The following is a 112,979-nucleotide window of genomic DNA, read 5'->3' as shown; positions in this document are numbered from 1 at the left end:
GTCGCGCTCGGTGCCGCGCTGTGCCTGCTCGGCGACTTCCCGTTCAGCGACACCGCGGGCTTCCTGCTCGCCGCTGCGATCGTGCTGTGGCAGTGGCGGCGGCGGCCGCCGGCGCCGGTCGAGGCGGTGTGAGCCTCTGCCTCGTCACAGCCTCAGGCCTGAAGGCGCTGGCGCTGTCCGCGTTCACACTGGTGTGGACGCATTCGATCGCGAAGGTCGACTGGCAGGAAGACTGGCGCGTCACCCCCGCCGGGCTCGAACTGGTGCAGGCACGCGTGAAGGGCACCGGCCCCGGCATGGAGCCGCCGCCCGAGGCGCGCCTCGTCGACGGCTGGTTTCAATGGAGGCCCGCGCGCGCGCCGATGCCGGAGGTCGTGCTGGGCAATTCGGACGCGGCTGGCGAATGGCGGCTATGCCATGACGGCAAGTGCCGGACGTTGTCCGAGATTGTCGGTCATCCCATTGGTGCTAACGTCACAAAGATGATCGTCTGCAAAGAACAATAATAAGGGAGACACGCGATGGGTCGGCTCAAGGGCAAGGTTGCGATGGTGGTGGGTGCCGGCTCGATCGGGCCTGGTTGGGGCAACGGCAAGGCCACCGCGGTCACCTTTGCCCGCCAGGGTGCGCAGGTGTTTTGCGTCGATCGCAACGGCGCGGCCGCCGAGGAGACCGCGAAGATCATCGCGGACGAAGGCGGCCAGGCGAGCGCGTTCACGGCCGACGTCTCGCATGCGCGCGAGGTCGAGGCGATGGTCGCGGCATGCCTCAAGGCCTACGGCCGCATCGACGTGCTCGACAACAATGTCGGCATCGCCGAGATGGGCAGCGTGGTCGAAGTGACCGAGGAAAGTTGGGACCGGGTCTTCAGCGTCAACCTCAAGAGCGCCTATTTCGCCATGAAGCACGTCATCCCCGTGATGGTGAAACAGGGCGGTGGCTCGATCATCAACATCTCCTCGATCGCTTCGATCCGCCACATGGGCATCTCCTACGTCACGTACGGCACCTCGAAGGCGGCGATGAACCAGATGACCCGCACCACCGCGATCGAGTTCGCGCGCCACTATGTCCGCGTCAACGCGATCCTGCCCGGCCTGATGAAGACGCCGATGGTGGAACATTCCGCAGGTCTTGCGAACAGCTATGCCAAGGGCGATGTTGAAGCGATGTGGCGGGCGCGCGATGCGCAAGTGCCGATGGGCCACATGGGCGACGCTTTCGACGTCGCCAACGCCGCGCTGTTCCTGGCCTCGGACGAAGCGAAATATGTGACGGGCATCGAGCTCGTGGTGGACGGCGGGATCACGTGCAAGGCGGGGGCCTAGGCGTCGTTCCGTGTTCGCCGTCGTCCTGGACAAGCGAGCGTAACGAGCGCTGATCTAGGACCCATAACCCCAGGGAGAAGTTTGACGAAGGCTGGCGGCTCCGGCTACTTCAACATTCGGCATTCGGGGTAATGGGTCCTGGCTTTCGCCAGGACGACATCATTGCGCCAGCGCCAGAATCCCGCCGGCGAATGAATGCCATGCCGCCGTTTCGCTGATCGGCCAGTTCAGCACCTTCACCGCCAGCAGTCGCGTACCATGGCGACGACGAGCAGCAGCGAAGCGACCATCGCGGGCGCGATGGTGACGGGCACCGGCGGCGGCCCTGGCGGTCCCGAAGGCGCGAGGAAAGTGAGAAACCAGCGCGCGATCGCGGCATCGAGGATGGAGACCGCCGCGAGCAGCATCAGGCGTTTGTGAATCTCCGGCTTTCGCGTGTTCATGATCGCGAGCACGAATACACCAGCGAAGAACGCGATCCCGCTCATCGGCACGATCGAGAAGGCGATGCCGGCCTCTTTCTGGCCGAGCGCCGCGGAATGCTGCATCACATGGACGGAGGCGAGGAAGCCGAAGATCGTCATCGCGGTCGCGAGCGAAACGCCGGCTATGCCGAGCGCACGGTGATTGACCATGCGGCCTGAGGCGGCGAGCCACGTCTGGATCACGAAATAGAGAGACCAGGTGAAGAACAACAGGCCGTGGAAATGAATGACGGGGCTTGCGGACAATGTCCGGTTCGCGAGCGGCACAAAATAGGTCGGTGCGAAGCCGAGAAAGGCGGTGGCCGCGCAGGCCAGTGCCATGTGGAGATAGAAATATCGTGCGGGCGACGCATCTCGCGCGCGCACACGACGGTCGTCGATCAGGGTCGTCATGAGGGATGAGTCTGGAGAGGCGGCGTTTGGTTCAAACCCCTAGCCACCTGTGCAGGGCGCTTGTCGGGATGACGAAATCTAACCCCCCGCGCTCAGTTCCGCGCGATCGAGCTCCTCCTCGATCCTGTGAAACGCGTCGTCACCGATCACCTCGGTGGCCCGGAGGTCGAAGATCGATTTTCGCGCGGCTTCGATGGCGCGGCGGCGCAGCGGATCGGCGGGCAATTCGCCGTTGGTGATGCCACCATGGGGATCGTCGTCGGCCTGCATCAGGATGGCACGATATTCGAGCCGCAGGATTTCGGCTTCCTCCGACGGATCGTCCTCGATCGCGTCGAGCGCCGCGCGATAGGCGACGGCGCGGGCGCGCGCGACCTCGATGCCGACGGGATTGTCGTCCTTGAGGCCGAACGCCAGGATCAGCGGCCGCAAGGTCAGGCCCTGCACGACCAGCGTGCCGAGCACGACCGCAAACGCCGAGAAGACGATGAAGTCACGATGCGGAAAGTTTTCCGGCAAGGCAAAGGCGGTGGCGAGCGTGACGAGGCCGCGCATGCCACACCAGGAGATGATGAGGCCGCCCTTGGCGGAGGCGACCTGCTTCGGATCCTTGGGGTGATAGATCCCGTGCGCCACCAGCGTGCGTAGCGTCGTGCGGTAGACCGTGACCCAGGCCAACCGGACCAGGACCACGGTGAGCAGGATCCAGGCGGCGGCCAGGCAATAGTCCCAGCGCACGTCCGCGTCCAGCCGCGTCCAGATCGGTCGCATCTGCATGCCGATCAGCATGAACGCGAGCACGTTGAGCACGAACACCATCGTATCCCACACCGCGTAGGACGGCACCCGCAACCGCGCCGGCATGCGAGCGGGTGCAGCGCGTGCCATCGTGATGGCGTACACGACGATGGTGAGGATGCCGGAGAGGCCGAGATGTTCAGCGCCGATCCAGACCATGAAGGTAGTGGCGAATTGCATGATGATCGAACTGGGAGCCTCCGTGATCTGCACGATCACCAGTGGCATGACTCGCGCGGCGAGATAGCCGGCAACGACGCTGCCGACCAGCGCCAGAGCCATGGTTGGCGCGACCTGGCTCCATGCCAGATGCTCGGTGGCGATCGCTCCGACGGCGATGCGATAGATCAGGAGCGCGGTCGCGTCGTTGAGCAGGCTCTCGCCTTCCAGGACCTTCACCATGCGGTGAGGCAGCTTCACCTGGCTCAGGATCGCGACCGCGGCGGCCGCGTCCGGCGGGGCCACGATGGCGCCGAGCGCAACCGCGGCGGCCCAGGGCATATCAGGCATCAGCCGGTGCGCGACGTAGGCCACAGCGGCCGTGGTCAAGCCGACCGCGGCGACGACGAGGGTGGAGACCGGAACCCAATTGTTGCGGAGATCGCGCAGCGAGGTGTCGAAGGCGGCATCGAGCAGGACCGGTGCGACAAAAAGAGCCAACGCCAGGTCGGGCTCCAGCGTCCAGGACGGGCTCGACGGCACAAAGGCGATCAGTGCGCCCCCGATTGCGAGAAAGGTCGGGTAGGGGACCTTGATCCGCCGCGCCAGCGCCGATAATGCAACGGCGCCGAGCAGAAGCACGATGATCCATTCGAATGTCGACACGTTGATCCCCGAACCCGATTTGAGCGGCGCCACAAGCTAGCACCAATCCGGTCGTATGATGGATGGTGCAGCCCCAAGGCAAGACCTCAAGGCGGACCTTAACTCAAGACTTTCCAACTGTGGCGAGCATGCGTTTTCTCATTCAATGGTCCGGCGCCGGGTTGCTCTTTGCGCTCTCGTTCGTTGCGGCTCATGCTGCGACCGGCGGCGAGCCGGCCGCGGTGCCGCAGGTCGACATCGCGCCGTGCCTCGCGGCCGCCGCAGCCGACGACATTGACAAGGCCGCCACGGCCTGCGCTGCCGTGATCGACAACGAGAAGACGGCGAAAGGCGACCTGATCAGGGCGCTGATCGCGCGCGGCGGGCTTTATGCGCGGCACGACCAAGTCGACCGCGCGATCGCCGACGACAGCCGCGCGCTGGAGCTCGATTCCGGTCTTGCCGATATCTTCAACGCGCGGGGCGAGCTCTGGCTAAGGAAGGGCGACAAGCCCAAGGCGGTGCAGGATTTCGGCGCAGCGTTGAAGATCGATCCGAACCACGAGAAGGCCAAGGTCAATAACAAGGCGATGGCGCGCGAGATCGAGCGGATCGGCGCGCAGATGGCGGTCGCGGGCAAGCCCAGCTTCATTTGCAAGGGTGCGCGCCGTCCCGTCGAGAAGGCGATCTGCGCCAACCGCGAGCTCGCTGATCTCGACCGTGAGGTCTTTGCCGCCAACGCGCGCGTGTTGCGCGAAGCCCGCAATGCAGGCGAAGCGAAGGCGCTTCAGCGCGAGCAGGACGATTTCATCGCCCGCCGCAACGCCGGGTTCGGCCGGCCGGGGTACGATTTGAAAAAGGCGATGCAGGAGCGGCTGCAGCGGCTCAACGGGGTGGACGGGTATTGAGGCTCCTCGTCTCGCTCGTAAGAGCGGGACGAAGGAGGGAAGGGATCGGTGCGCCGCTGGCACGCCTCGATTTGAACCGATTCTTTGGCTGTCGCGACAATGGTGAAAGCCTGATGTCCCGGAGCCCTATGCCATGTGCGGCACGCATCCTTCCGCGCAAATGCTCTCGTTTGCAAAAATCTCGTTTCGCTCGCTCCTGCTCAGCGCGGCAATGAGCGTCGTTCTCGTCGCCTCTGCTTCGGCCGGCGTCGATTGCGTAATCGGGAGCAAGGCCGCTCCGGCTGAGCTGATCCCGGCCTGCAGCGCGATCATCGACCAGGCCCTCGAATCCGTCCCTCGATCGCGCCGCGGCATTGCTGGTGCGCGCCGACGCCAATGCGCGAACCTCGGGCGGCCTCACGCAGGCGCTGCGAGATATCGATCGCGCCATCGCACTCGATGGCAAGAACGCAAAAGCCTGGCGCCTGCGTGGCGATCTCCTGCGCGAGGCCGGCGGCGATCTCAACCGCGCCGCGGCGGACCTCAGCAAGGCCATCGAGCTCGATCCGCAGGATTCGGAATCTTACGAGCTGCGCGGCGTCGTCTACACCAACCAGCACCGGCTCGACCGCGCGCTTGCCGATTACGACCAGGCGATCAGGCTGAAGCCTGACAATGCACAGGCCTGGTCCGACCGCGGCGTGACCTATTATCTCGGCGGCGACAACGAGAAGGCGATCCGCGATCTCAGCGAGGCGTTGCGGCTCGATCCGAACCGGCCGCGCAGCTACACCAATCGTGGCGCCGCCTACAAGAAGCTCGGCCAGCTCGACAAGTCGGTTGCCGACGACGGCGAGGCGATCCGGCTCGATCCGAAGGTGCCCGAATATTACGATAATCGCGGGCTGGCGCTGGCCGCGATGGGGGAGTACGACAAGGCGATTGCCGATTACGATCAGGCGCTCCGGCTGGCACCGCGGCCGAATTTCTTCACAAACCGCGGCGATTCCTACCACCTCAAGGGCGAGCTTGGCGCGGCGCTGAGCGATTACGAGGCCGCGCTGAAACTGGATCCGAATTTCGCGCAGACCTACAATAACCGCGCCGTGCTCTACAAGAAGATGGGCGAACGCAGGAAGGCGCTGGCCGACTATGAGACCGCGCTGCGGCTCGATCCCGGCAACGACAACGCCGCCGCCGGCCGCCGTGCCATGATCGCGGAGATTGCGAAATTCGGCGGCGAGCCGCTGCGGCCACTCGCGGCGAATTCCGGCAATGGCCCGTCGTTCGATTGTGCCACTGCGAAGCGCGAGGTTGAGAAGGTGATTTGTGCCGATCCGCAGCTGGGGGTGCTCGATCGCCAGATCGCCGAGACCTACGAGCGCGTGCTGAAATCGGCCGGGTCCCGCTTCGCCGGCGGCCTCCGTCGCACCCAGCGCGATTTCCTCACCACCCGCAATACGAGCTTCGGCCGCCCCGGCTATGATCTCAGGAAGGTCATGCAGGAGCGGCTGCAGCGGCTGAATGCGATGGATAGCTGAGCATTGTTCTTTTCAGCTTGAACCGCGGCCCGTTCCCGGGAAAATACCCCTCAAACAAGGCTGGTACTTGATCCCTGTCATGGCGGGACGTCTGTCCTGCCACAAGGTCAAGGCCAGGCGAATAAGGGAACGGGAGCGCGGGAATGAACGTCCGAGGAAACATCGACGGAAAGAGTCTCTATCACGAGGTTTATGCGCGCTCGCTGGCTGACCCCAAGGGCTTTTGGGCCGAGGCGGCCAAGGAGATCGACTGGATCCAGCCACCGAAAAAGATCTTCGATCCCTCGCAAGGCGTCTACGGCCGCTGGTTCAGCGGTGGCGTCGTCAACACCTGCTACAACGCGCTTGACCGTCAGGTCGAACGCGGCCGCGCCGACCAGGTCGCGCTGATCCATGATTCGCCGCTGGCAAATAGCGTCACCAAATTCACCTACGCCGAACTGCTGGCCGAAGTGCAGGCGCTTGCCGCCATCATGCAGGATTTTGGTGTCGCCAAGGGCGATCGCGTCATCCTGTATATGCCGATGGTCCCCGAGGCCGTCGTCGCGATGCTCGCCTGCGCGCGCATTGGCGCGGTGCACTCCGTGGTGTTCGGTGGCTTTGCCGCGAAAGAGCTCGCCACCCGCATCGACGATGCGCAGCCAAAGTTGATTCTGTCGGCGAGTTGCGGCATCGAGCCCGGCCGGATCGTGCAGTACAAGCCGCTGCTCGACGAGGCGATCAGGCTTGCGGGGGCAAAGCCGAAGGCCTGCATCGTGCTGCAACGTCCGCAGCTCGTCTGCGCCCTCACGCCCGGCCGCGACTATGATTGGGCGGGCCTGCGCCGCAAGGCGATGAACGACGGCAAGAAGGCGCCTTGTGTGCCCGTCGCCGCTACCGATCCGCTCTACATCCTCTATACGTCAGGCACGACCGGCATTCCCAAGGGTGTCGTGCGCGACAATGGCGGCCATCTCGTCGCGGTGAAATGGTCCATGTTCAACCTTTATGGCGTCAAGCCGGGCGAGGTCTGGTGGTGCGGCTCCGACATCGGCTGGGTGGTCGGCCACAGCTACATCGTCTACGGCCCGCTGCTGCATGGCGCGACCTCGATCATGTATGAGGGCAAGCCGGTCGGCACGCCCGATGCCGGCGCGTTCTGGCGCGTGATCAGCGAGCACAAGGCCGTCGCCTTCTTTACTGCGCCGACCGCGTTCCGCGCGATCCGGAAAGAAGATCCGGAAGGAAAATTCATCCGGCAATACGACCTCTCGACGTTCCGCACGCTGTTCCTGGCCGGCGAGCGCGCCGATCCGCCGACGGTGGAATGGGCGGAGCAGCAGTTGAAAGTGCCTGTGATCGACCATTGGTGGCAGACCGAAACCGGCTGGTGCATCGCCGGCAATCCGGTTGGCTTAGGTCAGCTGCCGGTGAAGCACGGGTCGCCGACGGTGCCGATGCCGGGCTATCAGGTCGACGTGGTCGACGAAGCGGCAAAGCCGGTCGGTCCGAACACCATGGGTTCGATCGTCATCAAGCTTCCGATGCCGCCGGGCTGTCTGCCGACGCTGTGGAATCAGGACGAACGGTTCAAGGAAGCCTATCTCACCGAATTCCCCGGCTACTACAAAACGTCGGATGCCGGCTACAAGGACGACGACGGCTATGTCTTCGTCATGGGCCGCACCGACGACATCATCAACGTCGCCGGCCATCGGCTCTCCACCGGCGGCATGGAGGAGATCCTGGCTTCGCATCCCGATGTCGCTGAATGCGCCGTGCTCGGCGTCAAGGACGCGATCAAGGGCGAGGTGCCCTGCGGCTTCCTGGTGCTCAAGGCGGGTGTGAAACGGGCCCCGGCCGAGATCGAGAAGGAGATCGTCGCGCTGGTGCGCGACAAGCTCGGTCCCGTTGCCGCGTTCAAGCTCGCCATCACCGTCGGCCGCCTGCCCAAGACGCGATCCGGAAAGATCTTGCGCGGCACGATCAAGAAGATCGCAGATGGTGAAGCTTGGACCATGCCGGCGACGATCGAGGACCCCAAGGTGCTGGACGAGATCGGCGATGCGCTGAAGGGGCGGGTGTGAGGTTTGCAATGGGGCTTGAATAGGCCGCATTTTTCCGCTCAATCCTCATCCTGAGGAGCGCGCCTGGCGCGCGTCTCGAAGGATGAAAGGCCCCGCTGCGGCAGCTTGGCCTGCATGGTTCGAGACGCCCGCTGCGCGGGCTCCTCACCATGAGGATGAAGGGCCTGCCATGAATTCGAAGCCGTTTCTAGCGATTGCATTTGCGGGCCTCATTCTCTCCGCCTGCTCCGCGCGCTACCAGACGCCGGTGGCGATGGGCGGCGATGATGACGACGCGGTCTGCCAGAGCCGCGGCTATGCGGCCGGATCGCCCGAATACGTGGCGTGCCGCAAGGACCGCGACGTCCAGCGCAGTTCCGCGACCACCCGCGCCGACCGCCGCCAGCGCGACCTCGGCGAATACATGCTGAACCATCCGGACCGGCCATAAAGGCTGCGCTGCGCCGCTGCGCTCGCAATGACGAGGTTGCTGAAGCTTCTTGCGTTACACCAAAAAAGAACGCGGCGGGTTTCCCCGCCGCGCTTGCATTCGATGACGACTGAAGAGTGGAAGGATTACTCCTCCTCCTGGTCCTGCTTCTTGCCGCCGAGCGTCTTCAGCTTGGCGAACACAGCATCGACGTTGAGATCGTCGCTGGACCTCTCCGCGGGTTCGTACTCGTCCTTCTTGGTGGTTTCTGAGGCCGGCAGCAAAGTGGCGCCGCCATAGGCTGCGTCGATCGGCTTTTCCTTCGCCGCGCGCGCGACCTCGAAATCGAGCTCGATCTGCGAGCAGAGGCCGAGGGTGACGGGATCGATCGGCGTCAGCTGGGAGGTGTTCCAGTGGGTGCGATCGCGGACACTCGCGATCGTACTCTTGGTCGTGCCGACCAGGCGCATGATCTGGGCGTCCTTGAGCTCGGGATGGTTGCGCAGCAGCCAGAGGATGGCGCTCGGGCGTTCGTGGCGGCGCGAGACCGGGGTGTAGCGCGGGCCCTTGCGCTTGGGCTGCGGCGGCAGCACCACCTTGCTCTCCTGGAGGCGGAGCCGGTAGTCCGGGTTGTTCTCGCCCTTCTCGATTTCCTCGCGGGTCAGCTGGCCATTGGAAAGGGGATCCATGCCCTTGATGCCCTGGGCGGCGTCGCCATCGGCGATCGCGCGCACCTCGAGGGGGTGCATTTTGGTGAAATCGGCGACCTGATCGAAGGTCAGCGCGGTATTGTCGAGCAGCCAGACGGCGGTCGCCTTGGGCATCAGAGGTGCGTTGCTCATGGCAAATCTCCTTTGTGCTTCGCCCACCCCTTTGGAGGCGAAACCGGTGGTCATCAGCGATGACTGGGAATTCGCGCTATATAAGCCCGGAGGGGCTAGCCACGCAATGGTTCTGCTATAGATAGTGCCTTGACAGCGCCCGAAAGGGGGCCCAATTCCCTCTGAAGTCTCTGTAAGACCGTACCCAAGCCCTATTCATCCATCGACCGCTTCCCGCCCATTTGGCGAGGTGATTCGGTCCCGAGATCGCTCAATGTCAGCCAAACCAGACCTCAAGATCGTGCTTTGTTCTCCCCGTGGCTTCTGCGCCGGGGTGGTCCGGGCGATCGACACCGTGGAACGGGCGCTCGATAAATACGGCGCCCCCGTCTATGTTCGCCACGAGATTGTGCACAATAAGTACGTCGTCGATGGGTTGAAGAAGAAGGGCGCGATCTTTGTCGAGGAACTCGCCGAGATCCCGGAAAACACCACCGCGCCGGTGGTGTTCTCGGCCCATGGCGTGCCGAAATCGGTCCCGGCCGACGCCACCTCCCGCAATTTGTTCTCGCTGGATGCGACCTGCCCCCTGGTCACCAAGGTGCACCGCGAGGCCGCGATCCATTTCAAGCGCGGCCGCGAGATCTTCCTGATCGGGCATTCCCATCATCCGGAGGTGGTGGGCACGCTCGGCCAGCTCCCGACCGGCGCCGTGACCCTGATCGAAACCGCCGAGGACGCCAAGACCATCGCCCCGAAGGACCCGAACAACCTCGCCTTCGTGACCCAGACCACGTTGTCGATCGACGACACCGCGGAGATCGTGGCGCTCCTGAAGGAACGCTTCCCGAACATCAACGGGCCGCACAAGGAAGACATCTGCTACGCCACCACCAACCGCCAGCTCGCGGTGAAGAAAGTGGCGCCGGTGGTCGACGCCCTGATCGTGGTCGGTGCGCCGAACTCGTCGAACTCGCAGCGCCTGCGCGAAGTCGCCGAACGCGAGGGTTGCCCGATCGCCGTGCTGGCGCAGCGCGCCACCGAAATCGACTGGAAGCGGTTCGAGAACATCACCAGCCTCGGCATCACCGCGGGTGCCTCGGCACCGGAAGTGATCGTCGAGGAGATCATGGACGCGTTCGCCGAACGCTTCACGCTGCATGTGGAGACGGTCTCGGCCGCGGAAGAGAACGAGTTCTTCCCGCTGCCGCGCCAGGTGCGCCCCGAAGCCGCCGCCGAGTAGACCTTCATGGCGGTCTACACCGACGTTGCCGCCGACGAGCTTGCGGACTTCCTCAATCAATACGATCTCGGTGAACTGCTCTCCTACAAGGGCATCGCCGAGGGCGTCGAAAATTCCAACTTCCTGCTGCATACGACCAAGGGGTCGTTCATCCTCACGCTCTATGAGAAGCGCGTGGCGAAGAACGATCTGCCGTTCTTCCTCGCGCTGATGACGCATCTGGCCGAGCACGGCGTCAACTGCCCGCTGCCGGTGAAGGGAACGGACGGCGAGGCGTTGCGCGAGCTGTCGGGCCGGTCGGCCGCGATCATCACCTTTCTCGAAGGCGTCTGGCCGCGCAAGCCGAACGCGGTCCATTGCGCCGGCGTCGGCGAGGGGCTCGCCAGGATGCATCTGGCCGGCGCGAATTTCGCGATCAGGCGCGCGAACGCGCTGTCGGTCCCGGGCTGGCGGCCGCTGTTCGATGCCGCGTCACAGCGGGCCGACGAGGTGCAGCCCGGCCTGCGCGCGTTCCTGAGCCACGAGCTCGACTACCTCGAGAGCGGGGTCTGGCCGACGCAGCTGCCCGAAGGCGTGATCCACGCCGACCTCTTCAACGACAACGTCTTCTTTCTCGGCGACAAGCTCTCGGGGATCATCGACTTCACTTTCGCCTGCAATGACTGGCTCGCCTATGATGTCGCGATCTGCCTCAACGCCTGGTGCTTCGAGCCGGATCATTCCTTCAACGTGACCAAGGCCCGGGCCTTCCTCAATGCCTATGGCCGGGTGAGAAAGCTGTCCGAGGCGGAAGAGACCGCGCTGCCGCTGCTCGCGCGCGGCGCCGCGATGCGCTTCCTGCTGACGCGGCTGGTCGACTGGCTCAACGTTCCGCCCGGCGCGCTGGTTCGGCCGAAGGATCCGCTGGAATATGTCCGCAAGCTGCGCTTCCACCAGAGCGTTTCCAGCGTGCGCGACTACGGGCTGATGCCGTCGGGGCTGGTGGCGTGAGCGAGCTTCCGATTGTCACGATCTACACCGACGGCGCCTGCTCGGGAAATCCGGGGCCCGGCGGCTGGGGCGCGATCCTGAAGTTCGGCGACAAGGAAAAAGAACTGAACGGTGGTGAGCGCCACACCACCAACAATCAGATGGAATTGATGGCGGCGATCTCCGCGTTGGAAGCGCTGAAGAAGCCGTGCACGGTCGATCTCTATACCGACAGCCAATATGTCCGTCAGGGCATCACCGGCTGGATCCACGGCTGGAAGCGCAACGGCTGGCGCACCGCCGACAAGAAGCCGGTGAAGAATGTCGAGCTATGGCAGCGCCTGGATGCCGCGCTGAAGGCCCATGACGTGCGCTGGCACTGGGTCAAAGGTCACGCAGGCCATCCCGAGAACGAACGCGCCGACCAGCTCGCGCGCGACGGGATCGTGAAGGCGCGGTTACAGGCGCGGGTGGCGGAGTAGCGCGGATCGGCGCTCTTGCTCATGCTCCGCCGTCATCGCCCGGCTTGACCGGGCGATCCAGTACGCAGCGGCCTCTCGATTCAACAACAACTGTCTCTGGAATACTGAATGCCCCGCTTTCGCGGGGCATGACAGTGTCGTTTGTGGCTGAAAGCGGCGTCTAAAGCTTACAGCTGCCCGAGCAGCGTATCGCCGCCGGACACCTCGACCTTGCCGGGCATCGCCTCGAGGTTCAGCTTCTTGACCACGCCGTCCTCGACCAGCATCGAATAGCGCTTGGAGCGGATGCCGAGACCGTTGCCGGAGGCGTCGAGCTCCATGCCGATCGCCTTGGTGAAGTCGGCATTGCCGTCGGCCAGAAAGATGGCCTCGTCGCGCTGGTCAGTGTCGCGCTTCCAGGCGTTCATGACGAAGGCGTCGTTGACGGAGACGATGGCGATGGTGTCGACGCCCTTGTCCTTGAGGGCGTAGGCGTTGAGGAAAATGCTCGGCAGATGCATCTTGTGGCAGGTGCCCGTATAGGCGCCGGGCACCGCGAACAGCGCCACTTTCTTGCCCTTGAAGATGTCGTCGGTGGTCTTCACCTGCGGGCCTTCGGCCGTCATCACGCGGAATTTCGCCTCGGGCAGTTTGTCGCCAGTCTGGATCGCCATCGTCAGTCTCCCTGAAAATCGGTCCCGCTTTTTAGACCGTGCGGCGGCGCTGCACAATATTGCCGGTAGGGCAGGCGGTGAGGGCGGGACCCTTCACCGTTATGTCATCAGCCGGCGAACCCGCCGCCGTCGAGGAAGGCCTGCTCGTCCGGGGTGGTGTCGCGGCCGAGCAGACGGTTGCGGTGGGGGAAGCGGCCAAACCGCCGGATGATGTCGGCGTGCTCACGCGCGTATTTCAGATTTTCGGCATTGTCGGTGTTTTGAAACAGCGCGACGCAGTGCAATTGGTCGGGCAGGTGCTCGGAATGCATGAAGGGTAAATAGAGGAATTCGAGCAGGACCGGATCGACCCTTTGATCTGCGCCCCCCGCAATGGCGCGGCGGGCGACGTCGCGCGCCAGCGCATCGCTGGCAAAGGCCTGCGACGTGCCGCGAAACATGTTACGTGGAAACTGGTCGAGCACGATGACGAGCGCGAGTGCGCCCTCGTCGGTCGCCTCCCATGACGAGAGTTCGCCGGCGACCGCCTTCTGCCACAGCGCGAGAAAGCGGCGCCTGACCTCCGCGTCGAATGCGTCGTTGCGCTCGTACCAGGCATCGCGGCCGGCCTCGCGCCAGAAGGCGAGGATGCCGGCGGGACTGATGTTGCTGTCGTCGGTCATGAACGAAAGAGGCGCTTACGCCGCCTCCGCCTTCTTCTCGTCGCGCAGCTGCCGCCGCAGGATCTTGCCGACATTGGTCTTCGGCAGGTCGGTGCGGAATTCGATGTGCTTGGGCACCTTGTAGCCCGTCAGCTGCTCCTGGCAGAACTTGACCAGGGCCTCCGCCGTGAGGTTCGGGTCCTTCTTGACCACGAACGCCTTCACCGCCTCCCCCGACTTGGAATCGGGAATGCCGATGACGGCGCATTCGAGCACCCCGGGGTTGCTCGCGATCACTTCCTCGATCTCGTTCGGATAGACGTTGAAGCCGGAGACCAGGATCATGTCCTTCTTGCGGTCCACGATCTTGGTGTAGCCCTTCTCGTCCATGATGCCGATGTCGCCGGTGCGGAAATAGCCGTCCGCGGTCATCACCTTGGCCGTCTCCTCCGGCCTGTTCCAGTAGCCCGACATCACCTGCGGGCCCTTGGCGCAGATCTCGCCGGGCTGGCCGAGCGGCATCTCGTTGCCGTCGTCATCGCGGATCGAGATCCAGGTCGAGGGCACGGGGATGCCGATAGTGCCGTTGAACTCCGGATTGGTCGTGGTGTTGCAGGTCAGCGTCGGAGATGTCTCCGACAGGCCGTAGCCTTCGGCGATGGAGCAGCCCGTGATGGCCTTCCACTGCTCGGCGACGGGGCGCTGCACCGCCATGCCGCCACCGTTCGAGATCTTCAGCTTGGAGAAGTCGAGCTTTTTGAAGTCGGGATGATGCATCAGGCCGTTGTAGAGCGTGTTCACGGCAGGGAAGTTGTTGACCTGGTACTTCGCCAATTCCTTGATGAAGCCCGGGATGTCGCGCGGATTGGGGATCAGGAGATTGCAGCCGCCGGCGCGCACCGCGAGCAGGTAGCAGGCTGTCAGCGCGAAGATGTGATAGAGCGGCAGCGCGCAAACGACCATGAGTTGATCGACATGCGGCGGCGCGGCCATCGCCGGCTGCAGCCAGGCGTCGTTCTGCAGGACGTTGGCGACGATGTTGCGATGAAGCAGGGTGGCGCCCTTGGACACGCCGGTGGTGCCGCCGGTATATTGCAGGAAGGCGACGTCGCCGGGTGACAGCTTCGGCTTGTTGAAGGCCAGAGAGCGGCCGGCGGAGATCGCGTCGTTGAAGGAGACCGCGCCCGGCAGCGACCATGCCGGCACCATCTTCTTGACGCGGCGGACGACCAGATTGACGATCACTCCCTTGAAGCCGAGCAGGTCGCCCATGCTGCCGACGATGACGTGCTTGACTTGCGTCTTCGCGATCACCTGCTCGACGGTGTGGGCGAAGTTCTCGAGCACGATGATGGCTTCGGCGCCGGAATCCTTGAGCTGGTGCTCGAGCTCGCGCGGCGTGTAGAGCGGATTGACATTGACCACCGCGAAACCGGCGCGCAGCACGGCTGCGGTCGCGACCGGATATTGCAGCACGTTCGGCATCATGATCGCGACGCGGGCGCCGCGTTGCAGGCCGCGCCCTTGCAGATAGGACGCCATCGCCAGCGACATCTGGTCGAGGTCGCGATAGCTGATCGACTTGTCCATGCAGATGAACGCCTTGCGGTCGGCGAACTTGGCGAAGCTCTCCTCCAGGAGGTCGACCAGCGATGAATATTGCGTCGGCTCGATATCGGCGGGGACGCCGGGCGGATATTGCTTAAGCCAGATGCGCTCCATGGAAACTCCCCTCATTGACCAGAGCCCGTTGTGTCTCGGGCTTGCCTCGTTGCCGTCAGTATCGAGCCTGCCGGAACGGGTGGCAAGCGGTCGAGGCTTAGGACAAACGTCAGGGAGTGGCTACCGGAATCCTTGCAAATGGCGCTGCCGCAACTGCGAAGTGCGGCGCGGTCTCGCCTCGCGTCGGCTGTTAACTGTTGTTGGCGGGCTTGGCGGGCTTGGTCGCGGCCTTGGGCTTGGCGGGCTTGGCCGCCTCGCCGCCCACCGCAGGCTTTGCCACCGCATCGGGCTTGGCTGCGGCATGCTTGGTACCGGCCGGCTTAGCTGCGGACTTGCCGTCGGCCGGCTTTGCGGCCGCCGCCGTCTTGGCATCGGGCTTCGCCGCCGCCGTCTTGGCATCCTTCGGCTTGTCTGCCGCGTCGGGCTTTTTGGCGACGCGCGACTTCTTGCCACGCGGCTTTGGCGTGGCCTGCTGGTCGGCATCGGCCGCGACCGCCGCGATCAGGGCGGTCCCGGTGCGGGTCGGACCGGTATACACCAGCACGGGCTCGGCCGCCGCCGGGGCCGAGGCCATCAGCTCGGAGGCCTTCATCAGAGGCGGCTGAAGCCCGGCCGTGAAGAAGGTGACTTGGGCTTCGCCGCCGGTGGCCGAGGCGGACCCGGACGTGCCGCCATTGGCCGCGATCAGCGCGTCGTCATCGTCGCTGGCCGGCCGCTTGCGATGGCCGCCGCACATGTCGTCACGCAGGTTCGGCGGCGAGGCGTCGACCGGCACCAGCTTGTCGACGGTGCCGAGCGAGGGGCGGAGCCAGGTGAGATTATCTTGCGAGAAGCCGCGCTCCAGCAGCTGCGCCGCCTTCACCGCGCGCGCGGTCCCGGAGTTGGCGCCCAGCACGACGGCGATCAGCCGGCGGCCGTTGCGGGTGGCCGACGCGACGAGATTGTAGCCGGAGGCGCAGATGAAGCCGGTCTTGAAACCGTCGGCGCCGGGATAGCGGCCGATCAGCTTGTTGAAATTGCCGGTGACGCGCTTGCCGAAGCGGATTGCCGGAATGTGCACGAAATACTCGTACTCGGGCAGGTCGCGCAGGAACGAGCGCGCGAGAATGCCAAGATCCCGCGCGGAGGTGATCTGTCCGTCGGCGGGCAGGCCGTTCGGATTGACGTAGCTCGTCTGCGTCATGCCGAGCTTCTGCGCCGTGTCGTTCATCAGCGCCGAGAAACCATCGATCGAACCGCCAACGCCTTCGGCGAGCACGACGGCCATGTCGTTCGCCGATTTCACCATCATCATCTTGAGCGCGTTGTCGACGGTAAGCTGCGTTCCCGGGCGAAAGCCCATCTTCGAGGGCGACTGCGAGGCTGCCGTCGGCGAAACCGTGAGCAGTGTGTCGAGTGTGAGCTTGCCGTCCTTGACCGCCTTCAGCGTCACATAGGCGGTCATGATCTTGGTGACGGAAGCCGGATACCAAGGAATGGTCGCGTTCTCCGCCTGCAGCACCTTGCCGCTATCGGCCTCGATCAGGAGCAGCGCTTCGGCGCTCGCCGCGCGCGGCGCGAGCAACGCGGCACACGCGAGTGCCGCGGCGAACAGGTTGAACAGGGATTGACGAAGCAGCGGGCGAAGAGCGTGCACTATCCGATTCCGGTCCTTGGAGACCCGCCGGTTCCGGTCGGCTCTCGTGATCTGATGTTCGGTTCTGAAATCCAGCGCCGCCGCTTGCGGCGCCGCAAACCTATACCGGCTGGTGCGTCGGGAATAGGGGCATCAGCGGGGTATTCCGCAATGAAATGGGCCGAATTTCGACGATACGATGGGGACTTGCCAAGGCGGCTTGTTAAGGCGACTTGGCGGCCGTCGCGGCAGCCTCAGCCGCTGTCACGCTGGCCCGTGCGTTCTCCTGAATCATGAATTGAGCCCTGGCGAGGTCGGCGAAATGGCCGCCTTTGGCCACGAGTTCATCGAAAGTTCCGCTTTCGATCACGCGCCCGTTCTCGAACACCAGGATACGCGTGGCATTGCGGATGGTGGAGAGACGGTGGGCGATCACGAAGGTGGTGCGGCCCTTCATCACTTCGTCGAGAGCGGTATTCACCTTGGCCTCGGTGACGGCGTCGAGTGCGCTCGTCGCCTCGTCCAGGATCAGGATCGGCGGATCCTTCAGCAGTGCACGTGCGATCGACAGCCGCTGGCGCTCACCACCCGACAGCATCCGGCCCCGCTCGCCGGCATTGGTCTCGAAGCCGCCGCTGCGCTCGATGAATTCGAGCGCCTGTGCGCGCTCCGCCGCCTTGCGCATCTCGGCCTCGGTGGCGTCCGGCTTGCCGACGCGCAAATTCTCCGCGATCGAGCGGTTGAACAGCAGCGCCTCCTGAAAGACCACGCCGATGTTCCGCCGCAGCGATGTCAGCGTCACCCCGCGCACGTCCATGCCGTCGATCCTGATGAAGCCGGACTGCGGATCGAAGGCGCGATGCAGCAGCGCAATCGCCGTCGACTTGCCGGCGCCCGTCGCGCCGACCAGTGCGATGGTCTGGCCGGGAAGCGCGGTGAAGGAGAGGTCCTCGACCGCCGGCCGCTTGCCGTCATAGGAGAAGGTGACGTCGTTGAATTCAACGAGGCCGGAGAGCCGACCCGCATCGATCGCGTCGTGCCGGTCGTGCACCGCAGGAACCGCATCGAGCACGTTGAAGAACTCGCGCAGGCGCGGGGCTTCCATGAACACGTTGTTGATGAAGCTCACGACCTGCTCCAGCTTCTGGATCAGAAGCGTCGCGAAGCTCACGAACATGACGATCTCGCCGACAGAGGTCAGCCCCTGGTCGTGCAGCGCGATGCCGAAAGTGAAGATCGCGAGCACGGTGATCGTGGTGGAGGCGCGCGTGATGACGGTGACGAGTGCCCACCACGACAGCACCGGCATTTGCGCCGCTAGCAACTCGTCGGCGACGGAGCGCAGGCCCTTCACCTCGGATTCGACGCGGACGAAACTCTGCACCAGCGCGACGTTGCCAAGGGCGTCGGACGCGCGCGCGGAGAGCTCGCTGTAGTGCTCCTCCACCTCCATCTGCATGCCGAAGGTTCTGCGCACCACGAAGGTGGTCAGCGCGGTGAAGACGATGCAGAGCACGAACAGCAGGATTGCAAGCCGCCAGTTCAGGTAGAGCGATAGCGGCAGCAGCACCACGACCGAGAGGATCGCGGCAAAATGCTCTCGAAAGAAGCCGACCCATAACCGCCACAGCGCATCTGTGCCGTTCAGCATCACCTTCATCAACCGGCCCGAATGGGTGCCCGAATGGAAGGTCAGAGGCAGCTGCAGGATGTGCTCGAAATAGTCCGTCAGGACCGCCTGCCGCTGGCGGTGGGAGAGCCGGTCGGCCTGCAACGCTACGACCGCGCTGCAGACGATGGTGAACAGTCCGAACGCGACCCATGCAACCAGGAACGGCCAGGCCGAGTTGGAGCCTGCGACCGTCTTGCCGGAGAGCACATCGACGATCCGGCCGAACAGCACCGGTTCGGCGAATTGCGAGCCCGCAAGCAGGAGATTGACGACCGCAAGCAGCCAGCCCAGCCGTGCCTCCTTACCGAGCAGCTCGAGAACGCGGGTGTAGAGGCGGAGAATGGGCATGGGCGAGGAGCTCGGGCGGCTGGAACGGAGTGAGCGCATACTCTAATCAGGGATCGCCCGTGAGATATAGCGGAAGCTGTCGGTTTTGCTCAGTTGATCAACCGCCCTGCAACTGGCGGCAAGAACCCGCTGTCGAAGATGTCGCCCGCCGCCGGCCGGTTGCGGAATTTGAAATCCTGCCCGATCTGGTCGATCGCGCGATCCATGCGCGCCGGGTCGATGTCGCCGAGGCCGTTGCGACGGACCTCGTCCGTCAGGATGTTGTCGACGAGGACAGTGCGCAGCCGCTCCAGCTCAAGATCGCGATCGCCGCCGTCGATGCGGCTCGCGGCTTCGTCCGCCGCACGCGCCGGGTCCTTGACGGTCGCGTTGATGCCGGCGATCAATGCGCGGACGAATCCCTTCACGGTGTCCGGCTTGGCCGCGGCGAAAGCCGGGTTGACCACGACGGCAAAGCCATAGGCCTCGCAACCATAATCGGCATAGCGAAGCGCGACGAGATCGCCGCCTGGCACGCCGCGGTCGCGCAGGTTCACTGCCGAGAGATAGCTGAAGCCGGCGACGGCATCGACCTGTCCCGCGGAGAGGATCGGCTCGCGCACCGCGGCGCTGATCTTGTGGAATTTCACGTGAGCCGTGTCGATGCCGTTCTGCTGCGCCAGCGCCGGCCACAGCCGCATCGACAGATCGCTATCGGCAACGCCGACGGTTTTGCCGTCCAGGTCGGGCAGGAGGTGGATGCCGCGGCTCCTGCGGGCGACGATCGCGTAGGGCGCGCGGTTGAACAGCACGAATACCGCCTTGACCGGGGTCGCATCCTTGTCGCGGAAGCGGATCAGCTCGTTGATGTCGACGAGCGCGAGCTCGCTGTTGCCCTTGGCGACGCGCGCAAGCGCCTCCGGCGATCCGGCCGCGCTGCTGAAGGAGACGTTGAGACGTTCGGCGCCGAAGCTGCCGTCCTTGGCGGCAAGGAAGAACGGCGCCATGCTCGCATCGATCGGGCGGTCGAAGGTGAAGTGGATCGCAATGGAGGGCACGACGGTCTCGGCCGCGGTAGCATCGCGCGCAGTCAGCACCGCAAGCGAGATTGCAGCGGCCAGCAGACCGCGAAGAGCAATTGTCGTGAATTCGAACATCAGTCGCGCCGGTCCGGTGTTGTTATGGCTTGGTGACGCTCGGAGCGCCGGCTGGCGACAAGCTTGTTCGCGCCAACATGAACGGCGGATGAGCGGCGGTTGCGTCACGATCACGCAACCCCGTTCAGCTTGTGTTGGGGTTGGGGAACCCAACATGGGATGCGGGTGTTTGAGAGACACGAGCCTGTCATCAGGCACCATTCGAGGTCCCAAGGAGGGTCCAGGACATGTTTGACAGATTTTCAGGATTTGCCGGCCGTAAGGCCGTTCTCGCTACCGCCGCGGTGCTGGCGCTGACCGCAATAACCCCGACCGCTTCCTACGCGGGCGGCCGTCATTGGCATGGTGGCGGCGGTGGCGCGGCGGCTGCTGCAGCGTTTGCCGGCATCGTCGGCACCGGTCTTGCGATCGCCGCGACCCGCAACGCCTACGCCTATGACGATGGCCCCTATTATGGCGGCCCCGCCTATTACAGCGGCCCTGCCTATTACGGCGACGGCCCGTATTACGGACCCGGCCCGAACTACCAGTATCAGCGTTACGGCGGCACGGCTCCGTCGGAGCTCTGCGGCCAAGGCCACCGCACCAACTGCTACTAGTTTTGGCCACAACAAAAGGTTGACCACAAACGGGCCGTCGTGCTTGCCGCGGCGGCCCCTTTTTGGGCTCTACTATCGCGCGTTAACGCGCTGGCCATGGGTTTAGAGTAGCGTCGCGTACATGAGTGATTCGCTTGAGCGGCTATATCTGGCTGTGCTCGCGGCCAGGGACCTTGATCCGGCAACATCGCGCACAGCGCGGCTGTTTCAGCGCGGCCCGTCAAAAATGGCGAAGAAGCTGGCTGAAGAGGCCATCGAGGTCGTCATCGACGCGGTCAACGGCGATAGCGAAGCCGTGATCCGGGAAAGCGCAGATCTACTCTACAATCTGACCGTGCTCTGGGCCTCGGCCGGCGTGCGCCCCGAGGACGTCTGGCGCGAGATGACGCGGCGTGAAGACATGCTCGGCATCGCCGAGAAACTGCCGAAGTCGGCTATGAAACTGCCCAAAGTTGCGTCACCGCGTGTCGCCGCCAGGCGGCCAATCGTCGCGCTCGAAGGCCGCACCGCGCGCAAGCGCCACTAGTATTGGCACAAATCGGTCCCATCTCGGCATGGACAAATCCGTCCCATGGTGCTTCATCGCGGCGCCATGCTGAAACGTATTTACGACTGGTGCATCGACGCCGCTCACAAGCCTTACGCGCTCTGGATCATGGGCGCCGTGGCTTTCGCTGAAAGCTCCTTCTTTCCCGTCCCGCCGGACGTGATGCTGATCCCGATGTCACTGGCGCGCCCGCAACGCGCCTGGGTCTATGCGGCGATCTGCACTGCGACGTCGGTGCTGGGTGGCCTTCTGGGCTACGCTATCGGTGCGCTGCTCTTCGACTCGGTCGGCCATTGGCTGATCGAAGTCTATGGCCTCGGCGGCAAGGTCGACGCCTTCCGCGCCTCCTATGCTGAATGGGGCGCCGTGATCATCCTGCTCAAGGGCCTCACGCCGATCCCCTACAAGCTCGTGACCATCACGTCCGGCTTTGCCGGCTACAATCTCGGGCTCTTCATCCTGTGCTCGATCGTGGCGCGTGGCGGGCGCTTCTTTATCGTGGCGATCCTGCTAAACCGCTACGGCGACTGGATCCGGATCAAGATCGAGAAGCATCTCGGATTGGTGGTGGCAATCGGCGCCGCGGTGCTCGTGCTCGGCTTTGTCGTCGCAATCAAATTGATCTAACGCCCAAGGCGCTTTGCCACCGCGCCTCGTTCGGCTACGGTTGCCGCCATGATGCTTCGATCCGGCAATCCGGTCCTGCGACTGGGCACGCTGACATTTGCGGCGCTTTCGGTCCTGCTCGCTGCCGGCGGTACCGGATGGCCGCAATCCGCACCGCCGGCGCTCGGCTTGCAGGAGCAAGGACCGCAGGCCGCACCGGCGCGCTCGACAGCTCCTTCGTCGCCGCCGGCGCACGAGGAAAACCCCGGGCTGATCAACGAAATGGGCAAGCTGTTCGAAAAGCTGCCCTCGATCCTGCCGCCGATCAAAAGCCCGAGCGAGACCATGAACGATTTGTCGCGCCTGGCGAAGCCGTCGACCATGGTGTCGGGACGCGTGGCCTGTCCGGCCTCGTCGAACGGCGCGCCCGACTGCAAGCTCGCCGCCGACAAACTCTGCCAGAGCAAGGGCTACACGGAAGGCAAGAGCCTGAATGCCGACTCCGCGGAAAAGTGCTCGGCCAAGGTTCTGATCCCGGGCAGGCAACGCAAACCGGATGACTGCCGCACTGATACCTTCGTCACCAGCGCGCTGTGCCAGAACTGAGGACGTCGCGCGAGCAAGCAAGGAGCGCCCATGAGCCGCACGGAGCAGGACTTCCTCGGACAGCGTGAGATCGCCGACGACATCTATTACGGCGTCCAGACCATCCGCGGGAAGGAGAACTTCCACATCACCGGCATTCCGATGAACCAGGAGCCTTACTTCGTGAAGGCGCTTGGTTACGTCAAGAAGGCCGCCGCCATGGCCAACCGCGATCTCGGCGCGGTGGACACCAAAGTCGCGGAAGCCATCATCGTGGGCTGCGATCGCGTCATCGCCGGCGATATGATGGACCAGTTCGTCACCGACTTCATCCAGGGCGGGGCCGGCACCTCCACCAACATGAACGCCAACGAGGTGATCGCCAATCTCGCGCTGGAATCGCTCGGCTTTGCCAAGGGCGACTACCAGCACGTCAGCCCCAACGATCACGTCAATTACGGCCAGTCCACCAACGATACCTATCCGACCGCCTTTCGGCTGGCGCTGATCCTGCGGCTCGAGAGCTACATGACGGCGCTGCGTCAGCTCCAGGAGGCGTTCTTCGCCAAGGGCAGGGAGTTCGAGCGCGTGCTGAAGATGGGCCGCACCCATTTGCAGGACGCGGTGCCGATGTCGCTCGGCGCCGAATTCCGCGGCTGGGGCACCACCATGGGCGAGGAGGTCGATCGAATCTCCGAGGCCCGCGCGCTGCTGCGCGAGATCAATCTCGGCGCCACCGCGATCGGCACCTCCGTCACCGCGGCGCACGGCTATCCCAAGCTCGCGGTCCGGCATCTGAGCGCGCTCACCGGCGTCGACTTCATCCTAGCAGGCGATCTCGTGGAGGCGACGTCGGATACAGGCGCCTATGTGCAGCTCTCCGGCGTGCTCAAGCGCACCGCGAGCAAGCTGACCAAGATCTGCAACGACATCCGCCTGCTCGCCTCGGGCCCGCGTGCCGGCTTCAACGAGATCAACCTGCCGCAGCTTCAGCCGGGCTCCTCGATCATGCCCGGCAAGGTCAATCCTGTCATCCCCGAGGTCGTCAACCAGACCAGCTTCCTCGTGATCGGGCTCGACACCACCGTGACGCTCGCGGCGTCCGCGGGTCAGCTCCAGCTCAATGTGATGGAGCCGGTGATCTCGTTCGCGCTGTTCTTCTCGATCCGCACCATGGAGCGCGCGGTCAACAGCCTGCGTGAGAATTGCGTCGTCGGCATCACTGCCAACGAGGAGCACACCCGCAACATGGTGCTGAATTCGCTCGGTATCGTCACGGTGCTGAAGCCGCTGCTCGGCTACAAGGACTGCGCCGAGATCGCGCGCGAGGGCTACAAGAGCGGCAAGTCGCTGCATCAGATCGTCGTCGTCGAGCGCAAGCTGCTGACCCAGGAGAAATGGGACGAGATGTTCTCGTTCGAGCGGCTGATCAATCCGGATTTGCTTGCGTGATGTCGTCGGTCCGCGCTGAATTCCGCGGCTTGGAATTGCGGTAACGGCGTCCCTCCACGGCGCTAAAACGCAATACTTGACAGTGGAAAGATTGCCTTGTTGGTATGGCTCCCAACTTCGATGTGACCGCCAACAGAGGATCGTCTCGCAATGTCCATGCCTGCCTTGTTCAAGGGACGCCTGTCGATCCCCGTGATCGGTTCGCCGCTCTTCATCATCTCGGTGCCCGATCTCGTGATCGCGCAGTGCAAGGCGGGCGTGGTCGGCTCGTTTCCGTCGCTGAACGCGCGGCCGCCGGAGCTGCTTGACGAGTGGCTGGCGCGCATCACCGAAGAGCTCGCGGCCTATGATCGCGCGCATCCCGACAAGCCGTCGGCGCCGTTTGCGGTCAACCAGATCGTGCACAAGTCGAACAACCGGCTCGATCACGACATGCAGCTTTGCGCCAAGTACAAGGTGCCGATGATTATCTCCTCGCTCGGCGCACGCGAGGAGCTCAATCAGGCCGTGCACGGCTGGGGCGGCATCGTCTTCCACGATGTGATCAACCAGAAGTTTGCGCACAAGGCGATCGAGAAGGGCGCCGACGGCCTGATCCTGGTCGCCGCGGGCGCCGGCGGCCATGCCGGCACGATCTCGCCATTGGCGTTCGTCGCCGAGACGCGAAAATGGTTCGACGGCCCGATCGCGCTGTCGGGCGCGATCGGCAACGGCAAGGCGATCCGCGCCGCGCGCATACTTGGCGCCGACTTTGCCTATATCGGCTCGGCCTTCATCGCCACCAAGGAAGCCAATGCCGTCGACAAATACAAGGAGATGATCGCGGGCGCGACGGCTGACGACATCGTCTATTCCAACCTGTTCACCGGCGTGCACGGCAACTATCTGAAGCCGTCGATTCTCGCCGCCGGTATGGATCCGGAGAACCTGCCGACGTCAGATCCCTCCAAGATGAACTTCGGCACCGACGCCTCCGGCGAGCGCGCCAAGCCAAAAGCCTGGAAGGAAATCTGGGGTTCGGGCCAGGGCGTCGGCAGCATCGACGGCATCGTGCCAGCCGCCGAAATGATCGCGCGCTTCAAGAAGGAATACGACGAGGCGGTCGATCCGCCGTTGTGAACTTCGCCGGGACGACAGCTTTTGCTCAGCACCGAATGTGCATCACGGAGAAACGATGCCCCCCATCTACCGCGTCGACGGCGACAGCGTCGTCACCAGCCCGGATGCCGCGGGCCCGTGGGACCGGCGTATGCAGCACGGTTCGGCGCCGGCCGCGCTGGTGACGTGGGCGGCTGAGCGCATTCCGACGCCAGTTGCAATGGACATCGCGCGCGTCACCATCGACCTGATGCGCCCGGTGCCGGTGGCACCACTCACGATCGCGACCGAGATCTTGCGCGAGGGCCGCAAGATCCAGCTCTGCGGAGTCAAGCTGCTCGCCGACGGCGTCCAGGTGGTCGGCGCCACCGTGCTCAAGATCAAGCGCCAGGCGCTGACGCTGCCCGAGCACGTCAAGGCGCTGCCGGTTACGCTGCCGTCGCCGGAGGACTCGCTGCTCGAGGACGGTCATGCCGCTACCAGCCCGTTCGTACGTTCAGTCTCGATGCGCGCTGCGCGCGGCCGCTTCGGGCAAGCCGGCGCCGGCGCGATCTGGTTTCGCGTCGACCATCCCCTGATCGCGGGCGAACCGCTCTCCCAGGCGATGCGCGCCGTGGTCGCGGCCGATTTTTCCAACGGCACCGCCTCGTCGCTCGATTTCCGCGCCTGGACCTACATCAACGCTGACCTCACCGTGAGCTTTGCGCGCCAGCCGGTCGGCGAATGGATCCTGCTCGACGGTGATTCCTGGATCGGCCCCGATGGTGCCGGGCTTGCGATGTCGCGGCTCGCCGACCGGCAGGGCTATTTCGGCCGAGCCGTGCAAAGCCTGGTGATCGAGAAGCGGTGAGGCACCTTATCTATCCCACCATCCGGCCCCGCCCGCTCCAAAAGCTCGCGCGCAGCATCTTCTTGTCGACCTTGCCGACGCCGGTCATCGGGAGTTGCTTGACGAACTGGATCTGCTTCGGTGCATGAGCCGAGCCTTTTCGCGTCTTCACCAGATTGATCAGTTCATCGGCGTCAGGTTTTGCGCCTTCGCGCAGGACGACGACAGCGGTCACGGCCTCGCCCCATTTCTCGTCGGGGATGCCGACGACCGCAACCATGGCCACATCGGCGTGCTGTGACAGCACGTCTTCGATTTCCCGCGGAAAGATGTTGAAGCCGCCGGAGACGATCATGTCCTTCTTGCGGTCGAGGATGAACATGTAGCCGCGATCGTCCTTACGAGCGATGTCGCCGGTGTGCACCCAGCCGTTCTTGAGCGTCTCGGCGGTGGTGTCGGGCCGCTTCCAGTACTCCGCCATCGCATGCGGAGCGCGCACGCAGATTTCGCCGGCCTCGCCCGTCTTCACCTCCTGGTCGTTGTCGTCGAGGATCTTGACCTCGCACGCCGCGATCGGGAAGCCACAGGACAGGAACAGTTCGGGCGTTTTGGGATCGTGATCCGCCTTGCGCAGCACCGAGATTGGGTAGCATTCGGTCTGGCCGTAGAGCTGCGAGAACACCGGCCCGATCCGTTCGATGCCCTCGACCAGCCGGCTCGGCGACATCGCGGAGGCGCCGTAGAGCACCAGCTCGAGCGAGGAGAGGTCGGTCCTGCTCAATGCGGGATGATCGAGCAGCACATAGACCATGGTCGGCACGAACAGCGTGAAGTTGATGCGCTCGCGTGCGATAGTCCCCAGCACCGCCTCGGGATCGAAACCCTTCAGCATGTGCACGGTGCCGCCCCGCATCAAGGTCGGTAGCACTTTCGTGCCGGCGACATGGCTGATCGGTGCCACCGCGAGGTAGCGCGCGCCATCGGGGATCTCGAAGTCGGCGAGGATCGCGGCCGCGGCTCCGGCATTTTCGCGGTGGTAGCGCAACGCGCCCTTGGATTTGCCGGTGGTGCCACCGGTGTAATTCAGCGTGGAGAGGTCGTCGGGGCGGGCGAGGCAATGCGCGCTGGCATGGCCTTCGATCTCGATCGCCTGCAAGAGATCGACGCCATAGTTGGCCGGTCCCGTGGTGAACACCGCCTTGAGCCAGGTCGCCTGCGCGGCGAGCTCGCCGCCGCGACCGTGGAAGGCGGCCGCATCGACCACCAGCACCTCGGCCTCGGAATCCTCGAGCTGGAACATCTGGTCTCCCGGCGATCCCAAAGGATGCAGCCAGGTGACGCAGAGCCGCGACAATTGCGCGGCAACGCCGGCGCACCAGGTGTCGGCGCGGTTCGCGGTGAGGAAGGCGACCCGCGCGCCGGGCTGCAATCCAAGCCGCATGAACACGCCCTGGATGCGCCCGATCAGGTCGATGGTGCCCTGATAGCTCAGCGATCCGCCGGGCCACGCGAACGCGGTTCGGCCCGGATAGCGCGACAGCGCCCGCAGCGCCTGCACGCAAGTCGGGGACGATGCATGGAGCGGATCGGACATATGTTTCCTCGCTGCTTTGTCATCGGCTTCCGGCGTGCCAATGTTTACCGCGACGCTAGCACAGGGAATGCGGGATGGAACGACTAAGCCCGCGCGAGGGAGGCACGCGTGACGTCAGATCGGCTGCAACATTTCCACGGTCGTCTCGCCCTGCCGCTGATTGCCGCGCCGATGTTTCTGGTCTCGGGCGTCGAGCTCATGGTCGCGGCCTGCCGCAACGGCGTGATCGGCAGCTTCCCCACCGCGAATTGCCGTAGCACCGAACAACTCGATGAATGGCTCACCGACATCGAAGCGCGGCTGCGGTGGCATGAAGATCAAACCGGCCGAAAGGCCGCGCCGCTTTGCCCAAACCTGATCGTGCACCGCTCCAATGCACGGCTGGAGCAGGATCTCGCCGTGTTGCTGCACCACAGGCCGGAGATCGTCATCACCTCGGTCGGCTCGCCCACGACGGTGCTCAAGCCGCTGCACGACGTCGGCGCATTGGTGCTTGCGGATGTTGCCTCGATCCGCCACGCCGAACGCGCGGCGGAAGCAGGTGCCGACGGGCTCGTGCTGCTTACCGCCGGCGCGGGCGGGCAAACCGGCTGGCTCAACCCGTTCGCCTTCGTCCGCGCGGTGCGTGCGTTCTACGATGGCATCATCGTGCTCGCGGGGGGCATCAGCGACGGCCACGCATTGCGCGCGGCCGACGTGCTCGGCTGCGATCTCGGCTACATGGGTACGAAGTTCATCGCGACGCGGGAGAGCATGGCGGATGAGCGTCACAAGCAAATGCTGGTCGACGGCAGCGCGGACGACATCTTGCTGACCACCGCGTTCACGGGCCTGCAGACCAGCATGCTCAAGCCGTCGATCCTGGCAGCCGGTCTCGACCCCGACGATCTGCCGGCGCGCGGTGCAATCGACGTCGGCAAGGACATCGACGTCAACGCGCGCGAGAGCCGCCCCGAGCGCTGGCGCGATATCTGGAGCGGCGGGCATTCGATATCGGGTGTAACCGAAGTGATGGAGGCCAACGATCTCGTCGCGCGGACGGTCGCGGAGTATCGAGAGGCGGGTGGCCGCCTCTCCCCGTAAAAACCCGGAGACCGACAGGGCCCGTCGCCTCCATCACAGTTAATCGAGCGCTCCTTAGAAGCGGTCACTTAACGGCAGATTAACCATCGATCGCCCAGAATCCCCTCAGGCGCCAATCAGGACCGAGAGGGACAGGCGATGGACTTCGACTTTCTCAACGCCAAGACGGCGGCTTCGCTGGACGAAATTCGCGTTCGCGTGGCCCATGCGCTGGCCCGCCACCCGCTGTGCCGCAATGTTCGCTTCGACATCGTCAGCGTCCCCCGCACCCGCCGGGGCGGCAATTGGACGGTGGCGCTGCAATCGGTCGAGCCGCGTGGAGTCTGGGAGGCCTCGGAGATCGTGGCCGACATCCAGGACGCTTACGATCTGGCGCTAGCTGCTTGATTTTGTTGACCTTTCCAGATGATGTCGCCGCAGTCCGCGCGATTGCCGCCGCGATGGCACGGTTAAGCCTTAATTTTCGCCCAGTTTGCGGGCAGTGATCACGTGGACTTGAAGCCGGTTGCGGAGAGACGTTTGTCGAAAGCCATCACCATCGTCGTGCTGACCTGCTTCCTCGTCCTCGGCGCCGCCACCACCGCCATTCTCGGCCGCGACAGCGTGCCCAGCGTCAGCGCCGAAATGATCACGCAGGCGCCGGCGCCCAAGCTGCTTGCAACCAATCGGGCCGCCAAGGCCGACCGTCTGGTTCCGACGCTGGCGCTAGCCTCGGCCGCCATCGACCCGGTTCAGGTTCCGGCGGACAAGCTCTCGCAAATGCCCGTGCTGACCGAGCCGCTGCGTCAGGCGTTTGCCGCCGCCACGCCATCCGATTTCCCGATGCCCAAGGCGAGCGTGAACGAGGCTCCGGCCGCTGCAGAGATTCCTGCCGTCGAAGTCCCGGCCAAGCCGAAGGTCGTCGCCAAGCCGCAGCCGCAGAAATCCTATTCGCTGTTGTCCGACGTACAGATTGCGGGCATCAGGGACCGTCTGAAGTTGTCGTCGTCGCAGGAATATTACTGGCCGTCGGTCGAGACCGCGCTGCGCAACGTTGTCCGCAAGATCTCGGCAAACAAGCTGTCCAATCCGAACGTGCAGGGCGTGCCGATCGATCCCAATTGCGACGAGGTCCAGCAGTTGAAGTCGGCCGCGATGCCGCTGCTGTTCCAGCTGCGTGACGACCAGAAAGAGGAAGTGCGCAAGCTCGCCCGCATCATTGGGCTCGAGAAGGTGGCGCAGCAGATCTGACGCGCAAGTTCCTTCCGGAACTGCGGCTATATCGGGAACATCCTGCAATTGACAAGCGTTGCCCGCTCCAAAGAGGGAGTGGACCAATGCGCGCCTCGACAGCCTATTTCGTCGGTGCAGGAACCATCGTCGCAGCCATCGCCATTGGTCTCGGCGGCGGCATTGTCGCCGGCAATATCATGAATCCGGTCTCGCCCAAGCAGGGGCCTGATACCAGCAAGATCGCGCAGCGCGCTGACGCCAAGCCCGCCACGACGGAAGCGCCATCCGAGCGCCTGCAATATCTCACCGGCTCGCAAGCCTTCGGCGCCATGGTCGCCGCGCCAGCGCAGGCCGAAGCCAAATCCGACGCCAAGGCCGAGTCCAAGCCTGAGGCAAAGTCCGAAGCGGTGAAGCCCGACACGCAGACCACTCAAGCCAACGCTGAACAGCCAGCGCAACAGCCTTCGCAGGCGGCAGCGGTGGAGCCCCCGAAACCGCCACCGGCGTCGCCTCCGCAAGTCGCAAAGCCTGCCGAGCGGCAAGCATCGACAGAGCCGTCATCCTCATCCGACAACGCCTATGCCAAGGCCAGGGATTCTGACGTCAAGCGCGCCACGTCTGAACGGCGCCGGACGGAGCGCCGTGAGCGCTGGGCCGAGCGCCGCCACTACGATTTCCGCGAGCCGCGTGGGATGCGCGACCGCACCGATTGGGACGACGTCGCGCGCAACATCCGCGAAGATGCCGATGCGCGCGAGGTCCCGAGCAGGCCGCGCGGCGGCTTTCCGCAGATCAGGCTATTCGGCGACGACGATTAGCGTCCATCCTCGCCGTCGTGCGCGCGCCCGACCTATGACCGGCGCATCGACGTCTATGGCCTGACGGCTTTGACGCCGCCGAGATTTGTGTTGTGGACGCGAGCACTCACCCGCCGTGTGACTCCACGACCTTGCGGCAGCCGTCCGAAAGCTTCGACTTGTTCTCGCGCAGGCAGGCATTCATCTGTGGCGGCTTGCCGATATGTTCGGCGCAGAATTTGTTCGCGTCGCTTCGGCAGGTCATCTGCTCCTGCGGCGTCGGACCGGATTGCGCAGCGGCGGTCTGGGCGGTAGCGGCGAGCAGCAGCACGGCAAGAACCGAGATCTTCATAAAACACCTCCTTGGGAATGTCGTTGGTCCCGCCTGGGATCAAGCGGGCCGGACCATCTCGCGAGCGCCGGGCGCAGGTCCATGCCATGTTCATGGCATCGGCCAGCCCGTCCCGCCGCCGTACCCCCATTTTCATGGCATGTATCAGCGCGCCGTCTTTTGTCATTCAGGCTGCACGTCGGCCGCGAGACCCGGTGATTGCATCGGGCCGCCGAACGGGAAGCAGGAGAGCAAGATGTCGAAAAGAGCGGGAGCGCTGAGCGCCGGGCTGACAATTTTGGCGCTGGCAGGTGCGGCGACGGTCTCGCTGGGCACGAGCCCGGCGCAGGCGGTGGTCTATTGCAAGACGGTCGGCATACCCAAGGGCTGCGTGGTGCGGCCGAGAGCGGCAGTGGTCGCTGCGCCGGCCGCCGCAGTCGCGGTCGCGACACCCGGGGTCGGTGCGCCCGGTGTCGGCGTGCGCGCGGGCACGCCGATGAATCGCGGTGGTCCGGTCAATCGCGTCGGCGTGCGCTGAGAAAGACGAAAGAGTTCGGGCGAAGGAGCATTGCGGACGAACCCCCGTCTTCCGCAGGCAAATCATCCGGCCCGTCCCTCTCTCCGCGCGTCCCACACGTTCGGAGAGGGGGCTTTTCAGCCGACGGCGGCACCGCTGTCGGGGAAAATCTGCGGCAATTGCAGCCGCACGCGCGTGCCTGAGGAATCCGAGCTCAGATCGAGCATCGCCCCGCAGCGCGCGGCACGGCTCCTCATGTTGCGAAGCCCCCGCGCGGTCTGGCCCGCGTCGGTGGCTCTGCCGCTGCCGACCGGCGCAGAACCGTTCGCAAAGCCCTTGCCATCATCCGCGACCTTGATCACACCGAACGGCCCCTGACCTTCGTTGACCGTCTCGATGGTGACCGCGATGCGGCGGGCCTGTGCGTGCTTGACCGCGTTGGTCACGGCCTCGTCGAGGATGCGCACGATCTGGATGACATGCCATGGCCTGAGCTCGGGATGCAGCGGCAGCCCCTGCGGCGTGGCCACGTGCCAGTCGAGCGCGATGTCGTGCGGTCGCAATTGCGCGGTCGCTCGCTCGCGCCAGGAGCCGAGTGCGAGCATCAGGTCGCCGCCGATGTCGTCCATGGAGTCGATGACGAGGCGGAGGTCCTTCAGCGCCGCACGGGCAGCGTCGGTGATGGTCGCGCCCTCGTGCCCGCGCTCGGACAGTGCCACGATGCTGATGAGCTGGCCGCCGAGGCCGTCATGCAGGTCGCGCATCAGCCGCGTGCGCTCATTGGCGAGCGCGGCTGCCCTTGCACGCTCCTCCTCGCGGGCAAAGCTCGCCTTCAGCCGCTCCTCGGCCTCACGTACGCGCGTCACGAGCTGGTCGGCAAAGCTGTCGACCTGGTTCAGCGCGCGCGCGAACCGCCAGGTCAAACCGGCGCCGATCGCGACCAGCATCGCCGAGTAGGACAGGCGCGAGAGGAAGATGCGCTCGTCGGTCACGATCTCGAACACCGACAGCATGTCGTGGACCCAGCAGATCAGCACGATGGTCACCGCGCAGCCGAGCGTGAAGCTTGCCGCGTCCTGCCGCCGCACCACCGCGGCAGCGGTGACGCAGGCCATCAGGAGCAGGCAGAGACCGACGGTAGGAATGCCAAGCAGGAGAAACAGAATGCGCGGCAGCGGCGGGCCGGCGATCAGTCCGACGCCGAACACGACGAGCCCCGGCGCGAACAGCAGCATGCCGTAGCGCGGCCAGCGCCAGCCGAAGAACAGCACGCCGAAGACGACGACCAGGGCGCTCTCGATCGGTGCGGACGCGAGCAATACCGCGGCGAGCCGGGACGTGTTGAGGGGGGGCACCGGTGGCGGCGCAAAGGCCTGCACTACGCCGAGTACCATCGCCACGGCCAGCACGCCGTAAACCGGCTCGCGGCGGCGCATCAGCCACATGATCGCCAGGATGACGGCGAGGATCGACTGCCAAGCGGAGAACACCACGGGCAACGTGACGAACATCAGCGTGCGTGTCTCGTAGGCCGGCCGCAAGGCCGCATCCGGCCCGACATAGACGGTGTCGAGAAAGCCCTTGAGCGGTCCCCAAACCAACAGCCGTACCGCGATCTCGTTCGCGCCCTCGCGCAGCAGCGAGGACGGGATCGCCCCGATCTGCGGAGTGTTGCGGTCGGGCCGGTTGGCGTTGGCATTGCGTCGGGAATCCAGGATGACGACGCCGTTGATTGAGACTTCCACCGCGTTGCTGAAGCGCGGCAGGAATACCGACCATCCCGACGCGACATCGCCGCGGCGGAACGTGAAGGCGCCGGTGTAGAGCGGCGGGTCGGCCAGGGAATAGCGTGACGACGTGAAATGCGGCAGCGTCACGGGACGTGCCACGCCGTCCTCGCGCAGCGAGAATTCGCTCAGCGCAAAGTCGTCGGGGTCGCTGGGCTGGAGCAGCCGCAGCCCGAGGACGGTCGCGACCACTATCAGCGCCTGCAGCAGCAGATAGGGCACGAGACGCGAGACCAGCAGCCGGCGCCGCCCGGGTTTGACCGGTGCCTTGGCCACGATCTCGCTCACAGCTTGATCAGGCCCTGCTGCACCGCTTCGAACACCGCTTCGCTGCGGGTGTGCACTTCGAGCTTGCGATAGATGTTCTTGATGTGGCCGGGCACGGTCTGCCGGGACAGGCCGAGATGGCTTGCGATCTCGGCGTAGCTGAAACCTTTGGCAATGCCCCAGAGGATATCGATCTCGCGTGGGGTGAGCCTTGCGGTGTTGAGCGCGGGGCCCGGCGGAGGCTCGGCCGCATTCTGCGCGGAACCTTGCGTCCTGCGCACGATGAAGCGGGCGATCGAGGCCGAGATCGGCGAATGGCCGGCGACAAGATCGCGCACGGTGGTGGCGATATCAGTGGGGAACGCATCCTTCAGGAGATAGCCGGTGGCGCCAACCGTGATCGCGGAGATCACACTTTCTTCGTCGCCGAGCGCCGAGATCACCATGATCTCGGTGTCGGGAAAGCGTTGCCTTGTCTCGCGGATCAGCTCGACGCCGTGGCCGTCGGGCAGCCGCAGATCGGTGAGCAGCACGCGCGGCACAGCCGCGCTCAGCGCCGAACGAGCCTCTCCCAGCGTACCGGCGCTTCGCACCTCGTAGCCGGCCTTGACCAGCGCGTCCTGGAGCCGCCAGCAGGTCGGCGCGTCGTCCTCGACGAGGAGGATGGTGATGGCTTCACCCGTCTCGCCCTGTTCGGTCATGATCATCGTCGTCCTGCACCGCGTGTCCCCCGCGCCGCAGGGCCAAGTTTAGCCGCGGTGCGGGCGCCGCGACACCCATAATCATGGTGTCGCAAGGCATCGGTCTGGCGTTCCCGACGCGATGCCTACTGCTTCGTCGCACTGGCTCGTCCGGCGGCATGGGCGGGCCCGGCAGTCGCTGCACTAGATGCGCGCGGTACCGGCATTGTTCTTGTAGAACTGCTGATACGGCTCCTTGATCACGTCGAGCTTCGTCGGCCGCAGTCATGTCGCCGGAGGTTTGGCCTGACGCCCACGGCGGCACCGGGAAGTGAGATAGGCCACAGACGGGTTGACTTACGGGAGAAGACCCTCGAAATCATCCCGGAGCCAGCCTAGGGCCCTTGACGGATTGAAGCCTGCACCATGGTCGGATTGATCCTCCCGGCTCCGATGTCACGCCTGCAGCGTCTGGCCGGCCGTGTTGCGCTGGCGATTGCTCTGATGCTGGCAGCGGCGACGACCGCGCAGGCCGACAAGCGAGTGGCGCTGGTCCTTGGTGTGTCCAACTACCAGAGCGTCGCGCGGCTGGCCAATCCTGACAACGACGCCGCCGCCATCAGCGACGTGTTCAAGCGGATGGGGTTCGATATCGTGGAGCTTCGCCGCGATCTCGGCGTCATCGAGATGCGGCGGGCGGTGCGCGATTTTGCTGCGGTTGCCGCGGATTCCGACATGGCCGTGGTCTATTACGCCGGTCACGGCATCGAGGTGAACGGCGCGAATTTCCTGATTCCGGCAGATGCCAGGCTGCAGAGCGATTTCGACGTCGAGGACGAGGCGGTTCCGCTGGACCGGATTCTCCAGGCGATAAATCCGGCGAAGCGGCTGCGGCTCGTCATCCTCGATGCCTGCCGCGACAATCCGTTTGCAGAGCGGATGACACGCAGTGTCGCCACGCGTTCGATGGGCCGCGGCCTCGCCAAGATCGAGCCCGCCACGGCGGATACGCTGATTGCGTTCGCCGCCAAGGCCGGCGCGGTCGCCGGCGACGGCGACGGTGCGCACAGCCCGTTTGCGACCGCGCTCCTCAATCATTTGGCGACACCGGGCCTCGACCTTCGCCTGACGCTTGGCCGGGTTCGCGACGAGGTGCTCAAGAGCACGGGGCGGCGGCAGGAGCCCTTCGTCTACGGATCGCTCGGCGGCGACACCGTGGCGCTGGTGCCGCTGATTGCCCCAAAGGTCGATCCGGACGCGGAGTCCCAGCGGGACTACGAATTTGCGGCGCAGATCGGCACAAGGGAGGCGTGGACCTCGTTTCTCGGCGTTCACGGTAGCGGCCCCTACGCTGTGTCTGCTCATGCGGCCCTCGACAAGCTGGATGCGGCGGAGAAGGCCCGTGAAAAGGCAGACCTGCTGAGGCGGCAAGCCGAACAGCAAGCCAGGCAGAAGAACGAGGATGTCAAGAAGCAGATCGGGGAGCAGGCTGCGCGCCAGGCCGAGCAGGCGAAGCTCCAGGTCTCAGAACAGGCCCGGCGCGATCTGGAGAAGGAGCGCCAACGCATCGCCGACCAGGCCAAGCGCGAGCTCGACGATGCCCGGCGGCAGGTTGCGGAGGCGCGCCGGCAGGCGGAGGATGCGGCCCTTCAGGTCGAGCAGGCAAAGAAGCAGGCCGCGCTGGACGCGCAGCAGCAGATCGAGGCCGCAAGGCGCGAACAGGAACAGCGCGAGCGGGAGCGACAGGCCACACTCGCCGCGGTAACTCCGCCGGCTGCGCCTGCCCCTGCGTCGGTTGTCGTGCCGGCAATGGATCCGGCGGATATTGCACGCCTGCTCCAGGCCCATCTGAAGCGCGTCGGCTGCGATCCCGGGACCACGGACGGTGCCTGGACGGCGCCGTCGCAAAAGGCGCTCGACAATTTCAACCGAAACGCCGGCACCAGATTCGACGTCAAAGTTGCCAGCCTCGATGCGCTCGATGCGGTGCGCGGCCGGCCCGATCGTGTCTGTCCGCTGGTGTGCGCCAAGGGACAAAAGGCAGAAGGCGATCGTTGCGTCCAGATCGTCTGCGACGTCAATGACGTGCTGGATGCCCAGAGCGTGTGCCGCCGGCGTCCCGATCCGCCGCCGCAGAAGCCAAAGGCGGTATCGCGCCAGGAGCCGAGCCCGCGCGGTCGCGCACGTCCGTCCGGCGGAGCCGATTCATGCGGAGGCAGCTGTGAGGGTGATTGAGACCGGTGCCGAGAGCACGGTGCCTCGGCAGCTCACAGGCTGGGAACGACGTTGACGTTGACTTTCAGATTCAGGAACGTGCGCTTGCCGGCGCCGTCCTCGAAGTAGAGTCTGCTCTCGAAATGGTCGCTGCCGGTAAAGCCGGAATTCGGCCGGTACACAGCCTTCGTCGAGTTGACCAGGCTGTAAGATCCGTTCGCCGGAGAGACGACGACGTCCTGGCCCACGAACGGACCCAGGGATTGGAAATTGAACCCGCAACCGCGGTCTTGCGCGACCCGCATCGGGATGACGACATTACAACCCTGGCAGATGTTGAAATGCGGGCGACGGCAAGCTGCGTTGGCATTCAAGCCGTGGGCGTTTCCGTAGCTCTTGTAGCCCGGGCGCATCTTGTCGGCGCTCGCAGTGCCGGAAAGAAGCAACGAGGCGCTGGTTACAATCGACAATACAACTGTCATGAAAGGACGGATCATTCTGAAAACCCCTTGGCGAACGAAGCAAAAGCGATTTATGCCGACATAGAAGCTCAAGCGCCCCGGGGAGGCAAGTATCTGCGGAAGGTTGCTGGACAGCTTCCCAATGCCATGCCCCTTCCACTATCATTTCGAACAGGGAGGCGCCCGGCAGGACACTGCGCGGCGGCAACCGTCTCGCCTGACGGCCGGGCCTGATGTGTGATCGATGGCACAGACCCGAGGGCGGACCGCTATCGAAATAGTACTCATATCGATTGCAGCCACATTGCTGACCGCGTGGAGCGAAGCCTGCATCATGATCCGATTGAGCCCTTCAGTCCCGATGTTGCGTTCAAGCCGGTTGGTCTGCCGGCTTGCGCTGTCGATGTTGTGGATGCTGGTGGCGGCCTCGACTGCGCAGGCTGACAAGCGGGTGGCGCTGGTCCTTGGCGTGTCCAACTATCAGAGCGTCGCGCGGCTGGCCAATCCTGACAACGACGCCGCCGCCATCAGCGACGTGTTCAAGCGGATGGGGTTCGATATCGTGGAGCTTCGCCGCGATCTCGGCGTCATCGAGATGCGGCGGGCGGTGCGCGATTTTGCTGCGGTTGCCGCGGATTCCGACATGGCCGTGGTCTATTACGCCGGTCACGGCATCGAGGTGAACGGCGCGAATTTCCTGATTCCGGCAGATGCCAGGCTGCAGAGCGATTTCGACGTCGAGGACGAGGCGGTTCCGCTGGACCGGATTCTCCAGGCGATAAATCCGGCGAAGCGGCTGCGGCTCGTCATCCTCGATGCCTGCCGCGACAATCCGTTTGCAGAGCGGATGACACGCAGTGTCGCCACGCGTTCGATGGGCCGCGGCCTCGCCAAGATCGAGCCCGCCACGGCGGATACGCTGATTGCGTTCGCCGCCAAGGCCGGCGCGGTCGCCGGCGACGGCGACGGTGCGCACAGCCCGTTTGCGACCGCGCTCCTCAATCATTTGGCGACACCGGGCCTCGACCTTCGCCTGACGCTTGGCCGGGTTCGCGACGAGGTGCTCAAGAGCACGGGGCGGCGGCAGGAGCCCTTCGTCTACGGATCGCTCGGCGGCGACACCGTGGCGCTGGTGCCGCCGGTTGCACCGCCGATCGATCCGAACGCGGGAGCCCGGCGGGACTATGAGCTTGCAGCGCAGGCCGGCACCAAGCAGGCCTGGCTTTCCTTTCTCGCCGTTCATGCCACCGGCATCTATGCCAACTTTGCGCATGCGGCGCTCGACAAGCTCGAGGCCGCAGAAAAAATCAGCGAAAACGCCGATGCCGTACAGCGGCAGGCTGAGCAGCAGGTCCGGCAGAAGAGCGACGATTTCAGGAAACAGATCGAGGAGCAGGCGGCGCGTGAGACGGAACGGGCCACGCAGCAGATCTCCGAGCAGGCCCGGCGCGATCTGGAGAAGGAGCGCCAACGCATCGCCGAGCAGGCCAAGCGCGAGCTCGACGATGCCCGGCGGCAGGTTGCGGAGGCGCGCCGGCAGGCCAAGGACGCGGCCCTTCAGGTCGAGCAGGCGATGAAGCAGGCCGCGCTGGAGGCGCAGCAACAGATCGAGGCGGCGAAGCGCGAGGCAGACCGGCGCGAGAAGGAGCGCCAGGCTACGCTTGCCGCTCTGACCCCGCCCGCCGCGCCCGCTGCTGCTCTCGCCGTGGCGCCGACTAGCGTGCCAGCGATGGATCCTGCGGACATCGCCCGCTTGCTCCAGGCGCACCTGAAGCGTGTCGGTTGCGATCCCGGTGCGGCCGATGGCGCCTGGACTGCACCGTCGCAAAAGGCGCTCGACAGCTTCAACAGATATGCCGGTACGAAATTCGACGTGAAGGTCGCAAGCCTCGACGCGCTCGATGCGGTGCGCGCCCGGCCCGATCGCATCTGCCCGCTGGTTTGTGCGAGGGGGCAAAAGGCGGTTGGCGACCGCTGCGTCCAGATCGTCTGTGACAACAAATTCGTGCTGGACGCCCAGGGCGTGTGCCAGCGGCGTCCCGATCCGTCGCCCCAGAAACCAAAGGCGGTGTCCCGCCACGAACCGAGCCCGCGCGCGCCGTCTGCTCCGGCCAGCAGCGAGGGCGGCAAATGTCATACCTATGGCGGAAAACAGTACTGCCAGTGATGCGGCGTTGCTCGCCCTGGGTTGACGGGGTGGCGAGATCCTCGCGTCCGTCCAGGATGGCCCCTCTACGAAGCCTCTGCCCGCGGCGGCGGATATCGCCGGGCCAGCGCCGACAACGGCAAGTGTCGCTCGCCCTCAGGTAGCTCGAGATAGGCGAGCACGAGCGGCCGTTTCCAGTCACCGACGCCGAAATCCATCGCCATCCATTTCTGCGGTTCGGGGCCCTCAAGACCGCGCACCCAGACGAAATAGCGGGGGAGATCGTCGGCTTCCGTTTCCGTCACGCGTCTCCTGGCCATCAAAGCTGCTCGCTGTATCGTTACGTGTTGCCACACGATATGGGGACTGGCCTGGCAAAGTCGAACCGTCGAGGGAGGGGATGCCGGGAAGCACGCGGCCCTCTCCTGGCGAAGTGTCCGAAGGATGCGAGCCGTACATCCGCGAGGAAGCTCCGATTTGATCTTTCGATACTGTCCTTCTAGCCTCACGGTGACGTCTCCCGCGCACGGGTGGTGCGAACGCAAGGGTTTGTTCAGTGAGGATTCTGATTGTCGAGGACGATGCCGCCATGGCGCGCGGCCTTGCCGAGCGGCTCAAGCTGTCCGGGTTCGCCGTCGATATCGAGTCTGACGGGGCTTCGGCGGCGCAGACCGCCTTGCTGGAACCCTACAGCCTCATCATTCTGGACATCAACTTGCCGAACGTGTCGGGTTTCGGCGTCCTGCACAAGATACGGCAAGCCGGGTCGACCGTTCCGGTCATGATTCTGACTGCCCGTTACGCGACCGGCGATAAGGTCAGCGGGCTCGATCTCGGCGCTGACGATTATCTCTCCAAGCCATTTGATATCGCCGAATTTGATGCCCGCGTTCGCGCGCTCGTGAGAAGGGGACAGGGGCTTCCAAATCCAACCTTGATCTGTGGCCCGCTCGCGTTCGACCGCGCCGCGGGCACGATTACACTGAGCGGCCGGCCGCTTGAATTGCGACGGCGCGAGTTTGCCGTGCTGGAAGTGCTGATGACCCGCGCCGGCAAAGTCGTCTCCAAGGAGCGCCTGATCGCGGAGGTATTTGGCTTCGACGAGGCGGTAGCGCCGAACGCGGCGGAACTCTACGTTGGTCGCGTTCGCCAGAAACTCGGTCCTGACGGGCCGCGGATCCGAACCGTCCGCGGGCTAGGCTATCTGCTGGAGGTACAGTGATCGCCACCTGGCGGCCGTCGTTGAGGCGAACGCTCCTCACCAATCTGGTGGCGCCCGCCATTGTATTGGCGATGGTGCTTGGAATCGGCGGTATGTTGCTGATCCAGCGCGTTGTGCAGACAGTTCATGACCGGTTGCTCGATGGGTCGGTTCTCGCCATCGCCGAACGCGTCGGCGTGGAAGATGGCGAACTGACGGTCGACTTGCCGCAGGTTGCGCTCGGCATGCTGGAAAGCCAGTCGCACGACAGCATCTATTACAGCGTGACTTACCTCGGCGAATTGATCACCGGTTACAAGGATCTTCCACTATCCGGCTTCGATCGATTGAAGGCTGGCGAAACCGGCCATCGCGATGGCGCGTATCGCGGCAAAACGGTTCGTATCGGCGCGCAGGCGCGGCAGGTCTACGGCAGGCCGGGGCTGGTCCTCGTCGCAGTGGCCGAAACGGTGCAGGCGCGCCGCGTCGTCGAACGTGAAATGCTGATCGGACTGGCGATGCTCGAGGCCGGGTTGATTAGCCTCATCGCTTGCCTCGGCTGGTACGCCGTCGATCGAGGCCTGAGGCCGCTTGGCGAACTCAAGCAAGAAATCGACGCGCGCGGTATTCAGGGCGGTCCAAATCTCAGTCCGCTCGACCTTTCCCGGGTGCCGCAGGAAGCTTTAGCACCGGCGCTCGCGGTAAATTCCCTGCTACAGCGGCTGGATCTGGCCATCGGACTGGTGCGCCGATTCACAGCCGATGCCTCGCATCAGATGCGAACCCCATTGGCGATACTGCGGACGCATCTCGATCTGGTGCGACGCCTGGGGTCGGAAACGCCGGCGGGCCAATCTGCCCTCGACGAGGTCGATAACGCCATCAACCGCCTTGAACGGCTGCTCGGGCAGCTCGTGACACTGGCACGGGCCGACGAGCAGAACATTGCGCAACCGGCCGCGGAGAACGTTGACCTGAATGAGGTCGCCTTCAATGTCCTGTCGGAGCGTGCCCCACAGGCTTTCGCGAACGACATCGACGTCCAGTTCGATCGATCCGACTGTCCCGCGGTCATCGCCGGCAATACGGTCCTGATTGGCGAATTGCTGGCAAACCTGATCGACAATGCGATCCGCTACAACCGCCCCGGGGGGGTGGTCCTGGTTCGCGCGGTTGTTGACGCCACGACCGCGCGAATTGAAGTCGAGGATACCGGTCCGGGAATTCCGGAGGCCCATCGGGCCCGCGTCTTCGAGCGTTTTTATCGGATTCCGATGGCGAACGGCCCTGCAGGCAGTGGTCTTGGACTAGCCATCGTGAAAGCCTTGTCGGACCGTCTCGGGGCCCAAATCGTGCTTGCACCTGGCCCGGAAGGCCGGGGTCTGCGGGTTTCCGTGAGCTTTCCTCTTGCCAAGCGTGATGGTGAAAGCTCAAGTTGAGGCCGGATTGTGCGCTGCCGTACGAATGGCTGCGGTCCTGAACAAACTGAAGTCCGCAAAGCGGCTCATGGACGAGGAAACGTCACGATGGCGGCTGCCAAAGCCTTGGCCTTGTGCGTTGGGATCTTGCTGACGTGGCCTGCCATGTCGGAGCAGGCGCAGCTCGGCCCTCTCAAAGGGCAAGCATCCGCTATCGCCGGAGCTCGAGAGCAACTCAACATCGTATCGACGACCCAGGACGCGGACGTCGCCGACTTGCTTGCCGATTTCCGGGCAAGTCATCCGGACATCGAGATCGTCCATACAAAGATCAACTCGAACGATATCTACAATCAAGTCGTGGATCCCTCGACCTCCAGCGCAGCACCCGGAGACATTGTCTGGAGCTCCGCGATGGATCTGCAGATCAAGCTCGTCAATGACGGCTATGCTCAACCCTATGTCTCGAAGGAAATTGCGCATATCCCGGATTGGGCCATCTGGAAAGACGAAGCCTATGCCATCACGGCGGAGCCGATTGTCATTGTTTATAACAAGAATCTCGTTGCGGAGTCCGATGTACCCCGAACCCGCACTGACCTGAAGAGCCTTCTAAGCCGAAAGCCTGACATCTATCGAGGTAAGATCGCAACCTATGACCCGGAGCAGAGCGGGACCGGTTTCCTGTTCATCACGCGCGATGCCGGAATCACCAGGACAACGTGGGATTTGGTCCGTGCGTTTGGCAGCGCCGGTATCAAGCTCTATTCGACCACCGGAACGGTGCTTGATCGGATTTCATCCGGCGAACATCTGCTCGCCTACAACATGATAGGGTCTTACGCGATCGAACGGGCCAAGGAAGATGCCTCTATCGGAATCGTGTTTCCTGCCGACTACATCACCTTGATGTCGCGAATAGCCTTTATACCCGTCACCGCGCCCCACCCGGAATCCGCGAAATTGTTTCTTGATTACCTGCTTTCAGAACGCGGCCAGAAATTTCTCCTGGCCCGGTCAGTCGGTCCTGTGCGCCTCGGTCTCGGCGCGGAAGGCGTGATACCTGCGGATCGCAGCGGCGCAGTCAAGCCGATCCATATTGGTGCAGAATTGCTCACCTATCTCGATCAATCGAAACGAGCGAGCTTCCTCAAAGAGTGGCGCCGCGCGTTGCAGGATCGATAGAAATCCAGGGATCTGGATTTCAGACGGAATAACATCCGAGAGAAGCCCCCCATATCTGCCGGCTCATCAAGCGCGTCGTCTTCAAACCGATTTTCTTGCGGAGTGCGGCAGCGACAGGTTGGTGACAGGCAGCTGATATACGATGAGGCAGCAATCGTAGCTTGAACGATCGCTCCTCGCGTATCGGTCAATCCGGCCGCGATCAAGTTTGCAACACCTGCAAGACGGGTGAACAAGACAAAAAAACATAAACGATAAAAGGGAGGACGGCATGACGGTTACCACCGGACAGTCGAAGCTTGGCATGGTGCTCCGCGTCACCAGTGGCAACTTTCTTGAGATGTTCGACTTCTTTCTGTCGGGCGTCTACGCGTCGTACATCGCCAAGGCATTCTTCCCACTCGAAAATGAATACGCGTCACTGCTGCTGACCTTCGTTGCGTTTGGCGCAGGCTTTCTGATGCGCCCGCTCGGCGCCATCATCCTCGGCGCCTACGTGGATCGGATCGGCCGGCGCCAAGGCCTGATCGTTACACTGTCGATCATGGCTGCCGGCACGGTGCTCATCGCGTTCGTGCCAAGTTACGCAACCATTGGCATATTGGCCCCGATCCTCGTCTTGATCGGACGCCTGCTGCAAGGCTTCTCGGCTGGCGTCGAGCTTGGTGGGGTTTCCGTCTATCTCTCGGAAATGGCCACACCGGGAAAGAAGGGTTTTTACGCCAGCTGGCAATCGGCAAGTCAACAGGTCGCGATCATCGTCTCGGCCTCGCTGGGTTTCGCTCTCAATGCATGGCTTGCACCGGCGCAGCTTGACGATTGGGGCTGGCGTATTCCGTTCTTCATCGGCTGCCTGATCGTTCCTTTCGTATTCTTCATTCGACGCTCGCTGCAGGAAACCGATGAATTCCTGGCGCGGAAGCATCATCCGACACCCCGCGAGATCTATCGCTCCATCCTCGCAAACTGGAGCATTGTGCTTGCCGGGATGATGATGGTGATCATGACCACGGTGTCGTTCTACCTCATTACCGTCTACACGCCGACATTCGGCAAATCGGTCCTCAAGCTGACCGCGGCCGATGGCCTGATCGTGACGATTTGCGTGGGAATATCGAACTTCATCTGGCTTCCCATCATGGGCTCGTTGTCCGATCGGATTGGTCGTCGGCCGATCCTCATCGCCTTTTCGACTTTGGCATTTCTGACTGCATATCCCGCGCTTTCCTGGTTGGCCGCAGGCCCGACGTTCCCGAAGATGCTGACGGTCCTACTTTGGTTGTCTTTCATCTACGCCAGCTACAACGGCGCGATGATCGTCGCATTGACCGAAGTCATGCCGGTGGGTGTACGAACGTCGGGATTCTCCCTCGCATATAGTCTGGCAACGACGTTCGGCGGGTTTACGGCAGCGATCTGCACCTGGCTGATCGCTGCCACTGGTGACAATGCGTCGCCGGGATATTGGATGAGCGCGGCAGCGCTCTGTGGTCTGGCCGGGACGTACCTCGTTTACAGGCCGCAACAACGACGCGCGCTATCCGGCGCCAATTCGGTCGAGACGGTGATAGGGACGTGACCACCAAAGTGCTCGATGACGTCGACCGTCATCGAGCAAGCACAGTCCTCGAATAATTGCATCGAAGGAAATTGCCGATGAGCGTGACGATCGTCGTGCGCAGGCTAGTTGCGCTAAGCTTGCTGATTGTCTTGGCGGCCGCGGCTGGAATCGCCAAGGCGTCCGAAGTCAGGGTCATGATATCGGGAGGCTTGGCGACGCCTTATAAGGAGCTCGTACCGCAATTTGAACGCGCGACGGGAAATACGGTCGTCACGGCCTATGGCCCCTCGATGGGAACGACGGAGAACGCCATCCCCGTGCGACTGGCACGCGGCGAGGCGGCGGACGTGCTCATCATGGTCGGCGACGCGCTTGGCGAGATGATCGAGCAGGGCAGGGCGGTCAGAACCAGCCGCGTCGACCTGGTACGCTCGCCGATCGGGATCGCGGTACGCGCCGGAACGCCAAAGCCTGATATCGGTACTCCTGACGCATTGAAGCAGGCACTGTTGAACGCGAAGTCAGTTGCATACTCCGACAGCGCCAGCGGCGTCTATGTGGGCACCGAGCTGTTCAAGCGTCTCGGGATCGCCGCCGAGATGAAGGACAAGGCCAAAATGATTCCGGCGGAGCCGGTCGCGAGTGTTGTTGCACGAGGTGACGCCGAACTCGGCTTTCAACAGATCAGTGAACTTCTGCCGATCGCTGGAGCCGACCTTGTCGGGCCGCTCCCGCCAGACGTCCAGAAAATCACGATCTTTTCTGCAGGCATAACCTCCGGTGCCAGTCAGCCGGAAGCCGGACGGGCTCTGATTGCCTTCCTCGCTTCAGCTGCTGCTGCTCCGGCCCTGAAAAAAGCGGGTCTCGATCCCTTTGCAGCATCGGAGAAATAGACCGCTTCAGATCTGCGCGAGGCGGACGATTCCAGCGAAGGGGGACTTGATAATGAAGCAGTATCTCAACAGCTTCGGCGCACGCCAGACACTTGTCGTCGGTGCAAAGAGCTACGCCTACTATTCGCTTGCCGCAGCGGAAAAGAATGGCCTTCCCAGCATCTCCAGAAGCTCGCGATCGAGATCCGCGAGTCCGATGGTGCGAATAAGGCCATCATACCCTTGACCTGCCGCATCGATGCGCTCGACGAGCTCGAATATTTCCGCAACGGCGGAATTTTTCAATACGTCCTGCGCCAACTCGCTGCCTGACCGTCAACCCGAAACGAGGACGCCATGCCAACGAATTCCGCGCCGCTACCGAGGATCGAAGCGGAAACCATGCGCCGCATTACATGGCGCCTGCTTCCGTTTTCATGGTGTGCTATTTCATTTCATACGTTGACCGCGTCAATGCCGGGTTTGCGGCCCTGCAAATGAACAAGGACCTGGGCCTGACGCAGGCTGCCTTCGGGGCGGGCGGGGCGCTGTTCTATATCGCCTACATTCTTTTCGAGGTCCCCAGTAATCTGGCGATGCAGAAAGTTGGCGCGCGGATCTGGATCGCGCGCATTATGATCACATGGGGGATAGTCGGTATTCTCTCCGCTTTTGCGGTAGGGCCGATTACTTTTTATCTGAGCCGCTTCTTGTTGGGTGCAGCGGAGGCCGGGTTCTTTCCTGGTGTGATCCTGTATCTGACCTTCTGGTTTCCGGCGGCCTATCGCGCACGGATCGTTGCGGTTTTCATGGTGGCGATACCGCTATCGAGCTTTTTGGGATCGCCAATATCCGGCGCTTTGCTGGCGATGGATGGCGTGCTCGGCCTTCGTGGTTGGCAATGGCTTTTCATCGTTGAAGCCATTCCGGCCGTCCTGCTCGGCCTGGTCTCGTTCTTCGGGCTTCCGAACAGACCCGCTGATGCAAAATGGCTCGAGCCGGAGGCGCGCAATTGGCTCGACGCGCGCCTGCAGTCCGAACGATCGATGGCGAAGCAGGTCGGCCACATGTCGCTGTGGCAAATTCTGACCAACAAATATGTGCTCATCCTCGGTTTGATCTATGCGGGAAGCTCGGCCACGAGCAACGCGTTGTCGCTGTGGCAGCCTCAGATCGTGAAATCGTTCGGGATGTCCAACATGGAGACCGGCTTCCTGAATGCCATCCCATTTGGCATCGCCTCCGTTGCGATGATCTTTTGGGGAAGATATTCGGACAGGTCGAACGCCCATGCCCAAAACACCGCAATACCACTTGCGTTATGCGCAACGGCGCTGCTTGCGACCATGCTCACGAGCTCATTGCCCGTGACGCTTGCTATTCTGAGCGTGGTCTTGATCGGTAATTATTCGATCAAGGGACCATTCTGGGCCCTGGCGACTGGGACACTCTCTCCGGCAACTGCTGCGGCCGGAATTGCCGGCATCAATACCCTGTCGCACATCGGCACTTCTGGCGCGGTGTGGCTGCTCGGCGTCATTAAGGAGGCGACGGGTAGCTTCCCCATGGCCTTGATACCGCTGGCTTTGCTTCAAATCGCCGGGATCATCGCGGTGCTTTGGATCAGCAAGCAGGAAACTCTACCCGCCACCTCCGCCGCAAGCCCCGTACATTGAGTGCAAGGCAGCATGTCTGACATTCACAAAACCCCGCGGCTCTCATCTTCGAGGACATAGTAATGCCTGCTCAATCCAAATCGAAGCGGCCCGCTACGCTCATTCCAGGCGATGGTATCGGCCCCGAGATCGTGAAATCGGCCGTCGACATTCTCGAAGCGCTCGGCTCTCCATTCGAATGGGACATCCAGCAGGGTGGCCTGGCCGCGATCGAGGAAAGCCGTGATCCGCTGCCGCAGGCGACGCTGGACAGCATCCGACGTACGCGGCTCGCCCTGAAGGGCCCGCTAACGACGCCGGTGGGGGGAGGATTCCGCTCGATCAATGTTCGTCTGCGCGAAGAATTCGGCCTCTACGCCAATTTGCGGCCGGTTCGAAGCATGGTTCCCGGAGGACGATTCGACGAAATCGATATCGTGCTGGTGCGCGAGAACCTCGGCGGGCTCTATGTCGCTTTCGAACACTATATTCCAATTGGGGAAGATCCGCACGCGGTCGCCATTTCGACCGGGGTCAATACGCGTGAAGGATCGCGCAAGATCATCGAATTCGCATTCGACTACGCGCTCAAGAACGGTCGCAAGAAGGTGACCGTCGTGCACAAGGCCAACGTGCTGAAGGCGCTGACCGGCATCTTTCTCGAGGTCGGTCACGAGGTTGCAAAGAAGTACGAGGGCAGGGTCAAGATGGACGATCGCATCGTCGATGCCACGGCGATGCAGCTCGTCATGAATCCCTGGCAGTTCGACGTCATCGTCACTACCAATTTGTTCGGTGACATCCTGTCGGATCAGCTCGCCGGTCTGGTCGGCGGCCTCGGCATGGCGCCCGGCGCCAACATCGGTCCGGATGCGGCGATCTTCGAGGCCGTGCACGGCTCGGCACCGGATATTGCCGGCAAGGGAATCGCCAATCCGCTCGCTTTATTGCTGGCGGTCGGGCTGATGCTGGAGCACATTGATCAGCCTGATCTCGCAAACCGTCTTAGAACGGCAATTGATCAGGTCTTGCGCGAGGACGGCGTTCGCACGCCCGATCTGGGCGGCAAGGCGTCTACTGGCGACTTCACGCAAAGCATCATCCGTCGATTGGGAGGCTAAGCAAATGGTTGCTATTGCTGCATCGCACCCGACAATCCCCGCTGACAGCACGGCGCAAAAGCTCTCGCGTATCAAGGCGATTGTGGCTGCGTCGTCCGGAAATCTGGTCGAGTGGTACGACTTCTATGCTTACGCATTTACCTCGATCTATTTCGCGGCGGCGTTCTTCCCGTCTGGCGACCAGACCAGCCAGTTGCTGGCGACGGCCGGCATTTTCGCCGTAGGGTTCTTCATGCGGCCGCTCGGTGGCTGGCTGTTCGGCTGGATCGCCGATGCGCATGGCCGCAAGAATTCGATGGTGCTGTCGGTGCTGCTGATGTGCGCGGGATCGCTGATGATCGGAATGCTCCCCACGTACCAAACAATCGGCGCCGCGGCGCCGGCGCTCCTACTGTTTGCGCGCATGGCACAAGGCCTGTCGGTCGGCGGGGAATATGGAACGGCGGCAACTTATATGAGCGAGATTGCCGGCAAGGGCAACCGCGGGTTCTATTCGTCATTCCAGTATGTCACGCTCATCGGCGGGCAACTTCTCGCACTCCTCGTTGTCGTGGTTCTGCAGCAAACCTTGTCGCTCGACGAGCTGAAGGAATGGGGATGGCGGGTGCCTTTCCTGTTCGGCGCCGTCGCGGCCGTTGTGGCGTTGTATCTCCGCCGCTCGTTGCAGGAGACGGCCTCGGCGGAGACCATGCACCGCAAGGAGGCAGGTTCTCTCTCCGGCCTCTGGCATCATAAGCGCGCGCTGCTGATCGTTCTCGCATTCACGATCGGCGGATCGCTATTTTTCTATACGTTTACGACCTACATGCAGAAATTCCTGGTCAACAGCGTGAAGCTGGATGCCAAGACGGTCAGCTCGATCATGACCGCTGCCCTGATCGCCTTCATGCTGCTGCAACCGGTGTTCGGGGCGCTATCGGACAGGATCGGCCGGCGCAACAACATGATCCTGTTCAGCGCATGCGCTACCCTCGCTGCGGTGCCGCTATTGATGGCATTGTCCAGCACCACCAACGTCTACGCCGTTTTTGGCCTGATCATGATCGGTCTTGTGATTGCGTGCTTCTATACCTCGATCAGTGGCGTCGTGAAGGCCGAACTGTTTCCGCCCGAGGTGCGCGCCCTAGGCGTCGGACTTCCCTACGCGATTGCCAATGCGATGTTCGGCGGAACGGCGGAATATGTTGCATTGTCGCTGAAATCGTCCGGATACGAAACCCTGTTCTTCTGGTACGTCGCGGCGATGGCGCTGGTCGCCCTGGTCGCGTCGCTCTGGATGCCGGATACGCGGACGCGAGGCTATCTCGACGGCGATGGCCGGATCTGAACTGAAACACGACGGCCCCGTCATGCCTGCGACGGCGTCCGGAGAGCATTGAATTCGAATGGGAGAGACGCGCTGATGGCCAAGGGATCAGATTTGTTGGTTGCCGCACTCGAGAACGAGGGCGTCGACCGAATTTTCGGCGTTCCCGGCGAGGAGAACCTCGATGTCGTGGAAAGCTTGCGCAACTCGTCGATCAAGCTGATCCTGACACGCCACGAGCAGGGCGCGGCCTTCATGGCCGCGACTTATGGACGGCTGACCGGCAAGCCCGGCGTGTGCATCACCACGCTTGGCCCTGGCGCATTGAACCTGACGACTGGCGCCGCCTACGCGCTGCTCGGCGCCATGCCCATGATCATGCTCACGGGCCAGAAGGGCATCATGAGCAGCCGACAGGCCAAATTCCAGATCGTCGATGTGGTTAGCGCTTTCAAACCGTTGACCAAGCTGTCGCTCCAGATCGTCAGCACAAGCGGCATTCCGACAATCGTTCGCGATGCCTTCCGGATCGCCATGGAAGAGCGTCCGGGTCCGGTTCTTCTGGAACTGCCCGAGGACATCGCGGGCGAGGAATCCGAAGACGTCGCGATGGTGGCGCCGCATCCGATCGAGATCCCGGTCGCCCATCGTGCCTCGCTGGATCGCGCTGCCGACATGATCCTCAAGGCCAAGCGGCCCTTGATCATGCTCGGCGCCGCCGCGTCCCGGCCGCGCAGCACGGCCGGCATCGGCGGCTTCGTCCGCCGCACGAAAATTCCGTTCTTCACCACACAAATGGGCAAGGGAACGGTACCCGGCGGCAGCAACCTCTACATGGGGACGGCTGCACTCAGCGAGCGCGATTACGTTCATGAAGCGGTCGACCGAGCCGATCTGATTATTGCCATAGGTCACGACACCATCGAAAAGCCGCCCTTCATCATGGGCCCCAAAGGTCCTCAAGTCATCCACGTCAGCTACACGCCGGCCAACGTGGAGCGGGTCTACTTTCCGCAGTGCGAAGTGGTCGGCGATGTTGGACCGAGCCTGGAGTTGCTGGCCGATCGTCTCGAGGGGCGGCTGCATCATGCCGGCGCGCTGTTAAGCCTTCGCGAAAGTATCCTGGCCCGGATCGGCGATCGCGCGACCGAGGACCGTTGGCCCCCGACGCCGCAACGCATCGTGCACGATGTGCGAAAGGTCATCCCTGAAGACGGCGTCGTCGCGCTGGATAACGGGATGTACAAGATCTGGTTCGCCCGCAACTACCGCACCTATGTGGCGAACACGCTGCTGCTGGACAATGCCCTCGCGACAATGGGCGCCGGGCTGCCATCCGCCATGATGGCGGCGATGCTGCATCCGGAACGCCGCGTGCTCGCGGTCTGCGGCGACGGCGGCTTCATGATGAATTCGCAGGAGATGGAAACCGCGGTTCGCCTTAAATTGAATCTCGTCGTGCTGATCCTGGAAGATTCGGCCTATGGCATGATCCGCTGGAAACAGGCGGTCGATAGTTTCCCGGACTTTGGCCTCACGTTCGGGAATCCGGATTTCGTCAAATACGCCGAGAGCTACGGCGCGAAAGGCTCGCGGGTCGAAAGCACGGATTCGTTGATTCCGACGCTCGAAAACGCTTTCAAAGGTGGCGGTGTGCACCTCGTCGTCGTGCCGATCGACTACAGCGAAAATACCCGCGTGCTCGTGGATGAACTTCGCGAGAAGCTGAAGCAGGTTATTGAGCCGACCGTGTGAGCCGTCGGCGAGGGCCGATTGATGAGCTGAGCTGAAATTGGCGTGGTCGCAAGCGCCGGCAATGGAGAGTGCAATGAGTGAGCAGATCAACGAGCAGGCTGAGAAGATGCGGGAAATGGCGCAGACCACGCTGGACAAGGCGAAAGAGGCTGTGTCGAAATACATAACCGAATCCCAGAAGTTGAGAGAGAAGGCCGATTCCAGCGTTCGCTCAACCTATTCGGCGGCGAAGGAGATGAACGAAAGAGCCGTCGCGTTCGCCGAGGAAAATGTGGCTTCGGGCTTCGAGCTTGCGCAACGGCTGTTGCATGCCAAGGACCCGCAGGAAATGGGTGCAGTTTATCAGAGCCATCTCAAGGAGCAGATGGAAAAAATGAACGCGCAGTTTCGCGAGCTTGCAAGTGCAGTGAACCAGCCGTCGACTGTTGACCTGAATAAGTAGCGCCGGTCGCCTCAGAGCGAAATCAAATCGCTGATCACAGGATGTTGCCTGCACGCGTTCCGAGCGCGGACGGTGCATCGTCCGATCACGACAATCGCATCGCAGTGCGTCGGGGAGGCTCCAAGGTGGGCACGGAAAAGTCAGATACGCTGATCCATGACGTGCCGGCCGGCTGGGCACGGCGGGCTCATGCTGACGCTGCGAAATACAGCAGCATGTATGCTTCGTCGGTGTCGACGCCGGATGCTTTCTGGGCGGAGCATGGCAAGCGGATCGACTGGATCAAGCCGTTCACGAAGGTGAAGAATACCTCCTTTGCGCCCGGCAAGGTCTCGATCAAGTGGTTCGAGGACGGCACCACGAATGTGGCGATGAACTGCATCGACCGGCATCTTGCCCGGCGTGCCGGTCAGGTCGCGATCATCTGGGAGGGCGACGATCCCGCCGAATCCAGGCATATCACCTACGCGGAGTTGCACGATCAGGTCTGTCGTGTCGCGAATGTCCTGAAAAGTCACGGTGTGAAGAAAGGCGACACCGTCACGATCTACCTGCCCATGATTCCGGAAGCCGCCTATGCCATGCTCGCCTGCGCGCGAATCGGGGCGGTCCATTCCATCGTGTTCGGCGGGTTCTCGCCGGATGCCCTGGCCGGACGTATCGAGGGCTGCCAGTCCAAAGTCGTGGTCACCGCCGATGAGGGGCTGCGCGGCGGGCGCAAGGTACCGCTGAAGGTCAATGCCGACGATGCGCTGAAGAAGGTGGCCGGCATCGTGAAGACGATGATCGTGGTCAAGCGCACCGGCGGTGGCATCGACTGGGTCGACGGCCGCGACGTCTGGTACGCGGACGAGGTGGCAAAGGCCTCGGCCGATTGCGCGCCGGTCGAAATGAACGCGGAGGATCCGCTATTCCTTCTTTACACGTCGGGTTCAACCGGTGCTCCAAAGGGCGTCGTTCACAGCACGGGTGGCTATCTCGTTTTTGCGTCGATGACGCACCAGTATGTGTTCGACTATCACGACGGCGACATCTACTGGTGCACCGCCGATGTCGGCTGGGTCACCGGCCACAGCTACATCGTCTATGGGCCGCTGGCCAACGGCGCGACCACGCTGATGTTCGAGGGGATCCCGAACTATCCCTCAACATCGCGCTTTTGGCAGGTCGTCGACAAACACAAGGTCAACATCTTCTACACCGCGCCGACCGCGATCCGTTCGTTGATGGGTGCGGGGGAAGAGCCGGTCAAACAGACCAGCCGTGCGTCGCTGCGCTTGCTCGGCTCGGTGGGCGAGCCGATCAATCCGGAAGCGTGGGATTGGTATCACCGCGTGGTCGGCGATGGACGTTGTCCGATCGTCGATACCTGGTGGCAGACCGAGACAGGCGGCATCTTGATCTCGCCGCTTCCCGGCGCGACGGCTTTGAAGCCCGGTTCGGCAACCCTGCCGTTTTTCGGAGTGATGCCGGAAGTGGTGGACGCAAGTGGTGCCGTGCTGACCGGCGCATGCGAAGGCAATCTCGTCATTGCCGATTCCTGGCCAGGCCAGATGCGCACGGTCTACGGCGACCACGAGCGCTTCATGCAGACCTACTTCGCGACCTATCCGGGCAAGTATTTCACCGGCGATGGCTGCCGGCGCGACGCCGACGGCTACTACTGGATCACCGGCCGCGTCGACGACGTCATCAACGTATCCGGTCATCGCATGGGGACAGCCGAAGTCGAAAGCGCGCTCGTCGCACATCAGAAGGTTTCCGAAGCCGCTGTTGTCGGTTTTCCGCACGACATCAAGGGGCAGGGCATCTACGCCTACGTCACCTTGATGTCGGATGCGGAGCCCTCCGGAGAGTTGCGCAAGGAACTAGTGGCCTGGGTCCGCAAGGAGATCGGACCGATCGCCGCACCCGATGTCATTCAGTTTGCGCCGGGCCTGCCCAAGACCCGCTCTGGAAAGATCATGCGTCGTATTCTGCGCAAAATCGCCGAGGACGAAGTCGGCGCGCTCGGGGACACCTCAACCCTGGCGGATCCGGCGGTGGTCGATGATCTCATCAAAAACCGCCATAGCCAAAAGGCGGCGCGGAAATGAATATCGACGCGATTTCGATCGGCGACAATCCCCCGGAGGACGTCAATGTCATCATCGAGGTTCCGATCGGCGGTGAACCGATCAAATACGAAATGAACAAGGCGGCGGGCGCGCTGTTCGTCGACCGCTTCCTGTATACGCCGATGCGCTATCCCGGAAATTACGGCTTCGTTCCGCACACGCTTTCGGACGATGGGGATCCGATCGACGTGCTCGTGGCCAATTCGCGGCCGATCGCTCCTGGCGCCATAATCAATGTGCGGCCGATCGGCGTGCTCAAGATGGATGACGAGGGCGGCGGCGACGAGAAGATCATCGCCGTGCCGATGCCGAAACTGACGATGCGCTACGCACACGTCAACGGGATCGCCGACATGCCGCAGATCGCGATCGAGCAGATCCAGCACTTCTTTGAACACTACAAGGATCTGGAGCCGGGGAAGTGGGTGAAGGTGATCGGATGGGGCGACAGTGCCGAAGCGCGCCGGCTGATCGTCGAGGCCATCGCGCGGGCAAAGAGCTGAAACCGAGATATGGGCAATGATATGAGACTGGTTCTGTTGGGGCCGCCAGGCGCAGGTAAGGGCACGCAGGCGACGAGGATCGTCACTCGATTTGCGATCCCGCAATTGTCGACCGGCGACATGCTGCGCCAGGCGGTTGCGGAAGGCACGGCTGCGGGATTGCGCGTCAAGCACATCATGGATCGGGGTGAACTTGTGCCCGACGACGTCGTGGTATCGGTGATCGCTAATCGTATCGACCATTCCGATGCGGTAAGCGGCTTTATCCTTGACGGCTTCCCGCGCACGGTCGCGCAGGCCGAAGCGCTCGATCAGGAACTCGCCACCCGGGGCATCAAGCTCGATGCGGTGCTTGAGCTCGAGGTCGACGAAGATGCGCTGCTCGACCGCATCAAAGGGCGCGCCGACGATGCGGCAAGCCGAGGCGAGCCGGTGCGCCGCGACGATAATCCCGAGGTCTTCAAGACCCGGCTCGGCGTTTATCGCGAGCAAACCGCGCCGGTCACGGAATACTACCGGTCGCAGGGACTGCTCAACGTCGTCGACGGTTTGCAGCCGATTGACGCCGTGACCGAACAGCTCGCCGCGGCGCTTGCGGCAGTAACGTCCGATCAGATCAGGAGTGATGTCAGATGAAAGCGTTTACCTTCCAGGCACCCCCCAACATCCTGTTTGAGGCAGGCGCATCGAAAAAGCTGGCGGAGTTGGTCGCTGGATACGGGGCAAAACGTGTTCTGCTGGTCACGGATAAGGGCGTACGCAATGCAGGCCTGACCAGAAACGCCGAGGCTGGCCTGGTTGCCGGCGGCTGCGAACTGACGATATTCGAAGATGTGGAGGCGGATCCGCCGTCGCATATCATCGAGCGGGCGGTCGCACTGTGTCGTGACAAGGACATCGAGCTGGTTGCCTCAATCGGCGGCGGCAGCGCGCTCGATACCGCGAAGTTGGTGGCCTATCTGGCCAAAACGCCTGATCGCCTCGAAGATATCTACGGCGTCGGCCTTGCCAAGGGCGAACGCCTTCCGCTGCTGCTGGTGCCGACAACGGCCGGAACGGGCTCGGAGGTGACCCCGATTGCGATCGTCACCACGCCGACGACCGAGAAAAAGGGCGTCGTTGCGCCCCGCCTGCTCCCGGACTGGGCGATCCTCGATCCGGAGCTGACGCTCGGCCTGCCGCCGCATGTCACCGCGGCGACCGGCATCGACGCCATGGTCCATGCGATCGAAGCCTATACCAGCAAGCACCGGAAGAATCCGATGTCGGACCAGTTGGCACGGCAGGCTCTCGCCCTGCTGTCGGCGAATGTCCGGACGGTCTGTGCGGACGGATCTAATCTCGAAGCGCGGTCGCAAATGCTGCTGGGTTCGATGCTGGCCGGCATGGCGTTCGCCAATTCCCCGGTCGCCGCCGTGCACGCGCTGGCCTATCCGATCGGCGCGCTGTTCCACGTGCCGCATGGCCTGTCGAATGCCTTGGTGCTGACCCAGGTGCTGCGGTTCAATTTGCCGGAGGCGGAAGGCCTCTACGCCGAACTGGCGCCGATCGTCGATCCCAAATCGGAAGGAATGAGCGTCAGCCAGCGGGCACGGCTGTTCGTCGATGCGATCGCGGCGATCTGCCGGGATTGCAACGTGCCGGCCTCGCTGGCCGATGTCGGCATTGCGAGGGGCGACCTGAAGAAGCTCGCCGAGGATGCGATGAAGCAGACGCGGCTTCTCGTGAACAATCCGCGGGAATTGAGCTTCGACGATGCGCTGGCGATCTACACCGAGGCGTTCGGCAACCGCGCGGCGGCCTGAGCGGCACAAAGAGTGAGCAGCATGAGCGAGAACGACAAATCGGCTTCCGCTGATTCCGATCCCGGCCTCGAATGGGCGAAGCTGTGGCAGACGATGGCCGAATCCTCGAACCGCATGGTCGAGGCGTGGTCGGGGTCGATGGCACCGTTCATGCTGGCGCGTCTGTCGGAAAAGCCGGGTGGTTTTGGCGACGGCAACGAACTGTCGGCAGCGATCGAGCGGATGGCGCAGGGGCCGCGGCTGGCCGACGTCTGGGACATCGACCGGAAAATGGCGTTGGCCTTTGGGGCCTGGATCGAGATGCGCCAGCGGCTTGCGAGCTACAATGCGGTTGCTGCCGCTCCATGGCCTGAAGCGTCGAAGCGGTTTTACGAGACGATGTCCGCCACCGGTAGCGATGGCTCCCCGCATCCGGAGTGGCGCGAGGCGTTCGCCAAATGGAGCGAAATCTCCAACGAGGAACTGATCCGGAATCAGCGCACCGACGGCTTCTTGCAAGCTCAGAAGGAACTGCTGCAGGCGGGATTGAAGTTACGGAGCCGGCAGGATGATGTCGCTGAGGCCGCGTCAGCCATGTTGGGGCTGCCGACCCGCAAGGATTTCGACGACGTGACGCAGCAATTGACCGAACTCCGCCGAGAAGTCCGTACGCTCGCCCGCCAGATCCGCGACCAGAAGAGCGAAGCCGCACGATGAGCGATCAGGAGAACCAAACCTCGCGCTTCGCCCGGGACATGGCGGCCAACGCCGAGAAGATGTTCAAGGCGACACAGTTGATCGCCAATACGCGGGATGAAGACGTCGCCATCGGCACGACACCGAAGCATCTCATGATGCGCCGCGACAAGGTCGAGCTGTTCCATTATGAGCCGATGGCGGAAGCGACGGCGAAGACGCCCGTCCTTTTGGCCTACGGCCTGATCGGGCGGTATACCATGGCTGATTTACAGCCTGACCGCTCGCTGGTGCGCAGCCTTCTCTCAAAAGGGCTCGATCTCTGGCTGATCGACTGGGGCCAGCCGGGCCGAACCGAGCGATGGCTGAAAATTGATGATTACGTCGATGACTACATCGATGCCGCAGTCGACCGCATCGCGCAGGAAACCGGCCATGACAAGATCACGCTGCTCGGCATCTGCGAAGGCGGCGTCTTTACGACGTGCTACACCGCTCTGCATCCGGAAAAGGTCAAAAATCTCGTCATCACCATTACCCCAATCGACTTCCATGCCGATGTCAAGGACAAGGCCGCGCACCACGGCTTCCTCAACCTTTGGACCCGCAGCCTCGATCCTGATGACATCGACAAGCTGGTCGATACTTACGGCGTGCTGCCGGGCGAGTTCATGAGCTCGGTGTTCTCGATGATGACGCCGATGCGCTCACTGACGAAATACAATGTCGATCTCATCGACGTCGTCGATGACGAGGCCAAGTTCATGAATTTCCTCCGCATGGAAAAGTGGCTCGCGGACCGTCCGCATCATCCTGGCGGAGCGGCGAAGCAGTGGCTGAAGGATCTCTACCAGGAGAACCGCCTGGTCGATGGCAGCTTTGAACTGTCCGGCCGTCGGGTCGATCTGAAGTCTATCACGGCTCCCGTGCTGAATGTTTTTGCGTTGGATGACCATATCATTCCGCCGGACTGCTCGCGCGCGCTCGGAGCGAAGATAGGCAGCACGGATTACACCGAAATTCCGCTGCCCGGCGGCCATGTCGGCCTGTTCGTCTCCAGCAAATCGCAGGGCAAGCTGAGCCAGAGCATTGCCGACTGGCTGGTCGCCCGCGACGCCAATCCCGGAAGTGAAGCCTGATGCGCAACAAGATCGTCGACGCCGCCGAGGCGGTTGCCATCATCCGTTCCGGTGACACCGTCGCCTCGTCCGGCTTCGTCGGCGTGGGAACGCCCGATGAAATCATCAAGGCGCTGGAGCGGCGTTTCGTGCAGACCGGAGAGCCGCGGGACCTTTCGCTGGTGTTCGCGGCGGCGCCGGGAGACGGCGCCGATCGCGGCCTCAACCGCCTGGCGCATCCCGGCCTGATCAAACGCCTGGTCGGCGGACATTTCGGCCTGGTTCCGAAGCTCGCCCGGATGGCGGTCGACAATCACGTCGAGGCCTATAACTTGCCGCTCGGATGCGTATCGCATCTGTTTCGTGAAATTGCGGGGCGCAAGGCCGGGCTTCTCTCCAAGGTCGGGCTCGGCACCTTCGTCGATCCGGCCAATGGTGGCGGAAAGCTGAATGCGCGCACCACCGAAGAGCTGGTGCGGATGATCGAAATCGACGGCGAACAATGGCTGTTCTACAAGGCATTTCCCATCAACGTTGCGATCATCAGAGGTACCACCGCCGACCACAACGGCAACATCTCGATGGAAAAAGAGGCGTTGACCCTCGACAATCTGGCGCTGGCAACGGCCGCCAAGAACTGCAAGGGATTCGTCATCGCGCAGGTGGAGCGCATCGCCGCCTCCGGCTCGCTCAATCCGCGTCACGTCAAAATTCCGAGCGTCTTGATCGACTGCGTCGTCGTTGCGCAGCCCGAAAACCATGTCCAGACCTATGCCACGGGTTACAACGGAGCATTTTCGGGCGAATTGCGCGCGCCGGCCGATCGCAATGTTCCGATGGCGCTGGATAACCGCAAGATCATTGCGCGCCGCTGCGCCCTGGAATTGCCGATGGGCGGCGTGGTCAATCTCGGCATCGGCATGCCGGAGGGAGTCGCCTCGGTTGCCGCCGAAGAAAAGCTGTTCGACTTTGTGACGCTGACTGCCGAGCCCGGCATCATCGGCGGTATTCCGCAAGGCGGTCTCGATTTCGGTGCTTCGATCAATGCAGAATCGATCATCGACCAGAACCAGATGTTCGATTTCTACGACGGCGGCGGGCTCGATCTGGCCTGTCTCGGCATGGCTCAGGTCAATGGCCGCGGCGACGTCAACGTCAGCCTGTTCAATGGCCGTCTGGCCGGCGCCGGCGGCTTCATCAACATATCCCAGAATGCGCGCCGGCTGATCTTCGCAGGCACCTTCACCACCGGTGGGCTCAAGACGTCGGTCGTGGATGGTCAGCTCAAGATCCTCAGCGAAGGCAAGTCCTCGAAATTCATCGACAAGGTGGATCAGATCACGTTTTCGGGCCAGCTTGCCGCAACCAACAGGCAGCCCGTTCTCTATGTGACGGAGCGATGCGTGTTCCGCCTCACTCCCGAGGGTCTCGAACTGATCGAGATCGCGCCGGGTATCGATATGGAGCGCGACATTCTCGCGCTCATGGGCTTTCGGCCCATCATCCGCGCGCCGAAATCCATGGATGTTTCGCTGTTCAGCGAGGCCCTGATGCAGCTCGACGACCGGCTGCTCAATCGGCCGCTGGCGGAGCGGCTGTCGTACGATGCCGATCGCAACACGCTTTTTCTCGGACTTGACGGCTATCGGGTCCATAGAGATGCCGACGTCGAGGTAATCCGGGCGTCGATCCTCGAACTCTTCCATCGTGTCGGACGCCGGTTTTCCGCAGTCGTCAACTACGATTCGTCTTACATCGCTCCCGACATGACGGAGAAATGGTTTTCAATGGCCGCCGAGGTCGAGCGGACCTGCTACGATCATGCCTCGCGCTACACCACCAGCGCATTCATGCGCCTGAAGCTCGGCGACGCGCTGGCCCGCCGCGACGTCGCGCCGCATATCTTCGAAACCTCGGCCGACGCCCACCGGTTTGTCGAATAGACCGATGGGGCTGAAATCCACCGAGTTGCGCCCCACGGACTGGCCTGAAGGACGGCAGAGGGCGCCCGACCGCACCGGATCGGTGCGCGGGCTGACCCGGCGCAGCTTCCATCGTATCGCATTCACGGATTGGGGGCCCGCGCCCGCGGTGCGGCCGGTGCTCTGCGTCCATGGCTTGACCAGAAACGGCCGGGACTTCGATCACCTCGCCGCAGTTCTCGCAATGGCAGGGCGGCAGGTCGTCTGCCCGGACTTGCCGGGCCGCGGACAAAGCGAACGGCTGCACGACAGCAGCGACTATGCCTTGCCGCAATATTGCAGCGACATGACCGTGTTGATGGCAGCTCTTGGTGCAACGGAGATCGATTGGGTTGGAACGTCGCTGGGCGGCTTGATCGGGATGGTGCTGGCTGCCCTTCCGGGCAGTCCGATCCGTCGCATCGTCATCAACGACATCGGACCCTATCTGCCCTGGACCGGATTGCTTCGTCTCGGTGCCAATCTCAACGAGGCGCCCAAATCGTTTGAGACGATCGAACAGGCCGAAGGCTACTACCGGCGGGTTCTGGCGCCTTTCGGGCGATTGGAGGATGTGCACTGGCGGCATCTGACAACGCATAGCGTGGCCTGGAGCGTGGAGGGGCGCTGCTTCAAGCCGCTGTGCGATGCGAACATCGCTCAGGCCTTTCGAAACCCTTGGCACTACAGCGTCGATCTCTGGAAATACTGGGATGCGATCGATGTCCCCATTCTGGTCATACGCGGGCAGCAATCGGATTTGCTTTCCGAAGGCGTCCTCAAGGACATGATGCGGCGCAATCGCAATGTCCGCGTTCACACCGTCGCGGACTGCGGGCATGCGCCGGCCCTGATCGCTGACGAACAGATCGAGGTCGTGACGCAGTTTCTGAGCGGCCACGACTCCACTTAGCGCTGAATGCTTCATGCCGAACTGCATTATAACGTGTTAATTCCAACCTGGCTGTCTTCATCATGGCTTCGAAACTCACGCTCAAAGATCCGACCCTGTTGCGCGATGCCTGTCCGGTGGCAGGTGCGTGGGTAGCCGCCGATAACGGCGCCACCATCACGGTCGATAATCCCTCGACCGGCGCCGTGGTCGGACATGTCCCCAACATGGGGATGGCCGAGACCCGGCGGGCGATCGAATTCGCCAACGCTGCGCTACCGGCGTGGCGAGCCCGTACCGCGAAAGAGCGCGCCGTGATCCTGCGACGCTGGTTCGATCTGATGATGGCGAACCAGGACGATCTCGGTGCGATCATGACGGCGGAGCAGGGCAAGCCGCTTGCTGAAGCCAAGGGCGAGATCGCCTATGCCGCAAGCTTCGTCGAGTGGTTCGGCGAGGAAGCAAAACGCGTCTATGGCGATACGATCCCGGGGTTCACGGCCGACCGACGCATCATCGTGCTAAAGCAGCCGATCGGCGTTTGTGCCGCAATCACCCCGTGGAATTTTCCGGCCGCGATGATCACGCGCAAGGCGGGCCCGGCCCTGGCGGCGGGTTGCACCATGGTCGTCAAGCCGGCAAGCCAGACACCACTGTCCGCGCTGGCGCTTGCGCTGCTGGCGGAGCGGGCAGGCGTCCCTCAAGGTGTGCTGTCCGTCATCACAGGTTCGGCGTCGGCGATCGGCGGCGAAATGACCTCCAATCCGATCGTACGCAAGGTGACATTCACGGGTTCGACCGAAATCGGCAAGAAGCTGATGGCGCAGAGCGCGTCGACGGTGAAGCGGACATCGATGGAGCTCGGCGGCAACGCGCCGTTCATCGTCTTCGACGATGCGGACATCGATGCCGCGGTCAAGGGCGCGATGGCTTCGAAATACCGCAATGCCGGCCAGACCTGTGTTTGCGTCAATCGCTTCCTTGCGCAGGACAAGATCTACGATTTGTTTGTCTCGCGTCTGGCTGAGGCGGTTAGTGCGTTCAAGATCGGTGACGGGTTCGAGCCCGGCGTCGCGATTGGTCCGCTGATCGACATCGCCGCCGTGGAGAAAGTCGAAGAGCATGTTTCCGATGCGGTTTCCAAGGGAGCGCGCGTCGCCATCGGTGGGAAGCGCCATGCGCTTGGCCGCACGTTCTTTGAACCGACGGTATTGGCGGACGCCACGCCGGACATGTTGATCTTCCGGGAGGAAACTTTTGGCCCGGTCGCGCCCGTATTCCGCTTCAAGACTGAAGAGGAAGCGATCCGCCTTGCGAACGATACCGAGTTCGGACTTGCGGCCTATTTCTACGGCCGCGATATCGGACGGGTCTGGCGCGTTGCCGAAGCGCTCGAGTACGGCATCGTCGGTATCAACGAAGGCCTGATCTCGACCGAGGTTGCACCGTTCGGCGGCGTCAAGGAGAGCGGCAACGGCCGTGAGGGTTCGAAATACGGCATCGAGGACTATCTGGAAATCAAATACCTCTGCATGGGTATCATCCAGAGTTCTGCCACTTGAGCGGCTGCCGGCATCGCGGAACAACGCATGGGCGGAAACCGTTTCGGGCCGTAGCTTGAATGGGGAGGGAGCGGCCACGTAGGGAATAGTCGCAACATTCAGCGGTTTAGTTTTGTTGCTCGGAATATCGAAATTCGCCGCGAAAATTTTTCTGACACTCCGGAATCGAAGTTGCCGAATAAGTGGTCGTTATCATTTATATTCGTGGGACAGGCGCCACTAACAATTCGCTTCACAGCTCAGCTCAACGCGTGAGCGGCCAATCCGTAGACCCACGGCTCGTTTTCCTTTCGGTTGAGGAATCGCCGCCCCTTGGACATGGTTGTGACCGTCTCGCTGATCGCGAGGCGGCTCTGCTGAAGATAGTCAGCAAACAGGCCCGTTTGCTCCCGGGTATCGACGCGGGCGAAACGGCCGGTGAGATCCTTAAGATGCACGGCCGTGAGATGGATCGCGTCATAATCATTGCTGGCGACAATGGGACCGATCACGTGACCACGCCCGAATTCGCGCTTCATGGAGTAGCCGACGGTCTTGCCGTCGCGGCGCAGTACACAGATTGACGCACCTTCCGAAAGCAGAGCAAGCAGCTCCCGGCGGCTCGTGCCGAATGCGCGCTCATCCAGCGCCGCAATCTCATTGAGAGTTTCGGCTGACGCCGACCTCAATTCGCCATCCAGAACTGATGTCGGTGGAAGGGGTGATACGATCTCTCCCTGCCACTGATACACGACCGCTTCCTTGGTGAAGCCCAGCGACAGATAAAGATGATAGGCAGCATCGGTCGAGTTCAGGGCAAGATTCCGATCCTCGCACCGTTCGAACACCTGTTCCATCAGCCATCGGCCGGTACCTTGTGCTTGGGTGCGCGGCGATGTGAGTACCAGGCCGATGGTGGCGAATTCGCGTCCGTGGGGGAACCACATCGCACTTCCGAAAACGCGCCCGATGCCGTCAACAGCGACGATGCCCTGACCGGCGCGGCGCAGGAAATCCCAGTCCTTTGGCCGATGCGGCCAGCCGACGGCAATCGAGAGCGCGTGGAGCAGCTTCACATCAACGTCTCGAATGTCGCGCGCGACCAATTCGAAGGACTTCAGGCGTACGGATCGTCCCATCTCAGTTCATTCCTTCGCGGAATGCCAACGTCTATGGCTTGTCGTGCTTTATGAACCTGCTGCCCAGTTGCGACAGCAGACGTGTTTGCCGCAGCATTGCACGGAAAGCCAGCAGGTTTCACCTGTTTTGGTGCAAGTGTTCGAAATGTTCGGCATATAGCGCACCGATATTCGGCAGAGAAAGCTTCTGCTTGCCGCTAGGCTGTAGATGTCCGGCGAGCTCGCTGCGCGCCAACAAGTCATCAAGCATCTCGCCGCGTGACACGAAGGGTCCCTCGATGGGGTTTCTTTTCAATTCCGATGCCGCTCGGGGCGCAATTTTCCGCCAGATATTTGCGCGCGAGCTCCCCGATCTGGAATTCTACCAGGGTAGGAAAAGCATCGACCCGGAAAAGGTGCGGTATCTGCTGACCTGGAACGTGCCGGACGACGTCTCGCGTTATCGCAATTTGGAGGTGCTCTTTTCGATCGGTGCCGGAGTCGACCAGTTCGTGCCCGAGATCATACCCGATCATGTGATGCTGGTGCGTATGGTCGAGGATGGCATCATACGCATGATGCAGGAATACGTCGTGCTTGGCGTGCTGGCGCTCCATCGCGAGATGCTCGCATATCGGGAGCAGCAGAGAAGGGGCGAGTGGCAAGATATTGTCACTCCACAGGCGACCGAACGCCGCGTGGGTTTCCTGGGCGTTGGGATGCTGGCGCAAGCGGCAATCGATCGCCTCAAGCCCTTTGGATTTTCCCTTGCCGCATGGAGCCGCAGCAAAAAGGTGGTCGGGGGCGTCACCTGCTTTCATGGCGACGATCAGCTGGGCAGTTTCCTGAGTGGAACGGATATTCTCGTCTGTCTTCTGCCCCTGACGGAGCAAACCCGCGGCCTCCTGAACGCAAAACTCTTCTCGCTTTTGCCGATGGGAGCGCGACTGCTGCATGTCGGCCGCGGCCCGCAGCTCGATCAGGCCGCACTCATCGAGGCGCTCGACGGCGGCCGCCTTGCAGCAGCTATGCTCGATGTCACTGACCCCGAGCCGCTGCCGGAAGGCCATGCGCTCTGGGCACATCCGAAGGTCATGATAACGCCGCACATCGCATCCGTGACGCAACCGCATACGGCGGCACAATCCGTCGTAGAAAACATCAGGCGCCACCGCGCGGGAAAAAATCCGATCGGGCTTGTTGATCGAACACTCGGCTATTAACCAGGGATAATGCCATGTCACTTCTGATTACTATCGATACCAATCCGGACTTCGCACCAAAGAACACCTTGCCTGCTCCGGAACGACTCATTTCGGGCAATCCATCCTTCAAGACCTGGGCGCAGGACGCCTCCAAAGCCGAGAAGGTGCTGACCGGCGTCTGGGAAGCAACGCCCGGCGAGACCCATTCCATCAAAGGCACCACTTACGAGTTCTGCCACATCATCTCGGGTCTCATCGAAATTGAGGAAAAGGGTGGTGAGACCAGGACTTACCGCGGCGGCGACAGCTTCGTGATGAAACCGGGCTTTGTCGGCGTCTGGCGCACGATCGAGACCGTGCGAAAGATCTACGTCAGCGCTTATGACTGAGCGCAATGCTCAGAGCGGTCGAAATCTGGCTTGGCAGAACAATCGACTTTCAAAGTCGCGCCTGACCGGCTTCAGCGCCGTCAGGCAATTCTCGATGAAAAAATGCGGTGTGCGGCCTTTATTGCTCAAATGAGCCGGCTTTGCTCGCCAGTCGCAAATCCAAGAGCGTTCTCGTCGTGCAGACCTGCTCGGTTGGCAAGCAGGAATGGCGGAGTTGGGCCCGAAGGCAAAGGAACATGTAGATGATTGCATTGAAGGACAAGGATCTGTTTCGCCAGCAAGGGCTGATCGGCGGCAATTGGCGAGATGCGAGCGCGAAAGCCACTGTCAATGTCATTGATCCTGCCAGCCAGAACGTCCTTGGTACCATCCCCGATATGGGGCGTAACGAGACTGCGGCTGCAATCAACGCTGCGGCTGATGCGTTCAAAGCTTGGAAGAAGACTACTCATGCAGAACGCGCGGCACTTTTGGAGCGTTGGTATGAGCTGATGCGGCAGCATGAGCAGGATCTGGCGCTCTTGCTGACTCTGGAACAGGGTAAGCCGCTTGCTGAATCGCTCGGAGAAATCCGCTATGGGGCATCCTTCGTAAAATGGTTTGCGGAAGAGACACGCCGGATCAACGGATCGACCATCCCTTCACCCACTGCCGATCGCCGCATTCTGGTGCTGAAAGAGCCGGTAGGCGTCTGCGGGATCATCACCCCCTGGAACTTTCCTAACGCCATGATCACGCGCAAGGTGGCACCTGCGCTTGCTGCGGGCTGCACCGTGGTCATCAAGCCATCTGAATTTACGCCATTTTCGGCGCTCGCGATCGGCGTTCTTGCGCAGCGGGCAGGGATCCCGGCGGGCGTGATTAATATCGTGACGGGCATGCCCGCGGAAATCGGCCAGGAACTGATGGACAATGAAACTGTCCGCAAGATCTCGTTTACCGGGTCGACTCGCGTCGGCGCATTGCTGATGAAAGGCGCCGCCGCCAACATCAAGAAGCTCAGCCTCGAGCTCGGCGGCAACGCGCCGTTCATCGTCTTTGATGATGCCGATGTTGACCGGGCCGTCGAGGGCGCGATTGCGTCGAAGTTTCGTAATGGCGGACAGACCTGCGTTTGCTGCAATCGCATTCTGGTGCAATCCGGCGTTTACGATGCCTTTGCGAAAAGGCTCGCCAGCCGGGTCGCGAGAATGAAGGTCGGGGCCGGCACCGAAGAAGGCATCGAAATCGGACCAATGGTCAATGGCGCGGCGATAGAAAAGATCAAGCGGCACGTCACAGACGCCCTGGACAAAGGCGCGAGGATCATCTCGCAGAGCGAACGTATGCCGGAAGGTAGGCAATATGCCCGCCCCGTCGTGCTCGGTGAGGCAACGACTGACATGCTCTTGGCCTCAGAAGAGACGTTCGGACCAGTCGCGCCGCTTTTCCGCTTCGAGACGGAGGACGAAGCGATCGCGATCGCGAACGGCACGCCCTTCGGCCTTGCCGCCTATTTCTATACTGAAAACCTCAAGCGCTCATGGCGCGTTGCCGAGGCGCTGGAATTCGGCATGGTAGGCCTGAACACCGGCCTGATCTCGACCGAGGTCGCGCCGTTCGGCGGTGTAAAGCAGTCGGGGCTGGGGCGCGAAGGGTCCCAGCTCGGGATAGATGAATATCTTGAGATCAAAACGCTTCATGTCGGCGGATTGGAATAAGGGGGGCGACTCCTGGTTTCAGGAGAGGAATCGAAGGGTTCTTCGATTTTGCGGCGGACCGCGTCCGCGCGGGTAAACAGCATGATGCCTCAACAGCGAAGTAACACAATTTTGTCGGATGAGTAGTTCGAACACAGAAAAAGGGGGCGGTTAAACCGCCCCCTTTATTCATCACGCAACAGTCTCTACTGAAATTTTCGAAGCTCTACGTGCCGCGAAGAGCCCGAAAAGGATACGCCTTCACGCACTTCTTCGAAGGGGCTCCAAGCCGACTGCGGCGGCGAGCCCGCCGATGTCAGCGACCTCAGTGTATTCATAGAAGGGATTCGCGGGCTCATGACCGCGGTTCACCCACACCTTGCTCTTGATGCCCAGGTCGTAGGCTGTCATCAGGTCGTAGCGGAAGGAGGATGAAACGTGGGTGATATCTTCCGGACCGCAGCCAAGCTTGTCCAGCATGTATTCAAAGCCTTTCATGTGCGGCTTGTAGGCGCCGGTTTCCTCGGCCGTGATGACCGTGTGGAAGGGCGCGCCGAGCTTCTCGACGTTCGACATGATGAGGTTCTTCATGGAATTCGACAGGATGACCAGCGGAATCTCCCTGGCAACTTTGGCCAGACCCGCCGGGACGTCGGGGTGTGGACCCCATGTGTGGATCTCTTCATTGATGCGCTGGGCATCCTCCGGCCGAAATACGACACCGTTGCGCTTGCACGCGCGCTCTACCGAATTATGCACGACCTCGAAGTATGGCTTCCACGCGCCAAGAACTTCGTCCAGGCGATAGGCGGCGAAATCCTTGATGAAACTTGCCATCGTCGTGGCAGAAAGCTGGGAGCCGTAGACTCGCCTTGCCGCACCGGCCATGTCGAAATTCGTCAGCGTGCCGTAGCAATCGAAAGTGATATATTTCGGTCGGAACTCGGTCATGTCGTGGTATCCTCCAATCCTCTCGGCACCGCGTGCCAGTACGACAAGCATCATAATGAGCATCGCGTAAGATAAAGCGCCGCTTTCGCTGGAGCCGGAAGCAGATTGTGTCGTATCGGCTCGAAGCCTTGGCAGAGAGTTGCGCCAAGCAACCTTTCGAGTTGAACAGCACCGCCACGCGGCGGACGCCGCCGCGGTATAAGATGCGGCGTCGATCAAAAACGAAAGTCAAAACTCCTTTGGCTCAGGCGCAGCTTGGGAGGAACTGCTGTCGTCGATATCCTACTTTGCGTTTCGGGTTGATATGGAGGCCGAAATGTTGAGCAATTCGCTGATCGAGCTGGACCGCGCACATCTGGTTCACCCGGTCTCATCCTATCGCGGTCACGAGGCCTTGGGTGTGCGGGTGTTAAGATCAGCGAAGGGCGCGACCCTGACCGATGCATCGGGACATCAATTGCTCGACGGGTTTGCTGGTCTGTGGTGTGTCAACGTCGGGTACGGACAAGAGAGCATCGTTGAAGCTGCCACGAAGCAGTTGCGCGAGCTGCCTTACGCGACGGGCTATTTCGGGTTGGGCTCCGATCCGGCCATCCGGCTGGCCGCCAGGTTGGCCGAATTGGCGCCTGGCGATCTGAACCATGTTTACTTCACGCTAGGTGGCTCCGATGCCGTCGACAGCACAATCCGATTTATTCGGTACTATTATCATGCCAAGGGTACGCCGCAGAAGGATCAGTTCATTTCCGTCGAGCATGGCTACCACGGATCGTCGACGGCAGGGTCCGGCTTGACCGCGATCCCCGCCTTTCATGCGGGCTTTGGGGTACCTTATAGCTGGCAGCACAAAATTCCGTCGCACTATACCTATCGTAATCCTGTCGGTTCCCATCCTCAGGCTATCATTGCTGCGTCGGTCGCGGCCCTGCGAGCCAAGATCGCCGAACTTGGCGCAGATCGCATTGCGGCTTTTTACGTCGAGCCAATTCAGGGATCAGGGGGTGTCCTCGTGCCACCGCCATCTTGGTTGAAAGCCATGCACGCCGTTTGCAAGGAGAACGATATTTTGTTCGTAGTCGATGAGGTCATCACTGGCTTTGGTCGTGTCGGCCCATTTTTCGCCTGCGAAGAAGACGACGTCGTGCCGGATTTCATGACCACCGCAAAGGGTCTGACGTCGGGCTATGTGCCGATGGGAGCCGTTTTCATGTCCGACCGCGTCTACAACACGATTGCGGACGGAGCCGGCAAGACGGCCGTCGGCCACGGCTACACCTATTCCGCGCATCCCGTCAGTGCAGCGGTCGGGCTCGCGTGCCTGGATCTTTACGAAAATGGCTTGTTGGCAAACGGCCGAAAGGCGGGGCACCGCCTGATGGAAGGCCTTCGCGCGCTTGCCGATCATCCACTTGTCGGCGATGTCCGTGGTCGCGGCATGCTGGCCGCAATCGAGCTCGTCACGGACAAGGAGCGCAAGACGCCCCTGCCGGCGGAAGCTGACGCCGCGCGCCGCATATTCGACCGCGCATGGGACAACGGTCTCGTCATCCGCGCCTTTGCCCAGGGCGTGCTGGGTCTTGCGCCCCCGCTCTGCTGCACGGATGCGGACATCGACGGCATCATCGAACGAACTCGCATGACGCTCGACCAAACCCTCGAAGACAGGGACGTCCGCGCGGCGATGAAAGGATAATCACTGCGCCTGTCATTCCGAGGCCAGAAAAAGCCTGAGCCGTAGCGCCGGCCCGGCGATCTGCCCATGCTCCCCGGGGTGGAGGATTGTTCTTCAGCTATTGAATATGCTTTCGAGAGGCAGATGGGATTTCACGATCGGGGACTTCAGCACGACAAAACTGAAGTATTTGTCGATTCCGATATCCATCTCGACGAGACGTTCCATCAGCGCTTGATATTCGCTGATTCCCGCTGTGATAAACTTCACCAGGTAGTCATATCCGCCCGAAACCAGATGACATTCGACGACCGAATCTATCTTTTCGATGGTCGTGAGAAAGCGCGCGAAATCGATCTGGCGATGATTTTTGAGCGTGATCTCGGCGAACACAGTCAGAGTTTGTCCGAGCTTGGAGACGTCGATCTGGGCGGAATAGCCGGTGATGAAGCCCTCCGTCTGGAGCCTCTTGACGCGCATCAGGCACGGGCTCGGGGAAAGGTTTATCAGCTCTGCGAGCTCGACGTTGGAAGTCCGCCCGTTCTTCTGCAGTTCGCATAAAATCCTGATGTCGATCTTATCGAGCTTCATAGGCAATGCCATGAGATGGGAGCCATAGCGGCGTCAAGGCTTTGAGGCTTCAGCGTCATACGCACTGTCATAGCACCAACCAGCATCCTTTCCCACCGGGCGGAGAGATTGCTTTTCAGAACTCGGCGACCTTGCCCCAGGCACCCGTTTTCAGCCGCTCCGGCCTGTATGGACGCGGGTCGACGATCGGTGCAGTACCAGTAATGATGTCCGCGATCAGGTGCCCTGCGCCGGGACCAATCCCGAAACCGTGTCCGCTGAACCCGGCCGCAAGGATAAAGCCCGGAATCGCCCCCACCTCACCGATGGCGGGAACGCCATCCGGTGTGCTGTCAATATAGCCGGCCCAGACATTGGAGATTGCGACGCGACGGAGTTCAGGCAGCAATTCGCAAGCTCTTTTATGTGTCAGCCGAATCTGCCGCATGTCGGGACGGGGATTAAGTGTCCGGTTCAGCTCCATCGGGGTCGTCTCATCGAGCGCCCACTTCGCCAAGGATTCATGACCTTGGCGCATGCCCTCGAATGCTCCAGGGGCGAGACTGCGCCAGCGGCGAGCAAACATCGGCACGAATTCGCGGGCGAACCTGAATTGCTGCGGCGTTGGATCGACTCGCGCGCGCCCGCTTATCGCCAGCGTGTACCCGCCGCTGCTACGCCGCGTGAGCGACACGACTGCAGTGTGCAGGGCGTCGGGCAGACCCGCCGCGCCAGGAGCCACGGCGAGAATGGACTGGCGCACGGACGCCTGTGGGAAGCGAATGCCGAGCTGGTTGCAGAACGAAGAGGCCCAGGCCCCTCCTGCCATGACCACCGTGTTGGTCCGGATTGTGCCCATTTCGGTCACTACGCCGTTCACCCGGCCGGCACGGAGCTCTATGCCGCGAGCGGCGCAGTGCTGGTGCACCGTGCCGCCCGCCGTCATCATCGCACGCGCGACCACGGGCACAGCCTCGAAGGGTCTGCCGTTCCGTCGGTTGGAGAGGAGACGCCGCCTTTCCATTTGCGGCCCGTCGCTTTGCCTCTCTCGCTAGCTTCGTTCGTGCTCAACATGTGTGTCGTAACGCCGACCGTCTTTGCAAAATCGCGCCATTTCGCCCAGCAGGTCAGCTCATTCTCGTCATTCGACAGATAGAGAAGCCCGCAGCGGCGGAAGCCCGTGTCTTCCCCGGTCTCCTGTGCTACTCTCTCCCAAAGATCGAGACTCTTGGTGGCGATCGGTAGCTCGCGTGCGTCGCGATTCTGTTGACGGCACCATCCCCAATTGCGACTGGACTGCTCGGCGGCGACACGCCCCTTCTCTAGCAAGGCGACCTTAACGCCGCGGCGGGCGAGATAGTAAGCCGTGAACACGCCCACCACGCCGCCGCCAATGACGACGACGTCAGCCTCTTGAGGCAGAGACGGGCTTGATTCAATATGGATGAGCGGCGCACTCATGAAGCGAGGACTCCCGGCGTTTGACCTATCGTAGCTGAGCATTCGCGGCAGGTGCTCTGCGGGAATTTGTGATTAGACGGAATATTCTGCGGTTTGCCGACTACTGTTCAAGCTATTATTGCGAGAACACGTTGCTCGCGCCCACCTCATTCGCCAAAGCACCAGGGCATCAGGCGTTGAGCGCGTGCAGCCGTGCCGTGCACAAGGCAGGCCGCCTGAGAGTTCTCTCGTCGCGGCGCAGACTGAAATGCCAGATGGCACTTCGTTTTCAGAACTTCCTGCTGCCCATACGGCGCGTTTCGGCGACTCTGGGGTGATTGAAGCAGTCAAACTCGCGAATGCCGGGTCAATGTCGATCAGTGGCAGAAGTTCTAAAGGGACGCTGGATGAGCCTTGTCCAGGAACAGACCTCCACAAGAGCAATCAAGCTGGATGGGACTGTTAGCTCCACGAACTTCGATTCAGTGATCGAGTTGGCCGCTCGTCCGATGTTTTGGCTTGAGCGACAGCTTTTTCCTGTCGAGCACCAAGCTTTGAATCATGTCGCACTCTCCGAACAGGGAATGGCAAAATGAGCGGCGAATTTTCGACCTGTCCGATCGTCGCGGCGGCAACAATGGCCGAAGAGCCAATCCGCAGCAGAATGACCCAACGCCGTTGAAAGGGGAGACTGTTCAAATGGCCTCTGCCTCTCAGGCTGTAGCTTCGGAAGATGTGGCACTCTCGGTGCGCGACCTGACCGTGAGCCTGCCGGCCGGGATGGAGCGGGCTCACGCCGTCGAGAACGTCTCCTTTGATCTGAAGCGGGGTCAGATACTGTGCATCATTGGAGAGTCCGGATCGGGCAAGTCGGTCACAGCCAATGCGATCATGGGGCTTCTGCCCAAGGCGATACGTGTTGCCTCGGGTTCGATCGACCTGAATGGGACCGACATCGTAGCCATCTCGCCCGATAAGCTCCGCAACCTTCGCGGCCGCGTCGTCTCGATGATCTTTCAAGATCCGCTCTCAGCGCTCAATCCGCTGATGACCGTGGGCGCGCAGATCGAGGAAGTGATGGCAGCGCACGACGTTGGGACCGCGAAATCCCGTCGCAGCCGCGCCATAGACTTGTTGGTTGAGGTCGGCCTTCCCGATCCGCAACTCATGTATCACCAGTATCCATTCCGGCTTTCGGGCGGGCAACGGCAGCGGGTGATGATCGCCATGGCTCTGGCTCTTGAGCCCGCGATCCTGATTGCGGACGAGCCGACGACCGCCCTCGACGTGACGACGCAGGCGCAGATCCTCAAACTGATCCGCGACATTCAGCGCCGCAAGGGAATGAGCGTGATGTTCATCACCCATGACTTTGGAGTCGTGGCGGAGATTGCCGATTCCGTTGTGGTGATGGAGAAGGGTCATTGCGTGGAGCAAGGCAGTGCCGAGCAGGTGCTCAAGTCGCCCAGTCACCTCTATACGCGCCGCCTGATCGCGGCCGTGCCGCACCTGACCGGCAAGGACCGCAATCCCTTGGAAGCCGCCGACAGGGCGTCAATCCTGAAGGTCGAGTGTCTGGTCAAGACCTATCGTAGCGGCAGTGCGCTTTTCCGTACGCAGCGCATCGTGCCTGCGGTCAATGGTGTCTCGTTCGATCTCACGCAGGGCCGCACGCTAGGCGTTGTCGGAGAAAGCGGTTCGGGCAAATCGTCGCTCGGGCGGCTGCTGATCAAGCTCATGGAGAGCGACGGTGGCTCGATTTTCTTCGAAGGCCGCGACGTCGCCCGGCTTACCGAGGCCGAGTTTAGGCCGCTAAGGCCAAAAATCCAGATGATCTTCCAGGATCCTTTTGCGTCGCTCAACCCGCGCTCGACGGTCGGGCAAATTCTCACAGTCGGGCCGGTCGCGCATGGCGTGCCGCACAGAGAGGCTGGTGAGCGGGCGCGGGAGCTTCTGTCCCATGTCGGCCTGGATTCAGGCGCCTTCGACCGCTATCCGCACGAATTTTCCGGCGGTCAGCGCCAGCGCGTCGGCATCGCCCGTGCGCTGATGTTCAAACCACAACTGCTGATCGCCGACGAAGCCGTCTCCGCGCTTGATGTCTCGATCCAGGCCCAAATCCTGAAGCTGCTGGATCAGATTCAGCGGGAGACCGGCGTCTCGATGATCTTCATCACGCATGATTTGCGCGTTGCCAGCCAGATTTGCGATGAGATCGCCGTCATGCATCGAGGACAGATCATCGAACGCGGACCGCCGTCGCAGATCTTCCTGGACCCGAAATCCGCCTACACGCGCGAGCTCGTCGCTGCCATCCCCGGCGAGCAGCCAAGGGGCGCTCGCGCGCTCGCGGGAGTCAATGAATACCGGCGGGACACAGCCAAGAACGAGGAGAGGTCATGACGGAAGCCTATTTTGACTCGAGCTATTCACGGCGCAATGCACTTCGATTGATGGTGGCCGGGGCTGCCGGCCTCGCTGCACCAGGCCTGTTGGGTACGCCCGCCTTCGCTCAGAAGGCCCCCGCCAAACCGAGCGGTCGCATCGTCGTCGGACTTGGACAAGAGCCGACCGTCTTCAATCCGCTGATGGCGCACATTGAAGTCGATGATGGTGTGCATTTCTCGGTTTTCGACGCGCTCTTCCGGATCGACCCAAAGGGTGAGATTGAGCCCAACCTTGCCGTCGAAGTACCGAACCAGAAGAACGGCGGCATTTCGGAGGACGGCCTCAAATGGCGCATCCGTCTGCGTGACGGTGTGCGCTGGCACGACGGCAAACCCTTCACGGCCGAGGATGTGAAATTCACCCTCGAACTGATCACCAATCCCGCCTTCCGGAGTTGGCGCACAGCTGGCCATGCCCTCGTGCGCGACATCACGGTGATCTCGCCCACGGAGATCTCGTGGCGAATGGAACAGGTTTTTGCGCCTTATCTTTCGTTCCTGACCGAAACCTTCATCGTGCCCAAGCACATCCTCGAGAAGGAGGCCAATCCAAACAACGCCGCCTTCAACCAGGCGCCGGTCGGCACCGGCGCATTCAAATGGGGTAAGCGGGTTGCAGGCGATCATCTCGAACTCGTGGCTAACCCCGAATATTTCGGAGAAGGCCCACACATCGAGAAGCTGATCTTCAAATACATTCCCGATCTCACCGTCCTCTACACTCAGTTCAAGAGCGGTGATGTGGACCTGATGGGGCAGCCGTACATCACAGCTGATCATTACGAGGAAGCCAAGGCGCTGGCGAACCGAGTGGTGACACTGGTCCCAAAGGCTTCATTCGAGTCCTTTTACCTGAATTTGGAGCGTCCACAGTTCAAGGAACTTGCAGTCCGTGAGGCGCTCTACGCAGCCATCGACAAGGAATCGATCATCCAGGGGCTCTATTACGGCGTGCCGACTCCGACGGAGACCTTCATGCCGAGGCAGTCCACCTACTATAACCCCAATCTTCCGGCACACGCATACAATCTGGACCGCGCGCGCCAGATCCTCGACCAAGCCGGCTGGGCGCCCGGGCGGGATGGCGTTCGTGCCAAAAGCGGCGTCCGTCTGTCCTTTGCCAGCTCGACCACGTCAGGCGATCCGCTTCGCGAGCAGGTGCAGCAGTTCTTGCAGCAGACATTTGCTCAGTTGGGCGTCGAGATGAAGATATCGAACTTGCCCGCCGCGGTGATGTGGGGCGAGTTCTGGCAGCAATCGCAATTCGATTCCGTGATCGTCGGCAGCACGTATCTGATCGGCGCCGACCCGGACGTGACCAATCGCTTGCACTCGCGTGCGATTGCAGCGAAGGGCGGGCGTGGTTCGAATAATGCGCAGTATTCAAATCCAGAGGTCGATGCCTTGCTCGACCAAGGCGCTCGCAGCTTCGATCCGGACGCGCGGCGCTCGATCTACCGTCGCGTACAAGAGCTCGTTCGCCGCGACCTGCCCTTCCTGCCGCTGTACCAGACCAATTCGGTCCAGGGTAACAAGAAGGGCATTTCCGGCGTCGTGCCGAACGTCAACACGCGCACCGAATCCTGGAACGCGCTGGCTTGGTCTTGGGCGAGTTGACGTATCGCCGCCCGAGGCCCGTATAGGCGCAGGGCGGCGCCTAGGCGCTGTCAAGCTAACATGGAGACTCGAATGCCCGGGTTCCTGCTTAATCGCTTTTCGCAAAGCATCGTGCTGTTGGTGATCGTCTCGATCATCGGCTTCACGGTGCTCAACTTCATGCCGGGCGGTCCTCTCGCGCAGTTCGGGCTGGATCCCGGCATGACCCAGAAGGACATTGAGCGACTGGCAGAGCAGCTCGGGCTGAACCGGCCGTTGTGGATTCAGTATTTTGATTGGGCCTGGCGGTTGGTTCAGGGCGACTGGGGTCACTCTTTCCGCGACGGAACGCCGGTGCTGGCGGTGATTGGGCGTCACCTCTTCGCTACGCTGCTGCTGATGGGGACTTCCACGGCACTGGCCATCGCCCTTGGTTCCTGGATCGGGATCCGCGGTGCCACCCACCGCTATTCCCTGTTCGATTATTGCGCGACGATTGGCGCCATGGTCGCGCTGTCGGTCCCGACCTTCTGGTTCGGCCTCGTCGGCATCTATATCTTCACGTTGAAGCTCGGTTGGGTGCCTGCAGGGAACATGTACACGATCGGCGACGGATCGGTGCTGGACTACTTGCATCACCTGATCTTGCCAAGCTTGGTGTTGTCGCTGGTCCATGTCGCGGTCTGGAGCCGCTACATGCGCACCGCGACCCTTGATGCGCTGAGCCAGGATTTCGTCAAGACGGCTCGTGCCAAGGGCCTAAGTGAGCGCCGCATCCTGCTGAAGCATGTCGTCGGCAATGCGCTGTTGCCGATGATCACCCTGGCTGGGGTGCAGTTGCCGAGCATTCTGACCGGCGCGTTGGTCACTGAGACCATCTTTACCTGGCCGGGAATGGGGCGGCTGTTTCTCGACAGCCTCGGCTACAGTGACTATCCGATGGTCATGGGGCTGTTGATATTCTCAGCCATCCTTGTCGTGCTGGGCAATCTCGTCGCAGACATCCTTGTCGCACTCGTCGATCCGCGCATTCGTCTCAGCTGAAGACGCCGGTTCGTGCCGTCAACAGGAGTCCCCCGTTATGACTGACATCTCCGCCCACCTCCCTCCAATTCGCTGGTGGCACAGCCGCGGGGTGCGCCGGTTCATGCGACACCATCTGGCGCTGCTCGGGTTCGCGATGATCGCCCTGCTCGTGTTGGCGTGCGTCGTGGGCCCCTACGCCTTGCCTTACGATTCGCTCTATATAGATCTGCGCGCCCGCTTTGCTCCTCCCTTGAGCGGTCATCATTATTTCGGCACCGACCCGTTGGGGCGAGACTTGGCCGTGCGACTCTTGATGGCCGGGCGTGTCTCGCTACTGGTGGGATTCTCCGCGATGTTGTTGTCAACGCTGATCGGAACGCTCGTCGGCGTGACCGCAGGCTATCGCGGGGGCTGGATCGGAGCCGCGCTGATGCGCACGGTGGATGGCTTTCTTTCCTTCCCCTCGATTTTCCTCGTGCTGGCGTTGGCCGCGACGCTCCGGCCCAGCCCGATGATGATCACTGTCATCATTGCTGTCACGAGCTGGATGGAGGTTGCCAGGATCGTCGAAGCCGAGGTCCGTTCGCTGCGCGAGCGCGAGTTTGTCCAGGCCGCGCGCATGGTCGGTCTGAGCGGCAGGCACATCATGCTTCGCGAAATTCTGCCCAATGCCACGGGTCCGATCATCGTGGCCGCAAGCCTCACCGTCGCCCGTGCGATTCTTCTGGAGGCCTATATCAGTTTCCTTGGTTACGGCATCCAACCACCGCTGCCCAGCTGGGGCAATCTGCTCAACGGCGCCCAGCAATATCTGGCCAGCGCTCCCTGGCTTGCCATCATTCCAGGCGCTGCGATTACGATCGCAGTGACCAGCTTCAACTTCATCGGCGACGGGCTGCGCGATGCGCTTGACGTTAGAGATGACCACATTTGACGGCTTGAGCCCAGGTGGCAGGCAGCGGACAGCGTTGAAGGCTATCCAGCAGAACCTCTTGATAGCGTAGACGTCGCAAGCATCGCGTTGGCTGATCAGAATCCGTCTTGTCAGTAATCCAAGGCCACTTTTAACACACGAGAAGTCAGCGACATGCACGAGCCCAGAGCCGCAGAGAAGGACACGCCCTATTGGTGGGAAGCCGCACCACTTAGGTCGCTGCCTCAACAGACTCTTCCCAAGAAACTTGACGTGCTGATCGTGGGCGCTGGCTATGCCTCTCTTTCGGCCGGGCTGGTGCTGGCGCGCGAGGGACGCTCGGTTGCGGCCTTTGACGCGATGAGTCCGGGCGAGGGAGCCTCGACGCGCAACGGTGGAATAACCAGCGCGAGCATACGGCCGGATTACGCCGCGATCTCCCGACGCTTCGGCGCAGACAAGGCGCTGGCAATCGAGGCGGAAGGCAAGATCGCCCGCGAGTTCCTTTACGATTTCATCAAGACCGAGGGGCTTGCCTGCGATTTCCAGCTGGTCGGGCAGTTCAAGGGCGCGTTCGGATATGAGCAGTACGACACGATGGCGCGTAGCGCGGAAGTATTAGCGAAGAGGCTGCGGATCGAGTCTCACGCCGTACCTTATGCCGAGCAGCACAGCTACATCGGCACCGATGTCTACCGGGGTGGAACAGTCCGGATGGATATCGGAGGGCTACAACCGGCGAAGTTTCACGCTGAACTGCTTCGCGTGGCGCTCGCTTCGGGCGTCGCGGTTCATGCGGATACGCCCGTCATCTCCATCGAGAGAGATGGTTCCGGATTCCGTATCGTGACCTCGGCCGGTTCGGTGCAGGCGCGTCAGGTGCTGGTTTGCACGAATGGCTATACTGATAGCGCCGTTCCCTTCCTGCGCCGCAGGCTGGTCCCGGTTCGCAGCCGGATCATTGCAACCGAGGAGCTCGCACCTGACGTCATGGCGCGGCTGATGCCCAAACGCATGATGATGACCGAGAACCGCCAGGTCGGGTTCTATTACCGCCCATCGCCCGACGGCAAACGTATCCTGTTAGGGGGGCGCGACAGCTCTCGTGTCGGTAACCCGGTGGCTCCAAAGCTCCTGCTGCGCAAGGGGTTGGTGAACCTTTTCCCCGAACTCGAGAATGTTCACCTTTCGCACAGCTGGTTCGGCAATGTGGCGATGAATCGCGACATGCTCCCGCGCATCTTCGAAGAGGACGGTGTGGTTTATGCCACTGGCTTCTGCGGTTCAGGCGTCGTCTGGGCGCCTTGGATCGGGATGCACGCGGCCCACAAGCTGATCGGAAACCACGAACGGGCGCGCACCGCCTTTGACTTCCGTCCGCCGGACTCCATCCCGCTCTATCGTGGCGATCCCTGGTTCATGCCCGCCATGATCTGGGGATATCGGATGCAGGATCGTTTTGCGCTGTGGCGCGACCGCCGCTGACGGCTGGAAACTCCATCGGGCATTCCCAAAGGTACAACTCAGGTCATGGAGCTGGCGGCACTGCCGCCTCTCGAAAGAAGAGCATCGATGCACTACGTATCCACGCGCGGACATTCAGGTCGCAGACAGTTCTGCGAAACATTGCTTGAAGGCCTCGCCGAGGATGGCGGGCTGTACGTACCTGAGACCTACCCGCGTGTGGACGCCGCTACATTGGATGCGTGGCGTGCCTTGTCCTATCCCAGCCTGGCCTTCGAGGTCCTGTCGCTCTACGTCAGCGATATTCCGCCCGCTGACCTGAAGGCAATCTGCGAAAAGACCTACACGCCCGAGATCTTTGGAACCTCGAGCATCGTTCCGCTTCGAAAGCTCGAGACGCGGCTTTACCTCCAGGAATTGTCGAACGGTCCTACGCTGGCGTTCAAGGACGTGGCCATGCAGTTGCTCGGCAATCTGCTCGAGTACGAACTGGCACGCCGGCACGACGAATTGAACATTCTTGGGGCGACCAGTGGCGACACCGGGAGCGCTGCGGAATACGCAATGCGCGGCAAGAAAGGGGTGCGGGTCTTCATGATGTCGCCCCTCGGACGGATGAGCTCCTTTCAGCAAGCTCAGATGTTCAGCCTGCAGGACGACAACATCCACAACATCGCCATAGATGGCGTGTTCGACGACTGCCAAGACATCGTCAAATGTGTGTCCAGCGATCTGGAATTCAAACGACGATATAAGATAGGTGCAGTGAATTCGATCAACTGGGCCCGACTGGTCGCGCAGGTCGTCTATTACTTCTCCGGCTATTTTCAAGTCTCCGAAGGGAGGTCAGCAGGCGTTGACTTTTCCGTGCCTTCAGGAAACTTCGGAAACATCTGCGCTGGTCATGTTGCGCGCATGATGGGACTTCCAATATCCCGTCTCGTCCTTGCGACCAACGAAAACGACGTGCTCGACGAGTTTTTCCGCAGCGGCATTTATCGCGTCAGAAGCCGAGCTGACACGCTTGAAACATCGAGTCCTTCCATGGACATCTCCAAGGCGTCAAATCTCGAACGTTTCGTGTTCGACTTGCTCGGTCGCGACGCCCGTCGGACGAAATCGCTGTTTGAGAACCAACTTCGGGAATGCGGTTCGTTTGACCTCAGCGGTGATCCCAGCTTCGTAACGGCGGCGGCGCGTTTCGGATTCCGCAGCGGCAGGAGCACCCATGCCGATCGACTGGCGACGATCCGTGACACGTGGGATCGCTACCACACAATGATCGATCCTCACACTGCGGATGGTGTGACGGTCGGGCGCATGCATGCGAGCCCCGAGGCGCCGATGCTTGTGCTCGAAACTGCACAGCCAATCAAATTCGCTACGACGATCAAGGAAGCGTTAGGCCGGCAGCCAGATCGTCCGCAACGGTTCGATGGACTAGAAGGGTTGCCGAGGCGAGTCAAAGTCCTTCCCCCGGATACACAAGCTGTAAAGAACTACATTGCGGACATCATGCAGGGTGCAACCTGCTGAAGGGCCGATTCCGGATCGAGGAGTGTTTCAGCCGTGGCTGTATTTACGGTGCTGTCACCCGACGAGGTCGCAGCGTTCGTTCGAGCGCGCTATCGGAGCAATCCGCGGTTGATGTCCGGTATCGTTCCGGGCCATGGGATGCCGGAACGGGATCGCGCTGCGGCGTGGCGAGACACTGACAGCACATCGTCCCTTCTACCGTATCATCAATGCAATTCCCTGCCGAACTTTGCGTCAGCCTGATCGCGTAATGCTGTCGGAGCCGAGATACGCTGCAATTCGTGTGAACATCGTCAGACGGACCTCGCCGTGTCAGGCACTGACGATTAGTCCGCTAACCCAAGCAAGAGACGTCGACGCATCATGGCAACCGAAGCTACCCAAGCCGGAGATCGGGAGAATGAAGACGTGGCCCTGATCGCTTTCGCGAGAGCGCATCTGAAAGGTGCCTTGAAGCTCTCGCAGGAGATGTCTTGGCCGTATCTGCTCAAGGATTGGGAATTTGCGCTGCAGCTTGGCCGCGGTTTCGTGGTGACGAGTGCGGGTGCTGTGGTGGGGACCGCGCTGTGGTGGCCTTACGGCGACACCCATGCTTCCGCCGGAATGGTCATCGTCTCGAAAGCCGTTCAGGGACGGGGGTACGGGGCCCGGCTGATGGACGCGCTGCTCGCGGCGGCACGACCACGAATCGTCACGCTGAATTCGACCGCCGAAGGCCTTGCGCTTTACGCACGCCGCGGCTTCGCCAGCATCGGCATGCTGCACCAGCATCACGGCGTTCCTCGCCAGGGCCGCGACATGCCGCCGGTCGGGAACGTCAGAGCGATGGTTCCGTCGGACTTCGAGGCCATAGTCGGTCTCGATCACGAGGCCACCGGCTGGATGAGGCGCGAGATGCTGAACCGGCTGATCGAGGTCGGTTGCGGCTATGTCCTGCTGCGTGACGGCATACCCCGCGGCTACGCCATTTCCCGTCTCTTCGGCCGCGGACATGTCATCGGCCCTGTGGTCGCCGAAAGCCCGACCGATGCGTGCGCATTGATCGGGGCCGCGCTCGCGCCCCTCGGGAGTGTTTTCGTCCGGATCGACACCTCGGCCTCCTCGCAACTCGGTGACTGGCTTGGAAACATCGGCCTGCAGAAGGTCAGCGACGCCACCACCATGGTCTTGGGGACGCAGATGCCATGGACCGGGCCGGCGCGCACGTTCGCGGTCGCCAACCAGTCGTTCGGCTAGGAGACCTTGAGATGCAACGCCCCGATATGCGCCGGACGGATAGCCAGAACGCCGCGCCACGCGAGATAACCGCGACGGTCGGCGCACTGGCGACGCCGGCCCTCCTGCTCGACAAAGACCGGCTGGATCGCAATCTCGCCCGTCTGTCCTCTCGTATGGCCGCGGCTGGCGTCGTGCTGCGCCCCCATATGAAAACCGCGAAATCCATCGAGGTTGCCCGGCGCGCCTATCCCTCCGGGCCGGGGCCGATCACGGTCTCCACCTTGGCGGAGGCTGAGTACTTCGCGCAGTACGGTTTCCGTGACGTGACATATGCCGTCGGCGTGGCACCGCACACCGCTGAAAGGGCGATGCGTCTCCGCAAAGCGGGCGTTGACCTTAAGGTGCTGCTCGATTCGCCTGAACAGGCGGCGATGTTGGGCACGGCAGCGCGCGCCGCCGGCGTGACGCCCTCCGCCTTCATCGAGATCGACTGCGACGGCCATCGCGGCGGGCTGACCGCCACCGATCCCAAGCTCATCGCCGTCGCGGCGGCCCTGGCCGAGGCCGGCGTCACGCTCGCCGGCATTCTCACCCATGCCGGCGAATCCTACAGCCTTTGCTCGTCCGATGCCCTCGTCGCGGCCGCAGAGAACGAAAGGGCCGTGGCCGTGGCGGCCGCGGAGACATTGCGGGCGGCGGGGCATGAATGCCCCGTCGTAAGTGTCGGTTCGACGCCGACCGCCCATTTCGCCGAAGGCCTGACCGGCGTCACGGAGATGCGGGCCGGCGTCTACATGTTCTTCGATCTGGTGATGCACGGCGTCGGTATCTGCACGACCGACGACATCGCGATCTCGGTTCTCGCCACCGTCATCGGCACGAAGCCGGAGAAGGGATGGATTTTGGTCGATGCGGGCTGGATGGCACTGTCACGTGATCGCGGCACCGCGGCGCAGCGGGTCGACCAAGGTTACGGTCTCGTCTGCGATCTGTCCGGCCAACTCTATCCGAATCTGATCGTCGCGCAGGCGAGCCAGGAGCACGGCATCCTCGCCATAAGGTCCAGATCGGCTGCAGCCCTCCCGCATATCCCGATCGGCGCGAAGGTCAGGATTCTGCCCAATCATGCCTGCGCGATGGCGTCACAGCACGAACTTTACAATGTCATCTCGGCGGGAAGTGACGCAATCGAAGCTCAGTGGCCGCGGATGCGCGGCTGGTAGATCTGAAACAGAATCGGGCGGCGATTTGCGCATGCCCAGCTTCCGCTGGTCGGCGCCTATTACCGGATCAAGGATCGCTTCCAATGACCTCGGCCGTTCGATACCTGACGGAAGCCGGCTTCCTCGGCAAATTTTACATCGACGGAGAATGGCGGAAGCCGACCGGGTTGGCGACGGCGATCGTCGTCAATCCGGCGATCGAGCAGCCGGTCGCAGAAATCGCGCTCGGCGATGATGAGGATGTAGACTGCGCGGTCGCAGCCGCGAGAAAAGCCTTTACCGGCTGGTCCCGTAAGCCGGCTGCCGAGCGGGCGGCGCTGCTCGACCGGGTTCACGGTTTGCTTCTCGATAGGCTGGAGCTGTTTGCGCAGGCCATCACGTGCGAGATGGGGGCCGCCATCACTTACGCGCGCCGCGCCCAGGTGCCGCTCGCTGCCGAACATATCCGCGTCGCGCGTGACAATCTCGCGACCTATCCGTTCATCGCCGCGCGCGGCAGCACCGCGATTATGCGCGAGGCAATCGGCGTCTGTGGTCTCATCACCCCCTGGAATTGGCCCCTCTACCAGATTACGGCCAAGGTCGCTCCGGCGCTGGCAGCTGGCTGCACGGTGGTGTTGAAGCCGAGCGAACTTTCGCCGCTGAGTGCCCTGTTGTTCGCCAAGGTGATGGACGATGCCGGCTATCCGCCCGGCGTCTTCAACCTCGTCAACGGGACAGGTCCAGTCGTGGGGACCGGTCTGGCGTCGCATCCGCAAGTCGACATGCTCTCGATCACCGGCTCGACGCGGGCAGGCGTTCTCGTCGCGCAAGCAGCGGCGCCCACCGTCAAGCGCGTCGCACAGGAGCTCGGCGGCAAGTCACCGAACATCATCTTGCCGGATGCGGATTTGAGCCGGGCTGTTCCGCTCGGTGTCGCCGCCGCCTTCCGCAATCTCGGCCAATCCTGCAGCGCACCGACGCGTATGCTTGTGTCCCGCTCACAGATGGCAAAGGTCGAGATCCTGGCGGCGGCGGCCGCTTCTGAATTGGTGGTCGGCGATCCGCTTGCGGAAAGCACGACCCATGGTCCGATCGCCAACCCGCCGCAGTTCGAGCGTATCCAGGCCATGATCGGCATCGGCCTGGAGGAAGGCGCCAAGCTTGTCATTGGCGGGCCGGGGCGGCCCAACGACCTTCAGGTCGGCTTCTATGCGCGGCCGACCATCTTCTCGAACGTCAATCGCGACATGAGAATTGCGCAGGAGGAGATCTTCGGCCCGGTGCTGTCGATCATTCCCTACGATACGGTCGACGGGGCGGTCGAGATTGCCAACGACACGTCTACGGCCTCGGCGCGCATGTGCAGGGCACGGATATTGAAACGATGCAGGCGGTCGCCGGGCAGATCCGGTCTGGTCAGGTTCATCTCAACTATCCCGACTGGGACCCGAACGCACCTTTTGGCGGATACAAGCGTTCCGGAAACGGCAGGGAATACGGCCGCGAGGGCATGGAAGAATATCTCGAGACCAAGGCCGTTCTCGGATTCTATCGATGAAATTCATCTCGGAAAGCGAATCGGCTTCCGCTGACGCGAAAGTGTTTCCGGCGGTGATCGCACACGCGTCGAATCGCAGAACACCTTCTCAAGTCGGGTTCAACGCCTGATAGCGCCGAGCCCTTGAGGAGCGCGAAGTTGAATCATTAGATCAGATTGCACTGTTCCTGCAGCCATGAAGCAAGATAGTTCGCTTTCCCAGACAGTTCAGTTTCTCCCGCCCAGATGAGGCCATAGTGGCTTTCGTCCGGATCGAAACCGGCAGGTGCGATGAGCCGCCCTCTATCTACGTCGTCCGTTGCAAGGACCCGCGGGCTGAGGGCAACGCCCAATCCCGCCAATGCTGCTTCGACGATGAGGAAGTGGTGATCGTAGAAGCGTATCTCCGCGGGGCGCCGCACCGACGGGTGGGTGGAAAGCCATCGCGACCAAGCGTCCGCCCGAGTCTTCGAACCTAGGGCGATGTAGTTTCCTGAGGCAAACACCGCTGCGAGCTGAGGGCTCATGACCGGTCCTACCCTTTCAGGAAAAAGGCGCCGGACGTGCCACGCCTCTGGGAGCGCAAAGTCGAGCCGACGTATAGCCAGATCGATCCGATCGCGGCGAAACTCGACGGGGCCGCCGGCGACTGACAGATGTAGAGCGATGTCGGGATGGACGGCCTGAAAGCTTGCAAGCCGTGGAATAAGCCAGCGCATAGCGACTGAAGGCTCGCATGAGAGAACGAGGGAGTTCTGCTGTGCGTTGGCAGCACGCAAGCTCTCAACGGTTGTCGCCAGCTCGGTGAAGAAACGGCCGAGTGTGAGGGTGAGCACTTCTCCAGAGGCAGTGAGACTCAAGCCACGTCCGCTTTTTTCGAAGAGTTTGAAGCCAAGGTCTTCCGACAGTTTGGTGATACGGCGACTCACAGCCCCATGGGTCAAGGCAAGGCTGTTCGCGGCAAGCCGAACCGACCCCAGCCGCGCAGCGGTCTCGAACGCACGCAAGTCGTCCAATGAAGGTATTTCTGATCGCCTCATTGGTGATCTCATATCACCAATGTAGCGCAAAAAATATCGCTTTTTATGTTGAATTTGCTTAGCATAATTGATCCATGCGAACCAATGGCGAATACACAATCGGTATCCTAGCCGACGACCTGACCAGCGCCGCCGATGGGGCCGGTCCGTTTGTCGAGCGCGGTTTGCGAGCCGTTGTCGGCCGACGCCGGCTGCCGCACCAGGAGGCCACGATTGTCGCCGTTGATAGCGGATCTAGATCAGTGCCGGTTTCGCAAGCGGCGCGGCGGCAGTCAGAACTTGCCGAGCAGCTCGCTTCGCGGGTTGTCCTCTACAAGACCGTCGACTCGACTCTTCGCGGGCACGTGACGGCCGAGATGGAAGCGGCCTTCACCGTAAGCGGCCGCAAGATGCTGGTCTTTGCACCTGCGTTCCCTGGCGCTGGGCGTACAACCGTCGACGGCGTTCAGCTTGTGGACGGCATTCCTGTAACGGAGACCGAATACGGTCGCGACCCCGTCCATCCGGCGCGACATTCTCGGCTGGCTGAGCTCGTTCCGGCCTCCATCGGAAGCGTCGTCATCCTTGATGCTGCGACACAGGCCGATCTCGACAAACAAGTTGCGGCCCTGCCGGATCCGGAGTCGATCCTATGGGTGGGCTCTCCGGGCATGGCCCTTGCCCTGGCGAAGCGTCTTGCGCCGCTTGCGGTTGCGTCGGACGTGACCGCCGCGGTTAGTGGCGACATTCTTGTTGCGATCGGCAGCGCCAATCCGCGCAGCCATCGTCAGGCCGACTGCATCGCAATGGAGCCTGGAATCGCTCTGCTGCAGGCTCCGATCGAACGGATGAATGATCCCGGATCCGTCCTGCGCGACATTGCTCAAAATGCGGCTCGACGGCTGGCCGACGAGCGTTTCGATATGGTGATCGCCACAGGCGGGGACACCATGGAGGCGATTCTGGACGGCCTGGACATTTATGAGTTCGAGATCCTGCAAGAGCTCGAGCCAGGCTTTCCGCTTGGCCGCACGTCCCTCGGAGATGGACGAGAGCTGCTGATCGCCATGAAGGCAGGCGGCTTTGGCGACGACGATACGCTGCGTCGTGCGATCACGCGGCTCCGCCTTGGCACCTCGGTATCAGAACTGGTTGTATCATGACCCAATCCGCTCCCCTCGCCGTCACAATGGGCGATGCCTCCGGCATCGGCCCGGAGATCGTGGCGAAGACATTGGCCAAAGCCGGCGAAGGCACGGTCGTATTCGGCAGCTACGTCGTGATGGAGAATATCGTCCATCGTCTGGGTCTCGAGCTGACGGTCAGGCGTATCGCCCGACCTGAAGAGGCGCGCTCTGAGCCGCGGTCCATCGAAGTTGTCGAGGCGACGCAAATCATCGCGCCGCCTCCGCTCGGGAGCGTCAGCGCCATGTCCGGCCAAGCTTCCTTCGATGCCATCGTCGCCGCCGTCGCGGCAGCCAAGGCCCGCAAGGTCAGCGGCATCGTCACCGCACCGATCAACAAGGAAGCGATGGCAAGCGCGGGCATTCGCTATCCCGGGCACACCGAAATCCTCGCCGACTATGGTGGTGCGGAGCGCGTTGCGATGATGCTGGCCAACGATGATATCCGCACGGTTCTCGTCACCATCCACATGTCGCTGCGCAAAGCCATCGACCAAGCGGATTTCGATGCCCAGATGTCGGCGATCCGGCTCGCAAATGAGGGCGGCAAGGCCCTCGGGATCGCGGCGCCGCGCATTGCAGTGGCAGGGCTCAACCCCCATGCCGGCGAAGGTGGTCTCTTCGGCGACGAAGAAATCCAGATCATCCGGCCTGCGATCGAAGCGGCCCGCGCCGAGGGCATCGACGCCAGTGGCCCCTGGCCCGGGGACACTGTCTACATGCAGGCCCGCAAGGGCCGCTTCGATGTGGTCGTGGCCCAATATCACGATCAGGGCCTGATTCCGGTGAAATATCTCGGCCTCGAAAAGGGTGTGAACATCACGCTCGGCCTGCCGTTCGTCCGTACAAGCCCTGATCACGGCACGGCATTCGACATTGCGGGCATCGCCGACACCGGCAGTCTCGAGACCGCGCTAGCTTACGCGCGAAGGCTCGTCGCCGCGCAAATTAAGACCAAAGAAGGGGTAGTCTAATGGGCCTTCGCTTTATCTTCATGCTCACGCGCAACGATCGCACCGTCGGGGACGCCTCTGAACAACTCAAGACCGCCCTGAGGCTTGGCGTTCGCCACATCGGTTTCAAGGACATCGGCCTGCCGATTGATCGACTCAAAGTTCTCAACCGGGTCATCAAGGCAGACGGCGCCACCTCCTATCTCGAAGTCGTCTCACTCGACCGGCAAAGTGAGATCGTTTCGGCGAAAGCGGCGGTTGAAATCGGCGTCGACGTCTTGCTCGGCGGCACACATGTTGACGACGTGTTGCCGATCCTTGCTGGCACCGGCATTCAATACTGCCCCTTCCCGGGTCGCATCACCGGTCATCCGAGCGTGCTCGAAGGGAGCATCGAGGAGATCGTTGAGAGCGCCCAGGCGCTCGCCGTGCGGGAGGGCGTGTATGGCCTCGACCTGCTCGCCTATCGCTCCAAGGAAGACGTCCCGGCCCTCATCAAGGCGGTGTGCGCGGCGGTGCCCAAGCCCGTCTACGTGGCCGGCTCGATTGATACGCCTGAGCGGATCGCCATCCTGAAGGACGCAGGAGCCGCCGGCTTCACTATCGGCACGGCCGCGTTGGACGGCAAGTATCCGGCCGACGACAAGGACGTCGCTCGCCAGCTTGGGGCCATCATCCGTGACGTGGCCGCTCTGAACCGGCATCTCTCGCCGCTCCACAAGAAGAACCTGGCCAGCTCGTTCGGGCAGCTCAAGGAGACTTGGTCTCCGAAGATCGCGGGTCAGATTAACGACATGCAGATCAAGCTCGCCAAGTTCGCGGGCGAGTTCGCCTGGCGCTTTCACAGGAGCGGTGACGAACTCTTCCTGGTGCACAAAGGCCGCCTGCTGATGAAGTTTCGTGATCGGGACGAGATCATCGAGCAAGGCGAGTTCATCGTGGTCCCGCATGGGGTAGAGCATTGCCCTGTCGCGCTGGACGACGTCTGCGAGGTCGTGCTGCTCGAACCCGGCACATCCATGGATGCCGGCACCGCTCACGACCTCGAAGGCTAGACCGTCTGCCTGCGATCGGAGCAAACGCTTGACGCCGTCGACCGGCCTTCGCCGGTCCGGCCTCGATGACCTCAGGAGCTGGGAGCAGGACTCCTCCCGCGCCGACTCGGTGAAGACCGGAGTCTGGGAAGCCACGCCTGGCAAGAACCGCTCGATCAAGGGCGAGACCTTCGAGTACTGCCACATCCTTTCCGGCGTGGTGGAGCTGACCGAGGAAGGCAAGGAGCCTCGCATTTTCCGCGCCGGCGACAGCTTTGTGATGAAACCCGGCTATGTCGGCGTCTGGAAGACGATCGAGACAGTGCGGAAGATGACTTCGGGCGCCGAAATGGGCTTTGCCGCCGCGCTGGTACCTTCTCGACGCTCGTGGTTCAGGACATCACTCGTCCCGGTGTCGCCGAGCCAATCGCGACGGTCTGGGTCCATTTTGCTGGGGCATCGAAAAGCGGTCCAGTCTCCGTGGACAAGCAGGTCGCGCCGCCGTTGCGCCGAACTGGGACGATCGCGCTTGAGCAGCTCGTATCGCTCAAGCGCTCAAAAACCCGAACATCTTGCGAAGTCCTAGATGATTTCAGCACATTCTATCGGGCGCCTGATGCGATGAAGGGTTGATCGGAATTTTGCTTCCGCGTTCTTGGCAGCCGAGGTTCGTTGGAACATGTCGCCCCATGTCGAGCGCATTCACAGCGATGAGCGTCTCCCGGCCGAGGCCGATGTCGTTATACTCGGCGGCGGTATCCTCGGCGCTACGGCCGCCTATTACCTGGCGAAGCGCGGCCTCTCTGTGGCGCTCCTCGAGAAGGGTCACGTCGCCTGTGAACAATCGAGCCGAAACTGGGGTTGGTGCCGGCAGCAGAACCGCGATCGCCGCGAACTGCCACTCTCGGTGATCTCTATGCGGCTGTGGGACGAGCTCACGCGCGATATCAATCGGGACCTCGGATTTCGGCGCTGCGGACTCGTCTATGCGACCCACGACGAGGCTGTGCTCGCCGGCTGGGAAAGGTGGCGCGAGGTCGCCAGGGAGTACGACGTCGACACCCGCGTGCTGAGCCGGGCGGAGGTGGCCGAGCGCGTCCCCGAAGCGCGCGACAAATGGGTCGGCGGGACCTATTCGGCTCGGGACGGCAAGGCCGAACCTGCGCTCGCCGCGCCGGCTATCGCCGAAGGGGCCAGAATTCTGGGCGCCACGATCCACCAGGGATGCGCCGCGCGGGCGCTCGACTTGGCCAATGGCAAGATTGCAGGCGTGCACACGGAGAAGGGCTATATCAGAACCAGCGCGGTGCTTTGCGCCGCCGGCGCCTGGTCCTCGCGCTTCCTTCGGCCGCTCGGGATCAGTTTTCCCCAAGCGAGCATCCGTCAGACCGCGCTGCGTTCCACCCCGACAATCAACATAGGCGAGGCGGTCTCCACACCCTACTGCACGATCACGCGTCGACTGGACGGCAGCTATACGCTTGCGATCAGCGGCAAGGCGAACCTCGAAATCACGCCCCAGGCTATCCGGTACAGCCGGGAATTCATGCCGCAGTTCTTGCGTCGCCTGAAGAACGTCAGGATTGGCGTCGGCCAATCGTTCGTTTCGGGGCCGGATTCAATGACGGCGCTGCTGACCAACGACGATCGGATCTTCGAACAGAATCGCGTGCTGGATCCTCCGCCCTTGAAATGGCTGGTGAGCCAAGTGGTGGCGAGTGTCCGGAAAACCTTCCCCCAACTCGGCGAAATAAAGATCGGTAGCGCTTGGGGCGGTTTCGTCGATTGCACGCCGGATGCAGTGCCTGTCGTGTCGAAGGTGGACCGGGTGGAAGGCCTCGTCCTCGCAGCGGGCTGCTCGGGTCACGGCTTCGGTTTGGGCCCGGGCCTCGGCTATCTGGCCGCACAGCTTCTCGTCAACGACACTCCTTGCGTCGATCCCGCACCGTTCCGGCTGTCGCGTCTGACCGATGGCTCGAAGCTGGACATCTCGGCCATCTGAAGATCGAGCCGGAAGTCGGGCCTGACGCGTACCGAGCAACGCCAGGTTTGGAGTACTGCGGATGGTTGCGGACGATTTAGAACGGGCTTGAACAGCCTAGTTGGTGCCCCTGGCCGGAATCGAACCAGCACTCCTTGCGGAACTCGATTTTGAGTCGAGCGCGTCTACCAGTTCCGCCACAGGGGCCCTCGGTCGGCCCTAGGCGGGCGTCGCGAAGCCGGCGGACTATAGCCATGGACCAAGCGGGGTCAACCCGCGCCAAAGTGATCCGGGCCGTTCTCGACAGCCGCATGAGCCGGGGTTACAGCCTTGGAAAGCGACCCATCGAAAAGAGGCTGCCGTGACAACCCAGAGTGCCGCAATACCTGCATTCAAATCGGCGGCCACGAGCCCCGCGCTGGCCGCTTCGCTCGCGGCCGGACTGACGGCAGCCGCGACCATCGCGGGTGCCTGGTTCTTCCAGCTGGTGCTCGGGATTGTGCCCTGTCCGCTCTGCCTGGAGCAGCGCTACGCCTATTACCTCGTGATCCCGCTCGGCCTGCTCATCGCACTCGCGGCGCGGGGCGGTGCGCCGAGGCCGTTGCTGCTCGCGGGCCTGGCGATCCTTGCGCTGGCGAGCATCGCCAATGCCGGGCTCGGCACCTATCATTCCGGCGTCGAATGGGGCTTTTGGAAGGGACCGACCGACTGCTCCGGTCCCATCGTCAATCTCGGCAGCGCCACCGACCTGCTGTCGCGGCTCGACACCGTGAAGGTGGTCCGCTGCGACGAGGTGCAGTGGCGCTTCCTCGGCCTCTCGCTTGCCGGCTACAACGTGCTGATCTCGCTCTTGATGGCTGCGATCGCCGCGTGGGGATTCTTTGCGACGGCGAAGCGCTGAGGCTCAATCATCCACATCGTCCTGCGTCCGGCCGAACAGGTGCACAATGCCCGGCGTCGCGATCGTCACGAAGACGAAGCGCGAGAGGTGATGTGCGCCGACGAAGATCGGATCGATGTGCAGCGTCAGGGCCAGCGCCAGCATGGCGTCCATCGCGCCCGGTGCGTAGGCGACCACGACATCGGAGAATTTCACCTGCGTGGTGAGCGCCACGATGCCGACGAAGATCGCGGAGACGGCGATGGCGACGGCAAACGAGCCCAGCGCCGCGTTGATGTGGCCGGCGAGCGTCTTGATCCGCATCCGCGCGAAGCGGCTGCCGATCAGGGCGCCGATGCCGACCAGCGCCACGCCGCGTACCCAGTCCGGCAGGCCGCCCTCGACCCAACCGGCGCCATGCAGCACGCTTGAGCCGATCATCGCACCGAACATCCAGCTCGCCGGAAACCTGATCAGCCGCAGGAGGAGTGCCGCGGCCAGCGAGGCCGCGACCAGCTCGACGAGGTCGAGCGGCGAGGCGATCGTCGTCGTCAGCGATGGCGCGACGGAGGGCGCGACGCTGGCGAACGCCAGCACCATCGGCAGGGCCGCGGTGAGGATGATGACGCGCATGGTCTGCACCACCGCGATGCCCGGCAGGTCGGCGCCCCGCTCGACCGCCAAAATCGTGATCTGCGACAGCGCGCCGGGGCTGCCGGCGAGGAAGGCCGAGGTGCGGTCCCAGCCGTGAATGCGCTGGAGATAATAACTGGAGCCGAAGGTCGAGCAGAAGGTCGCGAGCGCGAGCAGCCCGATGGTGAGCGGATAGGCACTGACCTGTTGAAGCAGGTGGCGAGAGACGACTGATCCTAACGAAATGCCGAGCAGCACCAGCACCGTCTGGGTCAGGATCGGCGGCAGCGTCAGCTGGCGACCGGCGATCGCGGCGATCCCGACCGCGATCATGGAGCCCGAGATCAATCCCCCCGGAAGGCCCGCGAGCAGAAACACGAGGCCCCCGGCGGTGCCAATGACGAGCGTTTCCACCGTGCTCAAGATCTTGGCACGGCTCGGCCATTCGAACGGCAGGGAGGCGGTGATTTGCTTCACACCACCTTATCGCAAATCAACAAGAGGCGCACAATTGCGGCCACGTCATGCCGCAATGCGCGCGCCTCTCGCCGAAGCCGCGAGCAGGGGGGAAGGATTTACTTCTTGTCCGCAGCCGGCGCGGCCATGCCGGCCTTGGCGGTCTTGATGCATTCGGAGCGGAATTTCTTGCGCTCCTTGCCGTGCAGGCCCTTGGCGTCGGCCAGCTTGGAGCATTCGAGCGACTCGGCCGAGTGCTCCTTCGGTGCCTTCTTGTCCATGGGGGCGGCGGTTGTGGTTTTGGTGTCGGTCTTTGCTGCCGGCGCGGCGGTCTGCGCGAAGGCGGTGCCGGTGGCGAGCAGGGAGGCGAGAGCGACGACGGCGAGGCGAGATGTGAGGGTCATGGTGCTGCACTCTTCTTGCGGGAATTGCGAAGGGCGCGAAAGTCGGCTGGCGTTGCTGAACGCGAGATGAATAATTGGAACGTGGAGGATCACTATATTTTGGCGGCAGCAGCCATCGCTTCCTTGTCGCGGGCGGGCGGCACGCTAGGATAGCAATCCTCGGTTCACTTCCCTCGGGGGAAGATCAAGGAGGAGACCAAGGATGACCATTCAATCAAAGTTGCTGTGTGCAGTTGCGCTGTCGGGCTTTGCCGCGCTGGTGGCAAGTGCGCCGGCGCAGGCGCTGACCTCGCAGGAGTGCAGCGCGAAATACCAGGCCGCCAAGAAGGACGGGTCGCTCGGCACCACGAAGTGGAATGACTTCCGCAAGGCCCAGTGCGGCGCGGACGCGACGCCAGCGGCTGCGCCGACCGCGGCCGCTCCTGCTGCGCCCGTCGCTCCCGCCGAGCCGAAGCAGGCGAAGAAGGAGGCCGCCCCGGCTGCTGCCCCGACCCTGCCGGCCGGCCCCGCGATCTATCCGAACGCGGTCGATCCGAAATACGCCAAGGAGACCCCCGGCAAGGGGCGTCTGCATACCTGCGTCGACCAGTACAACGCCAACAAGGCCACCAACGGCAATGGCGGCATGAAGTGGATCGAGAAGGGCGGCGGCTATTACAGCGAATGCAACAAGAAGCTGAAGGGCGCCGCCTGACGCTTCCAGACGACGCAGAGGCCGGAGCCAAGCTCCGGCCTCTTGCTTTAATCCAGGAGCTTCTCGGCCGATTTCGCGACGAGCTGCGATCGCTTGCGCGGGCCGCGCTCGACGAACAGCAGGCTCTGGCCGAAGATGAAGCAGTAGAACAGGAAGGCCTGCGCTTCGGCTGCCTCGGTATCGAGGCCGGTCGCGCGATAGAGCTCGGTGACGTGCTTCAGCCGCGCCGCGTCTACGTTCGCCACCGCCGCGGCGGCGCCCTCGTCCGAGCGGGCCCATTGCCGGATCGCAAGCTCGATTGCCATCCCGTCGGGATTGAGCCGCTCGGAATAGAGCTGGATCACCGCCCGCAGCCGTTCGCGGGGCTCTTGGCCATCAAGGCTCGTCTGCTGCGCGATCGCCATTGAGCGCCCCTCGCGCCAGCGCTCCAGCATGGCACCGAGCAGCGCGGCACGGTCGGCGAAGCGGCGGTAGAAGCCGCCCTTGGTGACGCCCAGGTTCTTGGCGAGCACCTCGACCCGAACCCCCTCGACTCCCGATCGGGCGAGCTCGGTGAGCCCTGCCTCGACCCAGACATCGCCTTTGCCGTCACTCATGCAGGCAGCCTCGCCGATTCTTGATACGGTGCCGTATTGCTAACGCGGGAGGAGGTTGATACGCTACCGTATCGACAATCAAAGGCAGAAAAGGCCAGGGAGAATTGCGATGGAGCAGGAGGCGACCTATCGCGGCACGGTCTATCCATGGCAGTGCGATCACGCCGGCCATATGAACATCATGTGGTATGTCGGCAAATTCGACGAGGCCAACTGGAATCTGTTCGCCCGCCTCGGGCTGACGCCGAGCTATCTGCGCGGCTCCGGCCGCGGCATGGCCGCCGTGCAGCAGAACATCACCTATAAGCGCGAGCTGCGCGCCGGCGACATCGTCGAGATCGGCAGCCATCTGCTTGAGATCCGCGACAAATCGATCCGCTTCCGGCACGACATGACCAATGCCGAGACCGGCGAGATCGCCGCGTTCTGCGAGATCACGGGCGTGCACATGGACCGTAGCCAGCGCAAATCGGTGCCGTTCACGGATGCCATCCGCGAGGTGGCCTTGAGGCACCTCGCCGAGAAGGCGGAGGCCTGAGCCATGGCTGCATATGAGCCGAAGAACCCGGGCTATCGCGCGGCTGCCATCGCCATGTTCGACGGCCAGCCGGCGATGCACACGCTCGGTATCGTGATCGTCCGCCTTGCGCCGGGCGAGGCTGAACTAGCCATGCTGCATTCGCCGGCCCTCACACAGCAGAACGGCTTTGTCCACGCCGGCATCATTACCGCAGGCCTCGACAATGCCTGTGGTGTCGCCGCCTTCACCCTGATGCCGCGCGAGGCCGATATCCTCACCGTCGAGTTCAAGACTACGCTGCTCGCGCCGGCACGGGGCGAGCGTTTCGTCTTCAAGGCAGAGGTGGTCAAGCCCGGCCGCACGCTGACCTTTTGCGAGGCCAGGGCGTTTGCCGAGCACGAGGGCAAGGTCACGTTGATCGCCACGATGACCGGGACGCTGATGGCAATGCTGCCCCGCGCTGTGGCTGCGCAAGCGCCGGCCCCGATACCGGCATAGCGTGGCGATGACATCGGCGCCGCGACACTCTATATGACCTGTAACAATTCCCAGTCTCGGACCGTATCCACGGAAATGGGACCGAAATGGAACGAGATATGGCTGGATTCAGGAATAAGAGCCTTGTGCCGACGCGGCGCGCGGCGCTGACGCTGATTGGAGCGGGCGCCCTTGTCGCCGGTGGGATCACCGCGGCGCGGGCGGCAACCGACGAAGACGAGGTGCTGACCGAAGCCAAGGTGCTGCGCGATCCCGACGTTCCCGTGGCCGGCAATCCCGACGGGAATATCAGCATCATCGAATGGTCCGACTATAACTGCCCCTATTGCCGCAAGCTCGAGCCCGAGTTGCGTCAGGTCATCCAGGACGACGGCAAGGTCCGGCTGGTGATGAAGGACTGGCCGATTCTCGGTCCGGTTTCGGTCACGGCCGCGCGGACCGCGCTGGCGGCGAAATTCCAGGACAAATACCACCAGGCCCATGACGCCATGATGGGCGTCAGCTCGCGCCTGACGGAGCCGCGCATCAACGAACTGCTCGCGGCGGCCGGCGTCGACATGGATCGGTTGAAGCGCGATCTCGCCGATCACGCCAAGGACATCGACGCCGTGCTCAAGCGCAACAACGAGCAGGCCGAAGCCTTCGGTTTCCGCGGCACGCCGTCCTTCATCGTCGGCAAATACCGCGTGCCCGGCGTGCTCAGCATGAACGAGTTCGAGCAGGTCATCGCCGACGCCCGCAAGGCCAAGATGAACTGAGCCGAGCGATATTCACCGCGCAATACGAAGGCGCCGCCGCGGACCCGCGACGGCGCCTCATTCATGATACCACGTCGTTACTTGGAGGAGATGCGGACCCAGTCCTTGTGCGCGCGATCGCGCAGCGCGTCCCAATCGGCTTTGGCGACATCCCAGTTTACGATGGTGCGATTGGTCGTCGCGACCTCGCCATGAGCAACCGACGACGTCTGCATGGAGTCATAGACATACACGCCGCAGGCAAGCAGCAGCGCGCCCAAAATCATTCCAAGAAACATCCGCATGGCGAAACCTCCGATGACGGGCGATAACGTCGGCCCGGATCGGTTGTTCCGCGGCAGTAGGGCGCAGGGAAGGAGAGGTTGTTCATTCTCCATTCAGCCACTGCACCAGCTCCGCGTTGATCTCGCGAGGATAGGTGTGGCTGAGGTCGTCGATCTCGCGATAGGTGACGTCGGCGCCGGCGGCGGCGAGGGCCGCCTGCGTCTGCCGCGCGGTCTGCACCGGAAACATCCAGTCGAGCTTGCCGTGCGCGATGAAGATCGGCAGGCGCTGCAGACGCGCAGCGTCAGCCATTTCGACCATCAGCGGATGGAAGGTCGCCGACACCGGCGCGAGATGCGTGAAGGGCGAGGCGCCGTCGAGGCCAGTGACGTAGCAGAAGGTGCCGCCGTCGCTCATGCCGGTGAGCAGCATGCGCGAGGCGTCGATGGTCCAGCGGCTGCGCACGGTTTCGAGAATGCGCATGAGGTTGGGCGTGTCGGAATCGTCACCCATCAGCGCCCAGGTTGGGCCGGTCGCGGTCGGCGCCACCAGGATCGCACCAAGACTGCGGGCATCGCGCAGCCAGCTCCACAGGAAACCGCGGCCGTTGCCGCTGCCGCCGTGCAACGCCATCACCAGCGGCATGGCGCGATCGGGCGTATAATATTCGGGCACGTAGACCGAAAAGCCACCGCGGCTGCCGGGCTCGTTGTGATCGTGGATGATGCCGGTGTGCGCGTCCGCGCCGGCTTCGAGCCGCGACAACAGGTCGGCATTCTCGCGATTCGCGGCGTTGAGGAAGAAACTGCTGACCGGCGGAAACCGCACGGCCAGCGGATAGAGTGCCTCCTGCGCGCGCGGCACATGACGTAGTGCGCGGAAGACCGCGACGAGGTCGCCATTGCCACGTTCGACCTCGCGCAGGCCGGCAAAGGCGGCGAGCGTCTCGTCGCAGGCACGATCGAGCCGCTCGCGCAGTCCGGTGAACTCCTCCGGCCATTCTCGGATTGCCGCGCGCGCCGTTTGCAACGCCTCGTCGGGAGCGCCAATCGCATTCATCAAGGAGCCGAAGGCCGGCGGGTGCAGGTTGCGCTGAAAAAAGGCGAGCGCCTCCAGCGCATTGAGCAGCGGCGGCAGCACGGCCACGATATCGTCAACGACGGCCTCGCTCATCGTCGCTTCCCTGCGTCAGTTCTGATCGTCAGTGCAGCTTCGGCGCCTTCAAGAGCTTGTAGCGATCGGTCGAGGTCACCGTGACGTCGAAGGTGACGCCTTCATGATGTACCGTCAGCGGCACGTCGACGCCGGCAGCGCCGAGGCCCCACAGCTTCTTGTAGAAGCCGGTTTGGCTCGTGACCTTCTCGCCGTCGACCGCGAGGATGACGTCGCCGGTCTTGAGCTCGGCACGGGCGGCGGGACCATTGGCGGAGATCCCGATCACAACCACGCGGTTGTCGATCTCGGTCGAAAACAGTCCGAGCCACGGCCGTGCCGGCTTGTTGACGCGGCCGAATTTGCGCAGATCGTCCAGGATCGGTTTCAACAGGTCGATCGGCACGATCATGTTGACGTGCTCGGCCTTGGCCTCGCGCTCGCGTTCGAGCTGCAGCGAGCCGATGCCGATCAGCTCGCCGCGCTCGTTGAGGAGCGCCGTGCCGCCCCAATTCGGGTGCGCGGGATGGGTGAAGATGGCCTCGTCCAGCAGATATTCCCAGTAGCCGGCGAATTCCTGCTTGGCCACGATCTGGCTCGCGACCGAACGCGTGCGTCCGCCGGCGCCGCCGACCACGACGCGGTCGCCGAGCCGGGTCTCGGCCGAGATCCCGAGCGGCAAGGGGGCGACATCGAGCTGGCCGAGCGCCTGCACCAGGCCAAAGCCGGTGACGGCATCGAAGCCGAGCACATGTCCCTCCACTACGCGCCCGTCTCCGACATGCAGCCACACCGACTCTGCTTCGGTGATGAGGTAACCGATGGTGAGCACCAGCCCATCGTCGATCACGACGCCGTTGCCGGCGCGTTCGGTGCCCAGTGTCTCGGCACTGAAGGCGTCCGGCGGGATGATGGCATGCAGGCCGACGACGGAGGCGAGCGCGCGGTCGAGATCGAAACCGTAATCGCTCGCACGCGGCTGATTGGCCGGTGGCACTCTCCATTCGGTCAGGGCGGGCATGGAGTTCTCCTGGCTGAGAGCATCGCTCCGCCGATTAGCGGAACGACGCGCGAAGCACGGATAATTTAGGCCGGAGGAGGCCGTCTTGAAAGCCTCGTTCCCCAACTATTCCCGAGGCACCGGATGAAATCTTTGAAAGGCGCGGGAAGGCTTGATGCACGGTCGGTCGAGCGGGCCTCCGGCATTGGCCGCATGGCTGCTGTCCGGCGAGGTGCTAGGCGCGGTACAATGAAGCTGCTAACCATTGCCGCTTCGTTTGACCGAGGGATCACGGGGCCGAAGCATGGACAACCGCAGCGACATCTGGCGTGGCATCGACACGATCAAGGCACGTTTCATCGACCTCAGCGACAAGGTCTGGGGCATGCCCGAAGTCTGCTACACCGAGGCGCGATCCGCCGCCGAGCATCTCGCCGAGTTGCGTCATCAGGGTTTCCGCATCACCGAGCAGGTCGCGGGCATTCCGACCGCGGTGACGGGCGAATGGGGCGAGGGCGGACCGGTCATTGCCTTCATGGGGGAATATGACGCGCTCCCGGGCCTGAGCCAGGAGGCCGGCGTCGCGGAGCATCGTCCGGTCGAGACTGGCGGCCACGGCCATGGCTGCGGTCACAATCTGCTGGGTTCCGCAGCTCTCCTCGCCGCGACGGCGGTGAAGGACTGGCTTGCCGAGAACAAGGTGCCGGGCCGCGTGCGCTATTACGGCTGCCCCGCGGAGGAGGGCGGCGCGGCAAAAGCCTTCATGGTGCGCTCCGGTGCATTCGAAGACGCCGACATCGCCATCACCTGGCATCCGCACAGCTTCTGGGAAGTCGCGGTGACGCCGTCACTGGCCAACACCCGCGCCGATTTCATCTTCACCGGCCGTACCTCGCATGCGGCGGCCTCGCCGCATCTCGGCCGCTCCGCGCTCGACGCCGTGGAGCTGATGAATGTCGGCGTGAACTATATGCGCGAGCACATGCCGAGCGACGCGCGCGTGCACTACGCGCTGCTCGACACCGGCGGCATCGCCCCGAACGTGGTGCAGGCGCATGCGCGCGTGCGCTATTCGATCCGCGCCCGTGATCTGCCCGGCATGAACGAGCTGGTCGGACGCGTGAGCAAGATCGCGGACGGCGCGGCGCTGATGACCGAGACCAAGGTCGAGATGAAGATCATCTCCGCGGTCTCCAACATCCTGCCGAACACGCCGCTGGAGCAGGCGCTGCATCGGGTCATGGAAGAGCTCGGACCGCCGCATTTCGACGACGCAGACAAGGGCTTTGCCACGGAGATCCGCGCAACGCTGAGCGACAAGGACATCGAGTCGGTCTATTACGCGATCGGCATGGAGCCGACCGACCGGCCGCTGGCTGACTTCCTGGTGCCACTGGATGCCAAGCGCAATCCGCTGGTCGGCTCGACCGACGTCGGCGACGTGAGCTGGGTGGTGCCGACCGTGCAGGTCCACGCACCCACGGTTGCAATCGGTACGCCCTTCCACACCTGGCAGGTGGTCGCGCAGGGCAAGAGCGCGCATGCGCACAAGGCCATGGTGCAGGCCGCCAAGGCGATGGCCGGCATCGGTATCAAGGCGCTGACGGACCCGGAGCTGATCAAGGCTGCCAAGGCTGACCTCCAGAAGCGGACAGCCAAGACGCCTTACGTCTGTCCGCTGCCAGACCACGTCGCGCCGCCGCTCGACATGTCCGTGGCGTAGAATTTCGCCTCGATACTTCGTCTGATGCGGCGATCAAATTTTCTGCAGTGCAGCGCGGAATTCAGCGTGTTTTGATGCTGGATTGCCGATCGGATGGGCTGCGGAATATGGTTTTGCCCAACAGACAGTCAGAAGACCGTTTGCATACACACGGTCGCAGTTGACGCGCACCCCATTCGGTGTGCCATCTACCGCCAGCCAAGCCCGGTGGTCGCCTCGCGCGACCGCCTGCATCCATACGGGAACCAGACGGGGACAACCATGCTGGATAAACAACTGCGTTCGATGATCGGTGACGTGAAGGACGGGCGGATGGATCGCCGCGGCTTCATTCAGCGTCTTGCCGCCGTGGGTCTCACCGCGCCTTTGGCCAACCAGATTCTCGCGCTTGGCGGCGTCGCCATGGCCGAGGGCGCCTCGACCTACAAGCCGACCAAGCGCGGCGGCGGTGGCGCGCTCAAGCTGCTGTGGTGGCAGGGGCCGACCCTGCTCAATCCGCATTTCGCCACCGGCACCAAGGACCAGGACGGCGCGCGTCTGTTCTACGAGCCGCTCGCCTGTTGGGATCCCGACGGCAACATGAAGCTGGTCCTGGCCGCCGAAATTCCCTCGATCCAGAACGGTGGCCTCGCCGCCGACGGCAAGTCGGTGACCTGGAAACTCAAGCCCGGCGTCAAATGGCATGACGGCACGCCGTTCACGGCCGACGACGTCGTCTTCAACTGGGAATATGCCAAGGATCCGGCGACCTCCGCACTGACCATCGCGACGCTCCGCGACATCACCGTCGAGAAGGTGGACGACCTCACGGTTCGCATCCTGTTCAACAAGCCGACGCCGTTCTGGGCCGACGCTTTTGTCGGGGCTCCCAATACCATCATCCCGAAACATCTGTTCAAGGACTATATGGGGTCCAAGTCGCGGGAGGCGCCGACCAACCTCTCGCCGGTCGGTACCGGCCCCTACAAGTTCGTCGAGTTCAAGCCGGGCGATCTTGTCCGCGGCGTGATCAATCCCGATTATCACATGGCCAACCGCCCCTATTTCGATTCGATCGAGATGAAGGGCGGCGGCGACGCCGTCTCTGCCGCGCGCGCGGTGATCCAGACTGGCGAATATGATTTCGGCTGGAACATTCAGGTCGAGGACGACGTGCTGCTGCGCCTGGAGAAGGGCGGCAAGGGAAAAACCGTCTACGCCGTCGGCGGCGACACCGAATTCATCGCGCTGAACTTCACCGATCCCAACACCGAGGTCGACGGCGAACGCTCCTCGATAAAGACCAAGCACCCGCTGTTTTCTGATCCAGCGGTGCGCAAGGCGCTCTCGCTGCTGATCGATCGCGAATCGGTCAAGAAGGCCATCTACGGCCGCGCCGGCCGCACCACCGCCAACTTCCTCAACGGGCCCGAAAAATTCGTGTCCAAGAACACCTCGTGGGAGTTCAGCGTCGAGAAGGCCTCGAAGATCCTCGACGACGCCGGCTGGAAGCCGGGCGCCGACGGCATCCGCGAGAAGGACGGCAAGAAGCTGAAGCTCCTCTACCAGACCGCGATCAACGGGCCGCGCCAGAAGACGCAGGCCATCGTCAAGCAGGCCTGCCAGAAGGCGGGTATCGACGTCGAGCTGAAATCGGTCGTCGCCTCCGTGTTCTTCTCCTCCGACGTCGGCAATCCCGACACCTATTCCAAGTTCTACGCCGACATGGAGATGTTCCAGATCCCGCTGAGCCAGCCCGATCCGTCGCAGCACATGCGTCGTTACCTTTCGAACCTCGTCGCCACCAAGGAGAACAAGTGGCAGGGCACCAACTTCCCGCGCTGGGTCAACAAGGAGTACGACGCGACCATCCTGGCCGCCGACGGCGAAATGGATCCGGTCAAGCGCGCGGCGCTCTACATCAAGGCCAATGATCTCATGTACCAGGACATCGTTTTCATCCCGGTGCAGCACCGTCTGAAGGTCGAGGCGGCCGCCAACAATCTGCGCCCGGTCGTTTCCGGCTGGGCCAACGAGACCGACAATTTGTTCGACTGGTACCGCGAAGAATGATCACGCACGCCTAGAGCGGTCCTTCTTCATGAGCCAGTATGTCCTGCGTCGCCTCCTGATCGCGATTCCGAGCCTGCTCGGAATTTCGCTCGTGCTGTTCGTCGTGCTCGCACTCGCCCCGGGCGATCCCTTCTCCGAGCTAGCGACCAATCCGAACGTGCCGCCCGAAGTCGCTCTCGCGCTTCGGGCGAAGTTCGGCCTCGACGATCCGATCTACCTTCGTTACCTGCACTGGCTCAACGCCATGCTGCACGGCGACTGGGGTTTCTCCTTCGTCAGCCGGATGAACGTGGACACGCTCATTCTCCAGCGACTGCCAACGACGCTGTACGTGATCGGCTCGGCGCAGATCCTTGCGCTCCTGATCGCGATCCCGGTCGGGGTCTACGCCGCGACGAAACCTTATTCGCTGTTCGACCAGGTCGCCAACACGCTCGCCTTTGTCGGCTTCTCGCTGCCGACCTTCTTCACCGGCATCCTGTTCATCCTGATCTTCTCGGTCACGCTGGACTGGCTGCCTTTCGTCTACACGACCGACATCAAGGGCACGGGAATTCACTGGGTGCTGGAGATGATCCGTCAGGCCATCATGCCGGTGGCGGTGCTCGGCCTGTTCCAGGCTGCGTCGATGACGCGTTTCGTGCGCTCGGCGATGCTCGACGTGATCCGGCTCGACTACGTCACCACCGCGCGCGCCAAGGGCATCGGCCAGAGGCGGGTGATCATCAAGCATGTGATGCGCAACGCGATGATCCCGGTCGTCACGTTGATTGCGTTGCAAATCCCGGCGGTGTTCGGCGGCGCCATCGTCACCGAGCAGATCTTCCGCATCCCCGGCATCGGCTCGCTGCTGATCTCCTCCATCCTCTCCAACGACACGCCGGTGGTGATGGCCGTCACCTTCGTCTTTGCGTGCCTGGTCGTGCTGTTCAATCTCATCGCGGACGTTCTTTATGGCTGGCTTGACCCTCGCATCTCCCTCCGCTGAGCGGCGCGTCTACTCGCCCTGGCGCGAGACGTGGCGGCGCTATAGCCGCCACAAGCTTGCCGTGGTCAGCGCGTTCCTGCTCCTCGTTCTGATCCTGGCGGTGGTGGTCGGCCCCTTTATCTGGCGGGTCAAGATCGACGACATCGACATCGTGGCGGGCATGCAGGGGCCGTCGCTGGCCCATCCCTTTGGCACCGACGATCTCGGGCAGGATATCCTCGCCCGCATGATCTATGGCGGGCGCATCTCGCTCGCGGTCGGTCTCGCCGCGATGCTGGTCTCGGTCTTTGTCGGTGTGCTGATCGGCGCGCTCGCCGGCATGTCGCGCGGCGCGCTCGGCCATGGGCTGATGTGGCTCACCGATCTCTTTTTGTCGCTGCCGCAATTGCCCCTGCTGCTGCTGCTGATCTATCTCTTCCGCGACGGGCTGAAGGCAGCGTTCGGCCCCGAGGGCGGCATTTTCATCCTGATCGTGCTCGTGATCGGTGGCTTGCGCTGGATGCCGGTCGCCCGCCTCGTTCGCGCCCAGTTCCTGTCGATCCGCGAGAAGGAATTCGTCGAAGCCGCGCGCGCTCTCGGAGCCAGCCCGGTACGGCAGGTGGTGCGCCATATCCTGCCCAATGCGCTCGGTCCGGTGATCATCGCCGGCACCATCGACGTGGCCGCAGCCATCATCGCGGAATCGACGCTGTCCTTCCTCGGCCTCGGCTTCCCGCCGGATACGCCGACCTGGGGCCGGCTGCTTTATGACGCGAAAGACTTTCTCGACATCGGCCCGCACTGGGCGCTGTTCCCGGGCGGCGCGATCTTCATCGCAGTGGTCGCCATCAACTTCATCGGCGACGGCCTGCGTGACGCGCTCGATGCGCGGCGGGTGATCTGATGGCGCCGCTGCTCGAGATCAAGGGACTGAAAACCCACTTCTCCACCGACGACGGCATCCTCCAGGCGGTCGACGGTGTCGACATCTCCATCAACCGCGGCGAGACGCTCTGCGTCGTCGGCGAATCCGGTTGCGGCAAGACCGTCACCGCGATGTCGATCCTGAAGCTGATCGCGATGCCGCCGGGCCGCATCGCGGCAGGCGAGATCATCTTCGAGGGCCGCGATCTCGTGCCGCTGACGAGCAGTCAGCTCGACGAGATCCGCGCCAAGGAGATCGGCTTCATCTTCCAGGAGCCGATGACCTCGCTCAATCCGGTGCTGACCATCGGCGAGCAGATCGCCGAAAGCCTGCGCCGCCATGAGAATGTCACCAGGAAACAGGCGCTCGATCGCACCATCGAGATGCTCAAGCTGGTGCAGATTCCCAACGCCGAAGGCCGCGTGCACAACTATCCGCATCAGTTCTCCGGCGGCATGCGCCAGCGTGTGATGATCGCGATGGCTCTCGCCTGCAAGCCGAAACTGATCATCGCCGACGAGCCCACCACGGCCCTCGACGTCACTATTCAGGCGCAGATCCTCGACCTGCTCCAGGACATGAAGGAACGCTTCGGCATGGCGGTGATGCTGATCACCCATGCCATGGGCGTCGTCGCCGAGACCGCGCAACGCGTCGTCGTGATGTATGCCGGCAAGGTGGTGGAGGAGGCGCCCGTCAACGACCTCTTTGGCAATCCCGGCCATCCCTATACCCAGGGACTGATCCGCTCGATCCCGCGCATCGATCTCGCCAGCGAGCACAAGGTGCGGCTGGAGGCGATCGGCGGCTCGGTGCCGATCCTGATCAATCCGCCGGTCGGCTGCCGCTTCGCTCCGCGCTGCCGCCACGCCATGAGCGTCTGCACCGAGAGGGAGCCGCTGCTGCGCGAGATCGCGCCCGGCCACCGTATGGCCTGTCATCTGGGAGATACGCAGTTGGGAGGCGCAGCATGACCGAGCCCCTGCTCCGCGTCAGCGGCCTGAAGAAATATTTTCCCGTGCATGGCGGCCTGTTGTCGCGCCAGGTCGGCAGCGTTTATGCCGTCGATGGGGTCTCGTTCTCGGTCAACCGCGGCGAGACGCTCGGCCTCGTCGGCGAATCCGGCTGCGGAAAGTCGACGACGGGACGCTGCGTGCTGCGCCTGATCGAACCGACCGACGGCGAGGTCGTGTTCGACGGTCAGGATGTCCGCCAGCTCGGCGGCAACGATTTGCGCGCGATGCGGCGGAACATGCAGCTTGTGTTCCAGGACCCGTTCGCCTCCCTCAATCCGCGCATGACGGTCGGCGCCATCCTCGGCGAAGCCCTCGTCATCCATAAGCTCGGCTCATCCGCCAAGGAGCGTGAGGATCGCGTCGCGAGCCTGCTGGTGAAGGTCGGGCTCAAGGCCGAGCACATGCGCCGCTATCCGCATGAATTCTCCGGCGGTCAGCGCCAGCGCATCGTGATCGCGCGTGCGCTCGCGGTCGAGCCGAAACTGATCGTCTGCGACGAACCGGTGTCTGCGCTCGACGTCTCGATCCAGGCGCAGGTCATCAACTTGCTGGAAGATCTCCAGGCGGAGCTGAACCTCACCTATCTCTTCGTTGCGCACGATTTGTCGGTGGTCGAGCACATCTCCGACCGGGTCGCGGTGATGTATCTTGGCCGTATCGTCGAGCTCGCCAAGGCCAGCGACCTCTACCGCAATCCGCAGCATCCCTACACGAGGGCGCTGTTATCGGCGGTGCCGGTGCCCGATCCCAAGCTCAAGCGCGAGCGCATCCGCCTCAAGGGCGACGTTCCGAGCCCGATGAAGCCGCCGTCGGGCTGCCACTTCCACACCCGCTGTCCTATCGCCCAGCCGCGTTGCGCGGAAAGCGCACCGGAGCTGAAGGAGGGAGCAGGCGGGCACTTTGTGGCGTGCCATCTCGCCTGACGCCGGGAAAAGCGGATCGCGCATTCATGCGTGAAGCAGGCCGTGCTCCGACAGGGCCCGCCTGAAAGCCTCAACCGAGGTGTGGTGATGCGCGAACAGGCCCGCCTCTCGCGCACCGGCGACATTGGCCATGAGATCGTCGACGAACAGGACGTTCTCCGGTTTGACGTCGAGCTCCGACAGACAGAGGCGGAAGCAGCGCGGGTCCGGCTTCGCCGTCTTGAACCGGGCCGAGGCGTAGATTCGCGAGCCGAACAGCGGTGGCAATTCCGGCAGCAGCGCTGCGATATGGTCGGCGACCAGCGTCGTGTTGTTGGTCAGGACGGCAATGTCGACGGTTTGACGCAAGCTGCCGACAATCTCCAGCATGGCACGATCGGCCTGCATTGAACGGCGTCGCGCCTCGATCCACTCGTCCGGTGACAGCGGATAGCCGATGCGGTCGCCGAAACCCCGCAAATAGTCCGCGGCATCGAGTGTGCCGGAATCGCCGAGCAGCTCGAAGCCGCTGTCCCAGATCGCCTTGTGGACGGATTCGCTCGTGGTCCCCGCAACCTTCGCCAGCCATGCGACACGCTTTGCCGTGTTGTAGTCGCAGAGGACATTGTCCATGTCGAAGAGGACGAGTTTGATTTGACCGGTCACCGCAGCACTCTCGGATTGGCCGAACATCCGGCCGTGATCCAAGCCATACCGCGCTGGAGCGCAGGCAACAAATCGGGCCAGCGGTCGATCCGTCACGCGCTCCTGGCGGGCCAGGGAACGACCTGTCCCGACATCACCAGCCGGTCACGGCCGTTGTCCTTGGCGGCGTAGAGCGCGCGGTCGGCGGCGCCGACCAGCGTGCTGCAGTCCGCCGTGGTTTGGGACGGCAGACTCGTCGCGCCGCCAACGCTTGCGGTCACCAGGCGCGAGGGGGGACTTTGCGCATGCGGCATGGCGAGATCGTGCAGAGCCTTGCGAATCCCTTCGCCGACCTCGGCGCAGCCCTCGGGACCGGTGTTCGGCAACAGCACGGCGAATTCTTCGCCACCGTAGCGCGCCGCGACGTCGGCCTGGCGCTTGGTGTGGGTTGATAGGATCCGGCCCAGCGCGCGCAGGCATCCGTCGCCCGCCAGATGCCCGTATTGGTCGTTGAACTTCTTGAAATGATCGACATCGATCAGCAGGAGCGAGAGCTGCGTGCCATCGCGCCGGGCCCGGGCCCATTCCTCGGCGAGGCGCTCGTCGAACGCGCGCCGGTTGACGAGTCCGGTGAGGCCGTCGGTCGTTGCAAGCGAGGCGAGCTTGTCCTGAAGATCCTTCTGCTCGGTGATGTCGCGCACCACCGCGACGACGCCGTCGATCTCACCGCTGTCCGACGCCAGGGTCACGTGCAACGCCGCCTCCGCCCAAATCTCGCCCTTGTCGCGATGACGGTGGCGATAGACGAACCGCGTCTCCTCGGCCTCGCCATTCTTAAGCGCGGCGATAGCCTGCTCGACCCGCTCCATGTCGTCGGCGTGAATGCCGGCCAGGGCCGAGGTGGATAGCAGCTCGTCGGAGGACCAGCCCGTGATGCGTACGCACGAGGGGGAAACGTAGAGCAGCCGGTTGTCCAGCCCGATCCGGGTCACCATGTCGCTGGATTGCTCGGCCAACAGGCGGAAGTTTGCTTCGTTGACGACGAGGGCCTGGGCCGTGCGCTGCCGCTGTACGAGCTGACGGACCAGGTAGAAGCCGATCACCGCGATCAGCAGCACGAGGCCGAGGACGAAGGTGGTGCGCGCAGCCGCGGCTTGCCGCCACGGCGCCAGCACGTCGTCCCGCGACTTGCTCGCCAGCACCATTAGGGGATAGCGGCTGCTGCGTTGGTAATAGCTCAGCCGCTGGACGCCATCGAGCGGCGACTTGAAATAGTAGACTGCTGCGGCGGGGCGACTTTCCCGTCCCTTGAACAAGGGCGCATTGGACAGGTCGCGTCCGACAAAGGCGCCACTGTCGTCGCGGCTGCGCGCCAGCATGATGCCGCTATCGTTGAGCAGCGATGCCGAGCCGTTCGTACCGATGTCGAACCGCTCGTAGAACTTGACGAAATAGCCGACGTCGATCGTGAGCAGGGCAACGCCGGCGAAGCCGCCGTCGGCATCGTTGATCCGGCGGGACGCGGTGACGACCCATTGGCCCCCGGCTCGACTCTTCACGGGCGGTCCGATCAGCGTGCCCATCTCCGGCGAGTCCCGATGACGCTGGAAATATTCGCGGTCGCTGTTGTTGAGCTTGGAGAAGTCGAGCCGCTCGGTCGTGGCAAGCCACTGCCCGCTCGCGTCATAAACGAAGATGCCGCGGATCCGGTCCGATGATTTTCGTGTCGGCAGATAGGCCTGAAGCTTGGTGATCGTGTCCGGACCCGTCCCGTCGATTTCGAGCCGGTGGACCAGGCCTACGAGGATTGTATCAACGAGTTCGAAGGTGTCGTCCGCGTGCTGGATCAGCGAATGCGCCAGATTGGCGACGTCGATCTCGGCGTTCTTGAGATCGGCATTGCGTGTTTCCCATTCACGCCAGGCGCTCAAGCCGAGGATGGCGAAGCAGGTCAGGATGACGAAACCCGCTGCCCAGAGCGGAAGGCGCGTCTTTCCGAGTTCGCGGCCCGTGGTCATCAGGCTTGCTCCATTTCGGCGCAAACCTCTCACTTTGGCCTTAACGGGCTGTTGCAACTTCCGTGCGGATTGTGCGCTTCCGGTCGGAACAATCCTCGACAATTGACGGGCTATCGTCGAGCTAACCAGGCTGACCCCGCGCGCCGGGCCTTTCTGCCTCACTCATCCAGCGTGAAGCCGACCCGCAGCGTCACCTGGTAGTGGCGCACGGCACCGTTCTCGATATGGCCGCGCGTTTGCACCACCTCGAACCATTTCATCTCGCGAACGGTCTTTGCGGCCCGGCTGACCGCGTTCTTGATCGCATCCTCGATCGACGTCTCGGACGATCCGACCAGTTCCAGGATCTTGTAGACGTGATCCGTCTCGCTTGTGGCCATGACTATTCTCCCCTCGTGCTGTGGCGGGACCGGATATGTCTGTCGCGGACAACTGGCGCCCGCGCGACATCCGGCCTCGACTCTGAACGGATGCCGGCGCCCCGAGTTCCGTCCCGGCAGGAGCCTGCCGCTCGCCTTCCGAGCGCTGCCTAGGCGTCCCAATTTTTCTAAGTGCACGAAAATCTGGATCGCGTGTGCAAGCGGCGCTCCTGAATTGGCGCGCGGTCGCCGGCCCGCTCTTGCCGGTTCCGATATGAGTAAGCTAACCTCGGCCTTTCCTCTGGCGTCTTCGAAGTGCGGTGATGATCGAGCGTTGGACGAGGGGCGCTCTGGCTGCGATCGGTCTCTGCGTTGTGCCCGCGCCGGCCATCGCGCAGGACGATCTCGACGGTGCCCCGATGAGCATGTCGCTGCAGGTCACGACCGATCCCTCCACCATCGAGTGCCGTCGGCTGGAGAAGGTCAATCCGGCCTCGCTGGTCTTCTTGCCGCTACGCCGGACCTTCAACGAGGATTTTGACGAGCATCCGCTGGCAAACGGACGCTGGGTGCCGCATTACGCCGGCGGCGCGGCCTGGCCGGAGGCGCGCTACTGGGGCGGCGACGGCTCCGACTTCAAGCGCAAGACCAGCGCCAATGGCGAGCAACAGATCTATGTCGATCCGCGCTATGCGGGGCGCAACGCGGCGCCGCTCGGGCTCGATCCGTTCAAGGTCAAGGACGGCGTGCTGTCGATCGTCGCCAGCCGTACCCCGCCGGGGTTGAAGCCGGTGCTGTTCGACAACGAGTACATCTCCGGGATGCTGACGACCCAGGGCACGTTCGCGCAGAAGCACGGCTATTTCGAGATCCGCGCTAAGGTGCCGGTCGGGCACGCAGTGTGGCCGGCGTTCTGGATGCTGGCGGATGACGGTGGCTGGCCGCCGGAGGTCGACGTGCTGGAAGGCCGCGGCGAAAAGCCGGGCGATCTCGTGATGACGACGCATTGGCGGATTCCCTCGACCCAGAAGATTCAGTCCTGCGGCTTCGACTTCGCGGTCGGCGACGCGTCGAGCGCATTCCACACTTACGGTGTGCTGTGGGAGGAGGATCGCCTGGTCTATTTCATCGACCGCAGACCGGTGTCCGACATCAAGGTGCCGATCGGTTTCGACGATCCCATGTACATGATCGTCAATCTCGCGATCGGATCCAAATTCTTTCTCGGCGTCGGTCCGGTCGACGCGGAGTCGCCGCCTACCGTCGCATTCGAGATCGACCGGATTTCCGTCTATCAGATCGATCTGGAGCAGGCGCGCAGATAGAAGCTCGCTGATCTCTCCCGGCGTTGGGCGGCGCGAGTCAACGATGGATTGCCGAGGGCCTGCACGCCGACGTTACGGATCCAGCTCCGTATCCCAGTAGAGATAATCCAGCCAACTGTCGTGCAGATAGTTCGGCGGGAACAGGCGGCCGTTACGGTGGAGCTGGTGCACGGTCGGCGCGAAGGCGTGCTGGCGTGGAAACATCTTGGCCTGCACCGGCGTCAGATTGCCCTTGCGCAAATTGCAGGGCGAGCACGCCGCGACCACGTTCTCCCAGGTGGTCTGGCCGCCTTTGCTGCGCGGGATGATGTGGTCGAAGGTGAGGTCTTCGGGCGAGCCGCAATATTGGCAGGCGAAACGATCGCGCAGGAAGACGTTAAATCGGGTGAAGGCAGGGTGGGTGGTCGGCTTGACGAAGGATTTGAGCGAGACGACGCTCGGCAGCTGCATTTGCAGCGTGGGGCTATGGACCGCCTGATCGTAATGCGCGACGATGTTGACGCGGTCGAGGAATACCGCCTTGATCGCGTCCTGCCACGACCACAAAGACAGTGGGTAGTAACTCAGCGGCCGGAAGTCCGCATTCAGCACCAACACCGGCCAATGGCCTTGCGAGACATGTGCGTTCAAGTAACGCTCCTGGCCTCCAATGTACGCTGCGAAGCAGCACGTAACTGACATACTACATGCAGCGTGACGGGATTGTGAAGCCCGTTGAGCGACTTATTCCGGCACAAGCAATGCGGCCGGGGGGTGGCAAAGCGCGCAAAACGCTGTGATTTCCAAGTCCGAGGCCGTTGAGGCAGCGTCATCCTGACAGCGCGACGTGGATGTGCCGAGGCAGCTACTCCCGCACGCGCTCCAGCTTCTGCAAACATCGCGTCGCGCGCACCACGGCCGGCATCTCCTCGTCCGGAAAGCTGGTCTTCCAGTCGGTGACGCCGACCTCGCCGACATAGATGTCGCCCCTGGAATCCAGTGCGATGCCGTGCGGCGCCAGGAACTTGCCGCTCGCAACGCCCGGGCCTTCCTCGCCACCGAGCCGCGCGATGCGGTTGCCCTTGGCGTCCACGATCGAGAGCCGCGGGCCGAGATTGGGCACCTTGCGGTTGACGGCCAGGCCAGGGCCGAGTTCCCCGATGACGAAGGTCGGGCTCTTAGCCCCACCGCAACAGCATAGCGCACAAGGGCGGTGCAGATTGTTCCACTGCGTCTCGTACTTGCCGTTGCCGTCGAACACCTGCACGCGGTGGTTCTCGCGGTCGGCGACATAGACAAAGCCGTCGGCGTCGGTGGTGATGTTGTGCACGATGTTGAACTGGCCGGGATCGGTGCCGGGTTCGCCCCAGCTTGTCATCAGCTTGCCGCCGGGCGTGAATTTGTGCACGCGCGCATTGCCATAGCCGTCGGAGACGTAGATTTCGCCCTTCGGCGACAGCGCGGTGTGGGTGCAGCGGTGGAAGGGATCGCCGCTCATGAACGGCGACGGTTTCTCGGGGATGCCGATCGTCAGCAGCACCTTGCCGTCGGTGGTGCACTTGCGCACGGTGTGGTCGCCATCATCGGTGCAATAGAGATTGTCGTCGGCATCGATGTGCAGGCCGTGGGCGCGCGAGAACAGGCCTTCGCCCCAACTTCGCAAGAAATTGCCCTCGCGGTCCAGCACGACCATCGGATGGGCCCCGCGGTTGAAGACGTAGACGCGGTCCTTGCTGTCGACCGCGACCGAGGCGACGTCGGTGAGCTGCCATCCGTCCGGCAGCTTTGCGAAGTTTTCAACGACGCGGTAGCGGTGCTCGCCGGTGCCGAGAATGGCTGGCATGAATTCTCCTCTTGTTCGTTATCGTGGTGCGACACTGCTTCTACGGTGTTGTTCAAGCGGTGCTCGCCGCTGCCGCTCCAGTCTGCCCCAAAATCCCTTCCTCGATCGCCTTGATCTGCAGCGCCAGATATTTCGAGTTGATCCGGCATTGCGCGAGGCTGCCGGCGATGAACCAGAGGCCGGGCTGCCTGGTGCGCGTATACATGTTACGCAGCTCGAGGCCGTCGCCAAAGCCCCAGATCGGGCCGACCCGGTCGGCGACGGCGTCGCCGAACAGTTTCTGCACCAGATATTCCTGTGTCTTGTAACCGGTCGAGAGCACGATCAGGTCGGCCGAAAGGGTTGTGCCGTCCTTCATGCGAACGCCCTCGGTGACGAAGCTCTCGATGTCGGAAAACTGCCTGAGCTTGATCGCGCCCTCGATGATGAGGTTGGAGCAGCCGACATTGAAATAATAGCCGCCGCCACGGGTGAGATATTTGAACTGCCAGCCGGTGCCGGCCTCGCCGAAATCGAGCTTGAAGCCGACGCGCCGCAACCCGTCGAGCAGTTCCTTGTCGAGCTCCTTCGACTGCTCCGTCAGCATCACATGGGTCTTTTTCGCGAGCGGTGTCGGCATCGAGGTCGCGATCAGATCGTTGTCCTCGAGCGTGCCCTCATTGTAGGTCGCATAAGCGAGTTGGGCCGACGGCTCGATATTGGTGACGAGCGTAGGTGAACGCTGCACCAGCGTCACTTCGGCACCACTGGAGTGAAGATCCTGCGCGATGTCGTGGCCGCTATTGCCGGTGCCGATGACGATGGCGCGTTTGCCTGTCCAGGTCTCGCCGTCCTCGTAGCGGCTCGAATGCAGCAGCGTGCCCTTGAAGTTATCCAGGGTCGGAATGACAGGCACATTGGCGATGCCGCTGACGCCGGTTGCCATCACCACATGGCGCGGGTGCATGATACGCTCACTGCCGTCGGTGTGCCGCAGTGTGACGGTCCAGTGGCCTTTCGCATCGTCGTAGGCGCCGCCCTCGAATTCGGTGCCGGTCCAGAAGTTCAGCTCCATCGCCTCGACGTAAGCTTCGAACCAGTTGGCGAGCTTGTCCTTGGGGATATAGGTCGGCCAGCTCGGCGGAAACGGCATGTAGGGCAAATGATTGACCTGCACTTGGTTATGCAGGGTCAGCGCGTGGTAGCGCTTGCGCCAATTGTCCCCGATCCGCGCCTCGCGATCGACGATCAGGGTGTCGATGTTCAACTGTTTCAGCCGCGCCGCGATCGCGAGCCCGGCCTGGCCGC

103 protein-coding genes, 1 tRNA gene and 5 pseudogenes (2 of these 109 cut by a window edge) are annotated in these 112,979 nt (G+C 62.8%); 74 read left to right on the top strand and 35 right to left on the bottom strand.

Annotation, left to right across the window (positions count from 1 at the left end; genetic code table 11):
* The 3 genes in view from AC0L3B_RS07580 to AC0L3B_RS07570 are tightly spaced (at most 15 nt apart) and all read left to right on the top strand, a layout consistent with a single transcriptional unit that may run on beyond the window.
* Positions 1-132 carry the end of a TRAP transporter permease gene (locus AC0L3B_RS07580; protein ID WP_085384262.1) on the top strand. It extends 1,980 nt beyond the left edge of the window, so 132 of the gene's 2,112 nt are visible here — the last part of the coding sequence; its start codon lies beyond the left edge, outside the window; the stop codon is at positions 130-132.
* Positions 129-506: a DUF1850 domain-containing protein gene (locus AC0L3B_RS07575; protein WP_198293337.1), complete on the top strand. Its 378-nt coding sequence runs from the start codon at positions 129-131 to the stop codon at positions 504-506. The genes AC0L3B_RS07580 and AC0L3B_RS07575 overlap by 4 nt, the downstream gene beginning before the upstream one ends.
* 15 nt (positions 507-521) lie before the next feature.
* Positions 522-1,328, top strand: coding sequence for an SDR family NAD(P)-dependent oxidoreductase (locus tag AC0L3B_RS07570; protein WP_473380241.1), 807 nt, complete (start codon positions 522-524; stop codon positions 1,326-1,328).
* A 159-nt stretch (positions 1,329-1,487) separates the two neighbouring features.
* Here AC0L3B_RS07570 and AC0L3B_RS07565 read toward each other — a convergent pair.
* Both AC0L3B_RS07565 and AC0L3B_RS07560 read right to left on the bottom strand, forming a co-directional pair.
* Positions 1,488-2,206 (bottom strand): annotated as a pseudogene (locus AC0L3B_RS07565) (hypothetical protein).
* Positions 2,207-2,284: 78 nt separating this feature from the next.
* Complete coding sequence (locus tag AC0L3B_RS07560; protein WP_473380240.1) at positions 2,285-3,862, bottom strand: cation:proton antiporter; 1,578 nt, start codon at positions 3,860-3,862, stop codon at positions 2,285-2,287.
* A gap of 95 nt (positions 3,863-3,957) precedes the next feature.
* Here AC0L3B_RS07560 and AC0L3B_RS07555 point away from each other — a divergent pair, with 95 nt between their 5' ends.
* Entirely contained in the window at positions 3,958-4,716 is a 759-nt protein-coding gene (locus AC0L3B_RS07555) for a tetratricopeptide repeat protein (protein WP_085384261.1), read from the top strand.
* Positions 4,717-4,842: 126 nt separating this feature from the next.
* On the opposite strand, the gene AC0L3B_RS07550 is transcribed toward AC0L3B_RS07555, so the two are convergent.
* On the bottom strand, positions 4,843-5,028 hold the full coding sequence (locus tag AC0L3B_RS07550) for a hypothetical protein (RefSeq protein ID WP_473380249.1): 186 nt from the start codon (positions 5,026-5,028) through the stop codon (positions 4,843-4,845).
* Here AC0L3B_RS07550 and AC0L3B_RS07545 point away from each other — a divergent pair.
* The 3 genes and pseudogenes from AC0L3B_RS07545 (at position 4,976) to AC0L3B_RS07535 (ending at position 8,732) form a co-directional block, all read left to right on the top strand.
* Positions 4,976-6,236 (top strand): annotated as a pseudogene (locus AC0L3B_RS07545) (tetratricopeptide repeat protein). The gene AC0L3B_RS07550 and the pseudogene AC0L3B_RS07545 sit on opposite strands and share 53 nt — an antisense overlap.
* A 143-nt stretch (positions 6,237-6,379) precedes the next feature.
* Positions 6,380-8,302 (top strand): propionyl-CoA synthetase, encoded by a 1,923-nt coding sequence (locus AC0L3B_RS07540; protein ID WP_473380239.1) that lies wholly within the window; start codon positions 6,380-6,382, stop codon positions 8,300-8,302.
* Between the two features lie 169 nt (positions 8,303-8,471).
* Complete coding sequence (locus tag AC0L3B_RS07535; protein WP_018453135.1) at positions 8,472-8,732, top strand: hypothetical protein; 261 nt, start codon at positions 8,472-8,474, stop codon at positions 8,730-8,732.
* Between the two features lie 125 nt (positions 8,733-8,857).
* Here AC0L3B_RS07535 and AC0L3B_RS07530 read toward each other — a convergent pair whose 3' ends face one another.
* On the bottom strand, positions 8,858-9,553 hold the full coding sequence (locus AC0L3B_RS07530) for a DUF1013 domain-containing protein (protein ID WP_007597507.1): 696 nt from the start codon (positions 9,551-9,553) through the stop codon (positions 8,858-8,860).
* Between the two features lie 253 nt (positions 9,554-9,806).
* Here AC0L3B_RS07530 and ispH point away from each other — a divergent pair, with 253 nt between their 5' ends.
* The 3 genes from ispH to rnhA are packed head-to-tail and all read left to right on the top strand — an operon-like array spanning position 9,807 to position 12,226.
* Positions 9,807-10,775, top strand: coding sequence for a 4-hydroxy-3-methylbut-2-enyl diphosphate reductase (ispH, locus tag AC0L3B_RS07525; protein ID WP_007597506.1), 969 nt, complete (start codon positions 9,807-9,809; stop codon positions 10,773-10,775).
* Between the two features lie 6 nt (positions 10,776-10,781).
* Complete coding sequence (locus tag AC0L3B_RS07520) at positions 10,782-11,765, top strand: homoserine kinase (RefSeq protein WP_085350802.1); 984 nt, start codon at positions 10,782-10,784, stop codon at positions 11,763-11,765.
* Positions 11,762-12,226, top strand: a complete 465-nt coding sequence (gene rnhA / locus AC0L3B_RS07515) for a ribonuclease HI (protein WP_007597503.1) — start codon at positions 11,762-11,764, stop codon at positions 12,224-12,226. The genes AC0L3B_RS07520 and rnhA overlap by 4 nt, the downstream gene beginning before the upstream one ends.
* A gap of 167 nt (positions 12,227-12,393) precedes the next feature.
* On the opposite strand, the gene AC0L3B_RS07510 is transcribed toward rnhA, so the two are convergent.
* The 6 genes from AC0L3B_RS07510 to AC0L3B_RS07485 form a co-directional block, all read right to left on the bottom strand.
* Complete coding sequence (locus AC0L3B_RS07510) at positions 12,394-12,879, bottom strand: peroxiredoxin (protein WP_018453139.1); 486 nt, start codon at positions 12,877-12,879, stop codon at positions 12,394-12,396.
* A gap of 107 nt (positions 12,880-12,986) precedes the next feature.
* The gene (locus tag AC0L3B_RS07505; RefSeq protein ID WP_085350801.1) at positions 12,987-13,541 is read right to left on the bottom strand and encodes a DUF924 family protein; all 555 of its coding nucleotides are present in this window, start codon (positions 13,539-13,541) and stop codon (positions 12,987-12,989) included.
* 15 nt (positions 13,542-13,556) lie between these two features.
* Positions 13,557-15,242, bottom strand: a complete 1,686-nt coding sequence (locus tag AC0L3B_RS07500) for a long-chain fatty acid--CoA ligase (RefSeq protein WP_018453141.1) — start codon at positions 15,240-15,242, stop codon at positions 13,557-13,559.
* 190 nt (positions 15,243-15,432) lie between these two features.
* Complete coding sequence (locus tag AC0L3B_RS07495; protein ID WP_085350800.1) at positions 15,433-16,878, bottom strand: D-alanyl-D-alanine carboxypeptidase family protein; 1,446 nt, start codon at positions 16,876-16,878, stop codon at positions 15,433-15,435.
* 202 nt (positions 16,879-17,080) lie between these two features.
* Positions 17,081-18,877 carry a glucan ABC transporter ATP-binding protein/ permease gene (locus AC0L3B_RS07490; protein ID WP_085350799.1) on the bottom strand — a complete coding sequence of 599 codons (1,797 nt, stop codon included), beginning with the start codon at positions 18,875-18,877 and terminating at the stop codon, positions 17,081-17,083.
* Between the two features lie 89 nt (positions 18,878-18,966).
* Positions 18,967-20,013, bottom strand: a complete 1,047-nt coding sequence (locus AC0L3B_RS07485; RefSeq protein WP_018453144.1) for an ABC transporter substrate-binding protein — start codon at positions 20,011-20,013, stop codon at positions 18,967-18,969.
* A gap of 227 nt (positions 20,014-20,240) precedes the next feature.
* On the opposite strand from AC0L3B_RS07485, the gene AC0L3B_RS07480 reads away from it, so the two are divergent.
* From AC0L3B_RS07480 to AC0L3B_RS07450, 7 genes are all read left to right on the top strand, one after another.
* On the top strand, positions 20,241-20,612 hold the full coding sequence (locus AC0L3B_RS07480) for a hypothetical protein (protein ID WP_018453145.1): 372 nt from the start codon (positions 20,241-20,243) through the stop codon (positions 20,610-20,612).
* 121 nt (positions 20,613-20,733) lie between these two features.
* Complete coding sequence (gene hisE, locus AC0L3B_RS07475) at positions 20,734-21,138, top strand: phosphoribosyl-ATP diphosphatase (protein ID WP_007597487.1); 405 nt, start codon at positions 20,734-20,736, stop codon at positions 21,136-21,138.
* A 45-nt stretch (positions 21,139-21,183) separates the two neighbouring features.
* Positions 21,184-21,786, top strand: a complete 603-nt coding sequence (locus AC0L3B_RS07470; RefSeq protein ID WP_085385485.1) for a YqaA family protein — start codon at positions 21,184-21,186, stop codon at positions 21,784-21,786.
* Between the two features lie 48 nt (positions 21,787-21,834).
* Positions 21,835-22,371: a hypothetical protein gene (locus AC0L3B_RS07465; protein WP_473380238.1), complete on the top strand. Its 537-nt coding sequence runs from the start codon at positions 21,835-21,837 to the stop codon at positions 22,369-22,371.
* A gap of 30 nt (positions 22,372-22,401) precedes the next feature.
* Positions 22,402-23,802 carry an aspartate ammonia-lyase gene (locus AC0L3B_RS07460; RefSeq protein WP_085361116.1) on the top strand — a complete coding sequence of 467 codons (1,401 nt, stop codon included), beginning with the start codon at positions 22,402-22,404 and terminating at the stop codon, positions 23,800-23,802.
* A 150-nt stretch (positions 23,803-23,952) separates the two neighbouring features.
* Positions 23,953-24,921 carry an NAD(P)H-dependent flavin oxidoreductase gene (locus tag AC0L3B_RS07455; protein ID WP_018453149.1) on the top strand — a complete coding sequence of 323 codons (969 nt, stop codon included), beginning with the start codon at positions 23,953-23,955 and terminating at the stop codon, positions 24,919-24,921.
* A 55-nt stretch (positions 24,922-24,976) separates the two neighbouring features.
* Positions 24,977-25,750 (top strand): thioesterase family protein, encoded by a 774-nt coding sequence (locus tag AC0L3B_RS07450; RefSeq protein ID WP_085350797.1) that lies wholly within the window; start codon positions 24,977-24,979, stop codon positions 25,748-25,750.
* A 10-nt stretch (positions 25,751-25,760) separates the two neighbouring features.
* Here the strand turns inward: AC0L3B_RS07450 and AC0L3B_RS07445 are convergent, their stop codons facing one another.
* The gene (locus tag AC0L3B_RS07445; protein ID WP_473380237.1) at positions 25,761-27,323 is read right to left on the bottom strand and encodes an AMP-binding protein; all 1,563 of its coding nucleotides are present in this window, start codon (positions 27,321-27,323) and stop codon (positions 25,761-25,763) included.
* Between the two features lie 108 nt (positions 27,324-27,431).
* Here AC0L3B_RS07445 and AC0L3B_RS07440 point away from each other — a divergent pair, with 108 nt between their 5' ends.
* From AC0L3B_RS07440 to AC0L3B_RS07425, 4 genes are all read left to right on the top strand, one after another.
* Entirely contained in the window at positions 27,432-28,406 is a 975-nt protein-coding gene (locus AC0L3B_RS07440; protein ID WP_473380236.1) for an NAD(P)H-dependent flavin oxidoreductase, read from the top strand.
* Between the two features lie 138 nt (positions 28,407-28,544).
* On the top strand, positions 28,545-28,793 hold the full coding sequence (locus tag AC0L3B_RS07435; protein ID WP_018453152.1) for a hypothetical protein: 249 nt from the start codon (positions 28,545-28,547) through the stop codon (positions 28,791-28,793).
* Positions 28,794-28,925: 132 nt separating this feature from the next.
* Entirely contained in the window at positions 28,926-29,636 is a 711-nt protein-coding gene (locus AC0L3B_RS07430; RefSeq protein ID WP_018453153.1) for a hypothetical protein, read from the top strand.
* An 86-nt stretch (positions 29,637-29,722) separates the two neighbouring features.
* The gene (locus AC0L3B_RS07425) at positions 29,723-30,436 is read left to right on the top strand and encodes a hypothetical protein (protein ID WP_085350794.1); all 714 of its coding nucleotides are present in this window, start codon (positions 29,723-29,725) and stop codon (positions 30,434-30,436) included.
* Positions 30,437-30,542: 106 nt separating this feature from the next.
* Here the strand turns inward: AC0L3B_RS07425 and AC0L3B_RS07420 are convergent, their stop codons facing one another.
* Positions 30,543-30,767, bottom strand: coding sequence for a cysteine rich repeat-containing protein (locus AC0L3B_RS07420; RefSeq protein ID WP_018453155.1), 225 nt, complete (start codon positions 30,765-30,767; stop codon positions 30,543-30,545).
* A 235-nt stretch (positions 30,768-31,002) separates the two neighbouring features.
* On the opposite strand from AC0L3B_RS07420, the gene AC0L3B_RS07415 reads away from it, so the two are divergent.
* The gene (locus AC0L3B_RS07415) at positions 31,003-31,284 is read left to right on the top strand and encodes a hypothetical protein (RefSeq protein ID WP_026232471.1); all 282 of its coding nucleotides are present in this window, start codon (positions 31,003-31,005) and stop codon (positions 31,282-31,284) included.
* A gap of 116 nt (positions 31,285-31,400) precedes the next feature.
* On the opposite strand, the gene AC0L3B_RS07410 is transcribed toward AC0L3B_RS07415, so the two are convergent.
* Positions 31,401-33,338 (bottom strand): ATP-binding protein, encoded by a 1,938-nt coding sequence (locus tag AC0L3B_RS07410; RefSeq protein ID WP_473380235.1) that lies wholly within the window; start codon positions 33,336-33,338, stop codon positions 31,401-31,403.
* Positions 33,335-34,018, bottom strand: coding sequence for a response regulator (locus tag AC0L3B_RS07405; protein WP_018453158.1), 684 nt, complete (start codon positions 34,016-34,018; stop codon positions 33,335-33,337). The genes AC0L3B_RS07410 and AC0L3B_RS07405 overlap by 4 nt, the downstream gene beginning before the upstream one ends.
* Positions 34,019-34,423: 405 nt before the next feature.
* Here AC0L3B_RS07405 and AC0L3B_RS07400 point away from each other — a divergent pair, with 405 nt between their 5' ends.
* Positions 34,424-36,232, top strand: coding sequence for a caspase family protein (locus AC0L3B_RS07400; RefSeq protein ID WP_473380234.1), 1,809 nt, complete (start codon positions 34,424-34,426; stop codon positions 36,230-36,232).
* A 32-nt stretch (positions 36,233-36,264) separates the two neighbouring features.
* Here AC0L3B_RS07400 and AC0L3B_RS07395 read toward each other — a convergent pair whose 3' ends face one another.
* Positions 36,265-36,708, bottom strand: a complete 444-nt coding sequence (locus tag AC0L3B_RS07395; RefSeq protein WP_204512507.1) for a hypothetical protein — start codon at positions 36,706-36,708, stop codon at positions 36,265-36,267.
* 325 nt (positions 36,709-37,033) lie between these two features.
* Here AC0L3B_RS07395 and AC0L3B_RS07390 point away from each other — a divergent pair, with 325 nt between their 5' ends.
* A complete protein-coding gene (locus tag AC0L3B_RS07390) occupies positions 37,034-38,839 on the top strand; it encodes a caspase family protein (protein WP_473380233.1) in 1,806 nt (601 codons plus the stop codon).
* A 65-nt stretch (positions 38,840-38,904) separates the two neighbouring features.
* Here the strand turns inward: AC0L3B_RS07390 and AC0L3B_RS07385 are convergent, their stop codons facing one another.
* Complete coding sequence (locus AC0L3B_RS07385) at positions 38,905-39,138, bottom strand: hypothetical protein (protein WP_026232472.1); 234 nt, start codon at positions 39,136-39,138, stop codon at positions 38,905-38,907.
* A gap of 236 nt (positions 39,139-39,374) precedes the next feature.
* Between AC0L3B_RS07385 and AC0L3B_RS07380 the strand changes: the two genes are divergently transcribed.
* The 5 genes from AC0L3B_RS07380 to AC0L3B_RS07360 all read left to right on the top strand — a co-directional run bounded on the left by AC0L3B_RS07380 (position 39,375) and on the right by AC0L3B_RS07360 (position 45,076).
* Positions 39,375-40,040 carry a response regulator transcription factor gene (locus AC0L3B_RS07380; RefSeq protein ID WP_018453161.1) on the top strand — a complete coding sequence of 222 codons (666 nt, stop codon included), beginning with the start codon at positions 39,375-39,377 and terminating at the stop codon, positions 40,038-40,040.
* Positions 40,037-41,458: a sensor histidine kinase gene (locus AC0L3B_RS07375; RefSeq protein ID WP_085350790.1), complete on the top strand. Its 1,422-nt coding sequence runs from the start codon at positions 40,037-40,039 to the stop codon at positions 41,456-41,458. The genes AC0L3B_RS07380 and AC0L3B_RS07375 overlap by 4 nt, the downstream gene beginning before the upstream one ends.
* An 87-nt stretch (positions 41,459-41,545) precedes the next feature.
* The gene (locus tag AC0L3B_RS07370) at positions 41,546-42,622 is read left to right on the top strand and encodes an ABC transporter substrate-binding protein (protein WP_085350789.1); all 1,077 of its coding nucleotides are present in this window, start codon (positions 41,546-41,548) and stop codon (positions 42,620-42,622) included.
* Between the two features lie 271 nt (positions 42,623-42,893).
* A complete protein-coding gene (gene tcuC, locus AC0L3B_RS07365) occupies positions 42,894-44,201 on the top strand; it encodes an MFS transporter (RefSeq protein ID WP_018453164.1) in 1,308 nt (435 codons plus the stop codon).
* A 77-nt stretch (positions 44,202-44,278) separates the two neighbouring features.
* Positions 44,279-45,076 (top strand): substrate-binding domain-containing protein, encoded by a 798-nt coding sequence (locus AC0L3B_RS07360; protein WP_085350788.1) that lies wholly within the window; start codon positions 44,279-44,281, stop codon positions 45,074-45,076.
* Between the two features lie 120 nt (positions 45,077-45,196).
* Here AC0L3B_RS07360 and AC0L3B_RS07355 read toward each other — a convergent pair whose 3' ends face one another.
* Positions 45,197-45,376, bottom strand: coding sequence for a hypothetical protein (locus AC0L3B_RS07355; protein ID WP_143273402.1), 180 nt, complete (start codon positions 45,374-45,376; stop codon positions 45,197-45,199).
* 95 nt (positions 45,377-45,471) lie between these two features.
* Here AC0L3B_RS07355 and AC0L3B_RS07350 point away from each other — a divergent pair, with 95 nt between their 5' ends.
* The 14 genes from AC0L3B_RS07350 to gabD all read left to right on the top strand — a co-directional run bounded on the left by AC0L3B_RS07350 (position 45,472) and on the right by gabD (position 61,967).
* On the top strand, positions 45,472-46,731 hold the full coding sequence (locus AC0L3B_RS07350) for an MFS transporter (protein ID WP_473380232.1): 1,260 nt from the start codon (positions 45,472-45,474) through the stop codon (positions 46,729-46,731).
* A 62-nt stretch (positions 46,732-46,793) separates the two neighbouring features.
* Complete coding sequence (locus AC0L3B_RS07345) at positions 46,794-47,831, top strand: isocitrate/isopropylmalate dehydrogenase family protein (RefSeq protein WP_085350786.1); 1,038 nt, start codon at positions 46,794-46,796, stop codon at positions 47,829-47,831.
* A gap of 4 nt (positions 47,832-47,835) precedes the next feature.
* Positions 47,836-49,158 carry an MFS family transporter gene (locus tag AC0L3B_RS07340; RefSeq protein WP_210350919.1) on the top strand — a complete coding sequence of 441 codons (1,323 nt, stop codon included), beginning with the start codon at positions 47,836-47,838 and terminating at the stop codon, positions 49,156-49,158.
* A 75-nt stretch (positions 49,159-49,233) separates the two neighbouring features.
* Positions 49,234-50,892 carry an acetolactate synthase large subunit gene (locus tag AC0L3B_RS07335; RefSeq protein WP_018453170.1) on the top strand — a complete coding sequence of 553 codons (1,659 nt, stop codon included), beginning with the start codon at positions 49,234-49,236 and terminating at the stop codon, positions 50,890-50,892.
* Between the two features lie 73 nt (positions 50,893-50,965).
* Complete coding sequence (locus AC0L3B_RS07330; RefSeq protein WP_240544017.1) at positions 50,966-51,334, top strand: phasin family protein; 369 nt, start codon at positions 50,966-50,968, stop codon at positions 51,332-51,334.
* Between the two features lie 41 nt (positions 51,335-51,375).
* Complete coding sequence (gene acs / locus AC0L3B_RS07325; protein ID WP_473380231.1) at positions 51,376-53,430, top strand: acetate--CoA ligase; 2,055 nt, start codon at positions 51,376-51,378, stop codon at positions 53,428-53,430.
* Complete coding sequence (ppa, locus tag AC0L3B_RS07320) at positions 53,427-53,954, top strand: inorganic diphosphatase (RefSeq protein ID WP_018453173.1); 528 nt, start codon at positions 53,427-53,429, stop codon at positions 53,952-53,954. Before acs ends, ppa begins: the two co-directional genes overlap by 4 nt.
* Before the next feature lie 21 nt (positions 53,955-53,975).
* The gene (locus tag AC0L3B_RS07315; RefSeq protein WP_026232477.1) at positions 53,976-54,590 is read left to right on the top strand and encodes an adenylate kinase; all 615 of its coding nucleotides are present in this window, start codon (positions 53,976-53,978) and stop codon (positions 54,588-54,590) included.
* Entirely contained in the window at positions 54,587-55,759 is a 1,173-nt protein-coding gene (locus AC0L3B_RS07310) for an iron-containing alcohol dehydrogenase (protein ID WP_018453175.1), read from the top strand. The genes AC0L3B_RS07315 and AC0L3B_RS07310 overlap by 4 nt, the downstream gene beginning before the upstream one ends.
* A gap of 21 nt (positions 55,760-55,780) precedes the next feature.
* Entirely contained in the window at positions 55,781-56,455 is a 675-nt protein-coding gene (locus AC0L3B_RS07305) for a poly(R)-hydroxyalkanoic acid synthase subunit PhaE (RefSeq protein ID WP_039798611.1), read from the top strand.
* A complete protein-coding gene (phaC, locus tag AC0L3B_RS07300) occupies positions 56,452-57,573 on the top strand; it encodes a class III poly(R)-hydroxyalkanoic acid synthase subunit PhaC (RefSeq protein ID WP_018453177.1) in 1,122 nt (373 codons plus the stop codon). The genes AC0L3B_RS07305 and phaC overlap by 4 nt, the downstream gene beginning before the upstream one ends.
* Positions 57,573-59,495, top strand: coding sequence for an acyl CoA:acetate/3-ketoacid CoA transferase (locus AC0L3B_RS07295; protein WP_085361112.1), 1,923 nt, complete (start codon positions 57,573-57,575; stop codon positions 59,493-59,495). The genes phaC and AC0L3B_RS07295 overlap by 1 nt, the downstream gene beginning before the upstream one ends.
* A 4-nt stretch (positions 59,496-59,499) precedes the next feature.
* A complete protein-coding gene (locus AC0L3B_RS07290; protein ID WP_085361111.1) occupies positions 59,500-60,426 on the top strand; it encodes an alpha/beta fold hydrolase in 927 nt (308 codons plus the stop codon).
* Positions 60,427-60,488: 62 nt separating this feature from the next.
* Complete coding sequence (gabD, locus tag AC0L3B_RS07285; RefSeq protein ID WP_018453180.1) at positions 60,489-61,967, top strand: NADP-dependent succinate-semialdehyde dehydrogenase; 1,479 nt, start codon at positions 60,489-60,491, stop codon at positions 61,965-61,967.
* 239 nt (positions 61,968-62,206) lie between these two features.
* Here the strand turns inward: gabD and AC0L3B_RS07280 are convergent, their stop codons facing one another.
* Entirely contained in the window at positions 62,207-63,085 is an 879-nt protein-coding gene (locus tag AC0L3B_RS07280; RefSeq protein WP_085361110.1) for a GNAT family N-acetyltransferase, read from the bottom strand.
* A gap of 278 nt (positions 63,086-63,363) precedes the next feature.
* Between AC0L3B_RS07280 and AC0L3B_RS07275 the strand changes: the two genes are divergently transcribed.
* From AC0L3B_RS07275 to AC0L3B_RS07265, 3 genes are all read left to right on the top strand, one after another.
* Positions 63,364-64,287, top strand: coding sequence for a 2-hydroxyacid dehydrogenase (locus tag AC0L3B_RS07275; protein WP_446480766.1), 924 nt, complete (start codon positions 63,364-63,366; stop codon positions 64,285-64,287).
* 14 nt (positions 64,288-64,301) lie between these two features.
* Complete coding sequence (locus tag AC0L3B_RS07270; protein ID WP_018453184.1) at positions 64,302-64,658, top strand: cupin domain-containing protein; 357 nt, start codon at positions 64,302-64,304, stop codon at positions 64,656-64,658.
* Between the two features lie 242 nt (positions 64,659-64,900).
* Entirely contained in the window at positions 64,901-66,358 is a 1,458-nt protein-coding gene (locus tag AC0L3B_RS07265) for an NAD-dependent succinate-semialdehyde dehydrogenase (RefSeq protein WP_473380230.1), read from the top strand.
* A 240-nt stretch (positions 66,359-66,598) separates the two neighbouring features.
* On the opposite strand, the gene AC0L3B_RS07260 is transcribed toward AC0L3B_RS07265, so the two are convergent.
* A complete protein-coding gene (locus tag AC0L3B_RS07260) occupies positions 66,599-67,288 on the bottom strand; it encodes a haloacid dehalogenase type II (protein ID WP_018453186.1) in 690 nt (229 codons plus the stop codon).
* Positions 67,289-67,604: 316 nt separating this feature from the next.
* Between AC0L3B_RS07260 and AC0L3B_RS07255 the strand changes: the two genes are divergently transcribed.
* Positions 67,605-68,981 carry an aspartate aminotransferase family protein gene (locus AC0L3B_RS07255; RefSeq protein ID WP_026232478.1) on the top strand — a complete coding sequence of 459 codons (1,377 nt, stop codon included), beginning with the start codon at positions 67,605-67,607 and terminating at the stop codon, positions 68,979-68,981.
* 93 nt (positions 68,982-69,074) lie between these two features.
* Here the strand turns inward: AC0L3B_RS07255 and AC0L3B_RS07250 are convergent, their stop codons facing one another.
* Positions 69,075-69,551, bottom strand: a complete 477-nt coding sequence (locus AC0L3B_RS07250) for an Lrp/AsnC family transcriptional regulator (RefSeq protein WP_018453188.1) — start codon at positions 69,549-69,551, stop codon at positions 69,075-69,077.
* 115 nt (positions 69,552-69,666) lie between these two features.
* A pseudogene (locus AC0L3B_RS07245) lies at positions 69,667-70,991 on the bottom strand (NAD(P)/FAD-dependent oxidoreductase).
* A 386-nt stretch (positions 70,992-71,377) separates the two neighbouring features.
* On the opposite strand from AC0L3B_RS07245, the gene AC0L3B_RS07240 reads away from it, so the two are divergent.
* From AC0L3B_RS07240 to AC0L3B_RS07195, 10 genes and pseudogenes are all read left to right on the top strand, one after another.
* Positions 71,378-71,566 carry a hypothetical protein gene (locus tag AC0L3B_RS07240; protein ID WP_018453189.1) on the top strand — a complete coding sequence of 63 codons (189 nt, stop codon included), beginning with the start codon at positions 71,378-71,380 and terminating at the stop codon, positions 71,564-71,566.
* A 103-nt stretch (positions 71,567-71,669) separates the two neighbouring features.
* Positions 71,670-73,373 (top strand): ABC transporter ATP-binding protein, encoded by a 1,704-nt coding sequence (locus AC0L3B_RS07235; RefSeq protein ID WP_377828961.1) that lies wholly within the window; start codon positions 71,670-71,672, stop codon positions 73,371-73,373.
* Positions 73,370-75,034 (top strand): peptide ABC transporter substrate-binding protein, encoded by a 1,665-nt coding sequence (locus AC0L3B_RS07230; protein WP_085361104.1) that lies wholly within the window; start codon positions 73,370-73,372, stop codon positions 75,032-75,034. The genes AC0L3B_RS07235 and AC0L3B_RS07230 overlap by 4 nt, the downstream gene beginning before the upstream one ends.
* 72 nt (positions 75,035-75,106) lie before the next feature.
* A complete protein-coding gene (locus tag AC0L3B_RS07225; protein ID WP_018453192.1) occupies positions 75,107-76,057 on the top strand; it encodes an ABC transporter permease in 951 nt (316 codons plus the stop codon).
* 37 nt (positions 76,058-76,094) lie between these two features.
* Entirely contained in the window at positions 76,095-76,973 is an 879-nt protein-coding gene (locus tag AC0L3B_RS07220; protein ID WP_026232479.1) for an ABC transporter permease, read from the top strand.
* Between the two features lie 153 nt (positions 76,974-77,126).
* On the top strand, positions 77,127-78,437 hold the full coding sequence (locus AC0L3B_RS07215; RefSeq protein ID WP_026232480.1) for an NAD(P)/FAD-dependent oxidoreductase: 1,311 nt from the start codon (positions 77,127-77,129) through the stop codon (positions 78,435-78,437).
* A gap of 87 nt (positions 78,438-78,524) precedes the next feature.
* Positions 78,525-79,952 (top strand): threonine synthase, encoded by a 1,428-nt coding sequence (thrC, locus tag AC0L3B_RS07210; protein WP_473380229.1) that lies wholly within the window; start codon positions 78,525-78,527, stop codon positions 79,950-79,952.
* A gap of 363 nt (positions 79,953-80,315) precedes the next feature.
* Positions 80,316-81,188 (top strand): GNAT family N-acetyltransferase, encoded by an 873-nt coding sequence (locus AC0L3B_RS07205; protein WP_473297399.1) that lies wholly within the window; start codon positions 80,316-80,318, stop codon positions 81,186-81,188.
* 11 nt (positions 81,189-81,199) lie between these two features.
* Positions 81,200-82,393, top strand: coding sequence for an alanine racemase (locus AC0L3B_RS07200; RefSeq protein WP_473380228.1), 1,194 nt, complete (start codon positions 81,200-81,202; stop codon positions 82,391-82,393).
* A gap of 179 nt (positions 82,394-82,572) precedes the next feature.
* Positions 82,573-83,933 (top strand): annotated as a pseudogene (locus AC0L3B_RS07195) (aldehyde dehydrogenase family protein).
* 146 nt (positions 83,934-84,079) lie between these two features.
* Here the strand turns inward: AC0L3B_RS07195 and AC0L3B_RS07190 are convergent.
* Positions 84,080-85,051: a LysR family transcriptional regulator gene (locus AC0L3B_RS07190; RefSeq protein WP_473380227.1), complete on the bottom strand. Its 972-nt coding sequence runs from the start codon at positions 85,049-85,051 to the stop codon at positions 84,080-84,082.
* Between AC0L3B_RS07190 and AC0L3B_RS07185 the strand changes: the two genes are divergently transcribed.
* The 5 genes and pseudogenes from AC0L3B_RS07185 to AC0L3B_RS07165 all read left to right on the top strand — a co-directional run bounded on the left by AC0L3B_RS07185 (position 85,027) and on the right by AC0L3B_RS07165 (position 90,104).
* Entirely contained in the window at positions 85,027-86,094 is a 1,068-nt protein-coding gene (locus tag AC0L3B_RS07185; protein WP_026232484.1) for a four-carbon acid sugar kinase family protein, read from the top strand. The genes AC0L3B_RS07190 and AC0L3B_RS07185 overlap by 25 nt on opposite strands.
* A complete protein-coding gene (gene pdxA, locus AC0L3B_RS07180) occupies positions 86,091-87,089 on the top strand; it encodes a 4-hydroxythreonine-4-phosphate dehydrogenase PdxA (RefSeq protein WP_473380226.1) in 999 nt (332 codons plus the stop codon). Before AC0L3B_RS07185 ends, pdxA begins: the two co-directional genes overlap by 4 nt.
* On the top strand, positions 87,089-88,123 hold the full coding sequence (locus AC0L3B_RS07175; RefSeq protein ID WP_085350769.1) for a cupin domain-containing protein: 1,035 nt from the start codon (positions 87,089-87,091) through the stop codon (positions 88,121-88,123). Before pdxA ends, AC0L3B_RS07175 begins: the two co-directional genes overlap by 1 nt.
* Positions 88,092-88,436 (top strand): annotated as a pseudogene (locus tag AC0L3B_RS07170) (cupin domain-containing protein); the annotation flags it as partial. The gene AC0L3B_RS07175 and the pseudogene AC0L3B_RS07170, both read left to right, overlap by 32 nt.
* Before the next feature lie 345 nt (positions 88,437-88,781).
* Complete coding sequence (locus AC0L3B_RS07165) at positions 88,782-90,104, top strand: NAD(P)/FAD-dependent oxidoreductase (RefSeq protein WP_473380225.1); 1,323 nt, start codon at positions 88,782-88,784, stop codon at positions 90,102-90,104.
* A 101-nt stretch (positions 90,105-90,205) separates the two neighbouring features.
* On the opposite strand, the gene AC0L3B_RS07160 is transcribed toward AC0L3B_RS07165, so the two are convergent.
* Positions 90,206-90,290, bottom strand: a tRNA-Leu gene (locus AC0L3B_RS07160).
* 154 nt (positions 90,291-90,444) lie between these two features.
* Between AC0L3B_RS07160 and AC0L3B_RS07155 the strand changes: the two genes are divergently transcribed.
* Positions 90,445-90,984, top strand: coding sequence for a disulfide bond formation protein B (locus AC0L3B_RS07155; RefSeq protein ID WP_473380224.1), 540 nt, complete (start codon positions 90,445-90,447; stop codon positions 90,982-90,984).
* Between the two features lie 3 nt (positions 90,985-90,987).
* On the opposite strand, the gene AC0L3B_RS07150 is transcribed toward AC0L3B_RS07155, so the two are convergent.
* Both AC0L3B_RS07150 and AC0L3B_RS07145 read right to left on the bottom strand, forming a co-directional pair.
* Positions 90,988-92,073 carry an AbrB family transcriptional regulator gene (locus tag AC0L3B_RS07150; RefSeq protein WP_473380223.1) on the bottom strand — a complete coding sequence of 362 codons (1,086 nt, stop codon included), beginning with the start codon at positions 92,071-92,073 and terminating at the stop codon, positions 90,988-90,990.
* Between the two features lie 98 nt (positions 92,074-92,171).
* Entirely contained in the window at positions 92,172-92,456 is a 285-nt protein-coding gene (locus tag AC0L3B_RS07145) for a PsiF family protein (protein WP_473380222.1), read from the bottom strand.
* A gap of 202 nt (positions 92,457-92,658) precedes the next feature.
* Here AC0L3B_RS07145 and AC0L3B_RS07140 point away from each other — a divergent pair, with 202 nt between their 5' ends.
* On the top strand, positions 92,659-93,150 hold the full coding sequence (locus AC0L3B_RS07140) for a hypothetical protein (protein WP_377828972.1): 492 nt from the start codon (positions 92,659-92,661) through the stop codon (positions 93,148-93,150).
* Between the two features lie 47 nt (positions 93,151-93,197).
* On the opposite strand, the gene AC0L3B_RS07135 is transcribed toward AC0L3B_RS07140, so the two are convergent.
* Positions 93,198-93,746, bottom strand: a complete 549-nt coding sequence (locus AC0L3B_RS07135) for a TetR/AcrR family transcriptional regulator (RefSeq protein WP_085350765.1) — start codon at positions 93,744-93,746, stop codon at positions 93,198-93,200.
* A 109-nt stretch (positions 93,747-93,855) separates the two neighbouring features.
* Here AC0L3B_RS07135 and AC0L3B_RS07130 point away from each other — a divergent pair, with 109 nt between their 5' ends.
* The 3 genes from AC0L3B_RS07130 (at position 93,856) to AC0L3B_RS07120 (ending at position 95,522) form a co-directional block, all read left to right on the top strand.
* Positions 93,856-94,284 (top strand): acyl-CoA thioesterase, encoded by a 429-nt coding sequence (locus AC0L3B_RS07130; RefSeq protein WP_473380221.1) that lies wholly within the window; start codon positions 93,856-93,858, stop codon positions 94,282-94,284.
* Between the two features lie 3 nt (positions 94,285-94,287).
* Positions 94,288-94,764 (top strand): PaaI family thioesterase, encoded by a 477-nt coding sequence (locus tag AC0L3B_RS07125; RefSeq protein WP_473380220.1) that lies wholly within the window; start codon positions 94,288-94,290, stop codon positions 94,762-94,764.
* A gap of 98 nt (positions 94,765-94,862) precedes the next feature.
* Entirely contained in the window at positions 94,863-95,522 is a 660-nt protein-coding gene (locus tag AC0L3B_RS07120) for a DsbA family protein (protein ID WP_026232486.1), read from the top strand.
* Between the two features lie 77 nt (positions 95,523-95,599).
* On the opposite strand, the gene AC0L3B_RS07115 is transcribed toward AC0L3B_RS07120, so the two are convergent.
* The 3 genes from AC0L3B_RS07115 to AC0L3B_RS07105 form a co-directional block, all read right to left on the bottom strand.
* The gene (locus tag AC0L3B_RS07115; RefSeq protein WP_018453216.1) at positions 95,600-95,806 is read right to left on the bottom strand and encodes a hypothetical protein; all 207 of its coding nucleotides are present in this window, start codon (positions 95,804-95,806) and stop codon (positions 95,600-95,602) included.
* 82 nt (positions 95,807-95,888) lie between these two features.
* Entirely contained in the window at positions 95,889-96,959 is a 1,071-nt protein-coding gene (locus tag AC0L3B_RS07110; RefSeq protein ID WP_473380219.1) for a phospholipase, read from the bottom strand.
* 28 nt (positions 96,960-96,987) lie between these two features.
* The gene (locus tag AC0L3B_RS07105) at positions 96,988-97,959 is read right to left on the bottom strand and encodes a S1C family serine protease (protein ID WP_018453218.1); all 972 of its coding nucleotides are present in this window, start codon (positions 97,957-97,959) and stop codon (positions 96,988-96,990) included.
* Positions 97,960-98,242: 283 nt separating this feature from the next.
* On the opposite strand from AC0L3B_RS07105, the gene AC0L3B_RS07100 reads away from it, so the two are divergent.
* The 6 genes from AC0L3B_RS07100 to AC0L3B_RS07075 all read left to right on the top strand — a co-directional run bounded on the left by AC0L3B_RS07100 (position 98,243) and on the right by AC0L3B_RS07075 (position 105,544).
* A complete protein-coding gene (locus tag AC0L3B_RS07100; protein WP_377828978.1) occupies positions 98,243-99,661 on the top strand; it encodes a M20 family metallopeptidase in 1,419 nt (472 codons plus the stop codon).
* A gap of 261 nt (positions 99,662-99,922) precedes the next feature.
* The gene (locus AC0L3B_RS07095; protein ID WP_085350827.1) at positions 99,923-101,713 is read left to right on the top strand and encodes a peptide ABC transporter substrate-binding protein; all 1,791 of its coding nucleotides are present in this window, start codon (positions 99,923-99,925) and stop codon (positions 101,711-101,713) included.
* A 28-nt stretch (positions 101,714-101,741) separates the two neighbouring features.
* Complete coding sequence (locus AC0L3B_RS07090; protein WP_007597394.1) at positions 101,742-102,701, top strand: ABC transporter permease; 960 nt, start codon at positions 101,742-101,744, stop codon at positions 102,699-102,701.
* Positions 102,667-103,584, top strand: coding sequence for an ABC transporter permease (locus AC0L3B_RS07085; RefSeq protein WP_007597392.1), 918 nt, complete (start codon positions 102,667-102,669; stop codon positions 103,582-103,584). The genes AC0L3B_RS07090 and AC0L3B_RS07085 overlap by 35 nt, the downstream gene beginning before the upstream one ends.
* Entirely contained in the window at positions 103,584-104,579 is a 996-nt protein-coding gene (locus AC0L3B_RS07080) for an ABC transporter ATP-binding protein (RefSeq protein WP_473380218.1), read from the top strand. Before AC0L3B_RS07085 ends, AC0L3B_RS07080 begins: the two co-directional genes overlap by 1 nt.
* A complete protein-coding gene (locus tag AC0L3B_RS07075) occupies positions 104,576-105,544 on the top strand; it encodes an ABC transporter ATP-binding protein (RefSeq protein WP_007597389.1) in 969 nt (322 codons plus the stop codon). The genes AC0L3B_RS07080 and AC0L3B_RS07075 overlap by 4 nt, the downstream gene beginning before the upstream one ends.
* 24 nt (positions 105,545-105,568) lie before the next feature.
* Here AC0L3B_RS07075 and AC0L3B_RS07070 read toward each other — a convergent pair whose 3' ends face one another.
* The 3 genes from AC0L3B_RS07070 to AC0L3B_RS07060 form a co-directional block, all read right to left on the bottom strand.
* On the bottom strand, positions 105,569-106,216 hold the full coding sequence (locus tag AC0L3B_RS07070) for an HAD family hydrolase (protein WP_473380217.1): 648 nt from the start codon (positions 106,214-106,216) through the stop codon (positions 105,569-105,571).
* 65 nt (positions 106,217-106,281) lie between these two features.
* The gene (locus AC0L3B_RS07065; protein ID WP_473380216.1) at positions 106,282-108,186 is read right to left on the bottom strand and encodes a sensor domain-containing diguanylate cyclase; all 1,905 of its coding nucleotides are present in this window, start codon (positions 108,184-108,186) and stop codon (positions 106,282-106,284) included.
* Between the two features lie 158 nt (positions 108,187-108,344).
* Entirely contained in the window at positions 108,345-108,566 is a 222-nt protein-coding gene (locus AC0L3B_RS07060; RefSeq protein WP_018453224.1) for a dodecin, read from the bottom strand.
* Positions 108,567-108,868: 302 nt separating this feature from the next.
* Between AC0L3B_RS07060 and AC0L3B_RS07055 the strand changes: the two genes are divergently transcribed.
* The gene (locus AC0L3B_RS07055) at positions 108,869-109,870 is read left to right on the top strand and encodes a glycoside hydrolase family 16 protein (RefSeq protein ID WP_473380215.1); all 1,002 of its coding nucleotides are present in this window, start codon (positions 108,869-108,871) and stop codon (positions 109,868-109,870) included.
* Positions 109,871-109,942: 72 nt separating this feature from the next.
* On the opposite strand, the gene AC0L3B_RS07050 is transcribed toward AC0L3B_RS07055, so the two are convergent.
* The 3 genes from AC0L3B_RS07050 to AC0L3B_RS07040 all read right to left on the bottom strand — a co-directional run.
* Positions 109,943-110,500 (bottom strand): HNH endonuclease, encoded by a 558-nt coding sequence (locus AC0L3B_RS07050; protein WP_007597381.1) that lies wholly within the window; start codon positions 110,498-110,500, stop codon positions 109,943-109,945.
* Positions 110,501-110,714: 214 nt separating this feature from the next.
* Positions 110,715-111,692 carry a peptidyl-alpha-hydroxyglycine alpha-amidating lyase family protein gene (locus tag AC0L3B_RS07045; protein WP_473380214.1) on the bottom strand — a complete coding sequence of 326 codons (978 nt, stop codon included), beginning with the start codon at positions 111,690-111,692 and terminating at the stop codon, positions 110,715-110,717.
* 52 nt (positions 111,693-111,744) lie between these two features.
* A protein-coding gene (locus tag AC0L3B_RS07040) for a flavin-containing monooxygenase (protein WP_473380213.1) crosses the window boundary here: on the bottom strand, positions 111,745-112,979 show its 3' portion. Its footprint extends 553 nt past the window's final position; 1,235 of the gene's 1,788 nt are visible here — the last part of the coding sequence; the start codon falls outside the window, past its right edge; it ends in the stop codon at positions 111,745-111,747.

Source organism: Bradyrhizobium sp. Kon56, assembly GCF_055807635.1.
This window is presented reverse-complemented; position numbering and strand designations above follow the sequence as displayed.

What these genes read in the sequence shown, in the direction of transcription:
- AC0L3B_RS07420 (WP_018453155.1), bottom strand. Translation starts at nt 30,767, where the DNA reads ATGAAGATCTCGGTTCTTGCCGTGCTGCTGCTCGCCGCTACCGCCCAG.
- AC0L3B_RS07255 (WP_026232478.1), top strand. Translation starts at nt 67,605, where the DNA reads ATGTTGAGCAATTCGCTGATCGAGCTGGACCGCGCACATCTGGTTCAC.
- AC0L3B_RS07075 (WP_007597389.1), top strand. Translation starts at nt 104,576, where the DNA reads ATGACCGAGCCCCTGCTCCGCGTCAGCGGCCTGAAGAAATATTTTCCC.
- gabD (WP_018453180.1), top strand. Translation starts at nt 60,489, where the DNA reads ATGGCTTCGAAACTCACGCTCAAAGATCCGACCCTGTTGCGCGATGCC.
- tcuC (WP_018453164.1), top strand. Translation starts at nt 42,894, where the DNA reads ATGACGGTTACCACCGGACAGTCGAAGCTTGGCATGGTGCTCCGCGTC.
- AC0L3B_RS07445 (WP_473380237.1), bottom strand. Translation starts at nt 27,323, where the DNA reads ATGTCCGATCCGCTCCATGCATCGTCCCCGACTTGCGTGCAGGCGCTG.
- AC0L3B_RS07235 (WP_377828961.1), top strand. Translation starts at nt 71,670, where the DNA reads ATGGCCTCTGCCTCTCAGGCTGTAGCTTCGGAAGATGTGGCACTCTCG.
- AC0L3B_RS07140 (WP_377828972.1), top strand. Translation starts at nt 92,659, where the DNA reads ATGACCATTCAATCAAAGTTGCTGTGTGCAGTTGCGCTGTCGGGCTTT.
- AC0L3B_RS07145 (WP_473380222.1), bottom strand. Translation starts at nt 92,456, where the DNA reads ATGACCCTCACATCTCGCCTCGCCGTCGTCGCTCTCGCCTCCCTGCTC.
- AC0L3B_RS07570 (WP_473380241.1), top strand. Translation starts at nt 522, where the DNA reads ATGGGTCGGCTCAAGGGCAAGGTTGCGATGGTGGTGGGTGCCGGCTCG.
- AC0L3B_RS07505 (WP_085350801.1), bottom strand. Translation starts at nt 13,541, where the DNA reads ATGACCGACGACAGCAACATCAGTCCCGCCGGCATCCTCGCCTTCTGG.
- AC0L3B_RS07330 (WP_240544017.1), top strand. Translation starts at nt 50,966, where the DNA reads ATGAGTGAGCAGATCAACGAGCAGGCTGAGAAGATGCGGGAAATGGCG.
- AC0L3B_RS07105 (WP_018453218.1), bottom strand. Translation starts at nt 97,959, where the DNA reads ATGCCCGCCCTGACCGAATGGAGAGTGCCACCGGCCAATCAGCCGCGT.
- AC0L3B_RS07205 (WP_473297399.1), top strand. Translation starts at nt 80,316, where the DNA reads ATGGCAACCGAAGCTACCCAAGCCGGAGATCGGGAGAATGAAGACGTG.
- AC0L3B_RS07060 (WP_018453224.1), bottom strand. Translation starts at nt 108,566, where the DNA reads ATGGCCACAAGCGAGACGGATCACGTCTACAAGATCCTGGAACTGGTC.
- AC0L3B_RS07100 (WP_377828978.1), top strand. Translation starts at nt 98,243, where the DNA reads ATGGACAACCGCAGCGACATCTGGCGTGGCATCGACACGATCAAGGCA.
- AC0L3B_RS07555 (WP_085384261.1), top strand. Translation starts at nt 3,958, where the DNA reads ATGCGTTTTCTCATTCAATGGTCCGGCGCCGGGTTGCTCTTTGCGCTC.
- AC0L3B_RS07370 (WP_085350789.1), top strand. Translation starts at nt 41,546, where the DNA reads ATGGCGGCTGCCAAAGCCTTGGCCTTGTGCGTTGGGATCTTGCTGACG.
- pdxA (WP_473380226.1), top strand. Translation starts at nt 86,091, where the DNA reads ATGACCCAATCCGCTCCCCTCGCCGTCACAATGGGCGATGCCTCCGGC.
- AC0L3B_RS07390 (WP_473380233.1), top strand. Translation starts at nt 37,034, where the DNA reads ATGTTGCGTTCAAGCCGGTTGGTCTGCCGGCTTGCGCTGTCGATGTTG.
- AC0L3B_RS07470 (WP_085385485.1), top strand. Translation starts at nt 21,184, where the DNA reads ATGGTGCTTCATCGCGGCGCCATGCTGAAACGTATTTACGACTGGTGC.
- AC0L3B_RS07345 (WP_085350786.1), top strand. Translation starts at nt 46,794, where the DNA reads ATGCCTGCTCAATCCAAATCGAAGCGGCCCGCTACGCTCATTCCAGGC.
- AC0L3B_RS07490 (WP_085350799.1), bottom strand. Translation starts at nt 18,877, where the DNA reads ATGCCCATTCTCCGCCTCTACACCCGCGTTCTCGAGCTGCTCGGTAAG.
- AC0L3B_RS07225 (WP_018453192.1), top strand. Translation starts at nt 75,107, where the DNA reads ATGCCCGGGTTCCTGCTTAATCGCTTTTCGCAAAGCATCGTGCTGTTG.
- acs (WP_473380231.1), top strand. Translation starts at nt 51,376, where the DNA reads ATGTTGCCTGCACGCGTTCCGAGCGCGGACGGTGCATCGTCCGATCAC.
- AC0L3B_RS07425 (WP_085350794.1), top strand. Translation starts at nt 29,723, where the DNA reads ATGCGCGCCTCGACAGCCTATTTCGTCGGTGCAGGAACCATCGTCGCA.
- AC0L3B_RS07395 (WP_204512507.1), bottom strand. Translation starts at nt 36,708, where the DNA reads ATGATCCGTCCTTTCATGACAGTTGTATTGTCGATTGTAACCAGCGCC.
- AC0L3B_RS07465 (WP_473380238.1), top strand. Translation starts at nt 21,835, where the DNA reads ATGATGCTTCGATCCGGCAATCCGGTCCTGCGACTGGGCACGCTGACA.
- AC0L3B_RS07350 (WP_473380232.1), top strand. Translation starts at nt 45,472, where the DNA reads ATGGCGCCTGCTTCCGTTTTCATGGTGTGCTATTTCATTTCATACGTT.
- AC0L3B_RS07435 (WP_018453152.1), top strand. Translation starts at nt 28,545, where the DNA reads ATGGACTTCGACTTTCTCAACGCCAAGACGGCGGCTTCGCTGGACGAA.
- AC0L3B_RS07130 (WP_473380221.1), top strand. Translation starts at nt 93,856, where the DNA reads ATGGAGCAGGAGGCGACCTATCGCGGCACGGTCTATCCATGGCAGTGC.
- AC0L3B_RS07360 (WP_085350788.1), top strand. Translation starts at nt 44,279, where the DNA reads ATGAGCGTGACGATCGTCGTGCGCAGGCTAGTTGCGCTAAGCTTGCTG.
- AC0L3B_RS07125 (WP_473380220.1), top strand. Translation starts at nt 94,288, where the DNA reads ATGGCTGCATATGAGCCGAAGAACCCGGGCTATCGCGCGGCTGCCATC.
- AC0L3B_RS07165 (WP_473380225.1), top strand. Translation starts at nt 88,782, where the DNA reads ATGTCGCCCCATGTCGAGCGCATTCACAGCGATGAGCGTCTCCCGGCC.
- AC0L3B_RS07305 (WP_039798611.1), top strand. Translation starts at nt 55,781, where the DNA reads ATGAGCGAGAACGACAAATCGGCTTCCGCTGATTCCGATCCCGGCCTC.
- AC0L3B_RS07085 (WP_007597392.1), top strand. Translation starts at nt 102,667, where the DNA reads ATGGCTGGCTTGACCCTCGCATCTCCCTCCGCTGAGCGGCGCGTCTAC.
- AC0L3B_RS07510 (WP_018453139.1), bottom strand. Translation starts at nt 12,879, where the DNA reads ATGGCGATCCAGACTGGCGACAAACTGCCCGAGGCGAAATTCCGCGTG.
- AC0L3B_RS07090 (WP_007597394.1), top strand. Translation starts at nt 101,742, where the DNA reads ATGAGCCAGTATGTCCTGCGTCGCCTCCTGATCGCGATTCCGAGCCTG.
- AC0L3B_RS07480 (WP_018453145.1), top strand. Translation starts at nt 20,241, where the DNA reads ATGTTTGACAGATTTTCAGGATTTGCCGGCCGTAAGGCCGTTCTCGCT.
- AC0L3B_RS07250 (WP_018453188.1), bottom strand. Translation starts at nt 69,551, where the DNA reads ATGAAGCTCGATAAGATCGACATCAGGATTTTATGCGAACTGCAGAAG.
- AC0L3B_RS07530 (WP_007597507.1), bottom strand. Translation starts at nt 9,553, where the DNA reads ATGAGCAACGCACCTCTGATGCCCAAGGCGACCGCCGTCTGGCTGCTC.
- AC0L3B_RS07045 (WP_473380214.1), bottom strand. Translation starts at nt 111,692, where the DNA reads ATGCCAGCCATTCTCGGCACCGGCGAGCACCGCTACCGCGTCGTTGAA.
- AC0L3B_RS07280 (WP_085361110.1), bottom strand. Translation starts at nt 63,085, where the DNA reads ATGGGACGATCCGTACGCCTGAAGTCCTTCGAATTGGTCGCGCGCGAC.
- AC0L3B_RS07310 (WP_018453175.1), top strand. Translation starts at nt 54,587, where the DNA reads ATGAAAGCGTTTACCTTCCAGGCACCCCCCAACATCCTGTTTGAGGCA.
- AC0L3B_RS07400 (WP_473380234.1), top strand. Translation starts at nt 34,424, where the DNA reads ATGGTCGGATTGATCCTCCCGGCTCCGATGTCACGCCTGCAGCGTCTG.
- AC0L3B_RS07500 (WP_018453141.1), bottom strand. Translation starts at nt 15,242, where the DNA reads ATGGAGCGCATCTGGCTTAAGCAATATCCGCCCGGCGTCCCCGCCGAT.
- ppa (WP_018453173.1), top strand. Translation starts at nt 53,427, where the DNA reads ATGAATATCGACGCGATTTCGATCGGCGACAATCCCCCGGAGGACGTC.
- AC0L3B_RS07535 (WP_018453135.1), top strand. Translation starts at nt 8,472, where the DNA reads ATGAATTCGAAGCCGTTTCTAGCGATTGCATTTGCGGGCCTCATTCTC.
- AC0L3B_RS07275 (WP_446480766.1), top strand. Translation starts at nt 63,364, where the DNA reads ATGGGGTTTCTTTTCAATTCCGATGCCGCTCGGGGCGCAATTTTCCGC.
- AC0L3B_RS07220 (WP_026232479.1), top strand. Translation starts at nt 76,095, where the DNA reads ATGACTGACATCTCCGCCCACCTCCCTCCAATTCGCTGGTGGCACAGC.
- hisE (WP_007597487.1), top strand. Translation starts at nt 20,734, where the DNA reads ATGAGTGATTCGCTTGAGCGGCTATATCTGGCTGTGCTCGCGGCCAGG.
- AC0L3B_RS07315 (WP_026232477.1), top strand. Translation starts at nt 53,976, where the DNA reads ATGAGACTGGTTCTGTTGGGGCCGCCAGGCGCAGGTAAGGGCACGCAG.
- thrC (WP_473380229.1), top strand. Translation starts at nt 78,525, where the DNA reads ATGCACTACGTATCCACGCGCGGACATTCAGGTCGCAGACAGTTCTGC.
- AC0L3B_RS07335 (WP_018453170.1), top strand. Translation starts at nt 49,234, where the DNA reads ATGGCCAAGGGATCAGATTTGTTGGTTGCCGCACTCGAGAACGAGGGC.
- AC0L3B_RS07265 (WP_473380230.1), top strand. Translation starts at nt 64,901, where the DNA reads ATGATTGCATTGAAGGACAAGGATCTGTTTCGCCAGCAAGGGCTGATC.
- AC0L3B_RS07055 (WP_473380215.1), top strand. Translation starts at nt 108,869, where the DNA reads ATGATCGAGCGTTGGACGAGGGGCGCTCTGGCTGCGATCGGTCTCTGC.
- ispH (WP_007597506.1), top strand. Translation starts at nt 9,807, where the DNA reads ATGTCAGCCAAACCAGACCTCAAGATCGTGCTTTGTTCTCCCCGTGGC.
- AC0L3B_RS07120 (WP_026232486.1), top strand. Translation starts at nt 94,863, where the DNA reads ATGGCTGGATTCAGGAATAAGAGCCTTGTGCCGACGCGGCGCGCGGCG.
- AC0L3B_RS07185 (WP_026232484.1), top strand. Translation starts at nt 85,027, where the DNA reads ATGCGAACCAATGGCGAATACACAATCGGTATCCTAGCCGACGACCTG.
- AC0L3B_RS07460 (WP_085361116.1), top strand. Translation starts at nt 22,402, where the DNA reads ATGAGCCGCACGGAGCAGGACTTCCTCGGACAGCGTGAGATCGCCGAC.
- AC0L3B_RS07340 (WP_210350919.1), top strand. Translation starts at nt 47,836, where the DNA reads ATGGTTGCTATTGCTGCATCGCACCCGACAATCCCCGCTGACAGCACG.
- AC0L3B_RS07230 (WP_085361104.1), top strand. Translation starts at nt 73,370, where the DNA reads ATGACGGAAGCCTATTTTGACTCGAGCTATTCACGGCGCAATGCACTT.
- AC0L3B_RS07415 (WP_026232471.1), top strand. Translation starts at nt 31,003, where the DNA reads ATGTCGAAAAGAGCGGGAGCGCTGAGCGCCGGGCTGACAATTTTGGCG.
- AC0L3B_RS07240 (WP_018453189.1), top strand. Translation starts at nt 71,378, where the DNA reads ATGAGCCTTGTCCAGGAACAGACCTCCACAAGAGCAATCAAGCTGGAT.
- AC0L3B_RS07070 (WP_473380217.1), bottom strand. Translation starts at nt 106,216, where the DNA reads ATGTTCGGCCAATCCGAGAGTGCTGCGGTGACCGGTCAAATCAAACTC.
- AC0L3B_RS07540 (WP_473380239.1), top strand. Translation starts at nt 6,380, where the DNA reads ATGAACGTCCGAGGAAACATCGACGGAAAGAGTCTCTATCACGAGGTT.
- AC0L3B_RS07175 (WP_085350769.1), top strand. Translation starts at nt 87,089, where the DNA reads ATGGGCCTTCGCTTTATCTTCATGCTCACGCGCAACGATCGCACCGTC.
- AC0L3B_RS07290 (WP_085361111.1), top strand. Translation starts at nt 59,500, where the DNA reads ATGGGGCTGAAATCCACCGAGTTGCGCCCCACGGACTGGCCTGAAGGA.
- AC0L3B_RS07260 (WP_018453186.1), bottom strand. Translation starts at nt 67,288, where the DNA reads ATGACCGAGTTCCGACCGAAATATATCACTTTCGATTGCTACGGCACG.
- AC0L3B_RS07135 (WP_085350765.1), bottom strand. Translation starts at nt 93,746, where the DNA reads ATGAGTGACGGCAAAGGCGATGTCTGGGTCGAGGCAGGGCTCACCGAG.
- AC0L3B_RS07455 (WP_018453149.1), top strand. Translation starts at nt 23,953, where the DNA reads ATGTCCATGCCTGCCTTGTTCAAGGGACGCCTGTCGATCCCCGTGATC.
- AC0L3B_RS07550 (WP_473380249.1), bottom strand. Translation starts at nt 5,028, where the DNA reads ATGATCGCGCTGCAGGCCGGGATCAGCTCAGCCGGAGCGGCCTTGCTC.
- AC0L3B_RS07520 (WP_085350802.1), top strand. Translation starts at nt 10,782, where the DNA reads ATGGCGGTCTACACCGACGTTGCCGCCGACGAGCTTGCGGACTTCCTC.
- AC0L3B_RS07095 (WP_085350827.1), top strand. Translation starts at nt 99,923, where the DNA reads ATGCTGGATAAACAACTGCGTTCGATGATCGGTGACGTGAAGGACGGG.
- AC0L3B_RS07215 (WP_026232480.1), top strand. Translation starts at nt 77,127, where the DNA reads ATGCACGAGCCCAGAGCCGCAGAGAAGGACACGCCCTATTGGTGGGAA.
- AC0L3B_RS07450 (WP_085350797.1), top strand. Translation starts at nt 24,977, where the DNA reads ATGCCCCCCATCTACCGCGTCGACGGCGACAGCGTCGTCACCAGCCCG.
- AC0L3B_RS07065 (WP_473380216.1), bottom strand. Translation starts at nt 108,186, where the DNA reads ATGACCACGGGCCGCGAACTCGGAAAGACGCGCCTTCCGCTCTGGGCA.
- AC0L3B_RS07115 (WP_018453216.1), bottom strand. Translation starts at nt 95,806, where the DNA reads ATGCGGATGTTTCTTGGAATGATTTTGGGCGCGCTGCTGCTTGCCTGC.
- AC0L3B_RS07385 (WP_026232472.1), bottom strand. Translation starts at nt 39,138, where the DNA reads ATGGCCAGGAGACGCGTGACGGAAACGGAAGCCGACGATCTCCCCCGC.
- AC0L3B_RS07200 (WP_473380228.1), top strand. Translation starts at nt 81,200, where the DNA reads ATGCAACGCCCCGATATGCGCCGGACGGATAGCCAGAACGCCGCGCCA.
- AC0L3B_RS07295 (WP_085361112.1), top strand. Translation starts at nt 57,573, where the DNA reads ATGCGCAACAAGATCGTCGACGCCGCCGAGGCGGTTGCCATCATCCGT.
- AC0L3B_RS07270 (WP_018453184.1), top strand. Translation starts at nt 64,302, where the DNA reads ATGTCACTTCTGATTACTATCGATACCAATCCGGACTTCGCACCAAAG.
- AC0L3B_RS07080 (WP_473380218.1), top strand. Translation starts at nt 103,584, where the DNA reads ATGGCGCCGCTGCTCGAGATCAAGGGACTGAAAACCCACTTCTCCACC.
- phaC (WP_018453177.1), top strand. Translation starts at nt 56,452, where the DNA reads ATGAGCGATCAGGAGAACCAAACCTCGCGCTTCGCCCGGGACATGGCG.
- AC0L3B_RS07110 (WP_473380219.1), bottom strand. Translation starts at nt 96,959, where the DNA reads ATGAGCGAGGCCGTCGTTGACGATATCGTGGCCGTGCTGCCGCCGCTG.
- AC0L3B_RS07485 (WP_018453144.1), bottom strand. Translation starts at nt 20,013, where the DNA reads ATGTTCGAATTCACGACAATTGCTCTTCGCGGTCTGCTGGCCGCTGCA.
- AC0L3B_RS07405 (WP_018453158.1), bottom strand. Translation starts at nt 34,018, where the DNA reads ATGACCGAACAGGGCGAGACGGGTGAAGCCATCACCATCCTCCTCGTC.